Origin of the sequence: Mycobacterium sp. NPDC050441 (assembly GCF_040655355.1) — a bacterium.
In the GTDB taxonomy this organism is placed as follows: Bacteria; Actinomycetota; Actinomycetes; order Mycobacteriales; family Mycobacteriaceae; genus Mycobacterium.
On sequence record NZ_JBFAJS010000001.1, the window covers coordinates 1 to 112,764 of the forward strand.

Sequence of the window (112,764 nt, forward strand, 5' to 3'; positions counted from 1 at the left end):
AACAAGCCCGTCGCCGACCAGCAAGGCGCCCAGGACCGCATCCACTGGTTCTTCTCCATGGACTACGCCGGCCGCCGCCAATACTCCGAGAACACCGCCACCAACGCCTTCTTCGAGAACATGTCCTGGCGCTGGCCGAACTGGGCCAAGCTGTTCTTCAACAACAAGGGCGTCGCAGCCAACACCACCGACGTCTGCCAGAACTACCCACCCAACGACATGTCGGTCTGGGACTGGCACTGACGCAGGCGCCTCACCTCGCCGGTGAGACCGGCTATGCACGCATCTCGTAGGCGCCGTCGTAGCTCTTCACCTGTTCCCACACCCGACCGAAGCGATCCGCATCCACGACCGGTTTGCGCACCGCGGACATCGCCCATTCCTGCTGGGCAGGAGTAGAACTCGGCTTGCCGTGCAAAGCGATCGCATATCCGGAGAAATCACGGATCTGGAAATCGAAGATCTGGTCGACCAGGTCGTCGCTCAAGCCGATCAGGTCGGCCTGCTCGAGGATCAGCTGGCCGTATACGACGAGAGTGAACAGATGTCCGACGACGAGGACGAAGTCCAGGTCGCTCTGCTGATCGGCATCCGGGGCGGCCGTGGTCAGCAACTCTTTGAGCGCCAGTGCCTGCTCATAGAAGCGCGCGACGTTCGGGATCCCCGAATGTCGTTGATAAACGGGATTCCAATCGGCGAACTGCACCTTGGATGCGCCCCGGGCCGGCCCCTGCGCCCAGAAGAACACGTCGTCGGCCGGGTCGTCGCGGGTGCCGATCTCGGCATACTCGGCGGGGTTGAACAGGTAGTTCGGCATGAACTTCAGGATCTGCGCGACGTTGACGTGCACGGTGCCCTCCAGTCGCGGTAGGCAGCCGATCAGGCGCGCGACCTCGCTGAAGTAGGTGTTCTTCTCAAAGCTCTTGGCGGCCAGCACATCCTGCAGCAATGTGACGAGCGTTTCGCCCTCGGAGGTGACCTTGGACTTGGTTACCGGATTGAACAGGAGATAGCGTCGGTCGTCGCGGCTGGCACTGCGGAAGTAGTCGATCGCGCGGTCGCTGAACAGCTTCATCGCGATCAACCGGGCAAACGCGTCCACGAAGCTGGCACGCACGTGCGGGAAGTCGGTGACCGGGTTGCCGTACAGGATGCGATTGTTCGCATGGGTGATCGACTCGTAGAAGGCGTGCTCGCACATGCCGATCGAACCGCTGCACAGGTTGAACTTGCCGACGTTGACGGTGTTGAGGGCGGCCGAGAACGCATCCGGCCCGGTATCGAGGATGTCCTCCTCGCGCACCGGGTAATCGTTGAGCCGGAAATTGCTGACGTACATCTGACCGTGCACGACATTGCCGATCAGCTCATAGTTCTCATGCGTGCTGTCGGCGACGAACCACACGTATCCGTCGGCCCCGGCGACATCGGAACGACGGGAGAATACCGAAACCATGCCGGCCACATTGCCGTTGCCGATGTAGTACTTCTCCCCCGACGCATGAAAAACAATGCCGTCCTCGGCATCTGCGTTCTGGGCCGGCGTCAGGATCATGTCGGTGTTGTAGATGTCGGCGCCGTGATCACGCTCAGAGAGCGCGAAGGCCATCACTCCACCGGCTTCCAACTGGTCGGCGGCCCGCTGCATCGCTTCCTTGTTGTTGCTCTGCCAGATCGGCCCGAGTCCGAGGATCGTGACCTGTTCCGCGTACCAGTACGCCAGGCCGTAGAAACCGAGGATCTCGCTCAGTGCGGCATTGCGCGAGGTGTCCCACCGCTTGTTGGCGTCACCGCCGCTGTACTCCGACGGCGTCAGAAAGGTCGCGAAGATCCGCTCGGACTTGATGAATTCGAGGAAGTCCGACACCCATACCGCGGCCAGGTCCTCTTGCAGCAGCTTTGTCTTGCCGCGGGCCTCGAACCAGTCGATAAGCGCCCGGAGTTGACGCCGGGTCTCGGGGTCGAACTGCTGCGGGTCGTACGAGTTCGGATTGAACAGAAGTCCGCCGCCGGTCGTCATGGTGTGCCTTTCGTCGACGCTGGTATGCATTATGGCAACCAGCGGTGGCTGCCTGCCCAAAACCTGCGACGGTGCGCACGCACTAGTCCGGCAGCGAGTTGCTCAGCCGCTCGGTGGCGGCCACGTAATCCTCGATGAACTCGCGCACCACCTCGCGCGCCGGTTTCACCTTGTTCATCAGCCCGACGCCTTGCCCCACGAAGTACGTCGCCAATGCCTGCGCACCCGGATGACCCTGTGCGGCAAGCACATCGATGCGCCGGATCACGGGCTCGGCCAACATGTTCTGCAACGGCAACGGAAGTGTCTGGTGCCCGGCAGGATTCGGCGCCCACGCCGCGGTCCAGTCCGACACCAGCTGGCGGGCCGGTTTTCCGGTACGGCCGGTTGAGCGCACCGTGTCCCGCGACGTCGCCGCCAGCATCTTCTGCACGGTGTGCGGCGCGGTCTCGGCCTCCTCAGTAGTGAGCCACACCGAACCGGTCCAGGCGCCGGCCGCGCCCATCGCCACGGCCGCCGCCATCTGACGGCCGGTGACAATACCGCCGGCGGCCAGCACCGGAATGTCGCTGCCGGCCTGCTCCAGCGTCTCAAGGACCTCGGGGACCAGCACCAGCGTCGACACCTCACCGCAATGCCCGCCGGCCTCGGTGCCCTGCGCGACGATCAGATCCACCCCGGCCTGCACCTGCTTGAGGGCATGCTCGCGAGCACCCACCAGGGCCGCGACCGGGACTCCGCGCTCACGACCGGCCTCGATCATGTAGTCCGGCGGCACCCCGAGCGCGTTGGCGATGAGCTTGATCGGATGGCTCATCGCCACGTCCAGCAGCTCGCGGCCGGTGTCTCCCGACAACGAAGACCCGCCGAGGCGCTGCTCGGCCTCGGAATCGATGCCGTGATCGGCCAGCAATTGCGCGACGAATTCGCGATATTCGGCGGGGATGCGGTCGGTGAGCTGCCCGCGCGTCAGGTTCTCGCCCTTGCCCTCGAACTTCGCCGGGACGATGATGTCGGCGCCGTAAGGTTTGCCACCCACCTGCTGGTCGATCCACGTCAGCTCGCGGTCCAGCTGCTCAGGCGTGTAGGCCGTGGCGCCGAGAACACCGAAACCGCCGGCATTGGTCACCGCGGCCACCACGTCACGGCAGTGGCTGAAGGCGAAGAGCGGAAAGTCGATACCGAACTGCTCACAGATCGCGGGTTTCACCCCGTCAGTATTGACACCCCGACTTGACGGGTGTCAAGAGGCTGCCTTCTCAGCGCGCGATCACGGCAGTTCGAACGGCAACTTCACCCCGTCGTGAGCCAGACAATGCGTACACGTTCGCTCGGCGGCGACCGCCTCCAGAGCCTCGAGCACGAGTTTCTTGAACGGCACCAGGTTGCGCTCGAATTCGGCGAACACGTCCACCGTCGTCACCCCAGATCCGGTCTCGATCCCGGCGTCCAGGTCTGTGACCAAAGCGATTGCCGCATAACACATCTCGAGCTCGCGGGCCAGCACCGCCTCGGGGTAACCGGTCATGTTGACCAGCGTGAAACCCTGGTCGGCGAACCATCGACTCTCCGCCCTGGTGGAAAACCGTGGGCCCTGGATCACCACCATGGTGCCGCCGTCGACGACACCGGGAAGCCCGGCCGCGATAGACCGCAATGCCGGGCAGTACGGATCGGCGAAACCGACGTGGATACCGCCGGAATCGAAGTACGTGTCGGCACGGGCGCGGGTCCGGTCCACGAGCTGATCGGGCACCACGATCGAACCCGGACCCAGCTCCGCGGTCAGGCTGCCCACCGCGCACGGACCGAAGACGCGCCGCACCCCCAACGTGCGCAGCGCCCACATGTTGGCCCGGTACGGAACGGTGTGCGGCGAGTACTCGTGGTTGACCCCGTGCCGGGGCAGGAACGCCACCTCGTGCCCACCCACTGCGCCGACCGTGATCGGCGCGCTCGGCGCACCGTAGGGGGTGTCCACGGTGACGGTGCGGGCCTCGGGCCCGAAGAACGAATAGAACCCGCTACCGCCGATGACGCCGAGCATGCAGCGCTATTCGCCCTTGTCCGGGGTCACGACGTCAGCCGCGACGTCAACGTCCTCCGCCTTCGGGGCCTCGAAATCCTCGTCGAAGTCGTCGTCGAAATCCTCGTTGGCCTTGCGGGCGCCGTCGGCGATCTCGAAGACATCGGTGGCCAGGCCACCGATGGCCGTCGCGACCTCCTTGACGGCCGTGGTGATGATCGAGGTGACCTGCCCGACCGTCGAGGCCACGGCCTCGACGGATTCCTGCAGCACGTCCTTGCCGATCTCGGTCTTGCTGAGCTGCTCCTTCATGAGGCTCAGTGTAGGAGTCCGCGCGGCCCGGCACTCGGCGAGCTCATACGATGACCGTCGTGGCCAGTTTCGCGCAATGGATCGAGGGCGCCCGTCCCCGCACCCTGCCCAACGCCGTCGCCCCGGTGCTCGCCGGTACGGGCGCCGCCGCCTGGATGGGGTCGGCGGTGTGGTGGAAAGCGTTGCTGGCGCTGACCGTATCGCTCGCGCTGATCATCGGCGTGAACTACGCCAACGACTACTCCGACGGCATCCGCGGCACCGACGACGTGCGATCGGGCCCGTTGCGCCTGGTGGGTTCAAAGCTGGCCTCACCGCGGGCCGTGCTGACCGCGGCGGTGGTGAGCCTGGCGGTCGGCGCGGTGGCCGGACTGGTGCTCGCGGCGCTGAGCGCGCCGTGGCTGATCGCGGTCGGCGCGGTGTGCATCGCCGGGGCCTGGCTCTACACCGGCGGCAAGAAGCCCTACGGCTACCTCGGCCTGGGCGAGGTAGCGGTGTTCATCTTCTTCGGGCTGGTCGCGGTGCTGGGCACGCAGTACACCCAGGCCCTGCGCGTCGACTGGGTCGGGCTGGTCGCGGCAGTGGCGATGGGGTCGCTGTCGTCGGCCGTGCTGGTGGCCAACAATCTGCGCGACATCCCCACCGACAGCCAGTCCGGCAAGATCACCCTGGCCGTGCGTCTCGGTGACGCCCGCACCCGGCTGCTGTATCAACTGCTGGTCGCCGGGGCCCTGGTGCTGCCCCTGGTGCTGATGCTCGCCACACCGTGGTGCGCTGTGGGACTGCTCGCGGTGGTGCCTGCGGTGCGGGGACTGCGGCCGGTGCGCGACGGCAGCCATGGCGCCCAGCTGATCCCGGTGCTGCGCGATACCGGGCTGACCATGCTGGTGTGGTCGATCGCCGTGTCCCTGGCCCTGTTCCTGGGGTCCTGACCCGGCGCACTCGGGCTTCTCAATCCACGCGAGATACCACCGTGGTGCACTAACGTGGCCGTCGGCCTGCCACGCCGACCATCTGGGGGATGCGCATGACCACTTCGACCGAAGCGCATCAGCCCGCACCGTCGGGGCGCGCCGAAACCCGCCGCGCCATCTGGAACACCATCCGGGGGTCGTCGGGCAACCTCGTCGAGTGGTACGACGTCTACGTCTACACGGTGTTCGCCACCTATTTCGAAGCGCAGTTCTTCGACAAGGCCGACAAGAACGCCACGGTCTACGTCTACGCGATCTTCGCGGTCACGTTCCTCACCCGCCCGATCGGCTCGTGGTTCTTCGGCCGCTACGCCGACCGGCGCGGCCGCCGCGCCGCGCTGACCTTCAGCGTCTCGCTGATGGCACTGTGCTCACTGGTGATCGCGCTGGTGCCGTCACGCGAAACCATCGGTGTCGCAGCGCCGATCATCCTCATCCTGTGCCGGCTGGTGCAGGGTTTCGCCACCGGCGGTGAGTACGGCACCTCGGCGACCTACATGTCCGAAGCCGCCACCAGGGAACGACGCGGCTTCTTCTCCTCGTTCCAGTACGTGACGCTGGTGGGCGGTCACGTACTGGCCCAATTCACCCTGCTGATCATCCTGACCTCCTTCAGCACCGCGCAGGTCCACGAATTCGGTTGGCGCATCGGCTTTGCCATCGGCGGTGTGGCCGCGATCGTGGTGTTCTGGCTGCGGCGGACCATGGACGAATCACTGTCCGAGGAACAGCTCCAGGCGATCAAGGAAGGCAAGGACACGAGCGCAGGCTCGCTCTCCGAACTGCTCACCCGCTACTCGAAGCCACTGCTGCTGTGCTTCCTGATCACCATGGGTGGCACCCTGGCGTTCTACGCCTACAGCGTCAACGCCCCGGCCATCGTCAAGACCACCTACAAGGACCAGGCGATGACGGCCACCTGGGTCAACCTGATCGGGCTGATCTTCCTGATGGCGATCCAACCGGTCGGCGGAATGATCAGCGACAAGGTCGGCCGCAAACCGCTGCTCGTGTTCTTCGGCGTCGGCGGGGTGATCTACACCTACATCCTGTTCACGTATCTGCCCCAGACACATTCACCGCTCTTGTCCTTCCTGCTGGTGGCCGTCGGATATGTGATCCTGACCGGGTACACCTCGATCAACGCGCTCGTGAAATCCGAGCTGTTCCCCGCGCACGTGCGCGCCCTCGGCGTGGGAATCGGCTACGCACTGGCGAATTCGATGTTCGGCGGGACCGCACCGGTGATCTACCAGGCCCTCAAAGAGGGCGGCCACGTGCCGTGGTTCATCGCCTACGTCACGGTGTGTATCGCCATCTCGCTGGTGGTGTACGTGTTCTTCCTCAAGAACAAGACCGAGACCTACCTGGACCGGGAAAAGGGTTCGGCGTTCATCCGATAGCGCGACCCGCGACGGATCACGTTCTGGGAAAAAAGAACTGCTGCCCTAGGTGGATTTCGGCGGCTCGTCGCCGCGCAACCGTGCCTGCAGCTGCTCACGATCCTTGCGCCGCCGCTCGTCGACCAACGCGATCGACGCCGTCGCCCGTTCACGCAACGGCCGGAACAGCCAGATCCCCAACGGCAGCGCGATCACGATGGCGAACAGCAGGGCCACCACGACCGGGAAATTCGCTACGACCAGCTGCCCTATCCCGTAGATCGCCGCGGCCAGCACAGCGACCAGCACCAGCCTGGCAATGAGGTAAACCGCGACGTCGGTGACCATACGGGAGGTCGAACCACTTCCTGACACGCTCCGAGCCTACCGACGACGCGTATATTCGGATAAAGGAGGTTTCGAGTGGCGTATCTACTCCTGCTCATTGCCGCGGCAAGCCTGGTGTATCTCGGCTGGCGGCTGGCGCGGGTCTCTGGCAGTCAATCCAAAACCCGTGTGATCGGCCCCGATGACGACCCAGAATTCCTGCGTCGACTCGGGCACGGCGACAATCCCCGCAACTAGCGCACGTCAGGCGCGCGGTTCGCTGAGCGACGTGCCCCGGCGAAGTCTGACGCCACCACGGCAGCCAGCTCGATGAGCGCCTCACGGGTGCCGGGCCTGAGCCGTTCCAGGCTGATCTCGGCGCCCTCCTCCAGATGCGGGTCGAACGGCACCAGGCGCACCGCACGGCAACGCCGGGAGAAGTGGTCCACCACCTTGGACAGATCCACCTTGCCCGAGCGTGGGCGCACCGCGTTGATCACCGCGATGGAGTTGCGCACCAGTTCCTGATGCCCGTGGGCGTCGAGCCAGTCCAGCGTCGCCGACGCACTACGCGCCCCATCCACCGAGCCCGAGCTGATCACGACCAGCACGTCGGCCTTGGACAGCACCGCCGACATCGCCGAGTGCATCAAACCCGTCCCGCAGTCGGTGAGCACGAGGCTGTAGAACCGCTCCAACACCTCCAGCGCACGCAGATAGTCGTCCGAGCTGAACGCCTCCGACACCGCCGGGTCGCTTTCGGAAGCGAGCACCTCCAGCCGGCTCGGCCCCTGTGAGGTGTACGCCCGCACGTCGCTGTAGCGCTCGATGCCTTCGGCGTCGCGCAGCAGGTGCCGCACCGTCGCAGCCGTCTCCAGCGGCACCTTCTGGCTCAGAGTGCCGCGGTCGGGGTTGGCGTCCACCGCCACCACCCGGTCACCGCGGATCGAGGCGAACGTGGCACCCAGCGTCGCGGTGATCGTGGTCTTGCCCACGCCACCTTTCAGGGACATCAGCGCGATCCGGTAGCAGCCCTGCAAAGGCTGGCTGACCTCGCCGATCAGATTGTTGTGGTGGGTGGCCTTCGGGCCCTCGCCGACATTGACCTGTTTGAACGACGCGACGTAGAGGGCCTTGCGCCAGCCCGAGGTGGGCGGGTTCTTGCGCTGGCCGAGCAGCGCGGCAGTGGACAGGTCGCGGTAGGGCGTGGCGAAGTCAGCAGCGACGGAACGCTCAGGCGCGGCAGGGCGCACAGGTAGGTCGGGCTGTCCGGGTGCGCCGGGACGTCCGAGGGCGGGGCCCGCGAAAACCCCGGCGGGCGGTCCGTTGAAACTTCCGGGCACCGGCGGTGCGGCGATCACCGGGATACCGTGCGGCGGTGTCGGGGCGGTCCACTCGGCGGGCAGCGGTGTGGAGACACCGGGCTCGGCGGGATTGCTGAACCGCTGCTGACCGCGGAATCCGGGTATCGGGGCGAACACCGACGGGACGAGCGGCGGCTCGGACACCGGGGGTGGCGCGACAGCCGGGACCGGCGCGACAGCCGGGGGCGGGTCGGCGACCGGCGGTGTGGCCGGAGGGACCAGAGACTGCTCGTCGGCCGTTGCGTCTGTTGACGGTTCGCCGGTGTCCTGCGGCGCAGGTTCCTGCGCTTCGGACGGCTCAAGCACCGGCTCCGACACTGACTCAGACACTGGCTCGGACACGAATTCCCCTCTTTTCCACACGCTTCCGACCGGACCGCAGCCGCGCTTCAACCTCGGGGCGCACGGTCATCTCACCTATCCGACGGCGTCTAGCCGACCCCCGCGTACGAATGCAGACCCACGGTCACCAGGTTGATGAAGAACAGGTTGAACACCATCGCGACGAAACCGACCACGTTGATCCAGGCCGACTTACGGTCGCGCCAACCCGCGGTCGAGCGCGCATGCAGATACGCCGCGTACACCACCCATGCGATGAACGACACCGTCTCCTTGGGGTCCCAGCCCCAGTACCGGCCCCAGGCCTCTTCGGCCCAGATCGCGCCGAAGATCACGCCGAAACCGAAGATGGGGAACGCGAAGATCGTGGTGCGGTAGGCAATCCGGTCCAGGGTCTGGGCGTCGGGCAGCCGGGCGATGATCCGCGCGACGGCGCCTTCTCTGCCCGGCTCTCCGAGCGGCGACATCTTGAGCAGGAACAGGATGCTGGCCACACCGGCCACCAGGAACACCCCGGAACCGAGGCTCACCACGGACACGTGGATGGGAAGCCAATAGGACTGCAGCGCGGGCATCACGGGCGCGGCGTTGGAGTACAGCCAGCGTCCCGAGACCGTCAGCAGGATCAGCACCGGAACCAGGACGAACACCCACAGCGCGCGGAACTGCGGCTTGCGCAGCACCACCGCGGCCGCGATCAGGCCGCAGAAGCTGGTCAGGTTGATGAACTCGTACATGTTGCCCCACGGCACCCGCGAGGTGGCCAGGCCACGCAACACGATGCAGATGAACAGCATGCCGATGCCGACGTAGGTGAGCGCCAGGCCGGTTTGGCCGACGCGCTCGTCGAACGGGCGCCGGGGTTCCTCGGCGACGACGCCCGGGGTGACACTGTCGGCGCCGACGGTCGCGCCGACCAGTTCACGGGTTTCGACACGACGGCCGCGGCTGTAGGCGAGTTCGACGGCGAGCAGGATCAGCGCGCCGACCAGGACGACGACCGACGATGTGAACGCCCAGTCGGAGTACCGGGCCAGCCCGATGTCGATGTGCTCGGTGTTCACGCGCGATCCGCCTTCGCTTCTCGCTGAGTATTCACTGCTCCGCCTTCTCTCCTGCCGCCGGCTGCTCGTAGCCCTCCAACAACCGCTCGGTCAGCTTCTCGAACTCATCGCCCCAGCCGGAGTTGTCGGTACGGGCCAGCCCGCCCAGCTCGACGTTCACCGTACCTGCTGGAGCAGCTTGCACCCGAACCCAGATCCGGCGCCGGCGCACCACCAAAGACACCAGCAACCCGCCCATCATGGACATCGCGAACACCAGCACCCAGATCTGGGCGGGGTCGTGTGAGACCTGCAGGTTGACGAACGGGACCGCGCCGTCGAACCGGACTTTGGTGCCGTCATCGAGCCGGGTGTCCTGGCCTTTCACCAGGTTGACGCGGGCCGCCTTGGTCAGCTGTTTCCGATCGATCAACCGGGGATCCAGGGAGAACAACGACTGCGGCCGACCGGTGTCCAGGCCGGTGTCGCCGCGGTAGATGTCGATGGCCACCGCCGGGTCGTTGAGCGCGGGGAAACTCGACGACAGCAGGGTGCCTTCGAGTTGCTTGGTCGGCGCGAACAGGCCCTGGATGGCGATCTGGTGTTTGCGACGCTCGTCGGCATCGGGATAGGTGCCCGCCGGCGGGTCGATGCGCACCACCCCCGACGACAGCAGCGTCATCTGTTCCTCGGGCCGCCACTGGATGGTCTGGCTGCGCTGCTGGCCGTCGGGGAACGTCACGGTGAACGACGGCGCATACCCGTGTCCCTGCAGGTACACGCGGTCGCCGCCGATGCGCAGCGGATGGTTGACCTCGAGGCGGTAGGGCCGCCAGGTGTCGGCGGCCAGATCGTCGCCGGACTGGTAGTCGATGTCGGCGGCGAACGACAACGCCTGCCCGGTGGGCAGATAGTTCGCGTCGAAACTGTTGACCCGAAGGCAGACGGGGCTCAGCGACGTGCCGTCGACGGTGTTGCCGGCCCGGAACGAGTCGAAGGCGGCCGGCGAGGCGGTGCAGAAGCCGGGACCGCCGTCGGCGATGACGATGACGTTGCCCTCGTAGCCGAACAATTTGCCCGCGGCCACGGCCGCCAGCAGACCGAGCAGCGAGAAGTGGAAGACGATGTTGCCGAACTCCCGCAGATAGCCCTTCTCGGCTGATATCTCGGTCGCTTCGCCCTGGGTGCGGGTGACCGTGCGCCAGCCCCTCAGCCGCCGCGTGACGGTGGTGGCGACCTCACCCGCATCGCCCGTCACCTGCTCGGCATGGTGTTTGGGCAACCGGCCCAGGTTGCGCGGCGCAGGCACCGGCACCGCCCGCAGGTTGTGGAAATGCTCGATCATCCGCGGCGTCAGGCAACCCACCAGCGAGATGAACAGCAACGCGTAGATGGCGGTGAACCAGAAGCTGGAGAACACGTCGAAGGCCTGCACACGGTCCAGCCACGGACCCAGCGTGGGGTGGGCCGCCAGGTATTCGTCGACCTTGGATTCGTTGAGGCTGCGTTGCGGCAGCAGCGCACCCGGGATCGCGCCGAGGGCGAGCAGGAACAGCAACACCAGCGCGGTGCCCATCGACGTCAGGGTCCGCCAGGTGTTCCGAACCAGCGCGACCACACGCGACAGCACCCCGGGGCGCCGGGTTTCGGGCACCGGTACGTCGGTCCGGGTATCGGCGTCGGTCATATCGGCAGCCTCACATCACTGACGAAGGCGTCGCGCACCCACGACACGAACTCGTTCCACAGACCCGTCACCAGCGCCGTGCCCACCAGGATCAGCAGCACACCACCGAAGATCTGGATGGTCCGGGTGTGCCGGCGCAGCCACCCCAGGCCGGTCACCGCGCGCGCCGAACCGAGGGCCAGCAGCACGAACGGGATGCCCAACCCGAAGCAGTAGGCCAGCACCAGCACCACACCGCGCGCCACGGTGGCGCCGTCGGTGGCCGAGGCCACCGCGATCACCCCGGTCAGCGTCGGACCCAGGCACGGGGTCCAGCCCAGCGCGAACACCGCACCCAGCAGCGGCGCCCCGGCCATCGTGGACCACTGCCGGGGGGCGAACCGGGCCTGACGCTGCAACGCCGGGACGAAGCCGACGAACACCAGACCCATCACGATCGTGACGACACCGCCGATGCGTTGCAGCAGAACCTGATTGGCGATCAACGTGGTGGTCATCCCGAGGACGGCCACCGCGCCGAGCAGAAACACCACGGTGAAGCCGGCGACGAACAAGGCGGCCGCGCCGGCCACCCGCAACCGGGCGGTCTTGGTGGCTTGCCGGGTGGCCCCGGTTCCCGTCACCGCCGGACCTTCCTGCACCCCGACGACCGCGGCCAGATAGGACAGATAGCCGGGCACCAGCGGCACCACACACGGCGAGGCGAACGACACCAGCCCGGCCAGCAGGCTGATACCCAGCGCCAGTAGCACCGGCCCGGCCGCGGCGATCTCGGCGAATCCGGTCATGGCTGCTGCCCTTCGGCAGCCAACCGCTCGACGACCGGTTGCAGGTCGTCGGCCAGCAGTTCACGCAGGAATACCGCGGCCACCCGGTGCTGACGGTCCAGCACCACCGTCGACGGGATCACGGTGGTCGGGTACTTGCCGCCGAACGCGATCATGGTGCGCATCGCCGGGTCGTAGATGGACGGGAAGGTGACCTTGCGGTCGGTGACGAAATCGACTGCCGCGTCACGGTTGTTGTCACGCACGTCGATGCCCAGAAACGCGACACCCTTGCCGCGGGTGGCGTCGTACACCTTCTGCAACTCGCCGATCTCGGCCCGGCACGGCCCACACCACTGGCCCCACACGTTGATCACCACGACCTTGCCGGCGAAATCCTCCAGCGAGATGGTCTTGCTCGGGTCGGTCAGTTCGGGCCCGCTCAATTTGCCCGGGGTGCCGCGCTTTTCGGGAGGGTCGTAGAAGATGTCGGTCTTGCCGCCGGGTGCGACGAACTCGAAGGTGCCGCCTTGGGCCACCGCGTCGTCGCCGGTGGAGCATCCGGTGAGCAGCACCAGCCCTGCCAGCACCGCCGCACTCACCCGGGCGAGGGACGACCTCATTCAGATTCCCCAGGGCTCCGTGTAGCCCCATCGGATCAACTTGTCGTCATCGAAGGTGAACGACGTGATCGAGGACAGATTGCACAGCCGGCTGTGCGGCAACGGCAGATGGGCCAGCTTGCGCCCGGTCATCGCCCGGCGCAGCGTCTCGACCGGAAGCTGGTGGCTGACGCACACCGCCTCGTGCCCGGCCGCCTTCTCCCGGGCCCGGTGCATGGCCGCCATCATGCGGGGCGCGATCTCGTCATAGGGCTCGCCCCAGGACGGTTTCATCGGGTTGCGGAGCTTCGGCCAGTTCCTCGGGTCGCGCAGGGCGCCATCGCCGGGGGCCACCCGCTCCCCCTCGAACATGTTCCACGACTCGATGAGGTCGCCGTCGGTGTCGATCGGCAGCCCGTGGCTCTCGGCGATCGGCGTGGCCGTCTCCTGCGCCCGCTCCAACGGTGAGGCCACCACGTAGACGATGTCCTTGCCGGCCAGCCAGTCCGCGGCGGCCCGCGCCTGGGCCTGCCCACGCTCGGACAGGTGATAGCCGGGCAGTCGGCCGTAGAGCACCTTCTCCGGGTTGAACACCTCGCCGTGACGCATCACGTGCACTGTCGTTCGTACCGGCACAGCTCTGGTCGTCACGGGCGGGCCTCCGCGGCGGCGCGGGCCGCGCCGGGCAGCGCATCGGCGATGCGAGAGAACGCCTCGTCATCCAAAGCCGCTGAGACGAACCAGGTTTCGAACGCGCTGCAGGGCGGGTAGACGCCAGCCTCCAGCAAGGCATGGAAGAACGGGGGGAAACGCCAGGTTTCGGTGGCCTTGGCCGCGGCGAAGTCGTTGACCGGTTCGTCCGTGAAGAACACGCTGAGCATGTTCCCTGCGCGCTGCACGCGGTGCGCCACCCCGGCGTCGGTCAGGGCACCGGTGAGCAGGCCGGCCAACCGGTCGGCGTTGGCATCCAGGCGGGCATACGCGGCGTCGTCGGCATTACGCAGCGTGGCCAGGCCCGCCGCCATCGCCACCGGGTTACCGGACAGGGTCCCGGCCTGGTAGACCGGCCCCAGCGGGGCCAGGCGCCCCATCACCTCGGCGCTGCCGCCGAACGCCGCGGCGGGCAGGCCACCGCTCATCACCTTCCCGAAGGTGAACAGGTCGGCGTCGACGGGATCGAGCCCGTACCAACCGGCGCGGCTCACCCGGAAGCCCGTCATCACCTCGTCGAGGATCAGCAGCGCACCATGGGCCGCGGTGATCCGCCGCAGCGCCGCATTGAACCCGGGCAGCGGGGCGACCGTGCCCATGTTGCCCGGGCTGGCTTCGGTGATGACACAAGCGATCTCGTCGCCGAACCGGCCGAAGATCTCTTCCATCGCGGCGACGTTGTTGTACGGCAGCACGATGGTGTCGGCCGCCGCCGCGCCGGTGACGCCGGGCGAGGACGGCAGCCCCAGGGTCGCGACGCCGGAGCCGGCATCGGCCAGCAGCGCGTCACTGTGGCCGTGGTAGCAGCCGGAGAACTTGATGATCTTGGCGCGGCCGGTGTAGCCGCGGGCCAACCGGATCGCGCTCATGGTGGCCTCGGTACCGGAGTTGACCAGCCGTAGCCGCTCGACCGGGGCGACCCGGTCGATGATCTCGGCGGCCAGTTCGGTCTCCGACGGGGTCGGGGCGCCGAAGCTCAGCCCGTTGACCACCACCTCCTGCACGGCCGCCACGACCGCCGGGTGGGCGTGGCCGAGTAGCGCCGGTCCCCACGAACAGACCAGGTCAACGTACCGATTGTCATCGGCATCGGTCAGCCAGTAGCCCTTGGCCGACGTGATGAACCGCGGGGTTCCGCCGACCGAGCTGAAGGCACGCACCGGGGAGTTCACTCCACCGGGGATAACTGCACACGCATCGGCGAACAGCTGGGCCGATCGCTGGGTGTGCGGTTCGTCAACACGCATGGCCACCAGTGTCCCAGCCGGTGCAAATGCGTCAACTACAGGGTGTAGTGGCCGCGGTCACCCCGCCGGCGTCAGCGCGAACACCGGGTGATCGGCGTCATCGGGCAGATCGCGGAAGTAGCCCTCCACCACCTTGCCTGCCAGCGGACGGTAAGCCGCGATCACCGGTGCCCGCTGCGGCACCGGAACCTCCGCCGCGACGTAATCCACCGATCCGAGCCGGACCAACGGATCGGCCCGCACGTTGCGCACCCAGTCCGACTCACCACGCGTCGACACCAGGTATCTGACCCCGTCGACCACCGGGACTACGACAGGAATCTGCTGCGGCTGCTTGTTGGTCCGCCGGGTCACCGTGAGCGTCTCGCTATGCCCCACGCCGGTCGCCATCGCGATCCGGTTGAACACCTTCCGGACGAACCAGGGCGGTTTGAGATAGGCCATGGCTCCAGTCTCGGCTCATTCGACCCGGCCCGGCAAGATGAAGCGATGGTGCGATTCTCAGACCGCCGCGCTCGGTTCAATCGACGCGTCACCAACCGGATCTTCCGGCCGGTGTCGGGCTACCTGCCGATCTGGTCGATCGTCGAGCACACCGGACGACGCAGCGGCACCGTCTACCGCACACCGGTGACGGTGTTCAGCACAGATGACGGAGTGGCGGTGCTGCTGCCCTATGGGCGACAACGGGATTGGGTGAAAAACCTACAGCGCGCGGGCGGCGGCCGAGTGAAGTTCGAAGGACGCACCTTCGCCGTCGATCAGCCCCGAATCGTGCCCACCACCGAGGCGCTGCCACACCTGAGGGCGCCGTGGCGCCAGCTGATGGCGCGCGCGGGCGTGGAGCACACGCTGTTGCTCAGGCGTTCCAGCTGAGGAACCGACCGAAATCCGACCGTAGTAGGTTGTGACCGCCGTCATGGCGGCGATTGAATGAGGCCATGCAACTCCCGCAATGGCTGGCCCGGCTCAACAGGTATGTCGCCAACCCCATCCAGAAGCTCTGGGCCGGATGGGCTCCCCTCTACGGCATCCTCGAACACGTCGGCCGCAAATCCGGCGCCCGCTACCGCACCCCGCTGTCGGTGTTCAGCACCGACGAGGGCGTCGCGATCCTGCTCACCTACGGCCCAGACCGGGACTGGCTCAAGAACATCACCGCAGCCGGCGGCGCCCAGATGCGCCGGCACGGCAGGAACATCCGGCTCACCGATCCGCGGGTGGTGTCGAAAGCCGAAGGGGCTGAGCATGTGAAGGGCCGGGTGCGGCGGGTATTCGAACGCGTACCGGTCGAGCAGGCGGTGCTGCTGCGGCGGGTCTAGCCCGTTGATGTCGCGCTGCTGATCTCATCCAGCAGTCACCACCGCTGATTCGCAGTGGGAACCTCGTAATCCGGATACATTGACTGCCAAGCCATGTCAGCACCTGACGGCCGCTCGGCAGACAAGGAACCATCCGAATGTTCCGTACACGATGACAGCGGTCGACTGCATCGTCCGCACCCTCGAATCGACTCCCGAGATCGCGCTGTTCGTGTGCCTTGCGGCCGGGTTCGCAGTGGGCAAGGTGCGGGTCTGGAAGATCTCCCTCGGCGGGGTAGCCGGAACGCTGGTCGTGGCGATCCTGATCGGCATGCTCGGTGACATCAAGCTGAACGACGAAGTGAAGACGATCGCCTTCGCCTTGTTCATCTTCACGCTCGGCTACGTCTCGGGGCCGACCTTCGTCGCCAGCCTCAATCGCAAGAGCCTGAAGTACGCCGCGTTCATGTGGAAGCAGCTCGGAGGAGGATCCGACGAGGACACCGCCACCCCCGCCGCACCGCGCATCGTCGGGCGCGTCTACCTGGTCGACAACTCGACCGGTCAGAAGATCGCGCACGTCCTGGACGGCCTGGGTGACGAGATCACCATCGAGCAGGTCACCCGAGCCGGCAAGGTCCTCGACGTCGGGCGCCGCTCCGCGCAACACCATCACGGTGTACTCGTTCTCCAAGTACTTCGGTGCGACGGGCTGGCGCCTGGGAACCATCGGGATCGCACGCGACAACATCTTCGACGAGTTGCTTGCCGCACTCCCCGAGGAAGACAAGCAGGCACTCGACAAGCGGTACAGCCCGCTGACCCTGGAACCGAGGGTGATCAGGTTCATCGACCGCCTGGTGGCCGACAGCCGCAACGTCGCCCTCAACCACACCGCGGGGCTGTCGCTGCCACAGCAGTGCCAGATGCTGCTGTTCAGCGCATACTGCCTGCTCGACAGGGAGGACCACTACAAACAGCAGGCCGAGGCACTGATCGCCCGCAGGTTCAAGTCGTTGCAGGACGGCATGCAGATCGCGCTGGACAAGGACCCCAACCGGGTCGGCTACTACGCCGAGCTCGACTTTCTGATCTGGGCCGCCGAACGCGCCACCCCAGGGTTCATCGAGTTCGTGAAGGCGAACTACGAACCGACCGACATCCTGTTCCGCCTCGCTGAGCAGACCGGGGTTGTGCTGTTGAACGGCGGCGGTTTCGAGGGGCCCGAATGGTCGGTCCGGGTTTCGCTGGCCAACCTGCGGGACGGCCAATACGAGGAGATCGGCAGGGCCATGATCGCGGCCGCCGAACAGTACGCAGCCGAGTTCGACGCCTCAAAATCCTGATTCCCACATCCTGGTTCAGCCCCACGACACGGTGGCGAAAGGGCAGCCCGCTCGAGCAGGTCACCGGGCTACCGCCGGCGCCGACGCTCGATCCTGATCCGGGGCGATTTGCACCACCGCGTACGCTCAACACAATTGGCGGCACGTCGTGGCATGACCGCTCAGCGTCACGTCGCCGCCGATTCGGACAGATTTGACCGGGCCCCCACAGACATAAGTGCACCGACAGTGTTCAACGCGACACGGACTTCGGTGTCACCGCATCGGAGGAGAGCCGGCGGGGTGAAGTTCGACGTCACACACGTCGATGCCGACCGCGCGCCCGGCACGGGCGCACTCCTGTGTTGCTGGAATGGATCGAGTTCGAAGCTTGGGAGACCGCTTGTACGGGTTACACGGGCTACGGTCATAGACACACAACGGTCGGGTGACGACTTGATGGGACGCTGATGCAGAGACAATTGACCGACGCCGAGATCCTCACGGAGCTCGAGCCGGTTGCCGAAGAAGGCCTCAATCACCATTTGAAGGTCGCCAAGGAATGGCATCCGCACGACTACGTTCCGTGGGACCTCGGCCGCAACTTCGCGGCGCTGGGCGGCGAAGACTGGGCACCCGAGCAGTCGGGCCTGTCCGAAGTCGCCAAGGTCGCGATGATCACCAATCTGCTCACCGAGGACAACCTGCCGTCCTATCACCGCGGGGCGGCGAATCACTTCTCACTCGACCGTGCCTGGGGTCATTGGGTAAACCAGTGGACCGCCGAAGAGAACCGCCACGGCATCGTCATCCGCGACTACCTCGTCGTCACCCGCGGAGTGGACCCCGTCGCCCTGGAGCGCATGCGCATGGAGCACATGCGCAACGGCTACGACCCCGACGAGGAAGAACGCGAAATCCATGAGCCCGGCCCGCTGATGATCTCGGCATACGCCACGCTGCAGGAACTCGCGACCCGCGTCAGCCACCGCAACACCGGCAAGATCTGCGACGACCCTCTCGCCGAGTCGATGCTGCAGCGGGTCGCGACCGACGAGAACCTGCACATGGTGTTCTACCGCAACGTGTTCTCCGCCGGTTTCGACCTCGCCCCCGACCAGGCGATGGAGGCGGTATGCGCCATCATCGAAGGATTCCGGATGCCCGGTCGCGGCATGCCGAACTGGCGGCGCAACAGCGTGATCATGGCCAAGCACGGCATCTACGATCTGCGCCAGCACCTCGAAGAAGTCGTGATGCCCAACGTCAAGAAGTGGCGGATCTTCGAACGCAACGACGTGACCGCGGTCGGCGAGAAGCGCCGCGACCAGCTGGCCGACTACCTGGCGGACCTCGAGAAGCAGGTTCTCAGGTTCGAGGAGCAACGCGACCGCATGCTGGCACGCGAGGCCGCCAAGGCGGAGCGCTCCAAATAGGCAGACCGACGTCGAGTAGGCGCCGACACTGCCGGTAAACCCCTGTTCACCTGGGAATACAAGGTCTACCGTGAATAGGCCACTACTGCGGCCGGCAGCAGGGCGCGGCAACTGTCCCCTCGGTGGCAGGAGGTCACCATGAAGCGCCTACTCATCATCGGCTACGGCATCACGAGCTATCTCCTGTTCGTCGTGTCCTTCCTCTATGCGATCGGCTTCGTCGGCAACTTCGTGGTGCCACGCACCGTCGATTCCGGCATCGCCGCGCCCATCGCCGAGGCTGTGCTCGTCAACCTGCTGCTGCTGTCGGTATTCGCCGTCCAGCACAGCGTGATGGCCCGGCCGTGGTTCAAAGACCGATGGACGCGGATCGTCCCGCGAGCCATCGAACGCAGCACGTACGTGCTGCTGGCCAGCCTGGCCCTGCTCCTCTTGTACTGGCAGTGGCGCACCATGCCCGCGATCGTCTGGAACGTGGAATCCACTGCGGGCCGGGTGATTCTGTGGGCTCTGTTCGGGCTCGGCTGGGCCACGGTGTTCGCCTCCACGTTCATGATCAACCACTTCGACCTGTTCGGGTTGCGACAGGTGTGGCTGAACTGGCGCGGTCAGCCGTATCGCGACTTGGGGTTCCAGACGGTGATGTTCTACCGGGTGATCCGGCACCCGATCATGGCCGGGTTCATCGTCGCGTTCTGGGCCAGCCCGACCATGACCGCGGGCCATCTGCTGTTCGCCGCCGTCAGCACCGTCTACATCCTGGTGGCGATCCAGCTCGAAGAACGCGACCTGGTGGACAACCTGGGTGATCAGTACCGCGACTACCGGCGCCGGGTGGCGATGCTGGCTCCCGGTCTACACCTCGGCCATGACGACGCCACACCCAAGGTCAGGCACCGGCCGGCATAGCGGTGAGCTGTCGGTAGCCGGGTATGGCGGACGGAGACCGCCGCGCCATGCCCGGCGCACGGCTACTCCTGGCTGTCACCAGTCGTGGATTCATTCGGTTCGCGGTCTTCAGCGGATGCCTTGACCGGCTTGTGCAGCCCCGACTTCACCTTGTCCACCATGGATTTCAGTGAGACCGCGGCCGGTGCGCCCGCCTTCGCCGGCGCATCGTCGCCGCGGCTGACCGCCGCCGGACCCGGCCGCACCTTGTTGCCGTTGCCGAAGACCGATCGTAGGCTCGGCCGGGTACGGGTGGTTGGGGCCGAGTTGCCCACTGCTGCCGACACCCGGGCTTCAGGCTCGACATCCTGATCGATCGCAGTTCCCCGTGCGAGAGCCGAATTCGCTGCCGCCGGCTGGGTTTGGAGTGCGGCTTTGATTCCTTGCCGAGTGGTGTTGACGAATTCAGCGGTGAATGCGCCCAACTGGACGGTTTGCATGGCCACGTCCTTGACGCCGTGCTGGAACGCGTTGATCGTGGCGACCGGATCGCCGGTGGACGCGGCGTTCAGAACGTTACCGACGGCCGCGACCGCGGTGTCGACGGTCCACTTCACCGGGCCCAGGCCCAGTGAGATCGGCCCGGACAACGCACTTTCCAGGATCACCGGAACCAAAGCCTGCGCGACCGCCAGTGGGCGTTGCAGGACCCACTCCACGTCCGGAACCGACTGGATCAGGAACTGGATGACCGGCGTCCCCACCGCATTCAAGATCTCGATGGGGGCCTGGCCGGGGTTGCCCTGTGCGATTGCCGCGACCGCGGCGGCGATGCCGACCGGTAGCCCGGTTGCTACGGCGGCGACGGTCGAGATGCCGTTGAGCGCAATCCCTCCCGTCACGGTGGCAGTTTCGATCTGGTTGAGCACGAACTGGGTGAGCACGGGCGCCGGATCACTGAGTTCAGCAGCGATGAGACCGGCGATGACTTCCTGCGAGAGTTCGAAAAGCGGCGCGAACACGTCGGCCGGGTTCTCCACCACGGCCGCCAGTTCGACACTGACCGAATGGATTTGAGGTGGCGGGGTGACCGGGGCCGTGGCGATGACGCCGGCTCCGACAAGCGCGATTCCGGCACTGAGATAGGGCCGAACACCTGCGTGCATGTGATCCCTTTCGTCCGAGCTGGCATCCCGGACGGCACTCGATGCACCGTACGCAGCCAACGTCGAGGGAACGTACCCAGCACAGTTATAACGTGTTTCACTTTTCCCGGAAGTGAACTGACCCTCATTTGCACTGGGAACAATTAGCAATGGAAAGAACCTGGGTTGAGCATGCCCTTATCGGATATAGCTACTTACTGTAGCGTAAATAATCGCCGTGACTACTTGCTAGTAGCATTCGCAAATTCGGGTCTCGCGTCGCCGGAGGGACACGTTGCCCAACCCGACACCGGCCATGGCCCGCCAGGCACTCCGGACGCGAACCGGCACACCGTTCCGCAAGGCGCCAGCACGCACGGCGGCCATAAATACCGCCGACTGGCTTTTAATTTTTTCTGATGTATGGTCGGGCTCAGTGATTGTTTGCGAGTAAAAGGAGCAACGATGGCTGATAAATCCCAAGGTCGCGCGCCCAAAAAACCGGCAATGACCATCAAGGAACGGCGGGCAGCAAAACGCGACAAGGCCGCCGACGCCGGGGAGACCATTCCCAGAAGGAAGCGTCCCGACCGCGCCTAGTGGTCTGGAGTGCAGTTTTTCACGGCTTCGGGCCGTCGACGCACCGGGTGAACGCTTCACATTCGGGTTGCGCGGAAATTGTTTCGCGTTTAATTCGCGCCGTTGAATCGGAATATTTGACGCTCCACGCCAATCGAACAACCAATTTATTGACCACGGTGGATTGTTGTTGCAGAAAAGCGGGTCGGATAGCAGCGTGACAATTTACGACAAGGGCAGAGAACGGCGGGTGGAATTGCAGTGGCGGGGCGAGGAGCCGCCGGTCCGCAGGTCCTGATGCTCGGTTGGCTGACCGACCTATCCGGGTCGATCACCACGTCTCTGGGACGCGCCGACGTCCCCGTCAAGCATGCACATCCGCCGTGCGCCCGGGTGCCCATCCGGACACGTTGGCACACAACCGATTCGGCAACACCGCCATTGAGTGCGGACGAGATCGAATCGGTGATCACTGTTTTCGACGGGCACTCGGTGCGATCCCGGTTCGGGGGACGCCGAACCATCGCGTGGCGCAGGCGATTACGTTCCTGCGCCAACGAGGCGTGCGAGTTGGCGACCACAACCGCCCTCACCGTGGGTGCGCGCCGGGTCCTGCTGATCTGCGACGCACGTCGGCTACCTTCCAGCCGGAGGCCGGACGCAATCCGCTGGATCCGCGACCTGGCACACCGCATCAGCTACGAATGCCTGGTCAACGGACTGCCCGGGCACTCGGCCGCCTACGCGGTGATCGACACCGACGATGATGTCCGCGATGTCGCCGAGGCCGTCGTGCCGTGGCATGCCGGCCACCGGGCCGAGCGACAGCAGTGGCCGCTGCATCCGGTCGTGAGCGGTACCGGCGTCACGCCCGCCAGTTCAGCACCTCACCGGACCCCGCTGTCATGACCGTGCCCGGCATCACCCGCAGCCGGTAGGGAGTCAGGCGCAACGCGGCGAACTGGTCCGACGTCGGCCCGCCACTCCACTGCGGGATCACATACGGGTCGTAGCCCACCGGCGCCGGGCCGTTGGCAAAGCGGTCCCACACCTGCGTACAGGTCTCGTCGTCGGTGTACCACTCCACCAGGCAGTCCGCCGCGCAGGTGTCGTGGTTGGTGGTCCAGTAACTGACCGAGACGTGCGGATGCACCGCCAGGTGTGCCCGCTTGACCGGGCTGGGCACGGTTGCGATCCAGCCGAACAGATCGGTCCCGTCCCACTCCCAGATCGGGTGCAGGATCCGACTGCGGGGTTGGCCGTCGGCGTCGACGGTGGCCACCGACGCCCACACGATCTCGTGGGCCATCGTCACGAAAGCAGGGGCAATTCGTTCGAGCGGGGTCGCAGTCACACCAGCCACAGTAGGCAACCACGGGCCTGCGACGGCGCGGGTTCGCGGTTACTGCTCGCTATCGGGACGGCCGTAGATCGGCTTGCCGTCGTCGTCCAGCCAGTCGTTGACAGCGGTGCCCGAGACCGTGCCGTGGCTGCCGGGCAGGGTCACAGTCGGGCGGTCGTCGTCGTAGGAATTCAAGACGCGCTTGGCTTCCTCGCGGTTCTCTTCGCTGACAGGCGGGGGCTTCTCGGTGGTCATCCCTATCGGCTGCCCGAAAGTACGAGCCGCCAAACACTTTGCCGCCACCGACCCGCCCGGATCAGGCCGAGACGGTGCGCAGCGACGCAGGCAGGCTGGGCAGGAAATGGCGGGTGGCGAACGCCCGGATGTCCTCGGGGGTGTCGAGGGATTCGACGCTGGGCAGCAACAGGACCATCCCCGCGTAGCGCAGGATGGTGTCGGCCAGGTCGTTGACCGCCTGCTCGCCGATCCGGGCGGCGAACCCGGCCGGGAAGATCACCTTCAGCGCGGCAGCCATCCGCTCGATCGCCGCGCCGTAATGGGTGTGCAGCATCTCCATGACCAGGGCCGGTTCATCGGCGATCAGCTGGTTGAGCACATGATGGCGACGGAACCGCAGGATCGACAGCGTGAACGCCTCGACATAGTAATTCGATTGCGGTCCTGCGCTTTTCAACTCATTGGCGATGTCGGCAAACAGCGCGACATTCTCCCGCTCGATCACGGCGGCGACCAGTTCGTCGCGATTGGCGAATCGGCGGTAGATCGTGGTGCGGCTGACGCCGGCCCGGCGCGCGACATCGTCGAGCGCGACCCGGCGCAGGCCGTGCCGCTCGAATTCGACGAGGGCGGCATCCAGGATTGCGACCGTCGCGGGCGACGAATCAGACACCGTCGCGGGCGACGAATCAGACACCGTCGCGGGCGACGAATCAGACACCGTCGCGGGCGACGAATCCGACACCGTCGCGGGCGACGAATCAGCCCCGGGCATAGCCCTTTTGCGCAAATTTGTTGTAGCGCGCACTCATCGGTAGATGATCCCACACCCAGTTCACCGGGCGGGACCGCCAGAACGCCGCGAACCGCTGGTAATTGCGTTCCTGCCGCTCACTCCACGGCAGGTCGAGCAGGTCACGGGCGCGCGGCGGCAGGCCCCCCGCGGTCAGGAAAGCCGCGGCCGGGTCGAACACCGTGGCGACCACGCGCCACACCGCCGGGTGCACCCCCTTGGGGCACGGGAAACCCTTGGTGACATAGCCGACGCCGTAGCGGGCGGACTTGTGCGGGACAGCCACCTCGTTCATCATCCGGTCCCAGTACTGCTCGAACTCGGCGTAGGTGGCCGGCATCGGCCGGTCGCTGACCCCGTAGCGGCGGTACCAGGTCTTGGACTCCCGGTAGATCTGTTCCTTCTCGGCGTCGCTGAGCCGTGTGACGAAGGTGTCGGCGAAGTAGAGGACCTGCTCGACGAACGTGGCGTGCGCCCAGAAGTAGGTGTCGGGATCCAGCGCGTGATAGCGCGACCCATCGGGCATATCGCCCTTGACGTGGTGGTGGAAGTCGCGCACCTGGGTGCCGGCGTTGTCCGCTTCCGATCCGTACACGGTCCGGTAGATCGGCGGGATGGTGCGCTTGAGCCGCTCGGCGGTGTCGGAGAAGAACGTCGAATGGTCCAGCACACCTTGCCCGAGTTCGGCCAGCATGTTCTGCAGGACGGCGGGCCGCGGCCCGATCAGGTACATCCGGTTGTCGCCGAAGTACTTCCAGACCAGTGATTGCGGCCCCAGAGGCAGGGCATCGGTCTGCTGTGGCTGCTCGGCCAATTCGGTCATGGACACAGTGTTACAGATTTCGCACTTTGTACCAACAGCTCTGTGACCACGATCACCGACATGGTGGGTGGCGTTATCGCGCTGTTGCCGGACCGTGTCACGTGTTGAGACCCATGGTTGGAATGATGCGCAGGTGACCTCGCTGACCCGCCGCGACGCGCTGCGTCTAGGTGTCACCGGTGCGGGTGCCGCGGGACTGATGGCATTGGGCAGCCTGCTCGATCCTCCTATGCCCCGCGCGTCTCCGAGCCCCAACCAAACGGCCTCCGCGGGCGCCCCGTTGCCGACCCGCGATTCGGGGTCGTTCATCTCCGCGGCCCGCGGCGGTGTCGAAACCAACTGGATCATCGCGCGCCCGCCAGGCCAGCACGGCCCATTGCGTCCGGTGATCGCCCTGCACGGGATGGACAACGATGCCGCCGGCGTGATGAGCCTGGGCATCCCGGAAACGCTGGCCCAGCTGACGGCGGCCGGCCGGCCGCCGTTCGCGGTGGTCAGTGTGGACGGCGGCAACTCGTTCTGGCGCCGTCGAGCCTCCGGGGAGGACTCCGGGGCGATGGTGCTCAACGAGCTGATCCCGATGCTGGCCACCAAAGGCATCGACACCTCACGAGTGGCCTTCATGGGCTGGTCGATGGGCGGCTACGGCGCCATGCTGTTGGGTGCCAGACTGGGCGCCGCTCGCACCGCGGCGGTCTGCGCAATCAGCCCGGCGCTGTACCTGACGTACTGGGGCGCGCCGCCCGACGCCTTCGACAGCCTCGATGACTGGCGGCAGAACTCAGCGCTGAGACTGCTGCCTGCGCTGGGGTCGATCCCGCTACGCGTCGACTGCGGCACCGGGGACCGGTTCTACGCCGCGACCCGAATGTTCGTCGACCAACTGCCCAGGACCCCAGCCGTCGGCTTCTACCCCGGTGGGCACGACGAGGACTTCTGGCGCGCGCGCTTATCCGATGAGCTTGCCTGGCTCGATTCCTGAACCGTTGCTTGTGCTCTCACGGCCAGGTCAACGGATCCAGTGCGAGGTAGAACCGCAGCCGGTCCTGGTCTATCGCCGCCGGATAGCCGGCTGCCAGGCCCGCCGCGGCGTCCTCGGCGAATTCGGGAAAGGTGTCGGCCGTATTCGCCAGCAACAACGCCAGGTCGGCGTGGCGGTCCGCGAGACCCAGCCGGCCCAGGTCGACGAACCCCTCGACGGTGAACCGGTCGGGGTCGATCAGGATGTTCGGCAGGCACAGGTCGCCATGGCACACCACCCGATCGACGGCCTCCTGGCGGCGACGGAGACCGGCCTCACGTTCGACGCGGGCCAGCAGTTCGCCTGGCGGAACGTCCAGATCCTCGTCGCGGAGGAACTCCGGGTTGACCGCGCCCGCAGCGACGACCGAGCGTGCCCGGGCCAGCATGCCGTCCAGATCGCGCCGGTGGGGACACTCGTCGGCCGCGATGTCATGCAGCGTGCGGACCGCCGCCACAATCGCGGGCCAGGCCGCCCGCAGTGCCGGTTCGGTGAGCCCATCCGCAGCGACGCCGCCGACGGCACTGGTGATCAGGACGGCGCCGCCGTCCTCGGTGGTACCCCAGTCGATGACGGCCGGCACAGGAAGCCCGTGATCGTGCGCCCAGGACACCCGGTCCCGTTCCGCAGCCAGATCGACCACCGCCGCGGGGCCGACCACCTTGGCGTACCTGGAACCGTCAGCGTTCCGGAACACCCCGGCGCCGGATTCACCGCGCGTGACTGGCTGCCAGTCGGTCACTGGTCAGCGGCGCAGCCGGGCGACACCCAACACCGTCAGTACGCCCGCCAGACCCGCCAGCACCAATGCCAGCACCAACAACGGCGACGAGTAGCTGACCGCCGTGGTGACCGGCTCACCGTCCAACACGGGCGCCACCTCGATCGTCGTCGCCGCCGCGATCCAGCTCAGCACACAGCCCACTGCGGCGATCGCGGCCACCACGAGCTCCACAACGGCCCGGCGTCTCACGGGGTGCGCTCCTCGACCAGTGGCGTCAGCAGTTCGCGCAGCTTCCGATGCTTGCGCGCCCAGGCCTGGGCTCCGCGGTTGCCGGTGAGTTTCAGCCCGATGCCGGTGCGGCCCCGCGGCACCCCGCTGAGCTCACCGAGGGCACGGTCGGACTGCCATTTGGGGCTCTCGGAACCCGACGCCTCCGGATAGATCCGCACGATCTCGTCGATCCGCAAGATCTCGGCGCCCTGCCGCAGGGTCTCGGCGGTCAACTCAACCGAGGTGTGGATACGCGCGGCCTTGATCTGGATGGCCACGAACCCCGACACCAGCACCAGGAACAGGATCGGAATCCACAGATCCTGACCGTATCCGCCGGTCATCTGCAGAATTCCCATGCCGACACCGGCGAACGGCCCCAACAAGAGCCACGCCCAACTGGCGCCCTGCTCGTAGAACAGCACCTCGGAGGCAACTTTGTTCACCGGTTCACTCACCTTCGTCTCCCCTCCGCAACGACAGTGCACTCAAGCCGGTCCCCACGATCAGCATGAGCAGCGCCAGCAGCGTCAGGATGTGCACCGGAGCCAGACTGAACGCCGCGATCAACCCGACCACCACCACGATCGCCATCGACAGCGCTACCGCGGCCCGGCGGTGCCGCGCGTCGCCGGACCGGCTGCGGCCGGCCAGGTACGCCATTCCCGCGCCGGCCAGCGCCGTGAGCACACCCACGCCACGGAACAGGGTGCTCTCGGCACTGGGCCAGGACGCGAAGGCGGCGATCAGGCCGCCGACGATCAACAACACGGAGCCGACCAACCAGCAACTGAACCCGATGGTCGCGCGTCGCGACGGGGATGAGGGTGAGGACATTGAGGCGAAGCGTAGCGAATCAGCGGGTGAAGAAACCGTCGGCGTCCTTGCGGTGCAGCAGGTACAGCCCGCCCGCGATCAGCACGGACCCGACGATTGCGGTGACCGCGTAGCCCACCGCCGCCGCGTCCTGACGTTCACCGCTCAGCAGGCTGCTGATCGACTGGAGCACCGAGATGATTCCGCCGCTGGTCAACACGGTGCGAGCCCAGCGGTACCCCTGGCGCATCAGCATCAGGAACGCCACCACGATCGAGGACAGCACCACCACGAACATCACCGAGAAGACGACCGTCATGGACTGTTGCACACCCCTGCCGGACCCGGTGAGTGCGTCGATCAGATATCCGACCACCATGAGCACCAGTGCGGCCGCCCACAACCAGAACCCGGTGTCGACGTCCTCGGGGCGTCCGGTCGGGCTCGGTTGCTGTTCGGTCACCTGATCGGTCACGCGAGCCAGCCGGCCACGTCGGCCGCCCAATAGGTCAGCACGATGTCGGCACCGGCCCGCCGGATTCCGGTCAAGGATTCCAGGGCGGCGGCCTGCAGGTCGATCCAGCCATTGGCCGCGGCCGCACAGATCATCGAGTACTCGCCCGAAATCTGGTACGCCGCAACGGGCACCGGTGAAATATCGGCAGCGGCGCGCACCACATCCAGGTAGCTCATCGCGGGCTTGACCATCACGATGTCGGCACCCTCGTCGATGTCGAGTTCCACCTCGTGCACGGCTTCGCGGATATTGCCCGGATCCTGTTGATAGGTGCGCCGATCGCCCTCCAAGCTCGACGACACCGCTTCACGGAACGGGCCGTAGAACGCCGAGGCGAACTTGGCGGCATAGGCCAGGATGGCGACGTCGGCATGTCCGGCCGCATCGAGACCGTCGCGGATGGCGGCCACCTGACCGTCCATCATGCCGCTGGGACCCACCACGTGCGCACCCGACTCCGCTTGTGCCACAGCAAGTTCCACATAGCGCGCGTTGGTCGCGTCGTTATCGACCCGTCCCGCCGCATCCAGCACGCCACAGTGCCCGTGATCGGTGAACTCGTCGAGGCAGGTGTCGGCCATCAGCACCGTCGCGTCACCAAGATCCTTGGCCAGATCACGCAGGGCCACGTTGAGGATGCCGTCCGGATCGATGCCGACGGCACCGGTCGGGTCCTTGTCCTCGTCACGGGGCACACCGAAGAGCATCAGCCCGCCAACACCGGCCGCCACCGCATCGGCGGCCGCCCGGCGCAACGAATCCCTGGTGTGTTGCACCACTCCGGGCATCGAAGAGATCGGGCGCGGGGCGTCGATGCCGTCAGCGACGAACATCGGCAGCACCAGATGGCGCGGCTCCAAAGAGGTTTGGGCCACCAGACGACGCATCGCCGGCGTGGACCGCAGACGACGAGGACGGTGCCTGGGGTAAACCATGCAATGCCTCCGCTGTTCTTAGCGCCTACGGCTCTTCTTGCGCGGCGGGGGCAGTGCCCCTTCGGCCCGCAGTCGCGCGGCGTGCTCGGCGAGCGCATCGACCAGCGGTCCCACCGCGGCCGATTCGGGTTGCACGTCCACGCGCAGGCCGAATTCCGCTGCGGTTTCAGCAGTTTTCGGCCCGATGCAGGCCACGATGGTCCGGGCGTGCGGCTTGCCGGCGATACCGACCAGGTTGCGCACCGTCGAGCTCGAGGTGAAGCAGACCGCGTCGAAGCCGCCGGTCTTGATCATCTCGCGGGTCTGCGCCGGCGGCGGAGCCGCGCGCACGGTGCGGTAGGCGGTGACGTCCTCGATCTCCCAGCCGCGCTCACGCAGGCCCTCGGCCAGCGTCTCGGTGGCGATGTCGGCGCGGGGCAGCAGCACCCGGTTCACCGGATCGAAAACCTCGTCGAACGGCGGGAACTCGTCGAGCAGGCCCAGCGAGGACTGCTCCCCCGACGGCACCAGCTCGGGGTTGATGCCGAAGGCCCGCACCTTGTCGGCGGTGGCCTGCCCGACACAGGCGATCTTCACACCCGAGAATGCCCGCGCGTCCAGGCCGAACTCGTTGAACTTCTCCCAGACCGCACGCACGGCGTTGGTCGAGGTGAACACCACCCACTGGAAACGACCGTCGACCAGACCCTTGACCGCGCGCTCCATCTGCGCGGGGCTGCGCGGCGGCTCGACCGCGATGGTCGGCACCTCGATCGGCAGGGCGCCATGGCCCACGAGCCGGTCGCTCATCTCGCCGGCCTGATCCTTGGTGCGCGGCACCAGCACGGTCCAGCCGTACAGGGCGCGGCTCTCCCACCAGTTCAGCTTGGCGCGGTTGGCCACGGTCTTGCCGATGGTGACCACCAGCGGGCCGACCAGCGGCCCGGCCAGCTCACTTCCGGCCGGCTTCTCCAGCACCGCTTTGTCGGTGAGCCCACCGAGGGTGGCCTCCACCGAACGCTGCTGGCAGGTGGTACCGCTCGCGGTCACCACGGCAGGAGTGTTCTCGGACAGACCGAATTCGATCAGGGTGCGGGCGGCGTCCGGCAGGTGCGATGCGGTCGCGTGCAGGATCAGCGGCCCGGGTGCGGCGGCCAGCGCCGCCCAGTCCACGTCACCGCGGACATCGGCCACGGTGTGCGACGACCCCAGCGGCAGGCCCGCGTAGGTGGGCACCGCACTGGTGGCGGGCAGCCCGGGGACGATCTCGAAGTTCACATGGGACTTGGCCAGCGCACCGATCTCGGTGATGACGGCGTCCACCGACAGCGGGTCACCGGAGACCAGACGCACCACGTCGTAGCCGTGGCGGGCCTCGGCGACCAGCGTCTTGGCCACCTCGGCGGGATCGCCGAGAGCGGGGCGGATCTCGGGCCCGCCCGCGATGACGGCGGCTTGCCCGGCGTCAGGGGCTCCGGCCGCGTCATCACCGGCGGCGTCGGCCTTGGCCGGCTCAGCCGGGGCCGGGCCGGCTGCCGGTGGCAGCTCGGTGCCGATCAGGGCCAGTACGGCTTCAGGGACGTCGGGATCGGTGAACACCAACTCGGCGTGCGCCAACACAGTTTGTGCCCGTGCCGTCAGCAGCCCCGGATCTCCCGGGCCTGAGCCCACAAATGTGATGCGGCCGGGCTTTGCCTTGCGACCTCGCATGGTCATTCTTCACTCCCGCGCTCTACCAACAGCTCGCGTGCACCCAGCTCGAAAAGCTCCGCTGCCACCGAGACACCCAAGTCGGCGGCCCGATCGGGAGTTCCGATGCCGGACGCACGGATCACGTCGGATCCGTCCAGCGTCGCTACGCAGCCGCGCAACGACAGCTCCTCGAAGACATTGCCGTCCTCATCAATGGACTCGACCACTTCTGCGATCGCGCCCACCGGTGCGGAACAGCCCGCCTCCAGTTCGGCGAGCAGGATCCGTTCGGCGGTGACCGCGGCGCGCGTGTCGGCGTCATCCAACTCCGACAGCACCGAAATCAGCTCGGTGTCGCCGGAGCGGCATTCCACCGCGAGCGCACCTTGAGCCGGCGCTGGCAACATCTGCACCGGCTCGAGCGACTCGGTGACTACATCGAGACGTCCGATGCGGGCCAGACCCGCTCGGGCGACCACGATGGCGTCGAGATCGCCGCTCGTAACCCTGTTCAACCTGGTATCTAGGTTGCCTCGTAGGGGGCGGATTTCCAAACCGAGACCCAGTGCTCTAAGCTGCGCGGCCCGTCGCGCACTCGACGTGCCGATCACGGACCCGACCGGCAACTCGCCGAGGACCATTCCGTCGCGCGCCACCAGCGCGTCTCGGGGGTCCTCACGGCGCGGGACGGCGGCAATCACGAACCGGTCGTCACGTGCGGTGGGCAAATCTTTGTAGGAGTGAACGGCCATGTCCACCCGGCCGTCGTGGATCGCCTCCCGGAGCGCCGCGGTGAAGACCCCGACGCCGATCTCGGCGATGGGGCCCTGGTTGCGGTCGCCCTCAGTGGAGATGATCACCAACTCGCAGGGGTGGCCTGCGGCTCGCAAAGCGTCCCTGATGGTGCCGGCCTGCGTGGTCGCCAGCAGGCTACCCCGGGTGCCGATCCGGATTACCGTATCGCGCGTATCTACCAAGCTCTACTCAGACTTATCGAGATCTGTTGTCATAAAGGGCAATTCGCTGGCCGCCACAGCTTCGACGGCCTGCGGATCGAGTTCGAACAGCTCCCGCAAGGCTTCTGCGTAGCTGTCCCCGCCAGGCGCGCTGGCGAGTTGTTTCACCCGCACCGTGGGTGCGTGCAAAAGTTTGTCGACGACGCGGCGGACCGTCTTGGCCACCTCGTCGCGGTGCGCCGACTCCAGTTCGGGCAGCCGGTTGTCCAGGCGCAGCAACTCGGCCTCCACCACGTCGGCGGCGCGTTGCCGCAGCGCGGTGACGGTCGGGGTGACCTCGGCCATCCGCTGGCCCGCCAGGTAGTTGGCAACCTCGGTGGCGACGATCGTGCGGGCCGCATCGGCATCGGTGGCCGCGGCCCGCGCCGACGGCTCCCGCTGGATCCGGTCCATGTCGACGACCCAGACACCGGGCAACCCGGACACCGCGGGATCCACGTCGCGAGGCATACCGAGGTCACAGATGACCAGCTGCCGATCACCGGCCTCTGCGTTGCGCTGCGCCAGTGCATGGTGCACGTCGGCCAGTGAGACCACCGGCCGCACCGCCCCGGTGCTGCTGACCACGACATCGGAATCGGCCAGGGCTTCCGCGAGCTGGTCCAGGGAAAAGGCCTGCGCCTGCACGCCCTGCTCGGTGAGGTTCGCCGCGAGGCGCTCGGCCCGCGGCAGCGACCGATTCACCACGTGGACCTGCTCGATTCCGGCCCGCACCAGGTGTGCGCCGGCCAGGGCGCCCATCGAGCCCGCGCCGATCACGGCTGCGGTGCGCCCGGCGAGCCCGCCGATGAGTTTGGTTTCGGCCATCCCGAGGGCCACCGAGACCACCGACGCGCCAGCGGCGTCGATCCCGGTCTCGGAATGCACCCGCTTGCCCACGTTCAGGGCCCGCTGGGCCAGTTCATGCAACGTGCGCCCGACGGTCTGATGCTCCTCGGCCGACGCATATGCGCGACGCACCTGGCCCAGCACCTGGGCTTCACCGATGACGGCCGAATCCAGGCCGCTGGTCACCGCGAAAAGGTGCTCGACAGCGGCCTCGGCATAGCGCACGTAGGCGTATTTGGTGAGATCGTTCAGCGACATGCCGGAGTGGTCGGAAAGTACCTGCCCGATGATCGACAGGCCGCCGTGGAAGGCCTCGACCACGGCGTACACCTCGACGCGGTTGCACGTGGACAGGACCATGGCCTCGGTGACCAACGAGGACCGGAGTACCTCGTCGATGATCTTGGCCTGATCCGACTCGTCAGTGCTCAACTGCTCGAGAACAGACACCGGCGCGCTGCGGTGCGAAACCCCGAATAGCAGCACACTCACGGCTTCATCACCACGTCACCAAGGTAATCGTTTCCGGCCCGCCCACCAAATTTCATCTGTGGGCTTCACCTGGTAGGCACCTCGGCCCGAAGCGCCTGCTCGTCGACTTCCCAGTAGCTGTGTTGGGTCCCGTTCAGCAAAACCACCGGCAACAGATCGCCGAACTCGGCCCGCAGGGAGGCGTCACCGGCGGCAGCGGCCTCATCCACATCCGTGGTCACCAGCTCGAAGTCCAGTTCTTCACGCAACGCGGTCAACTGCTGCGCCGCCCGCTCACACATGCTGCAGCCCGTCCTGGTCAGCAACGTCACAGTGGTTCGACCGCCGGTACCCGTCTGCCCGCCCTCCACAACGCCAGTATCCCGGCCCGGTGACTTAGGGTGAAAACGTGCCCGAATCCGGTAGTGCCGATGCGCTCGAACAGGAGCTTGCCGCCGAGGCCAGCGCCGAACTCGCCGTGACCGAGCTCGAGCCCGACACCGACACCGCGGCGACGCCGGCACCGCCGCCCGACCTGACGGCCGCGGCGTTCTTCGACGTCGACAACACCCTGGTGCATGGGTCGTCATTGGTGCACTTCGCCCGCGGCCTGGCCGCCCGCAAGTACTTCACCTACCGCGACATCCTGGGCATCGCATATGCCCAGGCCAAGTTCCAGTTCACCGGCAAGGAGAACAGCGACGACGTCGCCGAGGGCAAGCAGAAGGCCCTGGCGTTCATCGAGGGCCGGTCCACCGCGGAGCTCGTCGCCCTGGGCGAGGAGATCTACGACCAGATCATCGCCGACAAGATCTGGCCCGGGACCCGGGCGCTGGCCCAGATGCACCTGGACGCCGGTCAGCAGGTGTGGCTCGTCACCGCGACCCCCTACGAGCTGGCCGCCACGATCGCCAAGCGGCTGGGGTTGACGGGTGCGCTGGGGACGGTCGCCGAGTCGGTCGACGGGGTGTTCACCGGCCGGCTGGTCGGAGACATCCTGCACGGCACCGGAAAGGCCCACGCGGTGCGGTCCCTGGCCATCCGCGAAGGTCTGAACCTCCGCCGGTGCACCGCCTATTCGGACAGCTTCAACGACGTACCGATGCTGTCGCTGGTCGGTACCGCGGTGGCGATCAACCCCGACGCCGCGCTGCGCGACGTGGCCAGAGAGCGCGGCTGGGAGATCCGCGACTTCCGCACTGCACGCAAGGCGGCGCGCATCGGTGTGCCGTCGGCATTGGCGCTCGGCGCGCTGGGCGGCGCGCTGGCCGCTGCCGCCTCCCGCCGCCACGACATTCGCTGAGCTAACAGGCCGCGTTATAAGCTTCCGCGGCGGGCCGCGCCAGCGGCTTGGCAGTCAGGCACGTTTGTGCGCACCGCGCACCGCATACGGAACAGCGCAGGGAATATGAGCATCGCCGCAAACATCATCGGGACTCACTACCGGTACCCCGACTACTTCGAGGTCGGCCGGGAGAAGGTCCGTGAGTTCGCCCGCGCGGTCAAGGACGACCATCCCGCGCTCTACGATGCCGAGTCCGCCAAAGAATTCGGCCACGACTCGGTGGTGGCGTCGGTGACGTTCCTCGCGGTGGCCGGCCGACGGGTCCAGCTCGAGCTGTTCGACAAGTTCGACATTCCGATCAACCTGGAGCGCGTGCTGCACCGCGACCAGAAGCTGATCTTCCACCGGCCGATCCTGGTCGGCGACAAACTGTGGTTCGACTCGTACCTGGACTCGGTCATCGAATCGCACGGCACCGTGATCGCCGAGGTCCGGGCCGAGGTCACCGACGACGACGGCAACCCGGTTGCCACGAGCATCGTCACCATGCTCGGCGAGGCGGCCCTCGACGAGGCCGACGAGATCAGTTCACAGATCGCCGCGGCGCGCGACGCCGCGATCGCCAAGATGGTTGCTGGGCAAAAGTCCGGCGCCTGATTTTTCTTTGCGCGAGCGATAAAAGGTGAGTGAAAAACTCAGCCGAAGAACATGTTTCGGCGCCCCGCCAACAGCTGGTACAGCGTGTGCTGGATGGTCTCGCGGACCTGATCGGTCAGCTCGAAGGTGATCATCGGATCGTCGGCGGCGCTCTCGTCGTAGTCGACCGTCTCGATCGGCTCACCGAACTGGATGTGCCACTTCGACGGCAACGGCAATAGGCCGAGCGGGCCGGCGAGCGGGAACAGCGGCGTCACCGGGAAGTACGGCAGACCGAGCAACCGGGCCAGCAGCTTCACGTCGGCCATCATCGGGTAGATCTCCTCCGAGCCCACGATCGAGCACGGCACGATCGGCGCGTGGGCCCGCAGAGCTGCGGAAACGAAGCCGCCGCGGCCGAACCGCTGCAGCTTGTAGCGATCTTTGAAGTTCTTGCCCAGCCCCTTGAAGCCCTCCGGGAACACCGCGGTGAGCTCACCGTTGGCCAGCAGCCGGTGCGCGTCGGTGGTGCAGGCGACGGTGTGCCCGGCCTTGCGCGCGGCCTGCCCGACCATCGGCAGATCGAACACGAGATCGGCGGCCAGCAGGCGCAGATCCCGGTTCGCGGGGTGGTGATCGTGAACGGCCACCTGGGTCATCAGCCCGTCGAAGGGCAGCACCCCGGCGTGGTTGGCCACCACCAGCGCGGCGCCGGTCTCGGGCAGATTCTCTATACCGGAAACCTCAACTCGGAACCAGGACCGGAAAAACGTTCTCAGCAAAGGCAAAAAGATTGCATTGGTGATGTGCGGGTCGAACCCGAACTCGTCCACCGAGTACTCACCGGCCATCCGGGTGCGGACGAATTCCGAGACCGCCGCTATACCCTTGACGAGTTCGCTGGGGCCTTCGTCGGCTGTCGACTGACCCGACGCGCTGTTGCGCCGCTGATCGATCTCACGCACCACCGCGGCGATCTGCTCGGCCGAGGCACGGCTTCCCGGATCGGCGAGAACCGAAGGATGTCGGCGGGCGCTGTCGGACCGGGCCGCGGCCCGGCGCGCGGCCGAGGAACGGTTCGAATTCCCGTGTAGCGGAATGACTTTCGCTTTTGATTCGGCCGCCACGTCGATACCTTCTCCCACCCCGGATAGAGCCAGTACTAATATCCCAAACGCTGCGCCATCCCCATGGCGCGACTCTCCATTGAGCGTACCCATCGCGGATCGAGTATCGGTGTCAATCCACGACCACGGACGTAATCGTCGAATGCTTCGGCGGTCGTCCACTTGGGACTGTAGCCCAGATCCCTGTGCATTCGCGTAGTGTCCATGACCCGGCCATAGCTCAGATAGTTCATCTGATCGCGGTCGAGTTCGGTGTAACGCGTTGCGCGACTGAGCGAATTGATCGCCGACAACGCCCCGCGCGGGACCGGGAGCCGGACGCGTCCCGAACGCCGGATCGCCTGGCTCATCATGATGATGCCCGCGGCACCGACGTTGAACGTGCCTGCTTTGCCGGCCATCGTCGCACGCTCAAGCGCGCCGAGGGCGTCCTGTTCGTGCAGCAGCTGCAGCCGCGCGTCATGCCCGACGACCGACGGAACCACGGGCCCGGCCAGATACCGCGAGAGTGCGGTGTCCATCGCGGGCCCGATCATGTTGGCCAGCCGCAGGATGGTCAGATCGATGTCCGGACGGCGCCGGGCCAGGCCGCGCGCATAGCCCTCCATGTCCATGGAGTCGCGGGCGAACCCGTCACCCGGCGGACGCCGAGCACTGCTCTCCTCGCTGAACATCACCGGATCGCGCGAGCTCGCGCCGTACACCTCAGAGGTGGACTTGAGCACGACCCGACGGACCGACGGTGCCTTCTGGCAGGCGGCGAACAACTGGATCGCGCCCATCACGTTGAGTTCCTTCAACGTGGCGCGGCCTCCGGACCTCGGCGCGTAGGACGCCGCCGCGGCATGCACGACGGTGTCCACGTTCCCGTTTCGAATCACCTTGGCGATAAACGGGTTGCGGATGTCGGCGCGGACAAACTCCGCGCGTCCCATCCGACGCATCATGTCCTTGCTCGGCACCACCGCATCGACGGCGATGACGTGCTCGATCGCCGGGTTCTGCGCCAGCCTGGCGGTCAGATAACCACCGAGGAACCGGCACGCACCCGTGACCAGGACTACTTTCGGAGCGGGCGACGCATCTGCGGACTGTCCCGCACCGGAAGTATCCGAACCAGATCCGGGGACTCCCGTCGGGCGTCCCCCCGAACGACCATCAGAATCCATCGGCTCAGCCTAGCGGCCGCAGCAGTTGACTACTTGCCGAGTTTTCTACGCTGCACCCGGGTACGGCGAAGCAGCTTGCGGTGCTTCTTCTTCGACATACGCTTACGCCGCTTCTTGATGACTGAGCCCATAAACCCTGGTGTCTCCGCTACTGACGCTGTTGATTGACCTGGTTACTTTACCCGGGCCAGTCACCGAAACGGAAAACGCCAGCCTGGTCTGGGCGCTCAGCCGGTACGGCGGCGCTGTCAACCCTGGCTGTCAGCCGGCGTCGAAGTACGAAGACTCCAGCAGATCGTGGACTGCCTTGGCGTGGACCCGGAACGATCGGCCCACTCGAACCGCAGGCAGTTCACCGTTGTGCACCAACCGGTACACCGTCATCTTCGAGACCCTCATCAAGCTCGCCACTTCGGCGACCGTCAGAAATTGAGCTCGAGGCTGACCGTCGCCAGCATCCCGCGCCGATGGCCCGTTCATAGACGTCATCGCAACCCAATCAATCAGGCACAGGCAGTTCCAGCGGCTTCCCCACCGCTGGCACCGACCCGCGCATACAAAGGGAGAATAGCGTGGCGGGTGGGGTTACTGCGACGGGTGTGGGCTAATCAGTTGGAATTAATCTAATTACTCAGATGTAATTCCGAGCTGCTCAGAGCGCGTTTTCGCGGCCAGAACGGCGTTCGACACCGCGCCCCGCAGTCCCCCACGCTCCAGTTCCCGCAGCCCAGCGGCGGTGGTGCCGGCCGGCGAGGTCACCATTGCCCGCAATCGGGCCGGTGTGGTGTCCAGCGCGGCGCCTCCGGCCGCGTTCACCTCATCGAGACGTTCCAGCAGCATTGCCGCCGAGCCGGCCATCGTCTGGACCGCCAGATCGGTGGCCACCGCACGCGACAGACCCGATTCCACGCCCGCGTCGACCAGAGCCTCGACCATCAGGAAGAAGTACGCCGGCCCCGACCCGGACACCGCGGTCACCGCGTCCAGCTGCGACTCACTCACGGTGAGTACGCCGCCGACCGCGTCGAAGATCGACGAGACCTCCTTGAGCTGCTCGGCAGTCGCAAACCGGCCCGCCGCCAAAGCGCTCACCCCGCCGCCGACCACGATCGGGGAGTTGGGCATGACGCGGATGACCGGAGACCCGGCCGGCAGCTTGTTCTCGTAGTACGACGTGCTGACACCGGCCGCGATGCTGACGAACACCTGCTCGGCGGTGTCGGAATCGGCGCGCGCTGCCGCGTCGGCGATCTCGTCGATCACATTCGCGACGTCAGTCGGCTTGACCGCGATCACCACGTAGGCGGCGTTGTCGGCAGCATCGGCGACCGAGGTCACCAGCACCGAGTACTTCTCCGACAGGTACTTGGCCCGGTCCGGGTACTTCTCCGCGACCACCATGTCCTTGACCTGCCTGCCAGCCCTCAACAGCCCCGACAGCAGCGCCTCGCCCATGCTTCCGCCGCCGATTATCGCGATTCTCGACATGGGCGACAGCATTCCATGTCCGAACGTCAGGGCGCTGCGGGCACCATCGCCAACTGCCGCGTCTGCACGATGATCCGGCCCTCGCAGTCGACGACGATGTGGTCCTCGTCGAACCAGTCCTGGCCGATCTGCACCGAGGTGCACATCACCCGGAGCCAGCCGTCGGCCGGTAATGCCCGCAGATAGGCCGTCAGCTGGACCGTGGGCGCCCAACCGGTGCGTTCCACGGCAAAGGTGACCGGAGCCGACACGTCGCCGCACAGAAGCGCGAACAGCACGTCGGGAGCGACACCCTTCGGACGCACCCAGTACTCGAACACCGGCGGACCGCCGTCACTACGCGGCCCCATGGTGTGCAGCGCCGGGCGGATGTCGCAGCCGTGCGCCAGGTGCACGACATGCTCCATCGGATGCCCAGGCCCGATCGACTCCAGCCCGGGCGGCGGTTCGGGCGTCATCAGCGGCACCACAGGGTTGAACGACAGCAGCGGGGGCACGTGATGCTCGGGCTCGCCGAGGGTGACCGACACCGTCACCGCGACCCGCTCCCCCTGTCGGAGCTCGACGTCCACCAGACCGATCCGGCGGCCCCGCTTACGCACCGTGGTGACCACCTGCATCGGACCGGGATCGGGCGCCCACAGGTAGTTTCCCGAGACCGCGAGGGGCTGCGCGGACGTGCCCAGCTCGGTCCGGGCGGCGTTGGCACACAGCGCGAGCATGGCGCCGCCGTGCACCTTGGGCCCGATCGTCCAATGCTCGTTGAGCTCGCCGTGATAGACGCCGTCGCCGGCCGGCGTCAGTGCCATGGCATCGGTGAACAGGGTGGAACCGGTCATGTGCGTCCTCTGCAGCCGGGGGCGGGTGGGCGGGATCAGGTTCAGCGCAACAGGTGCGTGCGGGCGAACTCCAGCGACTCGGTCAGCAGTGCCTCGCGTTCGAAAGCCGTCCTGGCCGCCGAGGTGGTGACCTCGAGGACTACGTGACCGGAGAAATTGCTCGCCGCCAGCATCTGGCACACCTCGGCAGTGGGCTGAGTGCCGCGGCCCGGGACCAGATGCTCGTCGGTGGAGGCGCCCTTGCCGTCGCACAGGTGCAGGTGCACCAGACCGTCGCCCATGCGCCGGGCCATGTCCATCGCATCGGTGCCCGCCGTCGCGGTGTGGCTCAGATCGAGCGTGTAGTGCGCATGATCACCGTCCAGCGGGTCATACGACGGCGCGAAAGCGGAGATGCCCGGGCCCGGCCTGCCGCCGCGCTTGCGCATCCGCTCGATCGACGTGCCACCCGCACCGAAAAACCGGTCGGCCCGGAACGGGAACATGTTCTCCACCGCCACCAGGACCTCGCTGTCGGCCTCCAGCTGGGCGACCTGCTCGCTGAACCCCTCGGCGTAGCGGCGCTGCCAGCGGAACGGCGGATGCACGACGACGGTCTGCGCGCCCAGCTGCTCGGCGGCACGCACGCTGCGTTCCAGCTTCGGGACCGGGTTGGCGCCCCACACCCGCTGCGAGATCAGCAGACAGGGCGCGTGCACCGACAACACCGGCACTCCGTAGTGCGCCGACATCTTGGCGATCGTGTCGATGTCCTGGCTGACCGACTCCGCCCACACCATCAGCTCGACGCCGTCGTAGCCGAGGCGGGCGGCGTACTCGAACGCAGCCTCCGTCCTCAGCGGATAGACCGAGGCGGTGGACAGACCGATCTTGATGGCTGGGCGCACGACCTAATTGTGTACTGGAGTACTAACTCGCCTGCAGCAGTGCCAACGGTCCGAAGGTGACCAGGGCACCGACCGCCACCGCGGTCAGCGTGCTGCCGATGTCCTCGGTCTTGCGGACCACCCGCACGCCACCGGCCAGGCCGAGGATGACCAGCACCCCGAGCACCAGCGCGACGATGGTGTTCCACTTCCACAGCTGATCGAAGGCGATGAACAGGCCGGCACCGAAGGCCACCGCGATCACGCACTGACCGACGATCCACAGCCCGCGAACCAGCGGGGAGGCGGGCGGCTGCTCCTCGTCGAATTCGTCGTGCTCGTCGAAGTCGCCAGCACCCTCGGACAGGTGCTCGTCGCGTTCGAGATCGACGCTGTCGCGGCCACGTGGACGGCGGGCTTGCTCGTCGGCCACGGACTCTCCGCCGAACAACGGCCCGAGCGACGAGTACGAGCGATCCCCGTAGTCATCGTCGTAGTCGTCGCCCGCGTAGTCGTCGTAAACGGTGTCGTCGACGGAGTCCACGCCATGACGGTCGTGGACGTCGGGCTCCACCAGCGCGTCGGCCGGTCCTGCCGCATCGTCCGCGTGTAGGTCGTAGAGGGGGTCCGGGCTCATCCGCTCGGCACCGGTGCCCGACGGCCGGTAGTCGCGCTTCGGCGGCTTGGGCTGCGCGCGGCGCGGACGTGGCCGGAATTCGACGGGCTCGGGGTCGGCGTCGCGCGCGGCCAGGTGCGCGTCGTAGTCGTCCTCGGCCTCGGCCCGCACCTCATCGGGTTCGGCCGGCCTCACGGGCGGCTTGACCCGAGGCGGCCGGGGGCCGCCGTTGCGGACCCGCGGCTCATCGCGCAGTTGTTCGCGCGGCTCACGAGATTCGCGGGGTTCGCGCGGTTCGTCCAGGATGGGCGCCACGACGGCGGTGTCGACCAGTGGGTCAGGCGCGGGAACCGGCTCATCGAGGGGTTCAGGCTCCATGTCATCGGTGATGACCGGGATCTCGCCGGTGAGCTCGGCCACGGTCACCGCGTCGCTGTTACCGCGCCGACGCCGACGGCGACCGCCGACCGGGGGTGCCCCGATCGTCCCGTTCTTTGCCAGCAACTCCGCGACCGAGATCGGTCGGGTGCCGGATGGGCTGTTCTCTGGTCCTGTCATACCTATGTTGCCTTTGGGGCTAGCTTTTCCTTAACGTCCGGCGTCGCGCGCCGACGTCTCTACCAAGGCTGTGCCGTCGGCCTCGCTGTCGAGTTTCCGCAGAATCAATCCCTCTCGCAACGCCCAGGGGCAAATGTCGACGGAATCGATCTCCAGTGCTCGCATACTAGCCTCAGCTACCAAAGCACCGGCCACGATCTGTGGTGCCCTCTCGGCACTCACCCCTTCCAGTTCGGCACGGTCAGCCGCTGTCATCCTAGAGATGAAAGCTATGAGCTGTCTTAATCCAGCGGCGGTGAGGGTCCGCTTGACCCGTGGGCCTGCGCCCGAGGGGGCCGCCCCGGTGAGTCGGGCCAGCGACCGGAAGGTCTTCGACGTCGCCACCGCGAGGTCCGGGTTTCCGGCCCGGCGCATGGTGGTACCGGCGTCGGCGAGCTCGTTGGCCAGCCAGTCCCGCAGCATCGCGACTCGGCGCCGTCCAGGTGGGTCTTCGGCCAACCACTCCCTGGTCAGCCGGCCCGCCCCCAGGGGCAGCGAGAGCGCCACCTCGGGCTCCTCATCGACCCCGCTGGACAGTTCCAGCGAGCCACCGCCGATGTCGATGTTGATGATGCGGCCCGCGCTCCAGCCGTACCAGCGGCGCACCGCCAGGAACGTCAGGCGGGATTCGTCGACCCCGCTGAGCACACCGAGGGACACCCCGGTCTCCGCCCGCACCCTGGCCAGGACTTCCTCGGAGTTGGTGGCGTCGCGCACCGCCGAGGTGGCAAACGCCATCAATTCGGCACAACCCGAGCTGGTGGCGATCTTGGCGAACTCGTCCACCGTGGCCACCAGGCTGTCGGCACCCTTGCGGGTCAGTTTGCCGGAGCCGTCGATGGCCTCGGCGAGTCGCAGCGCCGCCTTGGTGGAGCTCATCGGGGTCGGGTGTCCGCCACGGCGAGCATCCACCACAAGGAGATGAACCGTGTTACTCCCGACATCGAGCACGCCTAACCGCACTGGACCAACCTAACCGCAGCCGACCAGCGCTTCGTGGCCGGACCTCCTCCGAACCCGCGAGATGCGCCCGCCCGGGCTGTGGGACTCCCCACCGCGAGTCGTGCCGCGGTTGGGAAATGCGTTCCGCCGTATGGGGGTACCGTTTGCGCCGTGACAGATGTGCATCCCGGCGAAGTCGAACTCGACTTTGCCCGCGAATGGGTGGAGTTCTACGACCCGGAGGACGCGACCCATCTGATCGCGGCCGATATGACGTGGTTGCTGTCCCGCTGGACGTGTGTCTTCGGCACACCGGCCTGCAAGGGCACCGTCGAGGGCCGCCCGGACGACGGCTGCTGCTCGCATGGCGCGTTCCTTTCTGATGACGACGATCGTGCGCGGCTTGATGACGCGGTCAAGCAGCTGACCGACGAGGACTGGCAGTTCCGGGACAAGGGCCTGGGCCGCAAGGGCTATCTGGAAGACGACGAGTACGACGGCAAGCCCAACCAGCGGACCCGGAAGTACCGGGGGGCCTGCATCTTCCTGAACCGGCCGGATTTCCCGGGCGGAATCGGGTGTGCGCTGCACAGCAAGGCCCTCAAGCTCGGTGTCGAGCCGCTGACCATGAAGCCCGACGTGTGCTGGCAGTTGCCGATCCGGCGTAGTCAGGAATGGATCACCCGGCCCGACGACACGCAGATCCTGCGCACCGTCATCACCGAATACGACCGCCGCGGCTGGGGCGAGGGCGGTGCCGACCTGCACTGGTACTGCACCGGCGACCCCGCCGCCCATGTCGGCGCCCGCCCGGTGTTCGAGTCCTACGCCCCCGAGCTCACCGCGGTGCTCGGCGAGAAGGCCTACGCCGAACTGGCCGCGATGTGCCGGCGGCGCAGCGCCCTTGGGTTGGTCGCCGTGCATCCGGCGACCCGCGCCGCCGAGTAGCGCGGGGTTCAGCCCTCCAGCTTGTAACCGAGGCCACGCACGGTCACCAGGTGCACCGGGTTGGCCGGGTCCGACTCGATCTTGGAGCGCAGCCGTTTGACATGCACGTCAAGGGTTTTGGTGTCACCCACGTAGTCGGCGCCCCATACCCGGTCGATGAGCTGGCCGCGGGTGAGCACCCGGCCACTGTTGCGCATCAGGTACTCCAGGAGATCGAACTCCTTGAGCGGCAACGTGACCTGTTCCCCGTTGACGCTGACGACATGCCGTTCGACGTCCATCCGCACCGGGCCGGCTTCCAGCACGCCGTCACCGATCGCGCCGTCGTCGGTGTCGGAGCCGCGGCGCAGCACCGCCCGGATCCGCGCAATCAGCTCGCGGGCCGAATACGGCTTGGTGACATAGTCATCGGCACCCAACTCGAGGCCGACAACCTTGTCGATCTCACTGTCACGCGCGGTGACCATGATCACCGGCACGCTGGATCGGGCACGCAGTTGCTTACAGACATCGGTACCGCTCATCCCGGGCAGCATCAGGTCCAGCAGGACGATATCGGCGCCGGAGCGCTCGAACTCGGCCAGTGCAGAGGGACCATCGGCCACCACGGTGGCCTCGAAGCCTTCCTTGCGGAGCAGGAATGCCAGGGGATCGGCCAGCGACTCCTCGTCTTCAACGATCAACACGCTGGTCATAAGTCTCGCTAATCCTCTCGGTCGTCTGAGTCACCTGTCGACTCATCGGTTTCGGGATAGGCCGGAATCGACAGAGTGAATGTCGACCCGGTGCCCGGCTGACTCCACAGCCGGATGGTTCCGTTGTGGTTCGCGGCCACATGTTTGACGATCGCCAGGCCCAGCCCGGTGCCGCCGGTGGCGCGCGAACGGGCCTTGTCGACCCGGAAGAACCGCTCGAAGACCCGTTCCTGATCGGCCTTGGCGATTCCGATACCGCGGTCGGTGACCGCGATCTCGACACTGCCGCCCCGCCGGCGCCGGCTGACGGATATGCCGGATCCGTTGGGCGAGTACGCAATTGCATTTGATACCAGATTGGCGATGGCGGTCACGAGCAGGGTCTGGTCGCCCAGCACCCGGAAGCCGGTCGGGGCGTCGGTGGTGATCGAGATGTCGGCCTTGTCGGCGGCCACCTTGTGCCGCGACAGCGCCTCGGACACCACGGTGTCGACGTCGACGGCCCCCAGATCCGGCAACCGCTCGGCGCCCTGCAGCCGGGACAGTTCGATCAGCTCACCGACCATGTCGGCCAGCCGCAGCGATTCGGCCACCATCTTGTCGGAGAACCGGCGCACCATGTCCGGGTCGTCGGCCGAGGCCTGCAGCGCCTCGGCGAGCACCCGCATGGCGCCCACCGGGGTCTTGAGCTCATGGCTGACGTTGGCGACGAAGTCACGCCGCGTGGCTTCCATCCGGGCGTGCTCGGACTGGTCGTCGGCGTAGACGACGGCGAAGCGGCGATCTTCACCGCTCAGCGGCCGCACCCAGCCGCGCACCGAGATCCCCGACCGCCCGGGATGAGGGAGCTTGCGCGGCGACAGATCGACGTCGATGGGCTGGCCGGTGGCGAACACCTGCTCGGCTGCGCGCCAGGCCCGGTCGTCGAGCAGGCGGTCACGCACCACACCGAGCTCGGTGGCGCGGTCGTTGGCGTAGACGACGTCATTGAACGTGTCGACCACGACGATGCCGTTGGGCGCTGCGGACACGATGTGCGCCAGCATCTGCGACACCGTCAGACCGGCCTGATCGGCCTCGCGCTGCTGCCGCTTGGCGACGATTCGGGGCGCGACCACGGCGGCCACCCCCGCACCGACGATCAGCGCGAGCAACGACACGACCGCCGTCAGCAGTAACGCCGACACCAAGCTCACGCGAAAATCGTACGCACCCGGTGAACGTCATCCCAGCAGCGTGCGGCCAAAACGGGACAAGTCACACCGACAAATACAGGTGTTCGGCTGTCGTTAACCCCCGGTAACCTGCTGTTTGCCCGCAAGCCCGGGTGTCCAGCGAACTATTTCTTGGCGCCCTGCGCGGCGACCGCGGCAGCCCCGGCCGCGGCGGCCTCGGGGTCGAGGTATTCACCGCCGGTGACCAGGGGCTTGAGGTTTTCGTCGAGGTCGTAGCGCAGCGGGATGCCGGTCGGGATGTTCAGCCCGACGACGTCCTCGTCGGACATTCCGTCGAGGTACTTGACCAGCGCACGCAGCGAATTTCCGTGGGCGGCGATCAGGACGGTCTTGCCGGCCTTGAGGTCGGGCACGATCGTCGCCTCGTAGTACGGCACGAACCGGGTCACGACGTCCTTGAGGCATTCGGTCAGCGGGCCGCCGCCGATGTCGGCGTAGCGCGGGTCGGCGTCCTGGCTGAACTCGCTGCCCTTCTCGATCGGTGGGGGCGGGGTGTCGTAGCTACGCCGCCACGCCATGAACTGCTCTTCGCCGTACTTGTCCTTGGTGGCGGCCTTGTCCAGGCCCTGCAGCGCGCCGTAATGCCGCTCATTGAGCCGCCAGTCGCGGTGCACCGGGATCCAGTGCCGGTCGGCGGCATCCAGTGCCAGGTTGGCGGTGGTGATCGCGCGACGCAGCAGCGAGGTGTAGACCACATCGGGCAGTACACCCTGCTCGGCCATCAGGTGGCCGCCGCGGACCGCCTCGGTGCGGCCCTTGTCGGTGAGGTCGACGTCGACCCATCCGGTGAACAGGTTCTTCTGGTTCCAGTCGCTCTCACCGTGGCGGAGCAGGATCAGCGTCGGCATGCGTGTGATCTTCTCACGAACGCTTCAGTCGTCGATCAGACGCTCGTCGATCAAATGTTCAAAGGCCTTGAGGTTCTTGAGCGACTCACCGCGGGAGACCCGCCACTCCCACTCCTTCTGGATCGACGAGCGGAAACCCAGTTCCAGCAAGGTGTTGAAGTCCGAATCGACGGCTTCGAGGACCTGCCCGAGCACCCGGTCGATCTCGTCGGCGGTGACCGCCTCCAGCGACATCCGGCCGACGAGGTAGATGTCGCCGACGTTGTCGAGGGTGTAGGCGACGCCGTAGAGCCTGCGGTTGCGCTTGAGCAGGAACCGGTAGACACCTTCGAAGTTCTCGTCGGGCCTGCGGCACACGAATGCCTCGACCCGCACCGAGTGCTCGCCGATGCTCAGGATGGTGTTGGTCTTGAGCTTGCGCTCCCCCGGCAGCTCGACGACGAGGCCGGGCAGCCCGCCGTGGGCGCCCTCGTGCCGGTGGTAGACGAGGTCGTGCTCGTCGAGGGTGTCGATGATGGTCTGTTCGACGCTCATGCGGCTCCCTCGCAGGCTCGGTTACCGCATTCCGTGCCGATGATTCGCTCGCAAGCTTCGCTCATGTCCGCACCCCACGACGCAGCGCGAACCGCCGCCCCGGGCGGCGGTTCGACGGCCTGCGGTGCCGGGACCGGTAGTCGCTCATCGCATGGGCGTAGCTGTTCAGCAGGTCATCGACGGTGTGCGCCCAGGAGAACTGCGCGGCGTGGGCCGCGGCGGCCACCCGCAACGGACCCGGATCACGCTGCAGCACGTCGTCGATCGCGGCCGCCCAGTCGTCGACGTCGTGCCCGTCGACCAGGGCGCCGCTGACACCGTCTGCCACCGCGACCGGCAGACCGCCGACCGCGGCCGCCACCACCGGCGTCCCGCAGGCCTGGGCCTCGATCGCGACCAGGCCGAAGGATTCGGAGTAACTGGGCACCGCGACCAGATCGGCGGCGCGGTACACGTTGACCAACTGTTCGCGGGACTGCGGCGGCAGGAACGTCACGCGGTCGGTGATACCGAGTTCATCGGCCAGGCGGACCAGGGTGTCGGGCTCGGCCAGGCCACTGCCCGACGGCCCACCGGCGACCAGCACCCGGACGCCGGGCAGTTTGGCGGCGGCACGCAACAGCACGTCGGGCGCCTTGAGCGGCTGGATCCGGCCCACGAACGCGACCACCTGCTCGCGCGGCGCAATACCGAGCACTGCGCGTGCCGCGTCGCGATCACCGGGGGTGAAGGCATCCAGATCCACTCCGGGATGCACCACATCGATCCGCTCCGGATCGGCTTGGTGAAGCGAAACCAGTTGCTGTGCCTCATGTTCGGTGTTCACGATGAGACGATCGGCCTCGTCGACCACCTGCTGCTCCCCCACGGCACGCAGCGGCGGCTCGGGCGAATCACCGGCGGCCAGTGCGGCGTTCTTCACCGCGGCCAGGGTGTGCGCGGTGTGCACGAGTGGCACCGCCCAGCGGTCCCGGGCCAGCCAGCCGACCTGACCGGACAGCCAGTAGTGCGAGTGGACGACGTCGTAATAGCCGGGCTCGTGGGTCGCCTCGGCACGCAACACCCCCGCGGTGAACGCGCACAGCTGGGTGGGCAGGTCGTACTTGTCCAGGCCCTCGAACGGCCCGGCCACCACGTTGCGCACCAACACCCCGGGCGCCACCTGCACCACCGGGGCGTCCGACGACGAGGTGGCCCTGGTGAAAACCTCCACCTCGACGCCGCGGCGGGCCAGCTGCAACGCGGTCTGCAGCACGTAGACATTCATCCCGCCGGCGTCACCGGTACCCGGCTGCGCCAGCGGCGAGGTGTGTACGGATATCACCGCAACGCGGCGGGGAATCTCGAGGTCTGTGGCTAGACGCACACAGACATGTCTACACCGCCGCCGATCGACGAGTTTGGGCACGCCGCATGGCGCCGATCGGATCCGCATACAGGCCGCCCAGCGAAACGATGCCGGCACTGGCTTCCTGAACCCGGTTGCCGAACGCCGTCAGCCGGATATCTCGGGGCCCCAGCACCGAACGGCGCGTGACGGCGTCCTCCACGACGGGCAGGCCTTCGGGGTATTCGGTGAAGGCCTGGCCCCCGAGCACCAGATCGTCGGGGTTGAGCAGATCGCGCAGCAACGCGACGGCCTCGCCGAGCACCCGGGCCCGATCGGCCAGCAGCTCGACCGCCTTCTCGTTCCCCTGCCGGGCTGCGCGCAGCACCGTCGACAGCGTCGAGGACGGCCCTTCGGCCGGGATGATCCGCAGCTTGCGGGCCGCGTTGAGCACCGCTTCGTCACTCACGGTGGACTCCAATTGCCCAGAGCCTCCGAGCAATTCAGATTGCGCGGGCAGCCCTGCGATGGTGCCGGGCCCGCTGGCCGGGGAGTGCACGCGGCCGTCGATCGACAGCGCGTAGCCGACGGTCTCGCGGGCATAGACGTAGAGGCTGGTCCGCGCCGGAGCACCGACGGCCTCCGGGGAAGACCGGCGTCCCCCCAACAGCAGTTCGGCACCGGCCATCGCATCCACGTGCGAGGCGACCGACACCGGCAGCGCCAGCGCTTCGGCGAGCACCGGGCCCACCGGGGCATCGGCCCACCCCAGCCGCGGGTGATCGAGATACCCCGTGGCACCGTCGACGACGCCACCGGCGGCCACCCCGACCCACAGCGGGCGGCGACGGTGCCAGCGGCTCAGGTACCGGCGCGCGCTGGAGGCCAACGTGGCCAACGCCGCGGACTGGGATCCCGATGGGGTCGGCGTCTCGACCACGTCGAGGGTGCGACCGAACAGGTCGGTGGCCACGATGCTGGTGGTGCGCGCACCGATGTGGATACCGAGTGTGAGGTAGGGCTCGTGGTTGACCTCGACCGGCACGCGGGGCCGTCCGATGGCCCCGGAAACCGCGAGATCGGCACGCTCACGCAGGATTCCGGCGTCGAGTAGTGCGGTGACCTGACGGTTGACGGTCGCGATGCTCAACTGCGTGAGCTGTGCGATGGCATCCCGGGCGATCGGCCCACGGGTGCGGACGGCGCTGAAGACCGATGCCGCGGCAGCGTCGGGCACCTTCAGCGACGGGGCGACGATGTGCAACAGCCGCGACTGCGGGTAGCGCGAGGCGGCGGACAGCGGCCGGGCAGTCCGCGCGGAAGTGCCGGCCGAAGAGACGGACGAAGCCGGGGAGCTACTGGTGCGCTTCCGAAGGGGAGCGGCGATGGCGGTGGTCACGTGAATGGTCCTTACTGGAGGTCGGCTGGTGGGGTGGGACCACACCTGGCGACTCAGCAGGACGGGAAAACGGTGTCCGGGTTCAGTCAGGCGCGGCGGGGTGCGCAACAACAACACGCACGCCGCGCGAAGCGGGACTGGAGATTCCGGGACACACGAAGAACTTAGCACGCCATCTAAAGTTGGTCAGATGACGACACCACAGTCAGAAAAACGGGTGGCAGTGGTTACCGGCGCCAGCGCCGGAATCGGTGCCGCGACGGCCAGATCCCTTGCCGCCCTGGGCTTTCACGTAATCTGTGCGGCCCGCCGGGCCGATCGGGTCCAGGCGCTGGCCGAGGAGATCGGCGGGACCGCGATTGTGGCGGACGTCACCGACCAGGACGCGGTCGACGCCTTGGCGGCCCAGCTGGGCCGGGTGGATGTGCTGGTGAACAACGCCGGCGGGGCCCGGGGGCTGGAATCCGTCCTGGACGCTGACCTGGAACATTGGCAGTGGATGTGGGAAACCAACGTGCTCGGCACCCTGCGGGTCTCCCGGGCGCTGCTGCCCAAACTCATCGCCTCCGGCGACGGCCTGATCGTCACCGTCACCTCGATCGCGGCATTCGAAACCTATGACGGCGGCTCGGGCTACACCGCGGCCAAACACGCCCAGGGCGCCCTGCACCGCACGCTGCGCGGCGAACTTCTCGGAAAACCGGTGCGGCTCACCGAGATTGCCCCGGGCGCGGTGGAGACCGATTTCTCGTTGATGCGCTTCGAAGGTGATCGGGAACGCGCCGACAACGTGTACCGGGGCATCACCCCGTTGGTGGCCGAGGATGTCGCCGAGGTGATCGGGTTCGTCGCGTCACGGCCTTCACACGTCAACCTCGACCAGATCGTGATCCGTCCGCGCGATCAGGCCCCGCACGGGCGCTTCAACCGGAAGTAACGCTCACGAAAGTGACGCAACGGTCGTTGGCGCGAGGGCGCAACGACCATTGCGTTGTTTTCGGCGCAGAGGCTCAGCCGCCCGGGGTGGGCTTCGGCGGCGTGGTGGTCGTGGGCGTGCCGGACAGTGTCGGAGCGTCCGTCGGCGTCGCCGGGGCGGACGCAGGAAGATTCGTCGGCGAATCCTCCGAGGACAGCGCCGACATGGACTTCCACTCGTTCCAGTCCACCGCCCAGTCCCAGAGATCGCCGTCGGCATAGGACAGCTCGATCCGGGTGCCGGTCACCTCGACCGGGTCGCCGTACATCGCACTGTTGAAGTACTGCTGCGAGTTCTCCAGGTTCAGGTTGATGCAGCCGTTGGTCACGTTGGTGTTGCCCTGCGAACCGATGCTGTTGGGGTTGCAGTGGATGAACTCGCCGTTGTTGGAGATCCGCACCGCGAAGCGTTCGTGCACATTGCTGTACCCCGCGGCGGGGTTGGTCATCCAGAAGTCCTCGTACTTCTCGGTGACCACGTGGATGCCGCTGCGCGTGACGTTGCGGTCCAGATCGCCTTCGCCGTAGCTGCACGGGAAGTCCATGATCACCGCGCCGGATCCGTCGAGCACCTGGATGCGGTGGCTGGATGCCTCGGCCCTGACCACCTGGCGGCGCCCGATCTCGAAGTCGAGCGTCGAGTCGGCCCCACCATAGGCGCCGTCACCGAAGCTGACGCCGTACAGCGGCGCCTTGACGCTCACCTTGGTTCCGGTCGGGTAGTACTCCCGGGTCCGCCAGTGCACGCGCGAGCCCCCGGCCTCGTCGGGCAGCCACGCCCAGCTGCCCTCGACGGGCGGCGTGGTGGTGACCTGAAGAGCTTTTTCGACGGTCGCCCGGTACTTGTCGTCGATCGCGGCGTCGAACTGCAGGATGACCGGCGCGGCCACGCCGACAACCTGGCCGTCGGCGAGCTGGAACTGACCGTTGACCTGTTTCTGCGGGGCGACGGTGGAGAACTTGCCCTGCACGGATTCGGCCTTGCCGTCCTGCCCCACCACGGCGCCTGCCCACGTGTAGGTGGATTCGTAGCCGAGGGGTTCGGTGACAGTGAACGCGGTGCGGTCACTGTTGAATTTGCCGGCGACGACCTTGCCGTTGGTATTCGTCAGGCTGACGCGCTGGAACACGCCGTTCTCGACCTTCACTCCGACCGGCGCCGTCGGCAGCACGTCCTCGGAGTCGGCGGCAGGCTCGTAGGTCACCGTCGGCGTCGCGGTCCGCTCGGCCTCAGGCGCGGATACCGACGATTCCCTCGAGCAGGCAGCCAGCAGTCCGGCTCCCATTCCAATGGTCAACACCGTCAGGGCACGCCGCCGATTGAACAACGGCGCATCGGCCTCTATATCACCGGCAGGGCTCACGTGGATCTAGGGTACTGATAGATCGCACCCAATCAGAATCGGTTCGGGGTGCAGCATGATCCCGAAGCGGTCCAAAACACCCGCCTGCACCGCCCTGGCCAGGGCAATCACATCGGCAGTGTTCGCCTCGCCACGATTGGTCAGAGCCAGCGCATGCTTGGTGGAAAGCCGCGCGGGAGCACCGTCACCCGGGTACCCCTTGCCGAACCCGGCATGCTCGACGAGCCAGCCTGCCGCGAGCTTGACCCCGTCGGGCGCGGGGTAATGAGGCACCTGTCCGGCCGCCGATTCCCGGGCAGCCTGGAACGTCGCCTGGACCCGCTCGAACTCGGCCTGCGACACCACGGGGTTGGTGAAGAACGACCCGACGCTCCAGGTGTCGTGGTCTTGCGCGTCGAGCACCATCCCTTTGCCGGCGCGCAACCGCAGCACGGTCTGGCGAACACGCATCGGGTCGGCACGCTCCCCCGGTTCGACACCCAGCGCGGTGGCCAGTTCGCGGTACCGCAGCGGTGCGCTGCGGCCCGCCCGATCAAGGGCGAACTCGACTTCGAGCACGATGACGGCATCGGAGTGTTTGAGGATGCTCGTGCGGTAGCCGAACTTGAGCTCTTCCGGTGCGGCCCAACCAACTTCACCCGTGCGCCGGTCGAGCAGGCGCACCCGGCTGATGGTGTCGGCGACCTCGGCCCCGTACGCACCCACGTTCTGCACCGGGGTGGCCCCGGCCGAACCCGGTATCCCGGAGAGGCATTCGAGCCCGCCCAGCCCGTGCTGCAGCGAGGCGACGACGACGTCGTCGAACACGGCGCCGGCCTCGGCGCGCACCAGGTCACCCTCAACCGTGATCGCGGTGTTGGCCACGCGCACCACGGTGAGGTCCGGCATGGTGTCGGACAGGTCGTCGGCCAGCACCACGTTGGATCCGCCGGCGAGCACCAGGATCGGATCGGACACCGCGCGCAGCACATCGATGAGCTGATCGGTACTGGCGCAGGTGAGCACCCTGCGCGCCACCGGACCGACCCGCAGAGTGGTCAGTGGGGCCAGCGCAACCGACTCGGCGACCGCGACACCGGCAACATACGAACTGACCACGGGCCGTAACGGTAGCCTGACCAGCTATGCCTCGATCATTCGACATGGCCACCGACTACGAAGGCAGCGTCGAACAGGTCCACCGGGCATTCGCTGACGAACGGTACTGGCGGGCCCGGCTGGCCGATTCCGGGGCCGACGCAACCACGCTCGACGCGCTGACCGTGACCGACGGCGGCGATATCAAGGCGGTCACCACGCAGATCCTGCGGGCAAGCCAACTGCCCGGCCTGGTGTCGCAGTTTCACCGCGGCGATCTGAAAATCCGGCGCGAGGAGCATTGGCAGCCGATCCGTGACGGCGCTTCCCACGGCACGGTGCAGGGCTCCGTCGCCGGGGCGCCGGTGTCCCTGTCCGGAACCACGACCCTTGCCACGACCGGCGGCGGGTCCCGGCTGTCGGTACACATCACGGTCGAGGTGAGGGTGCCGCTGGTCGGCGGCAAGATCGAGAGTTTCATCGGCGCGCAGTTGGTCGACCTGTTGACCGCCGAACAACGGTTCACGTCGGTGTGGATCACCGATCACGCCTGAACCCGGCGGTACCTTCGGTAGCCATGAGCCGATCCCGGCAGTCGACGATGTCGTTCGACGCACCCGCCGAAACGATCTACGCCGTGTACGCGAATGCCGAGTACTGGCAGGCCCTGATGGACCGGTACGACGACCTCACACCCGGAAAATCCGACATCACGGCCTTCAGCGCCGACGAGCGCGGAATCGCGGTCGAGTTCCGGCAGGTGCTGCCGCGCGCGGAGCTGCCCGCGATCCTGCGGTCGGTGATACCGCTCGACCTGGCCATCACCCGCAAGCAGTATTTCGGCCCCTTCGACCCGCACGGCGCGAACGGCCACTACGCCGCGTCGGTTTCGCATGCCCCGGGCCGGCTCGATGGCCGCTATGCGCTCACCGGGGTCGCCTCGGGCAGCCGGCTGCGGGCCGACAGCACGTGCAAGGTGCCGATGCCCCTGGTCGGGGGCAAGCTCGAAGATCTGGTCCTGCAGTCCGTAAACGACGTGTTCACCATCGAGGGGGCGTTCACCGCTGACTGGATCGCCGAGCACGTCTAGACCCGTCGGGGCGGTCACCCGCGGCACCACCGGGTACAACCGGCTGCGCCGCAGCGACCGTTGGCTGGTGCACTCGCCGCGGGTGCGCAGCGTGTTGCGGGCCGCCGCCGACCCGCTGGTGGTCGACCTCGGGTATGGCGCACTGCCGGTGACCACGCTCGAATTGGCCGCGCGGCTGCAATCGGTGCGCCCCGATGTGCGCGTCGTCGGCCTGGAGATCCACCCCGAACGCGTGGCCACCGCACGGGCGATGGCCGACGGCAGCGACGTGCAATTCGCCCTCGGCGGGTTCGAGTTGGCCGGGCTGCGTCCGGTGCTGGTGCGGGCGTTCAACGTGTTGCGTCAGTATCCGGCCGAGGCGGTGCCCGAGGCCTGGGCGACGATGACGCGCCAACTGGCCCCGGGCGGACTGATCGTCGACGGGACGTGCGACGAGCTGGGCCGCAGATGCTGCTGGGTGCTGCTGGACGCCGACGGGCCGGTGAGCCTCACCTTGGCGTGTGACCCGTTCAGCATCGAGCGCCCGTCGGATCTGGCCGAGCGGCTGCCCAAGGTGCTGATCCACCACAACGTCGAAGGACAGCCGATCCACGCGCTGCTCGGCGCGGCCGACCGGGCCTGGGCCAGCGCGGCCGGGCACGGAGTGTTCGGGCCGCGGGTGCGCTGGCGGGCCATGGTGGAGTTGTTGCGGGCCGAGGGCTACCCCGTCGCCGCACCGCGCCGCCGGTTGCGCGACGGGGTGCTCACAGTCCCGTGGACGACCATCGCGCCACTAAGCTGAACCGCATGCGAATTGCCCTGGCGCAGATCGCCACCGGCGCGGACCCGTCGTCGAATTTGGCGCTGGTCGACGAGTACACCCGGCGCGCCGCCGCTGACGGCGCCCGGTTGGTGTTGTTCCCCGAGGCCACGATGTGCCGGTTCGGGGTGCCGCTGGGCCCCGTCGCCGAAGACCTCGACGGACCGTGGGCGACGGCGGTGCGCGAGATCGCCGCGCAGGCCGGGGTCGTCGTGGTGGCCGGGATGTTCGCCCCCAGCCAGGACGGGCGGGTCACCAACACCCTGATCGCGACCGGTCCCGGGGTGGACGCGCACTACCACAAGATCCATCTCTACGACGCCTTCGGATTCGCCGAATCACGCACTGTGGCACCGGGTTTCGAGCCGGTGACCATCGATGTCGACGGGGTCACCGTCGGCCTGAGCACCTGCTACGACATCCGGTTCCCGGAGCTCTATGTGGAGCTGGCCCGTCGCGGCGCCCAGCTGATCACCGTGCACGCCTCCTGGGGATCCGGGCCCGGCAAGCTCGAGCAGTGGACCCTGCTGGCCAGGGCCCGGGCGCTGGACACCACCGGATTCATCGCCGCGGTGGACCAGGCCTATCCGGGCGATGAGATCGCCAAGGTCGGGCCGACGGGTGTCGGCGGCAGTCTGGTGACCTCCCCGACCGGTGAGGTTCTCGCCGCGGCCGACGCCGACCCGCAGTTGCTGGTCTTCGACGTCGACCTCGATGCCGCCAACCAGGTCCGGGACACCATCGCTGTGCTGCAGAACCGCTCACAGTTCGCTCAGTTCGGTAAGGCACAATCGCTGGGGTGACCGATCCCTGGGCTCGCCCAACCGACCAGTCCCCGCCAGCTCCTTCGGCGGAGCTGCCGCCGCAGCCGCCCTCACCCGATCAGCCTGAGCAGCCGGCATCCGACGCTCAGCAGCCGCCGCAGGACACGTCGGCACTGGCGAAGGTCAAGAAGCTGCTGTCGGATCCGTTGTCGGTGGTGCTGGTCTTCGTGATCGTGGTGGCCCTGGTCGCCGCCGGTGTGCTCGGCGGTGAGCTGTTTGCCCGCAGTCGTGCCGACAAGATCGTCGCCTCGATCGTGGAATGCATCGTGGAAGACGGCGCCACAGCATCGTTCGACCCGCTGCCGCCGTTCTTGATGCAGCACGTGACCGGGCACTACACCAACATCAACATCGAGACCGCGGGCAACCAGATCCGCAACGCCAAGGGCATGAAGGTCAAGCTGGGCATCGAGGACGTGCGGATCAAAGAGACCGCTGATGCCAGCGGCACCGTGGGCTCGTTGGTCGCCGACATCACGTGGAACACCGACGGCATCCGCCAGAGCGTGGCCGACATGGTCCAGCTGCCGTTCATCGGCTCGGCCATCTCGGATGTGCGGACCAACCCGTCCAACGGAACTATCGAACTCAAGGGCCTGCTCGGCACCATCACGGCCAAGCCCACGGTGGTCAACAAGGGCATCTCGCTGCAGATCGTCGACCTGAGCGCGATCGGCCTGTCCTGGCCGCGGGAGACCCTGCAGCCGATCCTGGACAAGTTCACCGCCCAGCTGACCGAGAACTACCCGATGGGGATCCACGCCGACAGCGTGCAGGTCACCGACAGCGGCGTGGTGGCGAAGTTCTCCACCACGAATGCGTCGATGCCCAAGGCCACCGAGGACCCCTGCTTCGACAAGCTCTAGGTTTTCCGCGCCGAGACTACGGTTTTTGCGGCTATCCAGCTCGATCGCATCAGAACCCGTAGTTTCGGCGGCCGCGTCGGTTAGCCGGTGAGGCCGTCGAGCACCGCTCTGGTGCCCGACAGGCCGAGCCGGGTGGCCCCGGCGTCGAGCATCGCCACGGCCGCCTCGGCGGTGCGGATGCCGCCGCTGGCCTTGACCCCGATGCCGTCACCCACCGCGCGCGCCATCAGCTCGACGGCGCGGGTGGAGGCGCCCCCGCTGGGGTGGAAGCCGGTGGAGGTCTTGACGAAGTCGGCCCCGGAGCCGACAGCGGCCCGGCAGACGTCCTGCAACAACGCCTCGCCGGCGAACTCCAGCAGCGCCGCGGACTCGACGATCACCTTGAGCGTGGCGCTGGGCGCGGCGGCGCGCACCGCGGCGATCTCTGCCGCGGTCGTATTGAGGTCGCCGGTCAGCGCGGTTCCGACATCGATCACCATGTCGATCTCCGAGGCGCCAGCCGTGACGGCCAGTTGCGACTCCCGGGCCTTGATCTCGGCCAGGTGCTTGCCCGACGGGAAGCCGGACACCGCGGCCACTGCCAGGCCGGACGGGGCGACCGCGGCCGCGGCGGCCACCAGCGTCGGCGACACGCATACCGAGAACACCCCGAGGTCGGCGCCCTCGGCCACCAGTTTCTCGACGTCGGCCACGGTGGCCTCCGGCTTGAGCAGGGTGTGGTCCACGAGGGCGGCTACCTGAGCACGGGTATAGCTGCCCATCAGAACGGTTCCTCGCTGCCGCCGGGATTGCACCCGCTGGCCAGCATCACCTCGGGGGCGACCTCGGGCCGCCACGGCTCCAGATTCCAGCTGGTCTTACCGGGTTCGGCGAGTTCGGCGAACGTCCAGTGGCACAGGAACTGCTCACGCATCCCGGGAAGGTCGGCATCCGGGGACAGGGCCAGCACCTCGGCCCAGGCCTGGTCGGCCTGCGCGGCGCTGCCCGGCTGGCGGGTCAGTGCCCGGGCGGTGTCGGTGGGATAGACGCGCAGGCTGGACAGGTCACCCCATTTGGCCCATTCGACGTGGTCGACGTAGACGTGGTCACCGGGGTCGGCGACCGAATTGGGGGCCCAGGTCAGTGCCGCGCCCAGCGCGAGGCATGCCGCGCCGAGCGCGGCCATTGGCGAACGCATCGGGTCAGTGCGACTTTCCCTGGATTTCGAGCAGTTTGGGCCGCACATCGACGAGGTAGACGCCGGTGGCGCAGGCCGCGATGACAGGGATGAACACACCACCCACCAGCAGTGTCAGCACCGCGCTCACGCCCAGGATGGCCAGCCATACCGGCTTGGTGAGCTTGCCGGTGGCGGTATAGGCATCCGGACGCTGCCGGGCCGCGTGCACGAAGGCGTACACGGCCACGAGAACGACCAGGTAGCCGAGTACGGAAATAATGACGCCCGCAAGGTTGGCAAGTTGCACCTCACCAGCCTATGCGGGCGTCATCGTCAGCGTCGACCGACGGGGCTCAGGCCCCGCCGATCAACACCGGTTCTACTTCTGGGTGACCTTCTTGGCCGGAGCGGCCGCGGTCTTCTTGGCGGCCGGGGTGGCAGCCTTCTTGGCCGGAGCAGCCGGGGCCTTCTTGGCCGGGGCGGCCTTCTTCGCGGGGGCGGCAGCAGGCGCTTCAGCCTTCTCGGCCTTCTTCGGCAGCTCGACGCCGACCAGCTTGGCGGCACGCTCGCCGACCGCGCGGGTCTGGGTCGCCACGGTGCCCAGGGCCTCCTGGGTCAGCTCGACGGCCTGGTCGGTGTAGCCCTCGACCCGGCTGGCGGCTTCTTCGATGGCCGGCTGGTTGCGCAGGCGCTCCAGTGCGGCCTCGCCGCGCTCGACCAGCTTGTTGTAGGTCGCGGTGGCCTGATCGGCGTAGCCCTCGGCGGCCTTGCGCAGCTCGTCGGAGTTCAGCTTCTCGCGCAGCTCACCGAACTGGGTCGGCAGCTCTTCCTGCAGCTTGTTCAGGCGGGCACGGCTCTCCTCGACGCGGGCCTCGGCATCGGTGCGCGCGCCTTCGGCACGCTCACGCAGGCTGGCGACGATCTCGTTGACCGTGGCCAGGGCCAGGTCGGCAGCGCCGACGGCGGCCAGCAGCGGGGCCTTGAGGTCTTCGATGGTGGGCTGAGTCTTCTCGGTCATGCGAATTCCTTTCTCAGGATGGCTTTTCGTGCGAATGGTTATCGGGCAGCTGGTGAGGTGTCAGTCAGTCGGATCAGATGTCTGCTCCTCACCTGCTTCGGCTTCGTTCTGCTGCCGGAACGATGTGTAGATATCGAGCAGCACCTGCTTCTGCCGCTCGGTGATCCCCACGTCGTTGACGATGGCGTCGCGGACCTCGCTGGGCTCGCTGGGCTCCAAGATCCCGGCGCGCACATAGAGGACTTCCGCGGACACCCGAAGTGCCTTCGCGATCTGGTTGAGCACGTCGGCGGAGGGTTTCCGCAATCCCCGTTCAATCTGGCTCAGGTAGGGATTGCTGACGCCGGCCTTCTCGGCCAGCTGCCGAACCGATACCTGCGCCGCCTCACGCTGGGCCCGGATGAAGCTTCCGATGTCCTGCGCAGCGCTGGAGACGACAGCCGCGAGATTTTCGTCTTGCGCCATGTCATTCCCCTCGTAGGCCGTGTATCCGTTAACGACAAAATTCACGCTACGACGGGGTGCTAACTTTTGCAAGCACTAGTTAGCGCAGGTCAGAAGAGTAGTTGGGCTATCGAGTAGATGATCAGGCCCGCCAACGAGCCCACCACAGTGCCGTTGATCCGAATAAATTGCAGGTCACGGCCCACATGGAGCTCGATCCGGCGGCTCGCCTCGTCGGCATCCCAGCGTTCGATGGTCTCGGTGATGATTGCTGTGATCTCGGTCCCATACTCGGCGACCAGGTGTTTTGCCCCCCGAACGATCCAGCTGTCGACCTTGTCGCGTAGCTCGGCATCGTCGCGCAGCGACTCCCCGATGCGCATCACCGAGTCGGCGATCCGGGTGCGCAGCGCCGACGACGGATCGTCCACCGACTCCAGGATGATCCGCTTGGCCGCCGCCCACGCGGTCTCGGCCGCCCGCGCCACCTCGTCGCGGCCCATGATCTGTTCCTTGACGTTCTCGGCGCGCTGAATCGTCGCCTCGTCGTTCTGCAGGTCGTCGGCGAACTCGAACAGGAACCGGGTGGCCGAGCGGCGCAGCTCGTGGTCGGGGTTGCGGCGCACCTTGTCGGTGAAGTCCATCAGCTCCCGGTGGATCCGGTCACCGACCAGGTGGTCCATCCAGCGCGGCGACCAGGTCGGCGAATCCCGCTCGATCACGCGCTCGATCACCTCACCGGAGTTCAGCGACCACTGGAACGCCCGGTCGCACAACAGCTGGATCAGCGCTTCCTGACGGCCCTCCTGGAGCAGTGTGGAGAGCACCCGGCCGATCGGCGGGCCCCATTTGGGCTCGGCGATTCGCTTGACGATCATCCGGTCCAGTACGTGCTGGACGTCCTCGTCGCGCAGCATCTCGACCCCGACCCGCAGCACCGTCGACGCCTCGGCGGCCACCCGCTCGGCATGCGGACGGTCACACAGCCACTTGCCCAACCGGCCCGCCACCTGGGCATCGTGCAGTTTGGTCGCGATCACCTCGGGAGACATGAAGTTCTCCCGGACGAACGTGCCCAACCCCTCGCCCAGCTGGTCCTTCTTGCGCTTGATGATGGCCGTGTGCGGAATCGGCAGACCCAGCGGATGCTTGAACAACGCGGTCACCGCGAACCAGTCGGCAAGCGCGCCGACCATGCCCGCCTCGGCCGCCGCGCGCACATACCCAACCCAGCCGGCCGCTCCCCGCGACTGCGCCCACGTGCACAAAAGGAAGATCACGGTGGCGCCGACCAGGAAGCTCAGCGCTACCAGCTTCATTGTCCGCAAACCCCGTATGCGTTCGGCATCGGCAGCGCTGTCCGCACCGGCCAGCGTCTCGGCAAAACTTTGCCGCGGGCCCGGATTCGCGCGGACTCCCGCGTCGGTTCGATGTGCCACGTTTCCATCTTGCGCTATCGCCGCGACTGAAGGCCTGACCCTCAAGCCGGTATCCGCAGATTCGCCGTAGTATCAAGTGGAACTAGGGAATGGGACTACTGCGACAGTGGCACAGCAGACTCCGCCGGTGACGGTGAAGACCGATGGACGCAAGCGGCGCTGGCACCAGCACAAGGTGGAGCGCCGCAATGAATTGGTAGACGGCACCCTGGAAGCGATCCGGCGCCTGGGCAGCAACGTCAGTATGGACGAGATCGCTGCCGAGATCGGCGTGTCCAAGACCGTGCTGTACCGCTATTTCGTCGACAAGAACGACCTCACCACCGCAGTGATGATGCGGTTCGCCCAGACCACCCTGATCCCGAACATGGCTGCCGCCCTGTCCTCGAACCTCGACGGATTCGACCTGACCCGCGAGATCATCAAGGTCTACGTGGAAACCGTTGCGGCCGAACCGGAACCGTATCGCTTCGTGATGGCCAACAACTCGGCCAGCAAGAGCAAGGCCGTCGCCGATTCCGAGCAGATCATCGCGCGCATGCTCGCCGTGATGCTGCGCCGCCGGATGGCCCAGGCCGGCATGGACACCCGCGGCGCCGAGGCGTGGGCGTTCCACACCGTCGGTGGGGTCCAGCTGGCCACCCACTCGTGGATGTCGAACCCGCGAATGACCGCCGATGACCTGATCGACTACCTGACCATGCTGTCCTGGAACGCGCTGTGCGGCATCGTCGAAGTCGGCGGCTCGCTGGATAAGTTCAACTCACTGCCACACCCATCACCGGTTTTGCCGCCACAACTGCTTGACTGATCGGGTGACCGACAAGGACCTGCCTGCGCTGTGGACCCACGAACCACACGATCAACTGGTTTTTCGTCCAGGCGACCAGGTTGCGCGCATCGACGCCAACAGCACTCCGGGATTCCGCGGCAACAAGAGCGATGCGCCTACCCTGCAGACCGAGCGCAATCTGAGGTTGGCCTCGCTGCAGGAAATGCTCTACGCCCGCTCCAAGAGCGGTGACGACAACCGCTCGATTCTGCTGATCCTTCAGGGCATGGACACCGCCGGCAAGGGCGGAATCGTCAAACATGTTGTGGGAGCGGCAAATCCGCAAGGCATCCGGTACACCAGCTTCGGCAAGCCGACCGAGGAGGAGCGGGCCCACCACTATCTGTGGCGGATTCGCAACGCCCTTCCGCCGGCCGGGCACATCGGGGTGTTCGACCGTTCGCACTACGAGGACGTGCTGATCGTCCGCGTGCACAACCTAGTACCGCCGGATGTCTGGGGCGCCCGCTACGACGAGATCAACGCCTTCGAACGCGAGTTGGTCGATTCCGGCACCACCCTGGTGAAGGTGGCCATGTTCGTCTCACTCGCCGAGCAGAAGGCGCGGCTGGCCGAGCGGCTCGAACGGCCCGACAAGTACTGGAAATACAACCCGGCCGACATCGACGAGCGGCTGCTGTGGCCCAAGTACCAGGAGGCCTACCAGGCCATGCTGGAGAAGACGTCGACCGACTACGCGCCGTGGCACATCGTGCCGTGCGACAAGAAGTGGTACAGCCGGCTCGCCATCACCGAACTGCTCATCGAGGCACTCAAAGGCCTCAACATGTCGTGGCCGCCGGCAGACTTCGACGTCGAGGCGGAGAAGAAGCGGTTGGCTGACGCCTGATCTTGCGGCGATCGCGCCGACACTACGGTTAGTGACGGATTTCGCCGCTATTCCGCCATAACCCGTGGTCTCGGCGCGCGCGGGAACCGCTTGCCTGTGCCCCGCGTCCAATATCGGTGGGGCAGATCATCGTGGGCAGCGAGGCGATGGCGGCCGGATCCGTCACCCGTCAGATGTTGCGGTCCAAATATGTCATGGTGCACCAGAATGTTTATGCGCCAACAGGTTTGCTGCTGACTGCGCACGACCGGGCGATGGCCGCGTGGCTGTGGTCCGGGCGCAACGCCACGCTTGCCGGGTATTCGGCGGCGGCGGTCCTGGGCAGCAAATGGCTGCCAGAGTATGCGCCGGCCGAACTGTCCCGCATCCGCCAGCCCTCGCCGCCCGGGATCGTGATCCACACGGGCGTCATCGCCGACGACGAGCTTCTCATCGTCGGCGACATGACCTGCACCAGCGTCGCCCGTACCTGCTACGACATCGGGCGACGACAACGGCTCGACACCGCGATCATCCGGATCGACGCGCTGCTGAACGTCACCCACGTGGGCGTTGACCGGGTCGCGCGGATCGCCGAGCGCTATCCAGGCGCCCGAGGGATCCGTCGGCTACGTAGGGCACTCGACCTCGCCGACGCGGGAGCCGAATCCCCGCAGGAGACCCGGCTGCGCCTGGTGCTCATCCGGGATGGGCTGCCCCGGCCCGTCACGCAGATTCCGGTGGCCGACGAGTGGGGCCGGGTACGGCGGCGGATCGATATGGGTTGGCCGGAGTGGATGGTCGGCATTGAGTACGACGGAGATCAGCACTGGAGCAGTCCGGAAATCCACGAAAGCGATATCGAGCGCCTGGAGTTTCTGGCCGTACGGGGCTGGACGATAGTTCGGGTCAGTGCCCGTCAACTGCGTTATCGGCAGCCTGAGATCGTCGCCCGCGTCGGCAGCGCTCTCCGCAGAGCGGGCTACCCCGCAAAACACTCACGCCGAAACTACGGGTTGTGACGGATTCCGAGCGAAATCCATCAGAAACCGTAGTTTCGGCGTGATGTGAAAGAGCGAAACTACTTGACCAGCGTGAACTGGCCGATGTTGGTGATGCCGCGACGGAAGAAGTCGGCGCAGCCGGTCAGGTACTTCATGAACCGGTCGTACACTTCCTGACCCTGCAGGGCGATGGCCTCGTCCTTGGCCGCCTCCAGGTTGGCCGCCCACATGTCCAGCGTGCGCGCGTAATGCGGACGCAGCAGGTGGATGCGCTCCAGCTTGAAGCCCGAGCCGTCGGCGAGCTTCTCGATATCCTCGACCGCCGGCAGCTGCCCACCGGGGAAGATCTCCTCACCGATGAACTTCATGAACTTCAGGTCGCTGATCGTCAGCTTGATGTTGTTCTCACGGAAGAACTGCTGGGTGTGCGCCAGGATCGTGTGCAGCAGCATGCGGCCGCCGTTCTCCGGCAGGATGCTGTAGGCCCGCTCGAAGAAGATCGGGTAGCGCTCCTGCTTGAACGCCTCGAATGCGCCGATCGAGACGATGCGGTCGACGGGCTCGTTGAACTCTTCCCAGCCCTGCAACCGGATCTCGACGTTGCGGTTGGTGTCGACCTTGGCCAGCCGCTTGCGGGCATAGTCCGACTGTTCCTTGCTCAGCGTGATCCCGATGACGTTGACGTCGTGGTTGATCAGCGCACGCTCCAGGCAACCGCCCCAGCCGCAGCCGATGTCGAGCAGCGTCATACCCGGCTTGAGGTCGAGCTTGCCCAGCGCGAGGTCGAACTTGGCGTTCTGCGATTCCTCGAGGTTCATGTCCTCGCGCTCGTAGTAACCGCAGGTGTAGCCCATGGTCGGCCCGAGGAAGAGAGCGTAGAACTCATTCGAGATGTCGTAGATCGACTGCGACTCCTCGTAGTACGGAGCAAGATCGGACTCGACGTTAGACATACGAAAAATTACCTCTTTGCGTTTCTGCTGCTGACGACCATTGGTTTGGGGCCGACATATGTTCTTACATGCAGACTCTGTAGAGAGAGCCAGCAGGCCCTACTGTGGGTAGACTAGCTAAGCCTCGGCCATAGTGCCAGCGCGGCCCTTCTCAGTACTTGTAGAAGCCCTGGCCCGATTTCTTACCCAACTGTCCAGCCTCCACCATGCGCAACAGTAGCGGTGGCGCGGCGTACAAAGGCTCTTTGAACTCGTCAAACATCTTGTCGGCGATGAGCTTGAGGGTGTCCAATCCAACCAGATCGGACAGCCGCAGCGGCCCCATCGGGTGGGACAACCCGGCCACCACCGCTTTGTCGACATCTTCAATTGTGGCAAAGCCACCTTCGACCATCCGGACCGCCGCCAAGAGGTACGGAACCAGCAACGCGTTGACCACGAAACCGGACCGGTCAGAACAACGGACAACCTGTTTCCCGAGAACCGTGCCGGCGAATTCCTCGACGCGCGCGGCGGCGGCTTCTGCGGTCACGAGGGTGCTGACCAATTCGACCAACGGCAACACCGGAACCGGGTTGAAAAAGTGCAGGCCCAGCACCCTGGCAGGATTCTGAGTAGCTGCTGCGAGTTTCATGATCGGGATGCTCGAGGTGTTGGAGGCGAGCACCGCATCGGGGTCGGTGATGACTCGATCCAGGTCGGCGAAGATCTTCGCCTTGACGTTCTCGTCCTCGATCACAGCCTCGATGACCAACTGGCGGTCGGCCAGATCGTCGATCGTGGTGGTGAACTTCAGCTTGTCCAGCGCGGCGTCCTTCTCGCGCTCTGTGACCTTGCCTGCGCTGACCGCGCGCTCGAGCGATTTGGTGATGCGGTTGCGGCCCGCGGTGACCAGGGCGTCGGTGGTCTCGAACACCAGCACGTCGACGCCGGCACGCGCGGACACCTCGGCGATACCCGCGCCCATCTGGCCGGCACCGATCACACCTACACGTTCAATTTGATTGCTCACTGCTTCACTTTCTCAATACTCGAACACGCGACAGGCCCCGCCCAGGATTCTGAGCGGGGCCTGCGCTGTCAACCTTTGGCGGTCGAAGGCCTTAGCGGCTCCGGCTTATCGGTGCCACTTCCTCCTCGCGGCCCTGGGGGCAGCGCATCGTCAGTGACTCCGGCCTTTCGGTTCCACTTCCTCCTCGCGGCCCTGGGGGCAGCGCATCGTCAGTGGAACTGACCCTCTTCGGTGGAACCGGCCAGCGCGGTGGTCGAGCTGTTCGGGTCAACCGTGGTGGCGATGCGGTCGAAGTAGCCGGCGCCAACCTCACGCTGGTGCTTGGTGGCGGTGTAACCGCGCTCCTCGGCGGCGAACTCGCGCTCCTGCAGCTCGACGTAGGCCTTCATCTGCTCGCGGGCGTAGCCGTGAGCCAGGTCGAACATCGAGTAGTTGAGGGCGTGGAAACCGGCCAGGGTGATGAACTGGAACTTGAAGCCCATCGCGCCCAGCTCGCGCTGGAACTTGGCGATGGTGTCGTCGTCCAGGTGCTGGCGCCAGTTGAACGACGGCGAGCAGTTGTAGGACAGCATCTGGTCCGGGAACTCGGCCTTGACGCCTTCGGCGAACTTCTTGGCCAGCTCGAGGTCCGGGGTGCCGGTCTCCATCCAGATCAAGTCGGCGTACGGCGCGTAGGCCTTGGCGCGGGCGATGCACGGCTCCAGGCCGTTCTGCACCCGGTAGAAGCCCTCGTTGGTGCGCTCACCGGTGATGAACGGGCGGTCGCGCTCGTCTACATCGGAGGTGATCAGGGTGGCGGCCTCGGCGTCGGTGCGGGCGATGACCAGGGTGGGCACGTCGGCGACGTCAGCGGCCAGACGGGCCGAGGTCAGGGTGCGGATGTGCTGCTGGGTCGGGATCAGCACCTTGCCACCGAGGTGGCCGCACTTCTTCTCCGAGGCCAGCTGGTCCTCCCAGTGGGAACCGGCGACACCGGCGGCGATCATGGCCTTCTGGAGCTCGTAGACGTTGAGCGCACCACCGAAGCCGGCCTCACCGTCGGCGACGATCGGGGCGAGCCAGTTCTCGACCGAGGTGTCGCCCTCGACCTTGGCGATCTGGTCGGCACGCATCAGCGCGTTGTTGATGCGGCGGACAACCTGCGGCACCGAGTTGGCCGGGTAGAGGCTCTGGTCGGGGTAGGTGTGGCCGGACAGGTTGGCGTCACCGGCGACCTGCCAACCGGACAGGTAGATGGCCTTCAGGCCGGCGCGCACCTGCTGCACAGCCTGGTTGCCGGTCAACGCGCCCAGCGCGTTGACGAAGTCCATGTCGTGCAGCTGCTCCCACAGCACCTCGGCGCCGCGGCGGGCGAGGGTGTTCTCCTCGACGACGGAGCCCTGCAGGGCAACCACGTCGGCCGGGGTGTAGGTACGGGTGATGCCCTTCCAGCGGGGATTGTGATCCCAGTCGTGCTGGATCTGCTCCGGTGACTTGGGGGTGCCCACGGTCGACATAGGACTGCTCCTTCGGTTTGTTTCGACCGCTGCGCCGAGCCTCGTTACTTGCTAACGCCGCAGCAGCTTCACTGGTGTGCTAATCCGAAGATGGCACAACCTATATCCGCAGGTCCACCCGTTTCAGTTGCCAAGTTTCGCCAAAGCGCTTAGTTAACTTGCAAAGGTTGCGAAGAAATATGATGGCTGTACCGGTTCAGAAGCTACCGACGGGTAGCCCAAAGGCGCAGGTCAGTACGCTCGTACTGTTAAACCGGGCGGGGTCAGAGCGAGAACAGTGATGCGATCGCTTTTGTCTCGTCGCCGACGGCATATGTGAGCGTTCTAACAGTGCGGTCGGTGAGCTCTTCGCCGAATTTGTCGGTCGATCCGGCCGGGTGAACGTGCGACAGGATCTCGAGCTTCTCGCCCAGGGCCACCGCCGCATCGTGCTCGATGGTCACCCTCAGCGGCTTCTCCAGCAGCTCGGGATGCGAGTACAGGTAGTCCTCGACCACCGACCAGTACACGGAGTTGTTCATGTGGTCGAACAGGTCGATGTCGGACACCCGCACCGGGTACTCACGGATCTCGGCGGCGTCCTCACGACTGCCGGCCTTCAGATACGACTTCCAGCGCAACCGCGCCTCGTCGGTGGTGCGGCGCAGGCCCGACAGGAAGTCGTCGGAGATACGGGAGGGCCCCTGCGTCTCCCGGTTGATGTGGATCCAGAACGCCTCGGACTCCATCAGCCCGCCCTTGCGGCCGTCGATACGCACCCGCATCTCGCACCACCGGTTGGACGTTCCCGAACACCACCGCCGCATCCGCAGGATGTCGCCGCCCTCGATGGGCCGGATCAGGTCGATCATCGTGCGCCGCACGATCCACGCCGGATGGACGTCTTCGTAGCCCATCTCCCGCAGTTGGTCCTGACCGACGTCCTGGATGTGTCGGCAAGCGCCGTCGAATCGCAGTCGCCCGCCGCGGTCGACATCGGCCATCCGCAGGGGCCATTCGCGGTCGAAGACATCGGGATGGGGATCGGGCACCGGCATCATCACCTTGTTCAGCCCGGTGGTCGGATTCTGCGCGGTTCCCGTCATGGTCACATCTCCCAGTCGCTATCGCCTGAGCCGATCATGCCAGGCGGCCCGATACTGCCAGTAGTGGCTGAACTGCCAAGAATGCAAAGGTCGTCTTCACACCCTTGTTAGGCTGTTTGACGTGGCAAAAACGTTCGTCGGATCGCGGGTGCGGCAACTGCGGAGCGAGCGTGGATTCAGCCAGGCGGCACTGGCCCAGATGCTGGAGATCTCCCCCAGTTACCTCAATCAGATCGAGCACGACGTGCGGCCGCTCACCGTGGCGGTGCTGCTACGCATCACCGAGGTGTTCGGGGTGGACGCGACGTTCTTCGCCTCGCACGACGACACCCGGCTGGTCGCCGAGATGCGCGAGGTGGCGATGGACCGCGACCTCGGCGCCGACATGGATGTCGCCGAAGTCGCCGACATGGTGGCGGCCTACCCGAATTTCGCCCGGGCGATGGTCAATCTGCACCGTCGGTACCGGTTGACCACCACGCAATTGGCGGCCGCCACCGAAGACCGCTACTCCGACGGCAGCGGCAGCGGTTCGATCACCATGCCCCACGAGGAAGTGCGCGATTACTTCTACCAACGGCAGAACTATCTGCATGAGCTCGATACCGCCGCCGAGGATCTGACCGCCAAGATCCGGATGCACCGCGGTGATCTGGCCGGCGAGATGGCCAACAGGCTGACCGCCGAGCACGGGGTACGGATCGTGCGACGCATCGATCTGGGCGACACCGTGCTGCACCGCTACGACCCGGCCACCAAGACCCTGGAGATGGGCAATCATCTCTCCCGGGGCCAGCAGGTGTTCAAGATGGCCGCCGAACTGGCATTCCTGGAGTTCGGCGAACTCATCGACAAGATGGTCGACGAGGGCATGTTCACCAGCGACGAGTCCCGCACCCTGGCTCGGCTCGGGCTTGCCAACTACTTCGCCGCGGCGACGGTGCTCCCCTACCGCCAATTCCACGATGTCGCCGAGAACTTCCGCTATGACGTGGAGAGGCTGTCGGCGTTCTACTCGGTGAGCTACGAGACCATCGCACACCGGCTTTCCACCCTGCAGCGTCCGTCGATGCGTGGTGTGCCGTTCTCCTTCGTCCGGGTCGACCGCGCGGGAAACATGTCAAAACGGCAGTCCGCCACCGGATTTCACTTTTCGTCCTCTGGCGGCACCTGTCCGCTGTGGAACGTCTACGAGACATTCGGCAATCCCGGCAAGATCGGCGTGCAGATCGCCCAGATGCCCGACGGGCGCAACTACATGTGGGTGGCGCGCACCGTGGAGCGCCGCGCCTCGCGCTATGGGCAGCCCGGCAAGACCTTTGCCATCGGGCTGGGATGCGAACTGCGCCACGCGCATCGGCTGGTGTATTCCGAAGGGCTCGACCTCTCCGGCGAGGTGGCCACCCCCATCGGGTCGGGTTGCCGGGTGTGCGAACGGGACAACTGCCCGCAACGCGCGTTCCCGGCACTCGGTAAAGCCTTGGACCTCAACGAACACCGCTCCACGGTGTCGCCTTACCTGGTGCGCCAGCCGTAGTTCGCCGCGAACTACTCACCGTGTTTTCTACCCTGGGTCGTGGCGACAACCGATCGACAGCCCGGCCGTAGAAACCGGTGCGCTCACCCGGCCACCCCACCTGTGCCAGACTCGGCTGGGTGAGTGCACTCGAGCCGGCCCGCATCGCGCCGGGCGGATTCCGCGAGCTGGGCCCGGTCAACTGGGCCATCGCCAAGCTGGGCGCCAGGGCCATCCGGGCACCCCGGTTCACCCTGATGAACGTGCTGGGCCAGCACAAGCTGCTGTTCCTGGTCTGGCTGCCGTATTCCGGGCTGCTGCTCGGCCCGCTGGGCAAGCTGCCGCGTCAGGATGCCGAGCTGGTCATCCTTCGGGTGGGCCATCTGCGTGATTGTGAGTATGAGCTTCAGCAGCACCGCCGGCTGGCCCGTAGCCGCGGCGTCGACGCCGAAACCCAGGCCAGGATCTTCGAGGGTCCCGACGCGGAAGGACTCACCGACCGGCAGCGGGTGTTGGTCACCGCGACCGACGAGTTCGTCGTCACCCGGTCCGTCTCGGCGGAAACCTGGGCGGCGTTGTCGTCGCTGCTCACCAAGCAGCAGATCATCGAATTCTGCATGCTGGCAAGCCAATACGATGGCCTGGCCGCCACGATGACGACGCTGCGGATCCCGCTGGACTTCCCGGACTAGCCGTCACCGCATCAGTGGGTGCCGACCGATTCCCGCCGTGAGTTGGTCTTGACATTCGCCGCCTCGCTCAACGACCGTCCGGCCGTCTCCACACCCCAGGCCACCGTGACGGCCAACCCGACGAACGAGATCGCGGCACCGGCCAGCAGCACCCAGTTGACACCCTTGTCCAGGGCGAAGGGCATGAGGTAGACGGCCACGGCCGCACCGATCCGGCTGGCCGCCGTACCGATGCCGACAGCGGTGGCCCGGACCTCGGTCGGGAACAACTCGTTGGGATAGACGATCTCGAGGAAGTTCGACGCCCCGGACAGCAGAGCGAAGGCGCACACGGCGGTGAAGACGATCATCACCGGCAGCCCGGGTATCAGCCCCGCAATGCCCCAGATGATGCCGATGCCGGCGAAGGTGTAGATCAGCAGAGCCTTCCGGCCGATCCGGTCGACCAGGAACAGTCCCGGGATACCGCCGACCACGAACAGCGCGGCGAGGAATACCTCACCGCCGTTCCCGGTGATGCCGACCTCGCCCAGGATGTCGAACGAGAACGAGTAGATGGACAGCAGCGGGATCACCTGACACATCCAGAACAGGCTGACGAACAGCGTCCGCTTCAGGTACGGCGGCTTGAACACCGACCGCAAGGTCGCGCGTTCCGCCGGCTCCGGCTCACCGAGATCCTCTACCCCGTAGCCGGGTCCGAAGACCTGTTTGATGGATCGGTCGGCTTCCTCGACGCGGCCCTTGCTGATCAGCCAGCGCGGGGATTCCGGTGTCCCCAACCGGAGGACCAGCGTGACGAGGGCGAAAACGGCCGGGCTGGCCAGCATCCAGCGCCAGGCATCGTCGCCGGCGAAGCGGGTGCACACCATCGCCACGGCCGGGGCGACGGTGGCGCCGACGGCCCATACGACGAATGTCGCGCCGAGCATGCGGCCGCGGTATTTGGCGGGCAGGTATTCCGCGAGCAGCGAGGTCGCGATCGGATAGTCGGCGCCGATCGCCATGCCGATGAGGAATCTCAGCAGGATCAACTGCCAGACTTCGGTGGCGAACATGCAGCCCACTGAGAAGACCGCCAGGGCAAGCAGATCCAGGATGTACATCATGTGGCGGCCGACCTTGTCGGTCCCCCAGCCGAACAGGCCGCCGCCGACGAAGATGCCGACGAGGACCGCGGCGGCGATCAGCCCTTTGTCGGCGGTGGTGACGTTGAACGACGTGCTCATGGTGGCCCAGGTGAAGCCGATGATCGCAATGGCGTAGCCGTCGATGAACGGTCCGCCTGACGAGTACAGCGTCAGTTTCTTGTGGAATGCCGTCAGGGGCGCGTCATCGATCAGTCCACTGCTAGATGCCATTGGGTTCCCTGCGCCGAAGTGGACGGGCCGCAGCCCGATCTGTTCACTTCGACATTCGCCCAGGGCGTTCCGGTCCAGAAGCGGAAAATCGCTCGAAACGCACGCCGTGTTGTTGTGCGATCACACAAACCTAGAGGTAGGTGACCCCGAGCAGCACCAGCGAGAACAGCACCGGGGACACCGGCAGTGTCCACAGGAACGCCGCCAACGTATGGGACTTCTGCTGGTACTTACGCCAGCCGAAGTAGCCGGCCGCGGCCCCGCCGATGAAGGACAGGGCCGCGACCAACAGCACCCAGATGTTGACCCGGGAACCCTCGGTCGCCAATGTGATGGCGGCCAGCCACGCCATGTGGCCGGCCACCAATCCGGCTATGCCGGCGACGATTTCGTTTCTCAAAAGTTGATCATGTGGCCGGCCAGACCGTGGAAGCACTCCTGCAGCGCCTCCGACAGGGTCGGGTGGGTGTGCACGTTACGGGCCAACTCGTTGGCGGTCAGATCCCACTTCTGCGCCAGGGTCAGCTCCGGCAGCAGTTCGGAGACATCCGGCCCGATCAGGTGTCCGCCGATCAGTTCGAGGTGCTTCTTGTCGGCGATCAGCTTCACGAAACCGGTCGGGTCCGCCAGTCCGTGCGCCTTGCCGTTGGCGGTGAACGGGAACTTGGCGACGACGACGTCGTACCCCTCGGCCTTGGCCTGCTCTTCGGTGAGCCCGAAGCTGGCCACCTGCGGCTGGCAGAACGTGGCGCGCGGCATCATCCGGTAGTCGCCCAGCGCCAGAGTCTCTGCGCCGGCGATGGTTTCAGCGGCCACCACGGCCTGGGCCTCGGCGACGTGGGCCAGCTGCAGCTTGCCGGTGACATCGCCGATCGAGTAGATGCCGGGCACGTTGGTGCGCATGTAGTCGTCGATGCCGATGGCCCCGCGGTCGGTCAACGCGACGCCTGCGGCCTCCAGGCCGAAGCCCTCGACGTTGGGCCCGAAACCGATGGCCTGCAACACCTTGTCGGCCTTGAGCTCCTCGGTCTTGCCGTCCTTGCTGACGGTCACCTTGACGGAGCCATCGGCTCCTTCATCCACGATGCCCTCGACCTTGGTGCCGGTCAGGATCTTCACGCCCAGCTTCTTGTACTGCTTCTCGATCTCCTTGGAGACCTCGGCGTCCTCGTTGGGCAGCGCGCGGGGCAGGAACTCGACGATGGTGACGTCGACGCCGTAGTTCTTCAGCACGTAGGCGAATTCCATACCGATCGCACCGGCGCCGGCGATGATGATCGAGCCCGGCAGGTCGCGCGAGAGGATCTGGGTTTCGTAGGTGACGACGTTGTCGGACAACGAGGTACCCGGCACCAGCCGGGTCGACGACCCGGTCGCGATGATGGCGTTGTCGAACGTGAGCTCCTCGGTGCCGCCGTCGTTCAACTTCACCGACATCGCCTTGGGTCCGGTGAACGTTCCGTAGCCGTGGACCTCGGTGATCTTGTTCTTCTTCATCAGGAAGTGCACGCCGGCGACGCGACCGTCGGCGACCTTGCGGCTGCGGTCGAAGGCGGCACCGTAATCGAAGGTGGCCTCACCGCTGATGCCGAAAGTCTTGGCTTCCTTGTTGAAGATGTGCGCCAGTTCCGCGTTGCGCAGCAACGCCTTGGACGGGATACAGCCGACATTGAGGCACACGCCGCCCCAGTACTTGGGCTCGACAATTGCGGTATTCAGCCCCAGTTGGGCGGCACGAATGGCCGCGACGTATCCACCGGGACCAGCTCCGAGAACGACAACGTCAAAGTGGGTCACGACCCCACCCTAGTGGGCCGCGCAATGGTCCTACCGGGCGATCCAGCCGAACACGTAGGCGCCGTAGAAAACCGCCGCTGCGGCCATCGCCGCCAGAGGCGCTGACATCAGCGCGATGGCCAGGGCCGATACCACCGGTTTGCGCTGCGCCGTCGATGCCAGCAGAGCACCGACCGTGGTGGCGACGACGTAGGCGAGCGCGATGAACACCGGCCAGGTCTTGTCGGCCGACTGATACCAGTAGTAGTACAGGCCCGCGCCTGCCGCGGCGGAGACGAACCACACCGCGGCCAGCACGCCCACCAACGTCCACCACTTCACCGACAGATAGGACCCCTCGACCACAACGGACGGGGCCGGCACGGGCACCGGCGCCGACGGGGCATCGTCGGATTCCACCTGGTCCGGGGTCATGTCCTCGGCGGGTGTCACGGCGGCCGGCGATTCGTCGGCGACGATCTCGTTTTCCCCGGTGTCGAACAGCGGGGTGAAGTTGGCGGTGGAGGTGTCGACGTCCTCAGCCATGGGATGCCACCTGGATGATCGCCAGCGCGCCGAACCAGCCGGGCGCGATGGCCAGGGCGAAGGCTCCGAGTGCGGTGACCCAGCGCCGACCCGAGACGAGGACCAGGAGCGTCCCGAGGACACCGGGTACCCCCAGGACGAGGGCGATCACCGCATCGGGCCGGACGGAGACCGTCACCAGCAATGTCGTGGCGATCCCTACCAGCAGCCCGACCGCTACGCCGACCGACATTGCGCCGGTCAGCAGCCACGCCCGTGGCAGCGGAATCACTCTTCGACGATAACGCCGCGACCCGTGGCGACCCGCTACATCCGTGCGGCGCGTCCCCCGGGTACCGGGCAGGCGTCGGCGGCTTCGTCGACGAGGTGGCTGCCGTTATCGGGCGGACGGGCGCCGGCGCTGTACTGCGCGCCCGTCACCGGGGATTGCTCGGCCAGCAGCGCGTTCTCCTCGTCGGTGAAGGCCCGGCCACGGGACAGGAACCGCATGCCCTCGGGCGCTTCCAGGCTGAACCCGCCGCCTCGGCCCGGGACGACGTCGATCACCAGCTGGGTGTGCTTCCACGCCTCGAACTGCGGGCCGGAGATCCATATCGGCACGCCGCCGCCCACATCGAGCACCGCCAGCACAATGTCGCGGTCCCCGACGATGAACTCGCCGTCGGGGTAACACATCGGCGACGATCCGTCGCAGCAGCCGCCGGACTGGTGGAACATCAACGCCCCGTGGCGCTCCTGCAGCCGCGTCAGCAGATCGGCGGCGGCCACGGTGATCAGGGCCCGTGCCGGTGCTCGACTCATCACGTCCTCGCTTCCGCCCCGGGCAGTGGTGTTGTTCAGCTCACAGTACGCGCGCAGTCACAATGGACGGGTGGTTGAGGATCCCTATCTGTGGCTTGAGGACATCACCGGCGACGACGCGTTGGCGTGGGTGCGAGCGCACAACGAGCCGACGATCGCCCAGTTGAGCGGTGAGCGTTTCGAGACGATGCGCTCCGACGTGCTGGAGATCCTCGACACCGACGCGCGCATCCCCTACCCGGGGCGCCGTGGTGAGTACCTGTACAACTTCTGGCGCGACGAGGCGAACCCGCGCGGCCTGTGGCGGCGCACCACGCTGGAGAGCTACCGCACCGAGGAACCCGACTGGGACGTCATCCTCGATCTCGACGAGCTGGCCCGGGCCGAGGACGAGAACTGGGTGTGGGCCGGCCCCGAGGTGATCGAGCCGGATCACACCTTGGCCATGATCAGCCTGTCCCGCGGCGGCGCCGATGCCACCGTGGTGCGCGAGTTCGACATGCGGACAAGGGAATTCGTTTCCGGTGGGTTCGAGTTGGCCGAGGCCAAGTCCTCGGTGTCCTGGGAGGACGAAGACACGCTGCTGGTGTGCACCGACTTCGGCGAGGGCTCGATGACCGAATCCGGGTATCCGCGGATCGCCAAGCGCTGGCGCCGTGGCCAACCGTTGACCGAGGCCGAGACCGTGTACGAGGCCGAGCCAACCGATGTCCGGGTGATCGCCTCGATCGACCGGACCCCGGGCTTCGAGCACACCCGGCTGGGCCGCTACACCGACTTCTACCACCGCATCCGCTACGAGGTGCGCGACGGCGAGCTGATCGAACTCAAGGTCCCGACCGACTCGTCGCTGTCGTTGCACCGCGAGTGGTTGCTGATCTCGCTGCGTACCGACTGGCAGGTGGGTGAGATCACCTACCCGGCCGGCGCGCTCCTGGGCGCCAACTTCGACGATTTCATCTCCGGCACAGCTGATCTCGCAATGATCTACGAGCCCGACGAGCACAGCAGCCTGTCCAGCGTGCAATGGACCAGAGACAAGCTGATCCTCATCACGCTGCGCGATGTCGCCAGCCACGTCGAGGTCGTCACGCCCGGGACATGGGAACACCGAGACGCACCGGACATTCCGCCGGCGACCGACACCATCGTCGTCGACATCGACCATCTCGGCGACGAGGTGTTCTACAACTCAAGCGGATTCACCACCCCGTCGCGGCTGCTGCACGGCACCGCCGGCGGCCCGCTGGTCGAAGTCAAGTCCGCACCGGCGTTCTATGACGCCACCGGCATCGACGTCGAACAGTATTTCGCGACCTCCAAGGACGGCACGAAGGTTCCGTATTTCGTGGTCGGACGCCGCGACGAACCGAGCCCGACCCATCTCTACGGCTATGGCGGATTCCAGAATTCGTTGACACCGGGCTACATCGGTGGCGCGGGGCGTGCCTGGCTGGAACGCGGCGGCACATACGTGCAGGCCAACATCCGCGGCGGCGGCGAGTACGGCCCGGGCTGGCACAAACAGGCGATGCGGGAGAACCGCCATGTGGTGTACGAGGATTTCGCCGCGGTGGCAGCGGATCTCGTGCGCCGCGGTATCACCACTGTCGAGCAGCTCGGTGCGTCCGGCGGCAGCAACGGCGGGCTGTTGATGGGCGTCATGCTGACCCATTACCCGGAGTTGTTCGGGGCACTGGTTTGCAGTGTCCCACTGCTGGACATGAAGCGTTTCCACCTGTTGCTGGCGGGTGCGTCGTGGGTGGCCGAGTACGGCAATCCCGACGACCCGGCGGACTGGGAGTTCATGTCGAAATATTCGCCGTACCAGAATATTTCGGAGTCGGCGACGTATCCGCCGATCCTGATCACCACCTCGACCCGCGATGACCGGGTGCATCCCGGCCACGCCCGGAAGATGACGGCGGCGCTGGAGGCCGCCGGGCACCGGGTGCTGTACTACGAGAACATCGAAGGTGGACACGGCGGCGCGGCCGACAACAAGCAGGCCGCGTTCAAGGCCGCGCTGACCTACGAGTTCCTCTGGCAGATGCTGGGCGACCGGGCCTAGCGGAAAGTTTGCGGGAATTCGTGCGCAGCCGCGCCTGGTCGGGGCAGTAACGTACTCGAAATGCAGTCGTGGGGTCCGTTCGGTCCGCCGCCCAAGTCCTGGGACAACAACAATCCCTTCGACGCAGGCGCCGACCCGTTCACACCAGCCAAAACTGGCAATGCCCAGCCTGCGGACCCCTGGGCTTCAGCCGTCGATCCGTGGGGCGCAGCGCCGTCGGGTCCGCCGGCACCGCCGCAGCATCAGCCGGGCTATGCGGACCCCTGGGGAGGGCCCTGCCCTGCATATCCGGCGCCTTTGCCGACGCCGGTACCGAAAAGAGGTCCGCGCCCCGCCATCCTGATCGGCTCGGCCGCAGCCGTTGTCGTGGTGATCGCACTGGTCACAGCCGGGGTTTTCGTGCTCAATAAGCAGGGCACCGCCAGCGCCAGCGAGCCGGTCAGCCCCGCAGTCGCGGTCCCCACCCGCGAGCTCACGTCCGCGCCGTCGTACACAGCCACCACGACGCCGCACCCAACCACCACCAGTTCGCAGCCCGTGCCCACCGGTGAGGCGGCGTTGGGGCAAAATCGCATGTTCGCCAGCTTCGACGCGGGGCTGGCCAAACAACCATGCAATCCCGTCGGTTGGCCGAGCGACGCAGCGGCGGCCCAGATCTTCTACCAGACAGCGGTGTCGTGCATGGACACGGCGTGGAAGCCCCTGATCACTGCGGCGGGAATCGAATTCCGTAGTCCCAAGGTGTCCCTGGCCGAAGGATGCGATAGCGACGGGATGCGCGGCTTCGCAGGCCTGTACTGCAGTAAGACCGAAACTCTGTACGTGCCGCTTTCCAGCCTGTCCCCGAAAAAAGACAGCGCTGAGGTGATCTTCAACCTGGCAGTGCTCGCCCATGAATATGGCCATCACGTCCAGAACCTCATCGGGGCCTCAGACGAAATGTACAAACAGGCGCGAGCCGTGGGCGAGCAATCCGAACCAGGACTGGAACTGTCGCGCCGCCTGGAGCTTCAGGCGCAGTGCTTCTCCGGCATGTTCGTCGGCTCCATCGTCGACACCGGAGGCCGGTTCACCGTGGCCGATTACCAGGTGATTGCAAATGGCAATTGGAATTCCGTTACGCCACGCGACCACGGATCGGCTGAGCACTATGGATCCTGGTGGGATCAGGGCTACCGCCTGAACAAGATCGGCGAATGCAACACCTGGCTATCCCCTGCAAGCGATGTGTCGTAGCGGCGAGAGCTAGCTCGGTACTCCACGCCGGTAATCATCGGCAGGTCCCGGCAGCCCGCTCGGATCGCGCCGTAATTAACGGATGGGTCACGAAACGCTGACGATGGATCTCGATCGGCATCTTCGCCCGTGTGCCGTGGGTAACCTCCAGGCCGGGTGATCGGTTCATGCCCCGCGACAATGATTTTCGGCTTCTCCGCAGTGTGTGCTGCGCTCACCGAGAGGGAGCTTCCGGGCATGAGGCCGCGTGGTCTGCGATCAGGAAAATGTTCAGGGATCGCAACCAGGAGAAGGCCTTTGAGGCTTCTGTCGGTGATCATGGCCGTCGTGTTGACCGCCGTGGCAGCCGGGCCCGCAATGGGTTCAGCCGCCGCCGATCCCACGCAGACCCGCTACTCGCTGGTGAACGGCTGCTACCTGATCGACACTCCGACCGGACCAGTGGCCCCGGCGGCCGGGCCGTATCGGATGCAGGCGACCGGGCTCGGTGAATACCTGCTCTACGGCCGGAACCAGGAGGTGCTCAACGCCACGCTACGGTCGGTCAATACCGTCAGCACGCCGTCGTTGACCTCGATGTGGCGGGTAGATGGTTCTGGCACAACCGGTTTCACTCTCACCAATGCCGCAACCAAGCTCAGCGGAGCCGTCACGTTCGTCCCCGCGAGCGGGTGCGCCGAGTATCCCGAGGCGAACGACGGAACCACGGGAATTCCGGGGTCGGGTGTCGGCCCGGACGGGTCGATCGTCGGGACAGTCGACCCGCATGTGCATGTCACCGCCTACGAGTTCATGGGCGGCAACTTCCACTGCGGACGCCCATGGCATCGCTTCGGTGTCACGTACGCATTGCCCGACTGTGCGCCGTACCGCACCGGGACCAACGGACTGGTCGCCAGTTTCCTCGATTACGGCGAGCCCTTTCACGCCTCCGACACCCGCGGTTGGCCGACCTTCCGCGACTGGCCCAAACCGTCGGTGCTCACCACGGAAAACACCTACTGGACCAGCATTCAGCGGACCTGGAAGGCCGGTCTGCGCATGATGACCGTCGACCTGGTCGACAACGAGTCGCTGTGCATGCTGATGACCAACCGCCGAAACACCTGCAACGACATGACTTCCGTGCGCACCCAGGCCGCCAGCTTGCGCGCACTGCAGGACTACATCGATGCCCAGTCCGGCGGGCCCGGACAGGGCTTCTTCCGCATCGTGACGGATCCCGCCACGGCGCGCCAGGTGGCCGCGTCCGGCAAGCTCGCGGTGGTCATGGGCATGGAGCTGTCCGACCCGATGAACTGCGGCGTGATTCTGGGCCAGCCGAAATGCGGGCGGGCCGACATCGACCGCTGGCTCACCGAACTCCGAAACATCGGCGTCAGCAGCTTCTTCCCCATCCACAAATTCGACAACGCCTTCGGCGGAACCAAGATGGACCCTGCGGCCACCGGCCTGTTGGTCAACGCAGGCAACTTCATGCAGACCGGCACATTCTGGAATGTCCAGTCCTGCACCGGCGCCGAGTCCGACAGCACGCAGCTCTCGGTGCCGCTCGCCGGCAATGTCAATCAGTTCCTGGCCAAACTCGTCGGCCCCCTCATCGGTGGGGCGTCGCTGCCGCTGTACGCCGACGGACCACACTGCAATATCCGCGGCCTGACCGATCTGGGCCGATACCTGATCAACGCGATGATCGACCGGGGCTTCCTGATTGAGATCGACCACATGGATGAGGTCACCGCGGACCAGGTCATGACGATCATCGAACAACGTCAGTACCCCGGCGTTGTGTCCTCGCATAGCTGGGGCTCCACACGCACCATCCAACGTGTCTACGCCGTAGGCGGTTTCGCCACCCCGTACGCCGGCGGGCCCGGGAGCACGATCGGAGCCTGGCGTCAGGCCCGCGCCATGTACCGCCCGAGCCCGGACTTCGGGTTCGGCTTCGGTTCCGACATGAACGGCCTGGCACCCCAGGGCGGGCCGCTCGGCGCCGGCGTCGTCAACTATCCCTTCACCTCGCACGACGGCAAGGTGACTTTCGACCGGGAACGTTGGGGCGAGCGCACTTTCGATATCAACACCGACGGCACCGCCACCTACGGCAGCTATGCCGACTGGCTCGAGGCGATCCGCGTCCAGGCCGGCCCGGAGATGATGACCGACATGTTCCACGGCGCGGAGATCTATCTGCGCCTATGGGAACGTGTTCGGGGAGGCTAGGCCAGCCGGAGGCGAGTCCGTACCCCCGGGACAGGATCGTCTGATGTCGCGTCTCCTACCCCACGGTCGTCATGAGCGCCCGGGAACGACCGTACGGTAGAAATCCGCGCAGCCTGAGCCTCAATCCCGACGCCGCAGCCCACCCAGCACCGCGACGAAGATCCCGAACACCACCAGCCCACCGCCGGCAGCCAGGGCGAGGTTGAGCCATTGGTGCAGGCTGCCGATCGCGTGGCCGACCATGGCGTCGGCGATCTGACGAATGTCCCCGCTGGTGTGGTTGAGGGCCTCGTTGAGATAGCGCCGGCCCGCCTCCAACCCGGCCCAGCCAGCAGCACCGACCAGTAAAGCGGAAATGCCCAGTGCTGCAAGGGCTTTACCGCGAGCGCGGGCGGCGGCCAGAGTCAGTAGGGCGAAAACGCCGGCCAATACGGTCACCCCGACGCTGACCCACGGGCCCCACACTGCCAGTGGACGCAAGATCCCTGGCCGCAAACTGTCCGGCGCCGATGACGCGATGGGGACCGTAAGTGTCTGCGGCACTTCGATTCCGAAACCGGACAGGGTTTCGTGGAACGAGGCATCCGAGAGCATCGGGGCCACATCGATCACCCAGCTGCCGTTCTCATTCCGGGACAACCGGTCGGTGAACATCCAGGTGTGCGCAAGCTGGTTGGCCAGCGCGAACTGCCCGGGGAAGTCCGGGCCTGCGGTGTAGGCACCTGCCACAGCACGGATCCGCCGCGAGTCGACCTGGGCGCCGTTCTGCGCCGCCAGGGATTGCACCTGGGTGGTGAGTTCACCGGCGACCGCCTGCTGTAACTGAGGGTCGGCGGCCGCGCCTGCAGCGAAGGACGAGTAGCCCTGCTGGTCGATGATGTTCTTCTGCACCCACGCCGACGGCACCGCAGCCGCGAGCAGAATCGTCGTCAGCACCCACAGGAACAGCGTCATGACGAAGCGCACGCCGTCCTCCTAGTTCTCGGGCGGCGGCCAGACTGTTCAGTCCGACAGGGCACGCCCAACGATCAGCGGATCGGCGTGGCCGACCACCTCATAATCCTTGTTGTCGTAATCGAACTTACCGAGCACGTAGCGCATGGCGTTGATGCGGGCGCGTTTCTTGTCATTGCTCTTGACCACGGTCCAGGGCGCCATTTCGGTGTCGGTCCAGGAGAACATGTCTTCCTTGGCCGCGGTGTAGTCGTCCCACTTGTCCAGCGACGCGAGGTCAGTGGGTGAGAGTTTCCACTGCCGCACCGGGTCGACCTGGCGGATGGTGAACCGGGTGCGCTGCTCGGATTGCGTGACGGAGAACCACAGCTTGGTGAGGCTGATGCCGTCGTTGACCAGCATCTGCTCGAACAACGGGGCCTGACGGATGAACTCGGCATGCTGTTTGGGCGAGCAGTAGCCCATCACCCGCTCCACCCCGGCGCGGTTGTACCAGGAGCGGTCGAACAAGACGATCTCCCCGGCGGCGGGCAGGTGTTGCACGTAGCGCTGGAAGTACCACTGCGTGCGCTCTTTTTCGGTGGGCTTCTCCAGCGCGACGACGCGGGCCCCGCGGGGGTTGAGGTGCTCCATGAACCGTTTGATGGTGCCGCCCTTGCCTGCGGCGTCGCGTCCCTCGAAGACGATGACGTGCCGCAGCCCGTTGCCCTGGCTCCACTTCTGCAGCTTCAGCAGTTCGATCTGCAGCAGCCGCTTCTGCTCCTCGTACTCTTGGCGCGACATGCGGTCCTCGTACGGGTAGTTCTCCCGCCAGGTGTCGACGACCTCGCCGCCGGGTTCCAGCAGCAGCACTGGGTCGTCATCGTCGTCGTCACGGACCGCGTAGCCGGTGATGTCCAGAGTCACCGGCCGACGGTATCCACTCCGGCGAACACGAAGGTGTCGCCGGAGTGAACGGCCGGTACGTCGTTACTTGGACTTCCGGCGCGGACGCGCCAGCGCCAGCTTGGTCAGCAGCTTGTTCATCCGAACAATCGCCTTCTCGGAGTTGTTGTAGTAGCTGCCGCCGGCGCCCACACTGGTGCGCGGCACCACCACGGTCTCCTGCTTGCAGAACTTGCGCACCCCGTCGACACCGCCGAAGCGCGCACCGATGCCCGAGGTCTTCCAGCCGCCCATCGGCGCGGTGGTGCACATCAGGTTGGAGATGACGTCGTTGACGTTGACCGCACCGCAATCAAGCTGCAGCGCAATGGCCTTGGCCCGGTCGACATCCTTGGAGAACACCGAGGCGCTCAGCCCGTACGGGCTGTCGTTGGCCAGCCGCACCGCTTCCTCGACCGAGGACACCTTCATGATCGGCAGTGTCGGACCGAAGGTCTCCTCGGTCATGCAGGACATCGAGTGGTCGACGTCGACCAGCACGGTCGGCTCGAAGAAGCTGCCCCCGCCCTCGGGGCGCTTGCCTCCGGTCAGCGCCTTGGCGCCGGCGGCGACGGCCTCGTTGACGTGCCGTTCGGTGATCGCCACCTGGCTGTCATCGATCTGGGAGCCGAAGTGGTAGCCCTCCCCCGTACCCATCTTGAGGTTCTCGACGGCTTTCACGGTGGCGGCGACGAACTGGTCGTAGACCGGATCGAGCACATAGACCCGCTCGACGGACACGCAGGTCTGGCCGGCGTTGAACATCCCGCCCCACACCGCGGCGTTGGCAGCCAGCTCGACGTCGGCGTCCTCGAGCACGATCATCGGGTCCTTGCCGCCGAGCTCCAGGCTCACCGGGGTCAGACGACGTGCCGCACGCTCCATCACCTTGGCTCCGGTCGCGCAGGAACCGGTGAACTGGACGTAGTCGGAGTTGTCGATGACGGCCTCGGACACCGCACGCGCACCCTGCGCCAGGGCAAATACCTCGGGCGCACCGGAATCCAGCCAGCCGCGCAACAGCACCTCGGCAGTCAACGGGGTGCGCTCAGACGGCTTGAGCAGCACCGCGCACCCGGCGGCCAGGGCGCCGATGGCGTCCATCATGGCGTTGGCCACGGGGTAGTTCCACGGCGCGATGATCCCGATGACGGGGCGCGGCCGGTAATGCACCGCGATCTTCTTGATCGACATGATGGGCAGCGCGGCCGGACGCGTGTCCGGCGCCATCGCCTCCTCGACGACCTTGATGTAGTACGAGAGGATCATGATCAGCAGCGGGACCTCTTGTGCGGCGTCCATGGCCGACTTGCCGGTCTCGGCGATCAGGAGTTTCTCGATCTCGTCGCGGTGGTCCCCCAGCCACACCGCGTAGCGGGCAAGGACCTTGGCGCGGCCTTTGGCGCCGCGGGCCTCCCACTCCTTCTGCGCTTCCCGCAGACCGGCCGCGATACGCGGCACGTCGGCGGCGTCGGTCCAGGTCACCTGGCCGGCGACGGCACCGGTCGCGGGGTTGTAAATAGTGCCGGAACCCGTGAACTCTCCGGTCAGAGCTACATCTGGCGTCGCTGTCATGCGGCCTATGTTAATCGCCGTTTGTGACGCACGTCGCACCGGGGTTGACACCTGTCAAGTTGATGGTCGCGCCTGGGTACCCAGATCGACGAAATGGCCGCCCCGCGGGTGTGCGTGAGCGGCCATCTCGTCGAATTCGAGGGGCGTCACCCAGAGCGCGGCGACCCCTCATCACCGCCCTCTGCGCCGCCGGAGCCTCAGTCTTCAGACGCCTTCTTCGGGCTGAGCTTCTTGGCCGTCTTGTCGGCCGCTTCCTTCACCTTCTTCACGACCTTGTCCACATTCGCTTTTGCCTTGCCCGCCCGCTGCTCAGCCTTGTCCTTGGCACCGTTCAGCTGGGTGTTGAGGCTGGTGACGCGGGGCTTGAGCTTGTTCACCTTCGGCGCATCGGCGCCTGGCTCATCGCCACCGGCCGACAGCTGGGCACGGTTGAGATTGTTGGTGGGCAAGCTGCCGTCGTCGTTCACGTCGACCCCGAGGGCGTTCGCGGCCGCGACCCGCACGGCGTTCCTCGCACCGAGCATCTGGTTGTTGCGGAACTGCATCAGCGAGCCGTCACCCGTCGGATCCTCGGGAATGTGGTTGGTACCCCCGCCGAGCTGCTCGGGGAGCGCTTCGGCAAGCCCCTCGATGGCGGGATCGATCGCCCATTGCGGCGCATCGATGTACTCGCGGACCGCCTTGTAGACCGCGACGTTGTCGCCGGACGCGATCGCCTGGGCAACCGAGACGATGCCGGCCGCTCCCAGCACGACGCCGTTGACGGTCCGTACTGCCGACTCCTGCACCCCTTGAGCGAGCGCCGCGGCGTAGTTCTCGTTGGGTCACGGGGTATCGACTCCGAGTGCCGCAGCGAACTGAGCGTTGATGTCATCCCGGAGGCCCAGGAGTTCGTTGTTACGGAACTGCATGAAGGTGCCGTCGCCGGCCGAGGTGTTGGTCACGTGGTCCGAGCCGCCACCGAACTCATCCGGCAACGTGATGGCAATCGCCTCGATGAGCGGATCCGCGACATAGACAGGTGAATCGACGATCTGCCGAATCTGGGAGAACAGCCGCTCGTTGTCGCCGGCCGCAATCTGGGCCGCGAGGACCAGCGGAATGAACGGCGCCTGGACGAACTGGTCGGCAAGCCGTTGGCCGGCCAGGAACGCCAACCCGGCTTGATTCATGCCGGTGAAGTCCGCCAGGAGCGCGGCCTGGGCATCGACGATGCGCGGCGGCGTGGGTGTCGATGCTGCGACCGGAGTGATCGCGACGACGCCGGCGGCGGCGACGGCGACGCATGCGGTGAGTCCGCTCGAGACACGACTGTTGACACGACTGTTCATTGGTGAAATCCCCTCGATGACTTGCTATTTGGGCTGACCGATTGCTCGGCACGCGCCGAAATTTACCCTTCGCTAATCAAGATCTCAGGTTTTTCTCAGGTGACAATTTCCAGTTTTTGCGCATGCAAATACCCAGTCTTTCGACACCGTTGCCGCAAAAGTCGAAAAGTAGCCTTTTGCGCAGCTCGCGTCGGCGCCAGAGGTTTGCTGAGGCGCACCTCAGATCCGAAAGTCTTGCGGAATGCAACACCAGACAGCGACCGACAGAACTGAACTGTCAACTGGTACTTGATGGTTAATCGATCTTGAAAATGCACTGCGGAGATCGCGTGCCGTTCCGCGCCTGACGGCTCCGCGGCTTGCGTTGCCACTGCGTGAAACGTCGGCGGCAGACAGATGATCGCTCAGCGAAGATCAGGTGGGGCGCTACCCACCTGGTCGTATTGCCCATCACGGGCGAAAAGCGCAGCGATACACACGACCGAGGTGCCCAGCAGCACCCCGCCGATCGTGTCGGTGAAGTAGTGAAAGGTCATCGACAGGCCGAACATGCCGAGCAGGACGATGCTGACCGCCACCACCAGCGCCCACAGGCGCATGCCTGCCAGCAACACGAGCAGGCTCGTCACCGCCACGAGGAAGGTGGTGTGGCCGCTGGGATAGGCCAGCGCGCCACCCTTCTCCCTGCCGAAGATCGGCTTGATGAGGCGCACGATGGTGATCGCCACCAGCGGGCTCACCACCATGGCCAGCGCCAACCGTCTGCGGTGTTGCCGCAGGGCCACGATGATGCCGACGAGCAACGCGGCCGCCACCAGCAACGGCTCGCTGAACACCAGGAACACGCCCCGGTACGAACCGAGCTCGATCCCGACGTGCTGAAACCAGTCGTCGATCGGCACCGGTCCCGCGTGTACCGCCCAGCCGAGCAGCACCATGGCGGTGAGGCCGACCACCGGCCACCACCGGGTGGTCAAGGGATGACGCCGCGCAGATACGCGGCCTGACCCAGGTGCTGGGCGCAATCGTCGATGATGCTGACCAGCCGCGCGCTCGCCGTCACCGGCGGATTCCACCGGGTGTCGACGATGCGGCCGAGTTCCTGGGCGGTCACCCCGGCGATGTAGGCCAGCGTCACCTTGTGCACTCCGAGGTAGTACCCCGCCAGCAGTTCGGCCGAGGCGTGCACCTTCGCAACGTCCTCGGGGCTGTGGCCGTACCCGATGTCGTCGGCAGGCAGGTCCAGCCCGAACCGGTCCTTCCAGCCGTCACGGGTCCACACCTGTTCGATGCCGGCGATATCGCACAACTGCAGGTCCTGGCAGCGCGCGCTGTGCCAGATCAGCCAGGCGATGCTGTTGGCCTGGGGGGTGGGCCGGTAACTCGACACCTCCTCGGTCAGCCCGTCGGTGAGATCATCGACATGCTCGATGAGCCGGGTGAATGCGTCGCGCAGCAATTCGCGGACGGCATCGGAATCAGCGTCGGAATCAGCGGCAGCCATGGCCTCGACGCTACTCGCGAATCGGCCCGCCACCGGTCCGACTACCATCACGGAATGCCGTTGAATACCGGTGACGTGTTCGCCGGGTACACGATTCAACGTCTACTCGGTTCAGGCGGCATGGGCGAGGTGTATCTGGCCCAGCATCCGCGGCTCCCCCGTCAGGACGCACTGAAGATCATGCCGTCCTCTCTGACCGGTGACGCCCAGTACCGCGACCGGTTCAACCGCGAGGCCGACATCGCCGCCTCGCTCTGGCATCCCCACATCGTCGGCCTGCATGATCGCGGCGAATACGAGGGCCAGCTGTGGATCGCGATGGACTACGTCGACGGCACCGACGCCTCCAGACATGTGCGTGAGCGTCACCCCGGCGGGATGCCGCTGGGCGAAGCGGTCGAGATCGTCGCCGCCATCGCCGAGGCGCTCGACTACGCCCATGAGCGCAACCTGCTGCATCGCGACGTGAAGCCGGCCAACATCCTGCTGACCGGACCGGAAGTGGCTCGCCGACGAATCCTGTTGGCGGACTTCGGTGTTGCCCGTCGCATCGACGACATCAGCGGAATCACCGCCACCAACATGGCCGTCGGCTCCATGGCCTATTCCGCTCCCGAGCAGCTCCTGGGGCAGGCGATGGATGGGCGCGCCGACCAATATGCGCTGGCGGCCAGTGCATTTCAGCTCCTGGCCGGGCACTCGCCGTTCCATCACTCCAACCCGGCCGTGGTGATCAGCAAGCAACTCAACGAGCCCCCGCCGAGCCTGCGGACCGAACGCCCCGAACTGGCATACCTGGACGAGGTGATGCTCAAGGGGATGGCCAAGGACCGGGCCGGCCGCTACCCGCTGTGCGGCGATTTCGCCAAGGCGCTCGCCAGTGCCCAACCGACCGCCACTCCGGCAGCCCCCCTCATGCAGCGGCCCCCCACACCGCAACCGCCGCCACCGGTGTCGCCGCAACAGGTCTCGCCCGAGCCCCCGAGGGTCATCACGGCCCCGACTTTCACGGCACCCACTCACCCGGTGGTCGGCGTCACGCACTCCTCCCCCCACTGGTCGGGTCCGAGCCCGATCCCACAGCCTCGCCACCCCCAGAAGAGCAGTGCGGCAAGGGTTGTGGTGCCCACCGTGCTGGCGGCGCTCCTGGTGTGTGCCATCGGTTTCGCGATCAGTCAGTTCGTTCGCGATGCCCCGGTCGCGCGAACCACGCCGTCATGGCAGCCGTACGTGGACGCCGCCCAGACCTTCGCGCTGCACACCGTCACCGTCAGCGCAGACACCGTCGATACCGATCTCGCGATGATCATGGACGGCGCTACCGACGAGTTCCGCGCCGACCTGCAGAACCAGGCCTCTCAGATCAAACAGAAGGCCAAAGACCTGGGCGTCAAGACCGACGGAACCGTCACCGGAGCGGGCGTCGAATCGTTGTTTTCCGAAGAGGCCGTCGTACTCGTCACCGTCGACACCAAGGTCACCGTCACGTCCAACCGGGTCGGTGTGGTTTCGCTGCAACGGGTCAGGGTCACCGTTGAGCACGTCGACGGCAGCTACAAGGCCTCAAAGCTGGAGTTCGTGAACTGATGAGTACACGCACACGAGGCTGGACGCTGTCGGTCGTCGCCCTCTTCGTGGGGATCGTCATCGCCGCCGGCCTGGGGTTCTGGCAATTGTCGGTCAAGAGCACCCCGGCGCCCACGCCGATCGCCGACAGTGACCATGCACGCGAGCAGGTCACCGATTTCGTGAAGACCAATGTGGTCAAGGTGCTGAGCTTTACCCCGACGATCAGCCGGGGTGAGATCGACGCGGTCACCACCGTGCTGACCGGCTCCGCCGTCGACGACTACCGGAAGACGATCCGCGCGAAGGCCGACAACGTCACCCAGACCGCGACGGTGCGCAACACCGGTGTGGAATCGCTGACGGCAGACGACGCGAAGGTGGTGGCGTTCGTCGACCAGAACTCCGAGACCGCCGGCGGTCCGTCGACCAAGGACGCAGTGGCCTACCGGGTCAGTCTGACCCGTGTCGACGGGGACTGGCGGATCTCGGAACTCGAACAGCTCTAGGTGTACTCGGCAGTCAGGTTGGTGACAGTCGGCTGATCGGTGGAACTCCTCCGATGGCTGAGTGGCGTCGTTGATTGTTGTACTGGTCGAGCCATGGGGCAAGAGCGGCGGTGCGGTCGTTGTTGGTGACGAAGATCTGTCGGTATGCCCACTCGGTTTGCAGGGTGCGGTTGTAGCGCTCCACTTTCCCGTTCTGCCATGGGCAGTGGGGCCGGATGAACTTGTGCGTGGCGCCCAGGCCGGCGATGACCGCTGCAACGGCGGTGGAGCGTCGGTAGCTGAAGTGATTGTCGGTGATCACCCGTTCGATGGTCGGGATGCCGTGGGCGGCAAAGTAGTCGGCGGCGCGTTGCAAGAAGGCCGCGCAGGTCTGTCCCTTCTCGTCGCCGAGAATCTCTGAATAGGCCAACCGGGAATGGTCATCGACGACGGAGTGGACGTAGTCGAATCCGGTTCGGGCCGCCTTGTGGGCGTAGGTGTCGCCCGCATCCCTGCCGTGTGCCTTCCAGCCGCCACCTTCAGGGATGCGGCCAATCTTCTTGACATCCATGTGGATTAGCTCGCCGGGACGGTCCCGTTCATAACGGATGGTGGTCGTCTTCGACGCGCGGATCGGTGCACCGGTCAACGGATCGCAGTCACGCAGGTACGGCATCTGATGGCGACGCAGGATCGCCGAGACCGTACGGGCCGATACGTCGAGCTCGGGGCCGATCCAATCCTGTCCCCGCCGTGATGAACGGCGCAGGTCGATCACCTTCGTTTCCACTGCCGCGCTACTGCGTCGCGGGCAATGACGCGGTCGCGAGGACCGGTCAACCAGCCCTTCCAATCCTTCCTCGCGGAACCTGGACACCCATCGATGAGCGCATTGACGGGAGACACCGAGTTCGGCAGCGACATGAGCCACCGGTCTACCGGCACCCACAATCCGATCGATCAACAACTGACGCGCGAACACCGTCAACCGAGCATTAGCGTGTGACACGAGGACCTCCGTGGTGAGTAGAGACGTCAGACATCTCCACTAAGCCCGGAGGTCCTCCCTTTCACAGCCAAACCGACAACAACGTCCCTGCCGAGTACATCTAGGGGCTACTGGGCCGCAGCCCCGTGGAACACCGCCTCGACGTTGTTTCCGTCGGGATCGCGGACGAACGCACCGAAGTAGCCCGGGTGGTATTCGGGCCACAGCCGCGGCGCGTGCAGCGACTCGGCACCCAAACCCAGAGCCGCGTCGTAGAACGCCTGCACGGCATCCGCGTCGGCCGCATGGAACGCCACGTGGATTTCCCGGTTGGGCCCACCGGCATCGCCGGCACTGGCGTCGGCGATCCAGAAGTCCGGCTTGCCCTCACTGCCGTAGCCGATCGCAACCTGGTAGTCCATTTGTCGGCTGTACCCGAGTACGCCCAGCACAGAGTCGTAGAACTCCTGCGATTTGGCCCAGTCTGTGCAGTTGATTCCAAAGTGATCGATCACCGTTCGATCCTTGCACCCGACACCGACACGTCGGCACCTGTTCCCCGAACGGCCGCGGCGTCGTACGTTAGTTAGGTGACCTACGACTTGTGTATCCGCGGCGGCACCATCGTCGACGGCCTGGGCGGTGAACCGTACGTTGGCGACGTCGCCGTCCGCGACGGCGTCATCGTCGAGATCGGCACCGGAGCGGGTTCCATCGATGGGACCGCCGAGCGCGAGATCGATGCCACCGGGCTGTTGGTCACCCCTGGTTTCGTCGACCTGCACACGCACTACGACGGTCAGGCGATCTGGTCGGAACGGCTCAATCCCTCTTCGGCGCACGGGGTCACCACGGCCGTGATGGGCAACTGCGGCGTCGGGTTCGCGCCGTGCCGCCCCGACGATCACGACGTGCTCGTCGACGTGATGGCGGGCGTGGAGGACATCCCCGGCGTGGTCATGGTCGACGGTCTGCCGTGGACGTGGGAGACGTTCCCCGAGTTCCTCGACGCGTTGTCGTCGCGGCACCTGGACATCGACGTGGCGGCGTTCCTGCCGCACTCTCCGCTGCGGGTGTATGTGATGGGGCAGCGCGGCATAGATCGAGAGCCCGCGAACACGGAGGATCTGGCGCTGATGCGCAAGCTCGCCGCCGAGGCCGTGCACTGCGGCGCACTGGGTTTCGCCTCGTCGCGGCTGACCATCCACAAGACCGAGAGCGGACGGCCAATCCCCAGCTATGACGCCGGCTACGCCGAGATCGAGGCGATTGCCCGGGGCGTCGACGACGCCGGGGGCGGCCTGATCCAGTTCGTGCCGGACCTGGTCGCCGGAGACTACGAACCGGCGCTGCAGACGGTGTTCGACGTGGCCGCCGACGTCGGATTGCCGGTGACGTTCACGCTGGCGATCGGCAACGCCGGCCCGGCGTTCTACGAGGACGCACTGCGCATGGTCGAGAAGGCCAACTCGAACGCGGCGGCAGCTGATCCCGTCGTGACCGCGCAGATCTTCCCCCGCCCGATCGGGCTCGTGCTCGGCCTCGAACTGTCCGGCAACCCGTTCGTCCTCTACCCGAGCTACCGCGAGATCGCCCACCTACCGCTCGCCGAGCGGGTCGCCGAGATGCGCAAACCCGAAGTCCGCCAACGGATTCTGGCCGATTCGCCGGCCAGTGACGGGCATCCGCTCATGTTCGCCGTACAGGCCTGGGACTACATGTACCCGCTGGGCGATCCGCCCGACTACGAGCCCGACCCGTCGAACGCCATCGGTTCGCGCGCCCGCGCCCGGGACATCGACCCGCTCGAGGAGGCCTATGACCGGCTGCTCGACGACGACGGGCACGCCATGCTGCTGGTCACGCTGGCCAATTTCCGCGACAACTCCCTCGACACCGTTGCCGAACTGATCCGCCGCGACGACGTGGTGTTGGGGCTCGGTGACGGCGGGGCGCATTACGGGATGATCTGCGACGCCAGCTTCCCCACCTACCTCCTGACGCACTGGGTCCGCGACCGGGGCGAGGGCACGCTGAGCGTCCAGGATGCCGTCCGGGAACTGACCTCGGTGCCGGCCAGGGTCTCCGGATTGGCCGACCGCGGTCGAATTGCGTTGGGCTACAAGGCCGATCTGAACGTCATCGACCATTCGGCGCTGCGCTTGCACCGGCCCGTCGTCGCCTACGATCTCCCCGGTGGCGGACGGCGGCTCGACCAGACCGCAGACGGCTATGTCGCGACCGTCGTCTCCGGTGAGGTCATCGCCGAGAACGGCGTGCCGACCGACGCGCGGCCCGGCCGGTTCGTGCGCGGGCGCCAATCTGCTCCGGTCTGACAGGTCGGGCACCCCGCGCCGTCAACCGGCCTATTCTCACGTCATGAGCGTGAAAGTGGACCTCAACCAGCTGGCCGACAAGCTGGCGGACTACACGTTCGCCTACCTCGTCACGGTCGACGACAACTACCGCGCGCACACCGTCGCGGTAGAGCCACACCTGGTCAACGGCGTCATCCACGTCGGCCCGGTCGGCGGGCACACCCGCAGAAACCTCGCCTCGCATGAGAACGCCACCCTGGTCTGTCCGCCGAACAAGCCCGGCGGGTATTCACTGATCGTCGACGGACGAGGCCAGGCCGGCGCAAGCGAGGACGAGGCGCACCAGATCGTGCCCAACCGCGCGGTACTGCATCGCAAGGCAGCCACGCCCGGCCCGCCCGGTCAGTGCGACAGCGATTGCATTGTCTTGTCGGAGAACTGACGCCGCGGGGCATACCGCCTTTCCGTGACGAGTGGCCACGACGCGACGCGTCTGGCGTCCAAGCGTGCGACAAGTGGCCACCGAGCGGCGAATCCACCCCTCACGTCGCGACACCCGCGATGCAAGAATGACCGGGTGCATGCAACGCGAGTGGTCGTGGCCGACGACGACGTGTTGCTCAGGGAGGGGCTTGCCAGCCTCCTCGAACGCGGCGGCTTGCAGGTCGAAGGGCAAGCGGGCGACGCCGAGCACCTCATCAATCTGGTTCGTGACCTGAAACCGGACTTGGTGATCGTCGACATCAGGATGCCGCCGACCCACACCAGCGAAGGGCTGGATGCGGCGAAACTGATTCGCCAGGAGTACCCCGATACCGCAATCTTGGTGCTATCCGCACACGTCGACGTCGAACATGCGGTGGAACTGCTGGCAGGCGGCCACGGTGTCGGCTACCTACTGAAGAGTCGCATCACCGATGTCGATGACTTCATCGACACGGTCCAGCGAATAGCCAATGGTGCGTCCGTCGTCGACCCGGCATTGGTCCAGGAACTCATCACAGCGCAACGCCGCAACGATCCGCTCGCTGCGCTCAGCGCGCGCGAGCACGAGGTGTTGGCGCTGATGGCCGAAGGGCGGTCCAACGCCGGCATCGGACGGCGATTGTGGGTCACCGAGGGCACGGTGGAAAAGCATGTCCGCAGCATCTTGACGAAGCTGAACCTGCCGGAGACCGGCGACGATCACCGCCGCGTCCGCGCCGTCATCACGTATCTGGAAGCTCGCTGATGAACCCTCGGATGGCGGCGGCAGACAGCCTCATCTTCGGCAGCAACCCCAGCGCCGGGCTGGCAGCGGTGAGGTCGGCGAAGTCCTCTTGGTCGTGCGTGGAAATCATGATGACCGCCGGGCGCGGTGATATCTGGCGATGGATGTCCTCGGCGACGTCGAAACCGTTCTCAGTCCCGAGATCCACATCGACGAGCACTATGTCCGGCCGCAGGGTACGGGTGAGCTCAAGCGCTTCGGCGGCGGTTGCCGCCGTCCCGATGACATCGACGCCCGAGCCCGCCAACGTGCTGCGTGCGGCGTCACCGAACGTAACGCTGTCGTCGACAATCAGACAGCGCATGACGGCTCCATGACGCTCGGCACTGTTCGAGAATGACAGATCCAGCAGCCAACCGGCATTGCTGCTACCCGGAAGAACTCGCGGATATGACGACCGAACCGTTCACAATGGCGGCTGAGTCCCGTCCCGGCCGCACCAGACACGAACGTCTGCTGGCCGTTCTGCTCCGTCCTACCACCCCGCCGGTGAAGTGGGGAATCGTGACCGCCGTGGTACTCATCGCACTGGAGGTGGCCACCGTCAGTCAGCTGAAGCGTATTGCGCCGGACAACGCGTTCGGCGCGGTGTTCTTGTTCGGGGTGCTGGTGGTCTCGGCCGGGTGGGGTTTCCGCCTTGCCATCGCAATGTCAGTCGCCAGCACGCTGGCCTACTCGTACTTTCACGCCGGCGAAGGGCCGGACAACCTGGCGCCGGCCATCGTCGTATTCCTGACCTTGGCGTTGTTGACGAATATCCTTGTCGGGCAGGCCCGTTTGCGCGCAGTCGAGTCCGAACAACGCCGCCGGGAAGCTGATCGCGCCGCGGACCTGGCGCGCACGATGCTGCAAGGGTCGGCGGCGTTGCGCCGGATCGCCACCCTGGTAGCCCGCCGTGTCGAACCCGCCGACCTGTATCAGGTTGTCGTCGATGAGCTCGGACGAGGCCTCGACATCCACCACGCGACCTTGCTTCGGTATGAACCTGATTCTCACGCAGTCGTTCTGGCGTCGCGGCAGCAACAGTCCCCCGACCGTCTCCTGCCTGCCGGAGATCGGTTGCCGCTGGACGAGGACACTGTTGTCGGCCGCATCGCCCGATCCGGGGCACCGGCACGGGTGACGACGTACCAAGACCGCGGCAGCGCCGGTGCGACGGGCCTTGACGACCTCGGCATGCGTTCAGCGGCCGGGGCACCCATCCTGGTCGGAGACCGTGTCTGGGGCGCGCTCATCGCGGGCCGCGTGACCTCCGAACCGCTGCCCGAGGACACCGAAGTCCGAATCAACGACTTCGCCGACCTGGTCGCCACCGCGATCTACAACGCCGAGACCCGCGCAGAGCTGACCGCATCACGAGCTCGTATCGTCACGGCTGCAGACCAGGCCAGGCGCGGTTTTGAACGCGATCTCCATGACGGAGCACAGCAGCGCATCGTGTCGCTGGGACTCGAACTCCGGGCCATCGAAGCCATGCTGCCGCACGATGACACCGCGCTTCGGCCCAAGATGGGCACCATCGTCGACTCCCTCTCCAACTTGCACACCGACCTGCAGGAACTGTCTCGCGGTCTGCACCCTGCGGTGCTGTCCCGAGGAGGTCTCGGCCCCGCACTCAAAACACTCGCACGCCGATCACCGGTGCCGGTGCACCTGACCGTCGAGCTGACTGACCGGATGGCCGAATCGATTGAAGTGGCCGGCTATTACCTGGTTGCCGAATCCCTGACGAATGCCGCCAAGTACGCCCGCGCCAACGAGGTGGTCGTGCACGCGGCGGCCGACGAGGCCGCCTTGCACATCGAGGTCAGCGACGACGGTGTCGGCGGTGCGAACCCGGCCGCCGGTTCGGGACTGATCGGTTTGAAGGACCGCGTGGAAGCGCTGTCGGGACACTTCGAGGTGACCAGCCCGTCCGGCGACGGCACTATCATCACCGCCCGCATTCCGTTGTCTGGCAACGAAAGCCCACGCAGCACGTGAGATATACGAGTGCAGCACCTGTTGTTCCGCCGGCGTCTGATGGCGTCAGACGCCGGCCGGCGGGTCGACGGGGTTGATGCGATCTACCACCAGCGGATCGACGGGTGTGAAGGGGAATGCGGGCAGATCGTCGATGTGGGTGTTGAATGCGGCGGCCAGGACCTCTCGCGAGTACGCGCTGGCCGAGGCCTTGTAGCCGATATCGGCGGGGAACGGCTGATCAAAAAAGATCAGGAAGTGCCAGTCATCGGCCCCGATGTTCTCGATGTGATGCGGGTACGCAGCCGGGATGAAGTACATGTCACCGGTGGCCATCGTCCAAGTATCAAGGGTGCCATCGGGATTCATCACTGTCATCCGGGCGTTGCCCTGGTGGACATAGCCCATCTCACCGGTGATCGGATGCCAGTGAGGTTCGCGCATACCGTCTTCGGCGACGCGCAGCGAGTACATCGAGATGTCCTTGAGAGCCGGCCAGAACTGATCGCGGGCAAAGCGCGCATTGCCGCTGGCGTAGTTGAGCCCGGGCGCCTGGGCCTCGATGTCGAACTTGTGCGGGTCGTCGAAGTACGCCGCGGCCGGGATTTCCGGGGCACCGACACGGGCCGCCAGTTTGTGGTCGGTTGTGGTGCGGCGGATCTTGGCCATATCAGCCGACGGCAGGTCGTAGGTGTTGCCCAGAACAGCATCGGTGAACGCACCGAAAGTCGCGCCGAGCCCGAAGTCCTCAGGGCGTTCGTTGCGGAACGCGATGATGAACTCCGCGACTTCGGTGCCGATGTTCTCGATGTGGTGCAAGGCGCCGGAATCGATGTGGAACATCTGCCCAGCGGTCACGATGAAGCTGGCGAAGCGACTGTGATTGTCGAGCACTGACACCAAAGCAGTGCCCGAGACACAGTAGGTGAGCTCATTGGCGTTGGCGTGCCAATGCGGGGTGCGCATTGCGCCCGGGTTCAACAGCACCCGCTTGATCGACAGGTTCTTCAGGATGGGCAGATTGTCGGCCGTCACCCGCCGCATCGATCCGAACGCGTTTTCCTCGACGATCTCACCGCCGAGCAAAGAGCCGGTATGGCTGGTCCGCTCCGAAAGTGTGGGCATGTTGAACCTCCTGCGATTGCGTGTACCGCTAACACTGGTCCCTACCCACGCTGCTGTCATGCACGCTAGCGGCCGTCGCAAGAACGGCCAGCGGTAACGCGCCCTTCCGGCTAGCCGGTAGATCCCGATCGGGAGAACGTGCTGGGCCCAGTGCCGGATTGAGCACTGGCCATTCCGGGATATCGCCGCGGACCAGATCGTGCACGTCAGCTACAGCCTGGGTGGGGATCTGGTGGCGCGCCAGGCGTCTCATGTACCAGCTGCACCAGACCGTATTCGGCTACCTGGGCGGCATCGCACCGGGGAAACGAAAAGCCCGGCCTGCCGAAGCAGACCGGGCTTTCCCGTAAAGAGCAGGACTTAGAAGTCCATACCGCCCATGCCACCGGTCGGGTCGCCCGCGGGCGCTCCGGCCTTCTCCGGCTTGTCGGCGACGACAGCCTCGGTGGTGAGGAACAGCGCCGCGATGGACGCCGCGTTCTGCAGCGCCGAGCGGGTGACCTTGACCGGGTCGGCAACGCCGGCAGCCAGCAGGTCCTCGTACACGTTGGTCGCGGCGTTCAGGCCGTGACCCGAGGGCAGGTTCGACACCTTCTCGGCGACGACGCCCGGCTCCAGACCACCGTTGAAGGCGATCTGCTTCAGCGGGGCCGACAGCGAGACGCGCACGATGTTGGCACCGGTCGCCTCGTCACCCTCGAGCTTGAGCTCGTCCAGCGACGGAGCTGCCTGCAGCAGAGCCACGCCACCACCGGCGACGATGCCCTCTTCGACGGCAGCCTTCGCGTTGCGAACGGCGTCCTCGATGCGGTGCTTGCGCTCCTTGAGCTCCACCTCGGTGGCAGCTCCGGCCTTGATCACCGCAACACCGCCGGCCAGCTTGGCCAGGCGCTCCTGCAGCTTCTCGCGGTCGTAGTCGGAGTCGCTGTTCTCGATCTCGGCGCGGATCTGGGCGACACGGCCCTGGATCGCGTCGGCATCGCCGGCACCCTCGATGACGGTGGTCTCGTCCTTGGTGACCACGATCTTGCGGGCGGTGCCCAGCAGCGCGACATCGGCGGTCTCCAGCGAGAGGCCGACCTCTTCGCTGATGACCTGGCCACCGGTGAGGATGGCGATGTCCTGCAGCATGGCCTTGCGGCGGTCACCGAAGCCCGGGGCCTTGACGGCCACAGACTTGAAGGTGCCACGGATCTTGTTGACCACCAGGGTCGACAGGGCTTCGCCCTCGACGTCCTCGGCGATGATCAGCAGCGGCTTGCCGGACTGGATGACCTTCTCCAGCAGGGGCAGCAGGTCCTTGACGGTCGAGATCTTGGAGCTGACCAGGAGGATGTAGGGATCCTCGAGGACGGCTTCCTGACGCTCGGCGTCGGTGACGAAGTATCCCGAGATGTAGCCCTTGTCGAAGCGCATGCCCTCGGTGAGCTCCAGCTGCAGCCCGAAGGTGTTGCTCTCCTCGACGGTGATGACACCCTCGTTGCCGACCTTGTCCATGGCCTCGGCGATCAGGTCGCCGATGGACTGGTCTCCGGCGGAGATACCGGCGGTGGCAGCGATCTGCTCCTTGGTCTCCACCTCCTTGGCGCTCTTCAGCAGCGTCTCGGTGACCTTCTCGACGGCCTTCTCGATGCCGCGCTTCAGGCCGAGCGGGTTGGCGCCGGCAGCGACGTTGCGCAGACCTTCGCGAACCAGGGCCTGAGCCAGAACGGTGGCGGTGGTGGTGCCGTCGCCCGCGACGTCGTCGGTCTTCTTGGCGACCTCTTTGACCAGCTCAGCGCCGATCTTCTCGTACGGGTCCTCCAGCTCGATCTCCTTGGCGATGGAAACACCATCGTTGGTGATCGTGGGGGCGCCCCACTTCTTCTCCAGGACGACGTTGCGACCCTTGGGGCCCAGCGTCACCTTTACCGCGTCGGCGAGGGCGTTCAGACCCCGCTCGAGGCCACGACGGGCCTCTTCGTCATACGCAATTGTCTTAGCCATTGCGAAGTGATTCCTCCGGATAGGGGATCGCACGTTGTGTGGTCAGGTTCAGTGCCCGCGACGGACGGCGTGGGTGTGCTCCCGCAGGTGCGGTCCCTGCCTCACCGGCCTGACCTAGCACTCACTGATCGAGAGTGCCAACTGCATTCTTAGCACTCGACCAGGGTGAGTGCAAGGTTGATGGACGTCCGCTCCGGCATCCGGCCTTCGCCCGTGGCGAAACCCATCTGGCGATGCCCGCCTATGTGGGCCACACCCGTCACGCCCGCCTATCGCGCCGCCCCCGTCACCGGTTTCTACGTCAGGGCTGTTCCCGGCAGGGCAGAGTCTGGCGACCCCTGGGTAGAAAACGGTGGCGGTCCACCGAGAGTGGGCGGACAGCAGTGCTTTCTCGGCCTGATGCGGCCCGGCGCTGCCATCTATGCCTATGCCGTGCGGGTTCCGCCCGGGCCCTCAGCTCGACCGAGCTGGCCCGGCAATTACCCCGCAGCTCGCCCCGTCGGTGACACGAACTGCCAGCCCGCCGCCTGCATCGCGGGGATCGCTTCGGCAAAGCCGGCGTGCGTGCCGGACTGGGGATGGTTCATGTGGGCGATCACGATCGACCCAGGCGCGGCGTTCATGACGTTGGAACGCACGGCCGCAGCAGACGCCGTCGCGCCGTTGTCGGCGTTGACGGTGAACCCCAACGGTTGCTCGCCGAGTTCGTGCACGATCTCGACGGCCACGTCGTCATAGTGCGCGGTACCGGGTCGGAACCACGTCGGGGGCCGGCCGGTCAGCGCAGTCAGCCTTTGGTGATTACCCCACACCTCGCTGACCACCTCATCGGCCGACCGGGTCCCGGCGATCCCGTAGGCAGAGCGACCCGTCACCGACAGCGGCACATGACGGGTGCCGTGGTTGCCGATCTCGAACAACGGATTGGCGGCCAATTGCCTTGCCCGGTCCGGATTCCGGTCGATCCACCTCGAGTTCAGCATGAGCACCGCCGGAACACCGTTGCGCTGCAAGGTATCGAGCAGGCCGTCGTCGCAGGCACCGTCGCACGCGTCGAACGTCAGGGCGATCTGGCGGCCGGCGGCGGCGAATGACGTGGTGATTCCGGGCAGCGCCATTCCCCACTGCGTGGGTGCACGCCTCTTGTTGAGCACCGCGACCGAAGGCGGGTCGACGGCGTTGGGGTCGGCGTGCGCGCTCGGCACCCCGGCACGCAGCGCGTACCCGGCAGCGATCGAACCGACGGCGGTCGCCGCCAGGAATGAACGCCTGGTGATCACATGCCGGACGGTAGGCGCGGATCTTGAAGGCCGGCCCGTCAATCAGCTGTGGGTTGACTGCGGAAGCCTCAGGGCCCCGCGACACCACCCTCCGTCGCCGGTTTCTACCGCAGGGCTGCCCTCAGCGCCGGCCGGCGACCCTCACGTAGAAAACGGCGTCTAGAGAGCGGCGCGCCGGCCACCGGCCGAACAGGGCTCAGCTCCCCGACTGATATTTCTGCACCGTCGCGGCGAATTCGTCGAGGAGGCGTAGTGACTCGTCTTTGCCCACGGACGGCAGGAACAGGCCCAGCTGACCGAAGCCGAGATCCTCAACGGCACGCCAATAGTCGGCTTTGATGGGCGCGCCGAACATCATCAACGGCACATCGTGCGCACCGCCGTCACGCATCTGCCCGATGCGTTTGGTCAGCACATCCCTCGGCAGCGGATTCGATATCCAGCCTGCCCCATGGCGGATCACGCGTTTGACCGTGGCATCGGAGTTGCCGCCGATGTAGATGGGCGGGTGTGGCTTTTGAACGGGCTTGGGGCGGCAGTAGGACGACTCGAAGTTGACGTACCTACCGTGATATTCAGCAGGCTCTTCGGTCCACAGCGCCTTGACCGCCTCGATGCTCTCATCCAACCGTGCCCCACGGGTTTTCGGATCGGTGCCGTGGTCGCGCATCTCTTCGAGGTTCCAGCCGGCGCCGACGCCGAAGGCGAAACGGCCATCGGAGATGAGGTCGATGCTGGCGGCTTCCTTGGCGGTGTGGATCGGGTCGCGCTGGATCAGCAGCGCGACGCCGGTGACGAGCTCGATCGTGGAGGTCACCGCGGCCGCGGCGGCGAGGGTGACGAACGGGTCGAGCGTGTTGTAGTACCACGGCGGCAGGTCGCCACCGTTCGGGTACGCCGATTCCCGGCTGACCGGGATGTGGCTGTGTTCGGCGATGATGAGCGAGGCAAACCCGCGCTCCTCGATCGCCTGGGCCAGCGGTACGGGGTCGATGCTGTCGTCGTCGACAAAAGTGGCGATGCCGAACTTCATCTGGACGACGCTACCCCCGGCGGACCACTCGCGATCGCCCGTAATCCGTCGAATACCACCGAAGTCACCCGCTCTGCCACGTCGGCGTTGTAAGTCTGCATGGCCTGGCAGCCGACCAGAAGTGCCTTCACGTCCGCGACGGTCATGTCGTCTCGCACCGTTCCCGCGCGCTGCGCTGCGGCCAGCAGCTCGCCGAGAACTGACAGGTACTCGCTCTCAGCCTCGGGAACCACAGTGTTGACGTCGATGCCCGATCCGGCCAGTGCGTCGACCAATCCGCGGTCCGCCGCGCCCCACTGCAGCACCATCGAGCGTAGGAACGTGAATATCGCCTCGGCCGGATCGGCCTCGGCGAGCAAGGTCCGCCCCTCCTCGACGACGCCGCGGATGCGCTCGGCGATGACCGCCTGGAACAACGCTTCCTTGGTCGGGAAATGACGGTAGACGGTGCCTGCGCCGACGCCGGCCCGGCGGGCGATCTCGTCGATGGGCACGGACAGTCCGTCGGCCGCGAATGTTTCGTAGGCGACCTCGAGCACCCTGGCACGGTTGCGCGCCGCATCCGCACGCATTCGCCATCACCTCACACAGCCGTCGACAAGCACAGACAAACCATTGACAAAACGGGGCGCGCGTTCCGTATAGTCGAACGCAACCGGAGTATTCACTCCGCTTAGCCTCACTAGGAGTCTCCCATGACCAAGTGGACCACCGCCAAGATTCCGGACCAATCGGGCCGCACGGCCGTCATCACCGGTGCCAATACCGGCCTCGGGCTCGAGACCGCCAAGGCCCTGGCCGCCAAGGGTGCACGCGTCGTCCTCGCCGTCCGCAACCTGGACAAAGGCGAGGCCGCCGTCGAGTGGATCTCGCGATCCGTACCGGATGCCGACCTCGAGTTGCAGCGCCTCGACCTGGGCTCACTGGCATCGGTGCGCGAGGCCGCAGATGAGGTCAGGGACAAGCACGATCGCATCGACCTGTTGATCAACAACGCCGGCGTGATGACCCCGCCCAAGGAAACCACGACCGACGGGTTCGAGCTGCAGTTCGGCACCAACCACCTCGGCCACTTCGCCCTGACGGGCCTGTTGCTCGACCGCTTGCTTCCTGTGACCGGTTCGCGAATCGTGACCGTCAGCAGCATCGGTCACCGCTTCTCGCGCGGCATCCGGTTCGACGACTTGCAGTGGGAGCGCAGTTACAACCGGCTTCAGGCCTACGGCCAGTCGAAGCTCGCCAACTTGCTGTTCACCTATGAACTGCAGCGTCGCCTGATCGGGCAGCACACGACCGCCCTGGCCGCCCACCCCGGCGGATCCGATACCGAACTGGCACGCCACCTGCCCGGCGCCGTACAGCGCGCCGTCCCGCTGCTGCGTCCGCTCTTCCAGGAGGCCGCGATGGGCGCGCTGCCGACTCTGCGCGCCGCGACGGACCCGAGCGCACTGGGTGGTCAGTACTACGGTCCCGACGGGCTGGGCCAGCAGAAGGGCCACCCGAAGCTGGTGACGTCCAACGAGTACTCCTACGACATCGAGTTGCAGCGCCGCCTGTGGACGGTGTCCGAGGAGCTGACGGGCGTCACCTTCCCGGCGTTGCAGGACGCGCGCGCCTGAATTCTCATCGCCGCTTTCGACACCAGGGCTGCTTCGCCGCACCACGAACAGCCCCGGTGTCGATCTCGGCGTCAATGGCAGCGCCGCGTCTAGGCTGGCGATCGTGTCGCTCTGGGATCCCAGGAATGTGCCGCCCTATCCCCCCGTCCGCTACCCCAAAGACGAGCCGGAGGTCAGCGCGCGGGTCAGGCGCGGGGACGAGCCGCCCGACTATGACTCCGGCCGGATCGAGTACCACTATCTGGCCAACCAGCAGCAGACCGACGGCGATTACGGTCTCTACCGCGTCGACATCAGCCCGCAGGGCGGCGGACCCGGCCCGCATTTTCACCGGACCATGTCGGAGGCCTTCTTCGTCTTGTCGGGCACCGTCAAGCTGTATGACGGGAACGACTGGGGCGACGGCCACCAAGGCGACTTCCTGTATGTTCCACCGGGCGGAATCCACGGTTTCCGCAACGAGACCGACGCGCCGACGTCGTTGCTGATGTTGTTTGCTCCCGGCGCGCCGCGGGAGGCCTATTTCGAAGGGTTCGCCCAGCTTGCCGACCTCAGCGACGACGAACGCGCCGAGTGGTTCGTTCAGAACGACAACTACTTCATCTGAGCGACACGCCCGGCGAGCTCCTGCGGATATGCGCCGACGTAACGTGCTGGCCTAGACTACTTTCCGACTGAGAGGAGTCCTAGGGTGCGGGCTGATGCAGCGCCCAGCACCCAGGCACTTCGGGGCTGGCAGCGCAAGGCGCTGGTGAAGTATTTGACGGCGAAACCGCGGGACTACCTGGCGGTCGCCACCCCTGGCGCGGGGAAGACAACGTTTGCGCTGCGGATCGCGGCCGAACTGCTCAACGACCGCACGGTCGACGCGATCACCGTGGTGGTGCCCACCGAGCACCTCAAGATCCAGTGGGCTGAGTCCGCGGCGCGTAACGGCATCGCCCTGGATCCGAGGTTCAGCAACTCCGACTCCCAGACCTCGTCCGAGTATCACGGCGTGGTCGTCACCTATGCCCAGGTGGCCAGCCACCCCACCCGGCACCGGGTGCGCACCGAGAACCGCCGGACGCTCGTCATCTTCGATGAGATCCACCACGGCGGCGATGCGAAGAGCTGGGGCGACGCGATGCGCGAAGCCTTCGACGACGCGACACGGCGCCTCTCCCTGACCGGTACCCCGTTCCGCAGCGACGACAGCCCGATCCCGTTCGTCAACTACGAGCCCGACGAGGCCGGGTTCCAGCGCTCGCAGGCCGACCACGTGTACGGCTATTCCGACGCGCTGGCCGACGGCGTGGTCCGGCCCGTGGTGTTCCTGGCGTACTCGGGCGAGGCACGCTGGCGGGACAGTGCCGGCGAAGAACACGCGGCGCGCCTGGGCGAGCCGCTGACCGCCGAGCACACCGCGCGGGCGTGGCGCACCGCGCTGAACCCGACGGGTGAGTGGATGCCCGCGGTCATCGCGGCCGCCGACAAACGGTTGCAGCAGAAGCGTCAGCACGTGCCCGATGCCGGCGGCATGATCATCGCCACCAACCAGACCACCGCCCGCGCCTACGCCGATCTCCTCACGAAGATCACCGGCGAGGTGCCCACCGTGGTGCTCTCCGACGATCCCGGCGCCTCCGACCGGATCAGCCAATTCTCGGCGAGCAGCAGCCGCTGGCTGGTCGCGGTGCGCATGGTGTCCGAGGGTGTCGACGTGCCACGGCTGTCGGTCGGCGTGTACGCCACGAGCGCATCGACTCCGTTGTTCTTCGCGCAGGCCATCGGCCGGTTCGTGCGGTCGCGTCGCGCCGGTGAGACCGCCAGCATCTTCCTGCCGTCGGTGCCCAACCTGTTGCTGCTGGCCAGTGAGATGGAAGCTCAGCGCAACCACGTGCTGGGCAAGCCGCACCGGGAATCCGACGGGCTGGACGACGAGGCGCTCGAAGCTGCCGAGAAGCGGAAGGACGAGAAGGGCGAGCTGGAGAACGGCTTCGAGTCCCTCGGTGCCGACGCCGAGCTGGATCAGGTCATCTTCGACGGCTCCTCCTTCGGCACCGCCACTCCGGCCGGCAGCGACGAGGAGGCCGACTATCTCGGCATCCCCGGCCTGCTCGATGCCGAGCAGATGCGAGACCTGTTGCGGCGCAGGCAGGATGAGCAACTCACCAAACGCACGGCCGAGGCCGCGGTATCGGGTGGTCCGCCGCCGTCGCGCACCACACACGGCCAGTTGCGGGAGTTGCGTCGTGAACTCAACGCGTTGGTGACCATCGCGCATCACCGCACCGGCAAGCCCCACGGTTGGATCCACAACGAGCTACGCCGGATATGCGGCGGGCCTCCGGTGGCCGCCGCGACCACTGATCATTTGAAGGCGCGCATCGAAGCCGTGCGGGATCTGAAGGCCTGATACAGGTCGGGCGCGGTATTCGACCGCAATAAAATCTGAGTCCCTCAAACTCCCCCGAGATTCAACTGGAACTTGTTACAGTCCCCCAATTGCGTTCTGTAGCAGGCAGAACAGTTCGGGGAGGCAAGATGACGACGACGTCAGCTACTGCTGGAGGCGCCCGATTCATCGGGCGGGTGGGCGCGCTCGCCGTCGCGCTGGGAATCGGTGTGGCAGTGGCCAACGGCACCGCGATCGCTTCCGCCGAGACCGGTGGCTCGGACTCGTCGGGAACGCATTCAAAGGCGACCGACAGTACGAAAACAGACAGCTCGACGTCGAAGAAGGGCCCGCGGAAACCGTCGGTCTCAGATCCGCAGAAGCTGGCCAAGCGGGTCAGCGACGCGGCCGCCAAGGTGGAGTCCGCACTCGGCAGTTCGAAGTTCGGCGAACGTCGATCGTCGGCCGGATCGACCGACCGGAAAACGGACGGCAAGGACGGCAAGACCAGCAAGGCCGTCACTGCGGCCGATGCCGTCGAATCCGCCGTCGACAATGTGCGGCAGTCGGTGTCGCGGGCAATCACCAAAGCAACTGACGCACCCCGCAATCGGCAGGCCGCACTGGACAACAGGCCGCAGGCCGCCGCCGAGGCGGACGCGACCGCACCGCTGGAAACACTGACGGTCGTCACCAAGACGGTGACGAAAGATGTTGTAGAGCACCTGATTCCGGCGTCGGCACCCCGCACCCAGGCTCCGACGGCGCAGGCCATACCGGAGATGGTGGCGGCGGTGACGGAGCGGCTCAAGCCACGTCTCCCGGAAACGCCGGTGAGCCCGGTCCAGGATCTCAGCCTGGCCGCGCTGCTGGGCTGGTCACGCCGTGATGGCGGGCAGGGGCTCGTACCCATCGGACGCCTCACCACACCGGCAGCGACGTCGCAGGTGACCTCCGAAGTGACAACGGAGGCAACGAGCACGCTGGCCACCGAGGACCAGCTTGCGGCCGAACAGCAGGTCAGCCAGATCGTCAACACGCCGATCGTCCAGCTGGCCAAGGTGGTCCTGATGGCGGCCTGGTACGTCGAGGCGGCCAAGAACTTCGCGACCGTCGGTGGCCCTGACTTCACGAACCTCTCGCAGCTCAACCAGGCGGCCACCGAGTTCGCCAACCAGTCGGCTACCGAGTTCCTGCTGCTGAATTCGAACGATCCGAAGCTGCTGCTGCAGGTCAACCCGCCGCACAGTTGGAACGGGCAGGACGCCGGAGGCACCCGGATCTGGTACGACAACCCCGATACCGTCTACCGCTTCACCGGCATCAACGGCGCCTCGACCTACAAGATCGAGGGCAAGGTCGCGGGGTATGACCCGGCCGACCCGAGTACCCACCCCACTTCTGCCAACGCCAATTTCAGTGTGCTCACCGGAATCAACGGGGTCACCGCCGCCAATCTCAACGGCGAGGACCTCAGTATCAGGGACGACGGGACGTTCACCATTGTGGTGAGTCCCGACGCGGCGCCCGCCAACCCTGAGCAGGGCATGAACTACATCCAGGCCCCAGCCAACTCGACCATTCTCGCCACCCGAAACACCTTGGGGGACTGGAATACCGAGACTCCGATGACGCTGACCATCGAGAAGACCGCCGGGCCACCCAGCAGCTTGTTCAGCCAGATCGGCGGGTTCGCCATCCCGGTCATCGGCGAGACGGTGGTGAAGAACCCGCTCCTGATGAGCCTGGTATCGATCGTCCCGGCGTTCGACAGGGCACCGCTGCTGTTGTCGTCCGCCGAGACGGCCATCCTGATGCTGGTCACCGGAATCAACGGCGAGAACACCTACATGTCCGTGGCGACCGCCACCGGCCGGCCCAACGTGCTGTCCCAGCCACAGCACAACGCGCAGTTCCTCTCCACCCAGTTGCAGAGCGCCGGCTACTTCCAGCTCAAGGACGACGAGGCGATGGTCATCACCGTCGATCCCGGTGATGCGGAGTACTTCGTGGTGCCGGTGACCAACGACTGGACCATCACCGGCGACACCCGCAATCAGCAGACCAGCCTGAACAACAGCCAGGCGATCAAGAATGCGGACGGTACCTACACCATCGTGGTGTCGAAGAACGATCCCGGCGTGGCGAACTGGGTGTCCACCGGTGGACTGAACCAGGGCACGATCTCGATGCGTTTCCAGGGTGTGGATCCAGATGCCACGAACATGCCGACGGTGACCACGCGAGTGGTGAAGGCATCGGAGGTCCCGGGCATCGTGAACGACCCCAACGATCCCAACTACAACCCCGAGCAGCTCAACTACGACCGTGCGCAGCAGATCGCCGACCGTCAGACCGGATACGACCGCCGCTACACGGTTTAGCGGGTCTGCGCCCGTCGATTTCTACGTGAGGGTTGTGCTCGCTGAACAAGCACAATCCAGGTGGTGAAATCGGCGCGGCCCGGGCGCCTCGGATGTCTACAGTCCCAACAGCTCGGGCAAATCCGCCACCGAGTCGATGACATGGTTGGGTTGCATCGCGAATTCGTCTGCGGCCCAACGGTCCAGCGTGTCCTGACGGAACTTTCCGGTGCGCACCAGCACCCCCGTCATCCCCACCACCTGGGCGGCCAGCACGTCGTTGTTGAGGTCGTCGCCGATCATGTACATCTCCTCGGGGTCGACGCCGAGGCGGTTGGCGGCGGCCAGAAACCCTTCCGGGGCAGGCTTGCCCACAGCCGTCGCCTTGCGGCCCGAGGTCTCTTCCATGCCGGCCAGATACATGCCGGTGTCGACCCGCAGTCCGTCAGTGGTGGTCCAGGCGGTGCTGCGGTGCATCGCCACGACAGGCACACCTTGGGCCATCCAGTCGTACACCCAGCTGAGCGTGAGGTGGTTGTACTCCGGCCCGGCCCCGCCGAGCAGCACCACGTCGGGGGTTTCCGGTGCGGCAGGCCCGGTGAATTCACTCGAGTACACAACGTCGACGCCGGGCATGTCCTCACCGATCTGCCCGCTGTTGACCAGGAAACATCGGGCGCCCGGATAGCGGTCGCGGACGTATTCGGCGGTCAGGGCCGCCGCGGTGATCACCTCGTCGGCCGCGACGTCCATACCGGCCGCGGTCAGCAGGTCCGCGATCTGGGCGCGGGTGCGGGTGGTGGTGTTCGTCAGATAGGACCGGGCGATCTGATTCTCGGCAAGTAACCGCAACGTCTGCGCAGCGCCGTCAATGGGCTGCCAGGAGGTCACCAGCACACCATCGATGTCGAACAGCACTCCACCGATAGCCATGCAGCGACAGTAAACGTCCGCGAATTCAGCGCAACTCGGGGCTGGCACCTTTCGCCGCAACGCCGCGTACAACGCATGCGGGCGATTCGAGCACGGTGATGTCCGTGTGTGGATCGACCGTATAGGCGGCCAAGTCTGCGAAGCTCCCGGCGGTGAGTCGCCCGCTTACACCCGGCAGCCGTGCCGCTTCCGCGGCGGTCCGGGTCCCGGCGCGCAGCGCTTCGGCCGCGCACATACCGGCTTGGGTGAGGAGGCGTAGTTCGGTGGGCAATGCGTCGAACGGTGTCCATCGCCAGCCAGCGTCCGTACCGGCCACGATAGTGACACCCGAGTCAATAAGGTCACGTGTATCGAGGAGGTCGTTGCGTTGCCGACGGGACCACACCTCGCGGATAGCGGCCGCGGCAGGAGCTCTTTCCAGCACGTAGTGACCGACACTAAGGGTCGATACGACTACGGCGTCGTGGTTGACGAGTTCGCGTGCGACCTCAGCACGTATTCCGGCATCAATCCGCCGATCCCCAGGAGAGCGAAACTTCGCGTGCTCGATCACGCGAATGCCGGCGGACAAGGCCTGCCGAATTGAGTTGGCAGACAGGCAATGAGCAGTCACAGGAAGGTTGACTGCGCGACCGGCCGCAACAATTCTCCCAAGCTCGGCAGTCGTGAACGCAGCATCCCAGGGGTTCGATCCCGTGGTGCCGCCGCCAGACGCCATGACCTTGATCTGGGTCGCCCCGGCAGCCGCGAATTTCTCCACGAGTTTTTCCAGCGCGAACCCGCCCGACGCTTCGCCGCCCATACGCGCGGCGTGCCCTCCCGGTGGCGTCAACGGTGCACCCGACGAATACAGCCGAGCTTGGCCTGACTCCGAACGCGCATCCCTGGAGATCTGGAAGATAAGCGGTGCGGGCCCACCACAATCGCGGGCTGCAGTAACACCGGCGCTCAGCAGCAATTCCAGTGCGTGACTTGCGTTCGCGTGAAGATTGACGTTGTCGTCGTGACCGTCCATCACGTCTGAATCGCCCTGGGCGGTTTCAGTGACGTGCACATGCATGTCTATGAAGGACGGACCGGCGACAAGTTCGCCGAGGTTGATCGTAGGTACAGTCGGCCAACTCGACGGAACGCTGTCCATCCCTGGACTGACCTCTTCGACGAGGCCGTCCCGCACCAGGATCGCCGCGGGAGCTGGATCCGCTTGATCGTGCCCAAGGCGGACGCGACGACCGACGACGATGGCTTCCTCGACTGAGCGAACGACTGATTCTGTTGAGCATCCGAATTGCGGCCTAGCGGCCATGGGCAATCTCATCACCATGCCGGATCTTCTCCTTGCCGCCGATGGTGGCGGCGTACGCGTCCGGATCGGCTGCGCCCTCGGTGTTCAAAATCAAGACATGGTCGTACTCCACACCGACGTCGGCGCCGCCGGCCCGTTGATGGCGTAAGTACGCCGTCGCCCCCGCCAGGGACGCCGCCCCGCTCTCGCCTGATTCGATGCCGACTTCGGCCAACTCCCGCATGGCAGTTCGGGCGTCGTCGTCGTCGATTGCTATCGCCGCATCGATCGATCCGTGTAGCTCCTGCCATGCCAGCCACGACGGGACACCACAGTTGAGTCCCGCCATGATCGAGTTATGGGGGCCCGGGACCTCAATCAGCTTGTCCTCTCGCAGAGATTTGGCGATGCAGTCGGCCCCTGCCGGTTCGACGGTGGCCAAAGTCGTCCGGGGCCGAGTCCGGAAATGACGCGTGACTGCCGCGGCGAAGGCGCCCACGCCTGCGGGTACGAAGATCGCCAATGACTCGTCGTGTTGAACGCCTTGCGCATCGAACTCCTGCTGAATTTCGGCCAGGATCGTCGCGTAGCCGGCGATCACCGACGCAGGGACGTCCTCGTAGCCAGGCCACGACGTATCGGAGATCAGCACGTACCGAGAGCTTCTCTCCGCTTGGTCGGCTACGAACTGCACAGTGTCGTCGTACGAGGCGTAGGCCACGACGACTTCGGCGCCTTCGGAGCGAATCGCCTCGATTCGCGGTGTGGAGATACTGCTGGGCACATAGACGATGGCGTCGAGCCCGAGTTCGCGTGCAATTCGCGCGACAGCGCGGCCGTGGTTGCCATCGGTAGCGCACTTCAGCGTGAGATCGCGTCCGTTCACCAACCTCCGGAGTTGAGCGAAGCTACCGGCTGGGGGCTCCCCGCACAGCGCACTGAGCGTCACGTTTATCGCCCATGAGGCCCCGAGGATCTTGAACGACGGAAGATCGAAGCGTGCCTGTTCGTTCTTGACCCAGACGTTTTTGACTCCCATCGATGCCGCGAGGGTGGGGACCGCAACCAGTTCGGTGGGCATATAGCCGGGGATCGTCTTGTGCCATCGACGGCATTCGGGCCAGAAGTCGCCGGGCGAAGCGGCCGGCGTCGGTTCAGGCGCGATGGGTGCCGTCCGCGCAAACAGGGTTACTTCGACCACAGATTCCTCCACTGCGTACTGTATTCAGTCTACTGTTGAGGTACAGTACACACCCGAGGAGGGATTGCAATGGTGGTACAGAGGCACCTACTCCGCGACGACGTGCAGTCCGCGGTGCTGGGCAAGTTGCTTCGCGGCGATTACCCGGTCGGGACGCGGATCAATGAAGTTCACCTGGCAGCGGAGCTCGGCGTAAGCCGTACACCGCTGCGCGAGGCATTGTCGGCTCTCGCCAACGATGGCCTGATCGAAGCTCGTCCGAGTCGCGGATTCTGGTTATCGCCACTGACCGACACCGAGGTGCGCGAGACCTACCCCATCATCTCCGCGTTGGAGCAGTTCGCCCTGCGGACGTCCGATGCCGCGATGCTGGCGACGATCGCGCCGCGCCTGCGGGACCACGCTCGCGACATTCAGCGATCATCAGACGCCGTCGTGGCACAAGCGGCCGACGACGAGTGGCACGACCTGTTGATGAGCGCTTGCCCGAACAAGCGGCTCAAACGGCTGATCTGCGACCAGAAGTTGGTAGTGCATCGCTACGAGCATGCGTACCTGAGCGACCCCTCTGCTCTCGGGGAGTCGGCCGCGCAGCACGCTCGGATTGCGGACGCGATAGCGGCAGGTGATGTCGAGAAGGCGTGCCGTGAGCTCGACCGAAATTGGCTGACCGGGATGGAACGACTCATCGAGCGCATCACCGGCGGCACTGAGTGACAACCATCGGGACATCACACCGGCAAATTTCCGTACGAGATGACTTGAAAGGTCTGACGCCCTACACCGCAGCAGCAGTCATCAACGGAGTTGTGCACCGTCTCAACAACAACGAAAGCCCTTACCCGCCACCCGCCGACGTGATAGCGAGCATGCTCGCCCAACTGAAGCAAGCTCTCGAGCACGCACATCGATACCCCGACACGACGGTTGCCGATCTGCGGGAGTCGCTGGCCGACTACGTTGGCCACGACATACGCGCAGCCCAGGTCTGGGCCGGCAACGGCTCCAACGAGGTGCTGCTGCAACTGCTCCTCGCCTACGGCGGCCCCGGGCGCCGTGTCTTGGGCTTCACCCCCGACTTCAGCATGCACCGGCAGCTGGCAGCTATCACGGGCAGCGAGTGGCTCGACGGAAGCCGCTCGGACGACTTCACTTTGACAGCCGAACACGCCCGGTCCGTGATCGCGCAAGTGCGTCCCGACATCATCATGGTCTCGAATCCCAACAATCCCACCGGAATACCGCTGCCGGACGACACCCTGGAGGTGCTCGTCGACGCGGCGCGAGATTCGATTGTCGTGATCGATGAGGCGTATCACGAGTTCGCCAGCGCGCGGTCAGTCGTCCCGCATATCCACGACCATCAAAATTTGGTCGTAGCCCGAACACTCTCCAAAGCCTTCGCAATGGCCGGCGTGCGAATCGGGTACATCGTCGCAGCGGAGGATCGCATTCGTGACGTACGGATGATGGCGTTGCCGTACCCGATCAGCAGCCTCGCGCTGACGACAGCGAAGGTAGCTCTTGCTCACGCCCCACGACTGCTCGAGCGGATTCCGGACGTCCTCGAGGAACGTGACGGGCTACGTGCCGAGCTGGAAAGCAGAGGGCTTCATACAGCCAACAGCGACGCCAACTTCCTGCTGTTCACCGGCATGACCTGTGCTGAAAGCGTCCTTGCAGATCTGACGGCTGCCAAGATCGCAGTCCGCGATGTCGGCCCGCCAGGATGGCTTCGCGTCTCGATCGGCACGCCCGAGGACAACCGAGCCTTCCTGGCAGTTCTGGACCGCGCCAACCCCACCTCCGCGACCTTCGACGACTCTAAGGAGCGCAACGATGCTCACCGTTAGCCGCACAGTCAGTGCCGTATCCCCCTCGGCCACAATGGTAGTCGCCGCCAAGTCCGAACAATTGCGGGCAACGGGAAGACACGTGTTGTCGCTCGCCGCCGGCGAACCGGACTACCCGCCGCCCGACCACGTGCTGGCGGCCGCTGCCGAAGCGTGTTCGGCGCGATCAACCCACCGCTACTCCGGATCGTCAGGATTTCCGGAGTTGAGAGCTGCCATGGCGAGCGCCATGGCAGGCCAGGCCAGTCCGGACGAAGTCGTGGTGACCAACGGCGCCAAGCAGGCGGTATACCTCGCCATGGCAGTGCTTCTCAATGCCGGGGACGAAGTTCTGATACCAACCCCGTACTGGACGACGTACCCGGAGGCCGCGCGGTTGGTCGGGGCACTACCGGTCTTCGTTCGGACCAGCCTGGAAGGAAAGGTGACCGCCGAGGCTTTGGAAGAAGCCTGGACTGACCGCAGCCGCATGGTGGTGATCGGCTCACCGTCCAATCCAACCGGCGCGGTCTACTCCATCACCGAACTCGAGGCGATCGCCGAATGGGCCCTTCGGCGCCGTGTCACCGTGATCAGTGATGAGGTCTACGAACACCTGATCTTCGATGGCCGTCCGTTTGCGACCATCCGCGAGGTGAGTCCCGAGATCGCCGCGGCGACCGTAACCGTACACGCGGTCTCGAAGACGTATGGAATGACCGGCTGGCGAGTGGGTTGGCTGCACGGACCTGGACCAATTGCTGCCGCAGCCGCAAAAATGCAGTCCCACTTGACATCCAACGTCAGCAACATCGCCCAAGCGGCGGCCCTGGCCGCGCTGCGCGGCGGGCTTGAGCATATTCCGGCCG

121 protein-coding genes and 1 pseudogene (1 of these 122 only partly in view) are annotated in these 112,764 nt (G+C 66.2%); 43 read left to right on the forward strand and 79 right to left on the reverse strand.

The window, feature by feature from the left end; genetic code table 11:
• A partial coding sequence (locus AB0I14_RS00005; RefSeq protein ID WP_358014051.1) for a DUF5078 domain-containing protein occupies window positions 1-243 on the forward strand: 243 nt, incomplete at its 5' end.
• 31 nt (window positions 244-274) lie between these two features.
• On the opposite strand, the gene AB0I14_RS00010 is transcribed toward AB0I14_RS00005, so the two are convergent.
• From AB0I14_RS00010 to AB0I14_RS00025, 4 genes are all read right to left on the reverse strand, one after another.
• Window positions 275-2,020 (reverse strand): acyl-CoA dehydrogenase family protein, encoded by a 1,746-nt coding sequence (locus AB0I14_RS00010; protein ID WP_358016631.1) that lies wholly within the window; start codon window positions 2,018-2,020, stop codon window positions 275-277.
• Between the two features lie 82 nt (window positions 2,021-2,102).
• The gene (locus AB0I14_RS00015) at window positions 2,103-3,230 is read right to left on the reverse strand and encodes a nitronate monooxygenase (protein ID WP_358014054.1); all 1,128 of its coding nucleotides are present in this window, start codon (window positions 3,228-3,230) and stop codon (window positions 2,103-2,105) included.
• Window positions 3,231-3,290: 60 nt separating this feature from the next.
• On the reverse strand, window positions 3,291-4,067 hold the full coding sequence (locus AB0I14_RS00020) for an S-methyl-5'-thioadenosine phosphorylase (RefSeq protein WP_358014057.1): 777 nt from the start codon (window positions 4,065-4,067) through the stop codon (window positions 3,291-3,293).
• Between the two features lie 6 nt (window positions 4,068-4,073).
• Entirely contained in the window at window positions 4,074-4,358 is a 285-nt protein-coding gene (locus AB0I14_RS00025) for a hypothetical protein (RefSeq protein ID WP_358014060.1), read from the reverse strand.
• Window positions 4,359-4,417: 59 nt separating this feature from the next.
• On the opposite strand from AB0I14_RS00025, the gene AB0I14_RS00030 reads away from it, so the two are divergent.
• Together AB0I14_RS00030 and AB0I14_RS00035 are read left to right on the forward strand one after the other, a co-directional pair.
• Entirely contained in the window at window positions 4,418-5,290 is an 873-nt protein-coding gene (locus AB0I14_RS00030; protein ID WP_358014063.1) for a 1,4-dihydroxy-2-naphthoate polyprenyltransferase, read from the forward strand.
• 95 nt (window positions 5,291-5,385) lie between these two features.
• A complete protein-coding gene (locus AB0I14_RS00035) occupies window positions 5,386-6,735 on the forward strand; it encodes an MFS transporter (RefSeq protein WP_358014066.1) in 1,350 nt (449 codons plus the stop codon).
• 45 nt (window positions 6,736-6,780) lie between these two features.
• On the opposite strand, the gene AB0I14_RS00040 is transcribed toward AB0I14_RS00035, so the two are convergent.
• Complete coding sequence (locus AB0I14_RS00040) at window positions 6,781-7,062, reverse strand: DUF4229 domain-containing protein (protein WP_358016634.1); 282 nt, start codon at window positions 7,060-7,062, stop codon at window positions 6,781-6,783.
• Window positions 7,063-7,137: 75 nt separating this feature from the next.
• On the opposite strand from AB0I14_RS00040, the gene AB0I14_RS00045 reads away from it, so the two are divergent.
• Entirely contained in the window at window positions 7,138-7,299 is a 162-nt protein-coding gene (locus AB0I14_RS00045; RefSeq protein ID WP_166909056.1) for a hypothetical protein, read from the forward strand.
• Here the strand turns inward: AB0I14_RS00045 and AB0I14_RS00050 are convergent.
• From AB0I14_RS00050 to AB0I14_RS00085, 8 genes are all read right to left on the reverse strand, one after another.
• On the reverse strand, window positions 7,296-8,549 hold the full coding sequence (locus AB0I14_RS00050; RefSeq protein WP_358016637.1) for an AAA family ATPase: 1,254 nt from the start codon (window positions 8,547-8,549) through the stop codon (window positions 7,296-7,298). The genes AB0I14_RS00045 and AB0I14_RS00050 overlap by 4 nt on opposite strands.
• A gap of 287 nt (window positions 8,550-8,836) precedes the next feature.
• Window positions 8,837-9,811, reverse strand: coding sequence for a c-type cytochrome biogenesis protein CcsB (gene ccsB, locus AB0I14_RS00055; RefSeq protein ID WP_358014069.1), 975 nt, complete (start codon window positions 9,809-9,811; stop codon window positions 8,837-8,839).
• Window positions 9,812-9,842: 31 nt separating this feature from the next.
• Window positions 9,843-11,366 carry a cytochrome c biogenesis protein ResB gene (locus AB0I14_RS00060; RefSeq protein WP_358016640.1) on the reverse strand — a complete coding sequence of 508 codons (1,524 nt, stop codon included), beginning with the start codon at window positions 11,364-11,366 and terminating at the stop codon, window positions 9,843-9,845.
• A gap of 107 nt (window positions 11,367-11,473) precedes the next feature.
• Entirely contained in the window at window positions 11,474-12,265 is a 792-nt protein-coding gene (locus AB0I14_RS00065) for a cytochrome c biogenesis CcdA family protein (RefSeq protein WP_358014071.1), read from the reverse strand.
• Window positions 12,262-12,867 (reverse strand): TlpA disulfide reductase family protein, encoded by a 606-nt coding sequence (locus tag AB0I14_RS00070; RefSeq protein ID WP_358014074.1) that lies wholly within the window; start codon window positions 12,865-12,867, stop codon window positions 12,262-12,264. The genes AB0I14_RS00065 and AB0I14_RS00070 overlap by 4 nt, the downstream gene beginning before the upstream one ends.
• On the reverse strand, window positions 12,868-13,455 hold the full coding sequence (locus AB0I14_RS00075) for a histidine phosphatase family protein (protein WP_358016643.1): 588 nt from the start codon (window positions 13,453-13,455) through the stop codon (window positions 12,868-12,870). It lies immediately after the preceding gene.
• Window positions 13,456-13,493: 38 nt separating this feature from the next.
• Window positions 13,494-14,804, reverse strand: coding sequence for a glutamate-1-semialdehyde 2,1-aminomutase (gene hemL / locus AB0I14_RS00080; protein WP_358014077.1), 1,311 nt, complete (start codon window positions 14,802-14,804; stop codon window positions 13,494-13,496).
• 57 nt (window positions 14,805-14,861) lie between these two features.
• Window positions 14,862-15,248, reverse strand: coding sequence for a nitroreductase/quinone reductase family protein (locus AB0I14_RS00085; protein ID WP_358014080.1), 387 nt, complete (start codon window positions 15,246-15,248; stop codon window positions 14,862-14,864).
• Window positions 15,249-15,293: 45 nt separating this feature from the next.
• Here AB0I14_RS00085 and AB0I14_RS00090 point away from each other — a divergent pair, with 45 nt between their 5' ends.
• The 6 genes and pseudogenes from AB0I14_RS00090 to mddA all read left to right on the forward strand — a co-directional run bounded on the left by AB0I14_RS00090 (window position 15,294) and on the right by mddA (window position 19,775).
• Window positions 15,294-15,680, forward strand: coding sequence for a nitroreductase family deazaflavin-dependent oxidoreductase (locus AB0I14_RS00090; protein ID WP_358014083.1), 387 nt, complete (start codon window positions 15,294-15,296; stop codon window positions 15,678-15,680).
• 65 nt (window positions 15,681-15,745) lie between these two features.
• A complete protein-coding gene (locus AB0I14_RS00095; RefSeq protein ID WP_358014086.1) occupies window positions 15,746-16,126 on the forward strand; it encodes a nitroreductase family deazaflavin-dependent oxidoreductase in 381 nt (126 codons plus the stop codon).
• Between the two features lie 151 nt (window positions 16,127-16,277).
• Window positions 16,278-16,562, forward strand: a pseudogene (locus AB0I14_RS00100) (hypothetical protein); the annotation flags it as partial.
• A gap of 139 nt (window positions 16,563-16,701) precedes the next feature.
• A complete protein-coding gene (locus AB0I14_RS00105) occupies window positions 16,702-17,451 on the forward strand; it encodes a bifunctional aspartate transaminase/aspartate 4-decarboxylase (protein ID WP_358014089.1) in 750 nt (249 codons plus the stop codon).
• A 449-nt stretch (window positions 17,452-17,900) separates the two neighbouring features.
• A complete protein-coding gene (locus AB0I14_RS00110) occupies window positions 17,901-18,866 on the forward strand; it encodes an acyl-ACP desaturase (RefSeq protein WP_358014092.1) in 966 nt (321 codons plus the stop codon).
• Window positions 18,867-19,004: 138 nt separating this feature from the next.
• Entirely contained in the window at window positions 19,005-19,775 is a 771-nt protein-coding gene (gene mddA / locus AB0I14_RS00115) for a methanethiol S-methyltransferase (protein WP_358014095.1), read from the forward strand.
• 62 nt (window positions 19,776-19,837) lie between these two features.
• Here mddA and AB0I14_RS00120 read toward each other — a convergent pair whose 3' ends face one another.
• A complete protein-coding gene (locus AB0I14_RS00120; protein WP_358014098.1) occupies window positions 19,838-20,920 on the reverse strand; it encodes a hypothetical protein in 1,083 nt (360 codons plus the stop codon).
• 444 nt (window positions 20,921-21,364) lie between these two features.
• Here AB0I14_RS00120 and AB0I14_RS00125 point away from each other — a divergent pair, with 444 nt between their 5' ends.
• A complete protein-coding gene (locus AB0I14_RS00125) occupies window positions 21,365-21,499 on the forward strand; it encodes a hypothetical protein (protein ID WP_358014101.1) in 135 nt (44 codons plus the stop codon).
• Between the two features lie 240 nt (window positions 21,500-21,739).
• On the forward strand, window positions 21,740-22,387 hold the full coding sequence (locus AB0I14_RS00130; protein ID WP_358014104.1) for a hypothetical protein: 648 nt from the start codon (window positions 21,740-21,742) through the stop codon (window positions 22,385-22,387).
• Here AB0I14_RS00130 and AB0I14_RS00135 read toward each other — a convergent pair.
• The 4 genes from AB0I14_RS00135 to AB0I14_RS00150 form a co-directional block, all read right to left on the reverse strand.
• The gene (locus AB0I14_RS00135; RefSeq protein WP_358016645.1) at window positions 22,344-22,787 is read right to left on the reverse strand and encodes a pyridoxamine 5'-phosphate oxidase family protein; all 444 of its coding nucleotides are present in this window, start codon (window positions 22,785-22,787) and stop codon (window positions 22,344-22,346) included. The two genes, AB0I14_RS00130 and AB0I14_RS00135, sit on opposite strands and share 44 nt — an antisense overlap.
• A 93-nt stretch (window positions 22,788-22,880) precedes the next feature.
• The gene (locus tag AB0I14_RS00140) at window positions 22,881-23,075 is read right to left on the reverse strand and encodes a hypothetical protein (protein ID WP_358014107.1); all 195 of its coding nucleotides are present in this window, start codon (window positions 23,073-23,075) and stop codon (window positions 22,881-22,883) included.
• Between the two features lie 61 nt (window positions 23,076-23,136).
• Window positions 23,137-23,832, reverse strand: coding sequence for a helix-turn-helix domain-containing protein (locus AB0I14_RS00145; RefSeq protein ID WP_358014110.1), 696 nt, complete (start codon window positions 23,830-23,832; stop codon window positions 23,137-23,139).
• The gene (locus AB0I14_RS00150; RefSeq protein WP_358014113.1) at window positions 23,819-24,673 is read right to left on the reverse strand and encodes an oxygenase MpaB family protein; all 855 of its coding nucleotides are present in this window, start codon (window positions 24,671-24,673) and stop codon (window positions 23,819-23,821) included. Before AB0I14_RS00150 ends, AB0I14_RS00145 begins: the two co-directional genes overlap by 14 nt.
• Before the next feature lie 133 nt (window positions 24,674-24,806).
• Between AB0I14_RS00150 and AB0I14_RS00155 the strand changes: the two genes are divergently transcribed.
• Window positions 24,807-25,655 (forward strand): alpha/beta hydrolase-fold protein, encoded by an 849-nt coding sequence (locus tag AB0I14_RS00155; protein WP_358014116.1) that lies wholly within the window; start codon window positions 24,807-24,809, stop codon window positions 25,653-25,655.
• 16 nt (window positions 25,656-25,671) lie between these two features.
• Here the strand turns inward: AB0I14_RS00155 and AB0I14_RS00160 are convergent, their stop codons facing one another.
• The 10 genes from AB0I14_RS00160 to AB0I14_RS00205 all read right to left on the reverse strand — a co-directional run bounded on the left by AB0I14_RS00160 (window position 25,672) and on the right by AB0I14_RS00205 (window position 33,274).
• Entirely contained in the window at window positions 25,672-26,436 is a 765-nt protein-coding gene (locus tag AB0I14_RS00160; protein WP_358014119.1) for an APH(3'') family aminoglycoside O-phosphotransferase, read from the reverse strand.
• 3 nt (window positions 26,437-26,439) lie between these two features.
• On the reverse strand, window positions 26,440-26,667 hold the full coding sequence (locus AB0I14_RS00165; protein ID WP_358014122.1) for a hypothetical protein: 228 nt from the start codon (window positions 26,665-26,667) through the stop codon (window positions 26,440-26,442).
• Entirely contained in the window at window positions 26,664-27,146 is a 483-nt protein-coding gene (locus AB0I14_RS00170; RefSeq protein WP_358014125.1) for a DUF3093 domain-containing protein, read from the reverse strand. The genes AB0I14_RS00165 and AB0I14_RS00170 overlap by 4 nt, the downstream gene beginning before the upstream one ends.
• Window positions 27,139-27,525 carry a hypothetical protein gene (locus AB0I14_RS00175; RefSeq protein WP_358014128.1) on the reverse strand — a complete coding sequence of 129 codons (387 nt, stop codon included), beginning with the start codon at window positions 27,523-27,525 and terminating at the stop codon, window positions 27,139-27,141. Before AB0I14_RS00175 ends, AB0I14_RS00170 begins: the two co-directional genes overlap by 8 nt.
• 19 nt (window positions 27,526-27,544) lie before the next feature.
• Window positions 27,545-27,979 carry a hypothetical protein gene (locus AB0I14_RS00180; protein WP_358014131.1) on the reverse strand — a complete coding sequence of 145 codons (435 nt, stop codon included), beginning with the start codon at window positions 27,977-27,979 and terminating at the stop codon, window positions 27,545-27,547.
• Window positions 27,976-28,956 (reverse strand): porphobilinogen synthase, encoded by a 981-nt coding sequence (hemB, locus tag AB0I14_RS00185; RefSeq protein ID WP_358014134.1) that lies wholly within the window; start codon window positions 28,954-28,956, stop codon window positions 27,976-27,978. The genes AB0I14_RS00180 and hemB overlap by 4 nt, the downstream gene beginning before the upstream one ends.
• 18 nt (window positions 28,957-28,974) lie before the next feature.
• Window positions 28,975-30,651, reverse strand: coding sequence for a bifunctional uroporphyrinogen-III C-methyltransferase/uroporphyrinogen-III synthase (locus tag AB0I14_RS00190; RefSeq protein WP_358014137.1), 1,677 nt, complete (start codon window positions 30,649-30,651; stop codon window positions 28,975-28,977).
• Entirely contained in the window at window positions 30,648-31,604 is a 957-nt protein-coding gene (gene hemC / locus AB0I14_RS00195) for a hydroxymethylbilane synthase (RefSeq protein ID WP_358014140.1), read from the reverse strand. Before hemC ends, AB0I14_RS00190 begins: the two co-directional genes overlap by 4 nt.
• A 3-nt stretch (window positions 31,605-31,607) precedes the next feature.
• Complete coding sequence (locus tag AB0I14_RS00200; protein ID WP_358014143.1) at window positions 31,608-32,963, reverse strand: glutamyl-tRNA reductase; 1,356 nt, start codon at window positions 32,961-32,963, stop codon at window positions 31,608-31,610.
• A 65-nt stretch (window positions 32,964-33,028) separates the two neighbouring features.
• On the reverse strand, window positions 33,029-33,274 hold the full coding sequence (locus AB0I14_RS00205; protein ID WP_358014146.1) for a glutaredoxin family protein: 246 nt from the start codon (window positions 33,272-33,274) through the stop codon (window positions 33,029-33,031).
• 77 nt (window positions 33,275-33,351) lie between these two features.
• On the opposite strand from AB0I14_RS00205, the gene AB0I14_RS00210 reads away from it, so the two are divergent.
• Both AB0I14_RS00210 and AB0I14_RS00215 read left to right on the forward strand, forming a co-directional pair.
• A complete protein-coding gene (locus AB0I14_RS00210) occupies window positions 33,352-34,245 on the forward strand; it encodes an HAD-IB family hydrolase (RefSeq protein ID WP_358014148.1) in 894 nt (297 codons plus the stop codon).
• A 105-nt stretch (window positions 34,246-34,350) separates the two neighbouring features.
• Window positions 34,351-34,884, forward strand: a complete 534-nt coding sequence (locus tag AB0I14_RS00215) for a MaoC family dehydratase N-terminal domain-containing protein (protein ID WP_358014151.1) — start codon at window positions 34,351-34,353, stop codon at window positions 34,882-34,884.
• Between the two features lie 38 nt (window positions 34,885-34,922).
• Here the strand turns inward: AB0I14_RS00215 and AB0I14_RS00220 are convergent, their stop codons facing one another.
• The 9 genes from AB0I14_RS00220 to AB0I14_RS00260 form a co-directional block, all read right to left on the reverse strand.
• The gene (locus tag AB0I14_RS00220; protein ID WP_358014154.1) at window positions 34,923-35,990 is read right to left on the reverse strand and encodes a lysophospholipid acyltransferase family protein; all 1,068 of its coding nucleotides are present in this window, start codon (window positions 35,988-35,990) and stop codon (window positions 34,923-34,925) included.
• 35 nt (window positions 35,991-36,025) lie between these two features.
• The gene (locus tag AB0I14_RS00225; protein ID WP_358014157.1) at window positions 36,026-37,159 is read right to left on the reverse strand and encodes an SDR family oxidoreductase; all 1,134 of its coding nucleotides are present in this window, start codon (window positions 37,157-37,159) and stop codon (window positions 36,026-36,028) included.
• 29 nt (window positions 37,160-37,188) lie between these two features.
• Window positions 37,189-37,290 (reverse strand): AURKAIP1/COX24 domain-containing protein, encoded by a 102-nt coding sequence (locus AB0I14_RS00230; RefSeq protein ID WP_003402602.1) that lies wholly within the window; start codon window positions 37,288-37,290, stop codon window positions 37,189-37,191.
• Window positions 37,291-37,420: 130 nt separating this feature from the next.
• Complete coding sequence (locus tag AB0I14_RS00235; RefSeq protein ID WP_003882954.1) at window positions 37,421-37,648, reverse strand: cell division/environmental response transcriptional regulator; 228 nt, start codon at window positions 37,646-37,648, stop codon at window positions 37,421-37,423.
• A 138-nt stretch (window positions 37,649-37,786) separates the two neighbouring features.
• A complete protein-coding gene (proC, locus tag AB0I14_RS00240) occupies window positions 37,787-38,647 on the reverse strand; it encodes a pyrroline-5-carboxylate reductase (RefSeq protein ID WP_358014162.1) in 861 nt (286 codons plus the stop codon).
• Between the two features lie 26 nt (window positions 38,648-38,673).
• Complete coding sequence (locus tag AB0I14_RS00245; protein ID WP_358014165.1) at window positions 38,674-39,486, reverse strand: thioesterase family protein; 813 nt, start codon at window positions 39,484-39,486, stop codon at window positions 38,674-38,676.
• A 41-nt stretch (window positions 39,487-39,527) separates the two neighbouring features.
• Window positions 39,528-40,373 (reverse strand): sugar phosphate isomerase/epimerase, encoded by an 846-nt coding sequence (locus AB0I14_RS00250; RefSeq protein ID WP_358014168.1) that lies wholly within the window; start codon window positions 40,371-40,373, stop codon window positions 39,528-39,530.
• A gap of 22 nt (window positions 40,374-40,395) precedes the next feature.
• Window positions 40,396-41,526, reverse strand: a complete 1,131-nt coding sequence (locus AB0I14_RS00255) for an FUSC family protein (RefSeq protein ID WP_358014171.1) — start codon at window positions 41,524-41,526, stop codon at window positions 40,396-40,398.
• A gap of 30 nt (window positions 41,527-41,556) precedes the next feature.
• The gene (locus AB0I14_RS00260; protein ID WP_358014174.1) at window positions 41,557-42,528 is read right to left on the reverse strand and encodes a Ppx/GppA phosphatase family protein; all 972 of its coding nucleotides are present in this window, start codon (window positions 42,526-42,528) and stop codon (window positions 41,557-41,559) included.
• Between the two features lie 150 nt (window positions 42,529-42,678).
• On the opposite strand from AB0I14_RS00260, the gene AB0I14_RS00265 reads away from it, so the two are divergent.
• Window positions 42,679-43,455 carry a hypothetical protein gene (locus AB0I14_RS00265; RefSeq protein ID WP_358014177.1) on the forward strand — a complete coding sequence of 259 codons (777 nt, stop codon included), beginning with the start codon at window positions 42,679-42,681 and terminating at the stop codon, window positions 43,453-43,455.
• 8 nt (window positions 43,456-43,463) lie between these two features.
• On the opposite strand, the gene regX is transcribed toward AB0I14_RS00265, so the two are convergent.
• The 6 genes from regX to AB0I14_RS00295 form a co-directional block, all read right to left on the reverse strand.
• Window positions 43,464-44,150, reverse strand: coding sequence for a two-component sensory transduction protein RegX (gene regX, locus AB0I14_RS00270; RefSeq protein ID WP_358014179.1), 687 nt, complete (start codon window positions 44,148-44,150; stop codon window positions 43,464-43,466).
• An 8-nt stretch (window positions 44,151-44,158) separates the two neighbouring features.
• The gene (locus AB0I14_RS00275; RefSeq protein ID WP_358014182.1) at window positions 44,159-45,346 is read right to left on the reverse strand and encodes an ATP-binding protein; all 1,188 of its coding nucleotides are present in this window, start codon (window positions 45,344-45,346) and stop codon (window positions 44,159-44,161) included.
• 143 nt (window positions 45,347-45,489) lie between these two features.
• Window positions 45,490-46,233, reverse strand: coding sequence for a phosphoglyceromutase (locus tag AB0I14_RS00280; RefSeq protein ID WP_358014185.1), 744 nt, complete (start codon window positions 46,231-46,233; stop codon window positions 45,490-45,492).
• Window positions 46,234-46,257: 24 nt separating this feature from the next.
• The gene (locus AB0I14_RS00285; RefSeq protein ID WP_358014188.1) at window positions 46,258-46,767 is read right to left on the reverse strand and encodes a YbjN domain-containing protein; all 510 of its coding nucleotides are present in this window, start codon (window positions 46,765-46,767) and stop codon (window positions 46,258-46,260) included.
• Window positions 46,768-46,828: 61 nt separating this feature from the next.
• Window positions 46,829-48,133: a D-inositol-3-phosphate glycosyltransferase gene (gene mshA, locus AB0I14_RS00290; RefSeq protein WP_358014191.1), complete on the reverse strand. Its 1,305-nt coding sequence runs from the start codon at window positions 48,131-48,133 to the stop codon at window positions 46,829-46,831.
• 10 nt (window positions 48,134-48,143) lie between these two features.
• Window positions 48,144-49,493 (reverse strand): ROK family protein, encoded by a 1,350-nt coding sequence (locus AB0I14_RS00295; RefSeq protein WP_358014194.1) that lies wholly within the window; start codon window positions 49,491-49,493, stop codon window positions 48,144-48,146.
• Window positions 49,494-49,683: 190 nt separating this feature from the next.
• Between AB0I14_RS00295 and AB0I14_RS00300 the strand changes: the two genes are divergently transcribed.
• A complete protein-coding gene (locus AB0I14_RS00300) occupies window positions 49,684-50,430 on the forward strand; it encodes an SDR family oxidoreductase (RefSeq protein WP_358014197.1) in 747 nt (248 codons plus the stop codon).
• 73 nt (window positions 50,431-50,503) lie between these two features.
• Here AB0I14_RS00300 and AB0I14_RS00305 read toward each other — a convergent pair whose 3' ends face one another.
• Together AB0I14_RS00305 and AB0I14_RS00310 are read right to left on the reverse strand one after the other, a co-directional pair.
• Window positions 50,504-51,832, reverse strand: a complete 1,329-nt coding sequence (locus AB0I14_RS00305; RefSeq protein WP_358014200.1) for an Ig-like domain-containing protein — start codon at window positions 51,830-51,832, stop codon at window positions 50,504-50,506.
• Window positions 51,833-51,838: 6 nt separating this feature from the next.
• Entirely contained in the window at window positions 51,839-52,930 is a 1,092-nt protein-coding gene (locus AB0I14_RS00310) for a UDP-N-acetylmuramate dehydrogenase (protein ID WP_358014202.1), read from the reverse strand.
• 26 nt (window positions 52,931-52,956) lie between these two features.
• On the opposite strand from AB0I14_RS00310, the gene AB0I14_RS00315 reads away from it, so the two are divergent.
• Genes AB0I14_RS00315 through AB0I14_RS00335 form a run of 5 tightly spaced genes read left to right on the forward strand, consistent with a single transcriptional unit; the run spans window position 52,957 to window position 56,488 of the window.
• Window positions 52,957-53,463, forward strand: a complete 507-nt coding sequence (locus tag AB0I14_RS00315; protein WP_358014205.1) for a DUF2505 domain-containing protein — start codon at window positions 52,957-52,959, stop codon at window positions 53,461-53,463.
• Between the two features lie 23 nt (window positions 53,464-53,486).
• Window positions 53,487-53,999 (forward strand): DUF2505 domain-containing protein, encoded by a 513-nt coding sequence (locus AB0I14_RS00320; protein ID WP_358014208.1) that lies wholly within the window; start codon window positions 53,487-53,489, stop codon window positions 53,997-53,999.
• Window positions 53,974-54,780 (forward strand): class I SAM-dependent methyltransferase, encoded by an 807-nt coding sequence (locus AB0I14_RS00325; protein ID WP_358016647.1) that lies wholly within the window; start codon window positions 53,974-53,976, stop codon window positions 54,778-54,780. The genes AB0I14_RS00320 and AB0I14_RS00325 overlap by 26 nt, the downstream gene beginning before the upstream one ends.
• A 5-nt stretch (window positions 54,781-54,785) precedes the next feature.
• Window positions 54,786-55,601 carry a carbon-nitrogen hydrolase family protein gene (locus AB0I14_RS00330; protein ID WP_358014211.1) on the forward strand — a complete coding sequence of 272 codons (816 nt, stop codon included), beginning with the start codon at window positions 54,786-54,788 and terminating at the stop codon, window positions 55,599-55,601.
• Complete coding sequence (locus AB0I14_RS00335) at window positions 55,598-56,488, forward strand: DUF2993 domain-containing protein (protein WP_358014214.1); 891 nt, start codon at window positions 55,598-55,600, stop codon at window positions 56,486-56,488. Before AB0I14_RS00330 ends, AB0I14_RS00335 begins: the two co-directional genes overlap by 4 nt.
• An 80-nt stretch (window positions 56,489-56,568) precedes the next feature.
• On the opposite strand, the gene deoC is transcribed toward AB0I14_RS00335, so the two are convergent.
• From deoC to AB0I14_RS00365, 6 genes are all read right to left on the reverse strand, one after another.
• Window positions 56,569-57,249, reverse strand: coding sequence for a deoxyribose-phosphate aldolase (gene deoC, locus AB0I14_RS00340; protein ID WP_358014217.1), 681 nt, complete (start codon window positions 57,247-57,249; stop codon window positions 56,569-56,571).
• Window positions 57,249-57,665, reverse strand: a complete 417-nt coding sequence (locus AB0I14_RS00345) for a DUF2599 domain-containing protein (protein WP_358014220.1) — start codon at window positions 57,663-57,665, stop codon at window positions 57,249-57,251. Before AB0I14_RS00345 ends, deoC begins: the two co-directional genes overlap by 1 nt.
• Before the next feature lie 4 nt (window positions 57,666-57,669).
• The gene (locus AB0I14_RS00350; RefSeq protein ID WP_358014222.1) at window positions 57,670-57,954 is read right to left on the reverse strand and encodes a DUF2516 family protein; all 285 of its coding nucleotides are present in this window, start codon (window positions 57,952-57,954) and stop codon (window positions 57,670-57,672) included.
• A 72-nt stretch (window positions 57,955-58,026) separates the two neighbouring features.
• Window positions 58,027-58,665 (reverse strand): heparin-binding hemagglutinin, encoded by a 639-nt coding sequence (locus AB0I14_RS00355; RefSeq protein ID WP_358014225.1) that lies wholly within the window; start codon window positions 58,663-58,665, stop codon window positions 58,027-58,029.
• Between the two features lie 60 nt (window positions 58,666-58,725).
• Window positions 58,726-59,130 (reverse strand): helix-turn-helix transcriptional regulator, encoded by a 405-nt coding sequence (locus AB0I14_RS00360; protein ID WP_358014228.1) that lies wholly within the window; start codon window positions 59,128-59,130, stop codon window positions 58,726-58,728.
• Window positions 59,131-59,219: 89 nt separating this feature from the next.
• A complete protein-coding gene (locus tag AB0I14_RS00365; protein ID WP_358014231.1) occupies window positions 59,220-60,548 on the reverse strand; it encodes a DUF445 domain-containing protein in 1,329 nt (442 codons plus the stop codon).
• Window positions 60,549-60,654: 106 nt separating this feature from the next.
• Between AB0I14_RS00365 and AB0I14_RS00370 the strand changes: the two genes are divergently transcribed.
• The 3 genes from AB0I14_RS00370 to AB0I14_RS00380 all read left to right on the forward strand — a co-directional run bounded on the left by AB0I14_RS00370 (window position 60,655) and on the right by AB0I14_RS00380 (window position 63,231).
• Window positions 60,655-61,359 carry a TetR/AcrR family transcriptional regulator gene (locus tag AB0I14_RS00370; protein WP_358014234.1) on the forward strand — a complete coding sequence of 235 codons (705 nt, stop codon included), beginning with the start codon at window positions 60,655-60,657 and terminating at the stop codon, window positions 61,357-61,359.
• Between the two features lie 4 nt (window positions 61,360-61,363).
• A complete protein-coding gene (locus AB0I14_RS00375) occupies window positions 61,364-62,230 on the forward strand; it encodes a polyphosphate kinase 2 family protein (RefSeq protein WP_358014237.1) in 867 nt (288 codons plus the stop codon).
• Window positions 62,231-62,346: 116 nt separating this feature from the next.
• A complete protein-coding gene (locus tag AB0I14_RS00380) occupies window positions 62,347-63,231 on the forward strand; it encodes a hypothetical protein (RefSeq protein ID WP_358014240.1) in 885 nt (294 codons plus the stop codon).
• Between the two features lie 59 nt (window positions 63,232-63,290).
• Here AB0I14_RS00380 and AB0I14_RS00385 read toward each other — a convergent pair whose 3' ends face one another.
• From AB0I14_RS00385 to AB0I14_RS00400, 4 genes are all read right to left on the reverse strand, one after another.
• Entirely contained in the window at window positions 63,291-64,166 is an 876-nt protein-coding gene (locus AB0I14_RS00385; protein WP_358014243.1) for a cyclopropane mycolic acid synthase family methyltransferase, read from the reverse strand.
• Between the two features lie 151 nt (window positions 64,167-64,317).
• Entirely contained in the window at window positions 64,318-65,178 is an 861-nt protein-coding gene (locus AB0I14_RS00390; RefSeq protein WP_358014246.1) for a 3-hydroxybutyryl-CoA dehydrogenase, read from the reverse strand.
• Window positions 65,179-65,387: 209 nt separating this feature from the next.
• Window positions 65,388-66,674 (reverse strand): isocitrate lyase, encoded by a 1,287-nt coding sequence (gene aceA / locus AB0I14_RS00395; RefSeq protein WP_358014249.1) that lies wholly within the window; start codon window positions 66,672-66,674, stop codon window positions 65,388-65,390.
• Between the two features lie 263 nt (window positions 66,675-66,937).
• On the reverse strand, window positions 66,938-67,759 hold the full coding sequence (locus AB0I14_RS00400; RefSeq protein ID WP_358014252.1) for an acyl-[acyl-carrier-protein] thioesterase: 822 nt from the start codon (window positions 67,757-67,759) through the stop codon (window positions 66,938-66,940).
• A gap of 121 nt (window positions 67,760-67,880) precedes the next feature.
• On the opposite strand from AB0I14_RS00400, the gene ramB reads away from it, so the two are divergent.
• Window positions 67,881-69,296, forward strand: coding sequence for an acetate metabolism transcriptional regulator RamB (gene ramB / locus AB0I14_RS00405; RefSeq protein WP_358014255.1), 1,416 nt, complete (start codon window positions 67,881-67,883; stop codon window positions 69,294-69,296).
• A gap of 119 nt (window positions 69,297-69,415) precedes the next feature.
• Complete coding sequence (locus tag AB0I14_RS00410; RefSeq protein WP_358014257.1) at window positions 69,416-69,967, forward strand: carboxymuconolactone decarboxylase family protein; 552 nt, start codon at window positions 69,416-69,418, stop codon at window positions 69,965-69,967.
• An 11-nt stretch (window positions 69,968-69,978) separates the two neighbouring features.
• On the opposite strand, the gene AB0I14_RS00415 is transcribed toward AB0I14_RS00410, so the two are convergent.
• The 6 genes from AB0I14_RS00415 to AB0I14_RS00440 all read right to left on the reverse strand — a co-directional run bounded on the left by AB0I14_RS00415 (window position 69,979) and on the right by AB0I14_RS00440 (window position 74,451).
• A complete protein-coding gene (locus AB0I14_RS00415; protein ID WP_358014260.1) occupies window positions 69,979-71,328 on the reverse strand; it encodes an MFS transporter in 1,350 nt (449 codons plus the stop codon).
• 130 nt (window positions 71,329-71,458) lie between these two features.
• A complete protein-coding gene (locus AB0I14_RS00420; protein ID WP_358014263.1) occupies window positions 71,459-71,728 on the reverse strand; it encodes a hypothetical protein in 270 nt (89 codons plus the stop codon).
• Complete coding sequence (gene lpdA, locus AB0I14_RS00425) at window positions 71,725-73,125, reverse strand: dihydrolipoyl dehydrogenase (RefSeq protein ID WP_358014266.1); 1,401 nt, start codon at window positions 73,123-73,125, stop codon at window positions 71,725-71,727. Before lpdA ends, AB0I14_RS00420 begins: the two co-directional genes overlap by 4 nt.
• 30 nt (window positions 73,126-73,155) lie before the next feature.
• Window positions 73,156-73,650, reverse strand: coding sequence for a hypothetical protein (locus AB0I14_RS00430; RefSeq protein ID WP_358014269.1), 495 nt, complete (start codon window positions 73,648-73,650; stop codon window positions 73,156-73,158).
• Window positions 73,643-73,921 (reverse strand): putative holin, encoded by a 279-nt coding sequence (locus AB0I14_RS00435; protein WP_358014272.1) that lies wholly within the window; start codon window positions 73,919-73,921, stop codon window positions 73,643-73,645. The genes AB0I14_RS00430 and AB0I14_RS00435 overlap by 8 nt, the downstream gene beginning before the upstream one ends.
• A 35-nt stretch (window positions 73,922-73,956) precedes the next feature.
• Entirely contained in the window at window positions 73,957-74,451 is a 495-nt protein-coding gene (locus AB0I14_RS00440) for a DUF779 domain-containing protein (RefSeq protein ID WP_358014275.1), read from the reverse strand.
• A gap of 28 nt (window positions 74,452-74,479) precedes the next feature.
• Between AB0I14_RS00440 and AB0I14_RS00445 the strand changes: the two genes are divergently transcribed.
• The 3 genes from AB0I14_RS00445 to AB0I14_RS00455 all read left to right on the forward strand — a co-directional run bounded on the left by AB0I14_RS00445 (window position 74,480) and on the right by AB0I14_RS00455 (window position 79,981).
• A complete protein-coding gene (locus AB0I14_RS00445; protein WP_358016649.1) occupies window positions 74,480-76,522 on the forward strand; it encodes a prolyl oligopeptidase family serine peptidase in 2,043 nt (680 codons plus the stop codon).
• A 60-nt stretch (window positions 76,523-76,582) separates the two neighbouring features.
• Window positions 76,583-77,758, forward strand: a complete 1,176-nt coding sequence (locus AB0I14_RS00450) for a neutral zinc metallopeptidase (RefSeq protein WP_358014277.1) — start codon at window positions 76,583-76,585, stop codon at window positions 77,756-77,758.
• A gap of 297 nt (window positions 77,759-78,055) precedes the next feature.
• Window positions 78,056-79,981, forward strand: a complete 1,926-nt coding sequence (locus AB0I14_RS00455) for a peptidase (RefSeq protein WP_358014280.1) — start codon at window positions 78,056-78,058, stop codon at window positions 79,979-79,981.
• Between the two features lie 120 nt (window positions 79,982-80,101).
• Here the strand turns inward: AB0I14_RS00455 and AB0I14_RS00460 are convergent, their stop codons facing one another.
• The 7 genes from AB0I14_RS00460 to AB0I14_RS00490 all read right to left on the reverse strand — a co-directional run bounded on the left by AB0I14_RS00460 (window position 80,102) and on the right by AB0I14_RS00490 (window position 86,269).
• A complete protein-coding gene (locus AB0I14_RS00460) occupies window positions 80,102-80,947 on the reverse strand; it encodes a hypothetical protein (protein WP_358014283.1) in 846 nt (281 codons plus the stop codon).
• A gap of 36 nt (window positions 80,948-80,983) precedes the next feature.
• Window positions 80,984-81,841 (reverse strand): polyphosphate kinase 2, encoded by an 858-nt coding sequence (gene ppk2, locus AB0I14_RS00465; protein WP_358014285.1) that lies wholly within the window; start codon window positions 81,839-81,841, stop codon window positions 80,984-80,986.
• Window positions 81,842-81,904: 63 nt separating this feature from the next.
• A complete protein-coding gene (locus AB0I14_RS00470; protein WP_358014288.1) occupies window positions 81,905-83,434 on the reverse strand; it encodes an aldehyde dehydrogenase family protein in 1,530 nt (509 codons plus the stop codon).
• Between the two features lie 197 nt (window positions 83,435-83,631).
• Complete coding sequence (locus tag AB0I14_RS00475) at window positions 83,632-84,222, reverse strand: hypothetical protein (RefSeq protein ID WP_358014291.1); 591 nt, start codon at window positions 84,220-84,222, stop codon at window positions 83,632-83,634.
• A 36-nt stretch (window positions 84,223-84,258) separates the two neighbouring features.
• Complete coding sequence (locus AB0I14_RS00480; RefSeq protein ID WP_358014294.1) at window positions 84,259-84,765, reverse strand: hypothetical protein; 507 nt, start codon at window positions 84,763-84,765, stop codon at window positions 84,259-84,261.
• A gap of 404 nt (window positions 84,766-85,169) precedes the next feature.
• A complete protein-coding gene (locus AB0I14_RS00485; protein ID WP_358014297.1) occupies window positions 85,170-85,742 on the reverse strand; it encodes a PA-phosphatase in 573 nt (190 codons plus the stop codon).
• A complete protein-coding gene (locus AB0I14_RS00490; RefSeq protein WP_358014300.1) occupies window positions 85,739-86,269 on the reverse strand; it encodes a mycothiol transferase in 531 nt (176 codons plus the stop codon). The genes AB0I14_RS00485 and AB0I14_RS00490 overlap by 4 nt, the downstream gene beginning before the upstream one ends.
• A 54-nt stretch (window positions 86,270-86,323) precedes the next feature.
• On the opposite strand from AB0I14_RS00490, the gene AB0I14_RS00495 reads away from it, so the two are divergent.
• A complete protein-coding gene (locus AB0I14_RS00495) occupies window positions 86,324-87,856 on the forward strand; it encodes a serine/threonine-protein kinase (protein WP_358014303.1) in 1,533 nt (510 codons plus the stop codon).
• Window positions 87,856-88,344: a hypothetical protein gene (locus tag AB0I14_RS00500; RefSeq protein ID WP_358014306.1), complete on the forward strand. Its 489-nt coding sequence runs from the start codon at window positions 87,856-87,858 to the stop codon at window positions 88,342-88,344. Before AB0I14_RS00495 ends, AB0I14_RS00500 begins: the two co-directional genes overlap by 1 nt.
• Before the next feature lie 13 nt (window positions 88,345-88,357).
• Here AB0I14_RS00500 and AB0I14_RS00505 read toward each other — a convergent pair whose 3' ends face one another.
• Both AB0I14_RS00505 and AB0I14_RS00510 read right to left on the reverse strand, forming a co-directional pair.
• Window positions 88,358-89,332 (reverse strand): IS481 family transposase, encoded by a 975-nt coding sequence (locus AB0I14_RS00505; RefSeq protein WP_358014309.1) that lies wholly within the window; start codon window positions 89,330-89,332, stop codon window positions 88,358-88,360.
• Between the two features lie 107 nt (window positions 89,333-89,439).
• Window positions 89,440-89,826, reverse strand: a complete 387-nt coding sequence (locus AB0I14_RS00510) for a VOC family protein (protein WP_358014312.1) — start codon at window positions 89,824-89,826, stop codon at window positions 89,440-89,442.
• A 75-nt stretch (window positions 89,827-89,901) separates the two neighbouring features.
• Between AB0I14_RS00510 and AB0I14_RS00515 the strand changes: the two genes are divergently transcribed.
• From AB0I14_RS00515 to AB0I14_RS00525, 3 genes are all read left to right on the forward strand, one after another.
• Window positions 89,902-91,647: an amidohydrolase family protein gene (locus AB0I14_RS00515; RefSeq protein ID WP_358014315.1), complete on the forward strand. Its 1,746-nt coding sequence runs from the start codon at window positions 89,902-89,904 to the stop codon at window positions 91,645-91,647.
• Between the two features lie 43 nt (window positions 91,648-91,690).
• Complete coding sequence (locus AB0I14_RS00520) at window positions 91,691-92,071, forward strand: pyridoxamine 5'-phosphate oxidase family protein (RefSeq protein ID WP_358014318.1); 381 nt, start codon at window positions 91,691-91,693, stop codon at window positions 92,069-92,071.
• 135 nt (window positions 92,072-92,206) lie between these two features.
• On the forward strand, window positions 92,207-92,860 hold the full coding sequence (locus AB0I14_RS00525) for a response regulator transcription factor (RefSeq protein WP_358014321.1): 654 nt from the start codon (window positions 92,207-92,209) through the stop codon (window positions 92,858-92,860).
• Here AB0I14_RS00525 and AB0I14_RS00530 read toward each other — a convergent pair.
• Window positions 92,838-93,203: a response regulator gene (locus AB0I14_RS00530; RefSeq protein WP_358014324.1), complete on the reverse strand. Its 366-nt coding sequence runs from the start codon at window positions 93,201-93,203 to the stop codon at window positions 92,838-92,840. The two genes, AB0I14_RS00525 and AB0I14_RS00530, sit on opposite strands and share 23 nt — an antisense overlap.
• A gap of 86 nt (window positions 93,204-93,289) precedes the next feature.
• On the opposite strand from AB0I14_RS00530, the gene AB0I14_RS00535 reads away from it, so the two are divergent.
• Window positions 93,290-94,882, forward strand: a complete 1,593-nt coding sequence (locus AB0I14_RS00535) for a GAF domain-containing protein (protein WP_358016651.1) — start codon at window positions 93,290-93,292, stop codon at window positions 94,880-94,882.
• 45 nt (window positions 94,883-94,927) lie between these two features.
• Here AB0I14_RS00535 and AB0I14_RS00540 read toward each other — a convergent pair whose 3' ends face one another.
• The 5 genes from AB0I14_RS00540 to AB0I14_RS00560 all read right to left on the reverse strand — a co-directional run bounded on the left by AB0I14_RS00540 (window position 94,928) and on the right by AB0I14_RS00560 (window position 100,857).
• On the reverse strand, window positions 94,928-95,986 hold the full coding sequence (locus AB0I14_RS00540; protein WP_358014327.1) for a cupin domain-containing protein: 1,059 nt from the start codon (window positions 95,984-95,986) through the stop codon (window positions 94,928-94,930).
• A 360-nt stretch (window positions 95,987-96,346) separates the two neighbouring features.
• The gene (gene groL / locus AB0I14_RS00545; RefSeq protein ID WP_358014330.1) at window positions 96,347-97,972 is read right to left on the reverse strand and encodes a chaperonin GroEL; all 1,626 of its coding nucleotides are present in this window, start codon (window positions 97,970-97,972) and stop codon (window positions 96,347-96,349) included.
• 479 nt (window positions 97,973-98,451) lie between these two features.
• Complete coding sequence (locus AB0I14_RS00550; RefSeq protein ID WP_358014333.1) at window positions 98,452-99,252, reverse strand: polysaccharide deacetylase family protein; 801 nt, start codon at window positions 99,250-99,252, stop codon at window positions 98,452-98,454.
• Between the two features lie 196 nt (window positions 99,253-99,448).
• Window positions 99,449-100,285 carry an LLM class F420-dependent oxidoreductase gene (locus tag AB0I14_RS00555; protein WP_358014336.1) on the reverse strand — a complete coding sequence of 279 codons (837 nt, stop codon included), beginning with the start codon at window positions 100,283-100,285 and terminating at the stop codon, window positions 99,449-99,451.
• Window positions 100,282-100,857 (reverse strand): TetR/AcrR family transcriptional regulator, encoded by a 576-nt coding sequence (locus AB0I14_RS00560; protein WP_358014339.1) that lies wholly within the window; start codon window positions 100,855-100,857, stop codon window positions 100,282-100,284. Before AB0I14_RS00560 ends, AB0I14_RS00555 begins: the two co-directional genes overlap by 4 nt.
• 123 nt (window positions 100,858-100,980) lie before the next feature.
• Between AB0I14_RS00560 and AB0I14_RS00565 the strand changes: the two genes are divergently transcribed.
• From AB0I14_RS00565 to AB0I14_RS00580, 4 genes are all read left to right on the forward strand, one after another.
• Window positions 100,981-101,904, forward strand: a complete 924-nt coding sequence (locus AB0I14_RS00565) for an SDR family NAD(P)-dependent oxidoreductase (protein WP_358014342.1) — start codon at window positions 100,981-100,983, stop codon at window positions 101,902-101,904.
• A gap of 103 nt (window positions 101,905-102,007) precedes the next feature.
• Complete coding sequence (locus AB0I14_RS00570) at window positions 102,008-102,511, forward strand: cupin domain-containing protein (RefSeq protein ID WP_358014345.1); 504 nt, start codon at window positions 102,008-102,010, stop codon at window positions 102,509-102,511.
• An 84-nt stretch (window positions 102,512-102,595) separates the two neighbouring features.
• The gene (locus AB0I14_RS00575) at window positions 102,596-104,302 is read left to right on the forward strand and encodes a DEAD/DEAH box helicase (protein ID WP_358014348.1); all 1,707 of its coding nucleotides are present in this window, start codon (window positions 102,596-102,598) and stop codon (window positions 104,300-104,302) included.
• A gap of 128 nt (window positions 104,303-104,430) precedes the next feature.
• On the forward strand, window positions 104,431-106,665 hold the full coding sequence (locus AB0I14_RS00580; protein WP_358014351.1) for a DUF1214 domain-containing protein: 2,235 nt from the start codon (window positions 104,431-104,433) through the stop codon (window positions 106,663-106,665).
• Between the two features lie 96 nt (window positions 106,666-106,761).
• Here AB0I14_RS00580 and AB0I14_RS00585 read toward each other — a convergent pair whose 3' ends face one another.
• From AB0I14_RS00585 to AB0I14_RS00595, 3 genes are read right to left on the reverse strand one after another with little or no spacing between them, the layout of a single operon-like run.
• The gene (locus AB0I14_RS00585) at window positions 106,762-107,577 is read right to left on the reverse strand and encodes an HAD-IIA family hydrolase (protein WP_358014354.1); all 816 of its coding nucleotides are present in this window, start codon (window positions 107,575-107,577) and stop codon (window positions 106,762-106,764) included.
• 25 nt (window positions 107,578-107,602) lie between these two features.
• Window positions 107,603-108,901 carry an amidohydrolase family protein gene (locus AB0I14_RS00590; RefSeq protein ID WP_358014357.1) on the reverse strand — a complete coding sequence of 433 codons (1,299 nt, stop codon included), beginning with the start codon at window positions 108,899-108,901 and terminating at the stop codon, window positions 107,603-107,605.
• Entirely contained in the window at window positions 108,873-110,063 is a 1,191-nt protein-coding gene (locus AB0I14_RS00595) for a diaminopropionate ammonia-lyase (RefSeq protein ID WP_358014360.1), read from the reverse strand. The genes AB0I14_RS00590 and AB0I14_RS00595 overlap by 29 nt, the downstream gene beginning before the upstream one ends.
• Before the next feature lie 69 nt (window positions 110,064-110,132).
• On the opposite strand from AB0I14_RS00595, the gene AB0I14_RS00600 reads away from it, so the two are divergent.
• The 3 genes in view from AB0I14_RS00600 to AB0I14_RS00610 are tightly spaced (each overlapping or abutting the next) and all read left to right on the forward strand, a layout consistent with a single transcriptional unit that may run on beyond the window.
• Window positions 110,133-110,780 (forward strand): GntR family transcriptional regulator, encoded by a 648-nt coding sequence (locus AB0I14_RS00600; RefSeq protein WP_358014363.1) that lies wholly within the window; start codon window positions 110,133-110,135, stop codon window positions 110,778-110,780.
• Window positions 110,777-111,916, forward strand: a complete 1,140-nt coding sequence (gene hisC / locus AB0I14_RS00605; RefSeq protein ID WP_358014365.1) for a histidinol-phosphate transaminase — start codon at window positions 110,777-110,779, stop codon at window positions 111,914-111,916. The genes AB0I14_RS00600 and hisC overlap by 4 nt, the downstream gene beginning before the upstream one ends.
• Window positions 111,903-112,764, forward strand: partial view of a pyridoxal phosphate-dependent aminotransferase gene (locus tag AB0I14_RS00610; protein ID WP_358014368.1) — the 5' portion only. 341 nt of this gene lie beyond the right edge of the window; the window shows 862 of its 1,203 coding nt (coding positions 1-862); it begins with the start codon at window positions 111,903-111,905; its stop codon lies beyond the right edge, outside the window. Before hisC ends, AB0I14_RS00610 begins: the two co-directional genes overlap by 14 nt.

What these genes read in the sequence shown, in the direction of transcription:
- AB0I14_RS00125 (WP_358014101.1), top strand. Translation starts at nt 21,365, where the DNA reads ATGGCTGATAAATCCCAAGGTCGCGCGCCCAAAAAACCGGCAATGACC.
- AB0I14_RS00010 (WP_358016631.1), bottom strand. Translation starts at nt 2,020, where the DNA reads ATGACGACCGGCGGCGGACTTCTGTTCAATCCGAACTCGTACGACCCG.
- AB0I14_RS00520 (WP_358014318.1), top strand. Translation starts at nt 91,691, where the DNA reads ATGAGCGTGAAAGTGGACCTCAACCAGCTGGCCGACAAGCTGGCGGAC.
- AB0I14_RS00440 (WP_358014275.1), bottom strand. Translation starts at nt 74,451, where the DNA reads ATGAGTCGAGCACCGGCACGGGCCCTGATCACCGTGGCCGCCGCCGAT.
- hemL (WP_358014077.1), bottom strand. Translation starts at nt 14,804, where the DNA reads ATGCGTGTTGACGAACCGCACACCCAGCGATCGGCCCAGCTGTTCGCC.
- AB0I14_RS00585 (WP_358014354.1), bottom strand. Translation starts at nt 107,577, where the DNA reads ATGGCTATCGGTGGAGTGCTGTTCGACATCGATGGTGTGCTGGTGACC.
- AB0I14_RS00600 (WP_358014363.1), top strand. Translation starts at nt 110,133, where the DNA reads ATGGTGGTACAGAGGCACCTACTCCGCGACGACGTGCAGTCCGCGGTG.
- AB0I14_RS00060 (WP_358016640.1), bottom strand. Translation starts at nt 11,366, where the DNA reads ATGGGCACCGCGCTGGTGTTGCTGTTCCTGCTCGCCCTCGGCGCGATC.
- AB0I14_RS00215 (WP_358014151.1), top strand. Translation starts at nt 34,351, where the DNA reads ATGAGCATCGCCGCAAACATCATCGGGACTCACTACCGGTACCCCGAC.
- AB0I14_RS00225 (WP_358014157.1), bottom strand. Translation starts at nt 37,159, where the DNA reads ATGGATTCTGATGGTCGTTCGGGGGGACGCCCGACGGGAGTCCCCGGA.
- AB0I14_RS00075 (WP_358016643.1), bottom strand. Translation starts at nt 13,455, where the DNA reads ATGCGTCACGGCGAGGTGTTCAACCCGGAGAAGGTGCTCTACGGCCGA.
- AB0I14_RS00500 (WP_358014306.1), top strand. Translation starts at nt 87,856, where the DNA reads ATGAGTACACGCACACGAGGCTGGACGCTGTCGGTCGTCGCCCTCTTC.
- AB0I14_RS00330 (WP_358014211.1), top strand. Translation starts at nt 54,786, where the DNA reads ATGCGAATTGCCCTGGCGCAGATCGCCACCGGCGCGGACCCGTCGTCG.
- AB0I14_RS00300 (WP_358014197.1), top strand. Translation starts at nt 49,684, where the DNA reads ATGACGACACCACAGTCAGAAAAACGGGTGGCAGTGGTTACCGGCGCC.
- AB0I14_RS00315 (WP_358014205.1), top strand. Translation starts at nt 52,957, where the DNA reads ATGCCTCGATCATTCGACATGGCCACCGACTACGAAGGCAGCGTCGAA.
- mddA (WP_358014095.1), top strand. Translation starts at nt 19,005, where the DNA reads ATGAAGCGCCTACTCATCATCGGCTACGGCATCACGAGCTATCTCCTG.
- AB0I14_RS00070 (WP_358014074.1), bottom strand. Translation starts at nt 12,867, where the DNA reads ATGAGGTCGTCCCTCGCCCGGGTGAGTGCGGCGGTGCTGGCAGGGCTG.
- AB0I14_RS00535 (WP_358016651.1), top strand. Translation starts at nt 93,290, where the DNA reads ATGACGACCGAACCGTTCACAATGGCGGCTGAGTCCCGTCCCGGCCGC.
- AB0I14_RS00470 (WP_358014288.1), bottom strand. Translation starts at nt 83,434, where the DNA reads ATGACAGCGACGCCAGATGTAGCTCTGACCGGAGAGTTCACGGGTTCC.
- AB0I14_RS00360 (WP_358014228.1), bottom strand. Translation starts at nt 59,130, where the DNA reads ATGGCGCAAGACGAAAATCTCGCGGCTGTCGTCTCCAGCGCTGCGCAG.
- AB0I14_RS00415 (WP_358014260.1), bottom strand. Translation starts at nt 71,328, where the DNA reads ATGGCATCTAGCAGTGGACTGATCGATGACGCGCCCCTGACGGCATTC.
- AB0I14_RS00560 (WP_358014339.1), bottom strand. Translation starts at nt 100,857, where the DNA reads ATGCGTGCGGATGCGGCGCGCAACCGTGCCAGGGTGCTCGAGGTCGCC.
- AB0I14_RS00035 (WP_358014066.1), top strand. Translation starts at nt 5,386, where the DNA reads ATGACCACTTCGACCGAAGCGCATCAGCCCGCACCGTCGGGGCGCGCC.
- AB0I14_RS00450 (WP_358014277.1), top strand. Translation starts at nt 76,583, where the DNA reads ATGCAGTCGTGGGGTCCGTTCGGTCCGCCGCCCAAGTCCTGGGACAAC.
- proC (WP_358014162.1), bottom strand. Translation starts at nt 38,647, where the DNA reads ATGTCGAGAATCGCGATAATCGGCGGCGGAAGCATGGGCGAGGCGCTG.
- AB0I14_RS00110 (WP_358014092.1), top strand. Translation starts at nt 17,901, where the DNA reads ATGCAGAGACAATTGACCGACGCCGAGATCCTCACGGAGCTCGAGCCG.
- AB0I14_RS00090 (WP_358014083.1), top strand. Translation starts at nt 15,294, where the DNA reads ATGGTGCGATTCTCAGACCGCCGCGCTCGGTTCAATCGACGCGTCACC.
- AB0I14_RS00580 (WP_358014351.1), top strand. Translation starts at nt 104,431, where the DNA reads ATGACGACGACGTCAGCTACTGCTGGAGGCGCCCGATTCATCGGGCGG.
- AB0I14_RS00345 (WP_358014220.1), bottom strand. Translation starts at nt 57,665, where the DNA reads ATGCGTTCGCCAATGGCCGCGCTCGGCGCGGCATGCCTCGCGCTGGGC.
- AB0I14_RS00430 (WP_358014269.1), bottom strand. Translation starts at nt 73,650, where the DNA reads ATGGCTGAGGACGTCGACACCTCCACCGCCAACTTCACCCCGCTGTTC.
- AB0I14_RS00590 (WP_358014357.1), bottom strand. Translation starts at nt 108,901, where the DNA reads ATGGTGATGAGATTGCCCATGGCCGCTAGGCCGCAATTCGGATGCTCA.
- AB0I14_RS00480 (WP_358014294.1), bottom strand. Translation starts at nt 84,765, where the DNA reads ATGAACAGTCGTGTCAACAGTCGTGTCTCGAGCGGACTCACCGCATGC.
- AB0I14_RS00565 (WP_358014342.1), top strand. Translation starts at nt 100,981, where the DNA reads ATGACCAAGTGGACCACCGCCAAGATTCCGGACCAATCGGGCCGCACG.
- AB0I14_RS00280 (WP_358014185.1), bottom strand. Translation starts at nt 46,233, where the DNA reads ATGCCGACGCTGATCCTGCTCCGCCACGGTGAGAGCGACTGGAACCAG.
- AB0I14_RS00400 (WP_358014252.1), bottom strand. Translation starts at nt 67,759, where the DNA reads ATGACGGGAACCGCGCAGAATCCGACCACCGGGCTGAACAAGGTGATG.
- AB0I14_RS00255 (WP_358014171.1), bottom strand. Translation starts at nt 41,526, where the DNA reads ATGACAGGACCAGAGAACAGCCCATCCGGCACCCGACCGATCTCGGTC.
- AB0I14_RS00085 (WP_358014080.1), bottom strand. Translation starts at nt 15,248, where the DNA reads ATGGCCTATCTCAAACCGCCCTGGTTCGTCCGGAAGGTGTTCAACCGG.
- AB0I14_RS00235 (WP_003882954.1), bottom strand. Translation starts at nt 37,648, where the DNA reads ATGACGTCTATGAACGGGCCATCGGCGCGGGATGCTGGCGACGGTCAG.
- AB0I14_RS00490 (WP_358014300.1), bottom strand. Translation starts at nt 86,269, where the DNA reads ATGGCTGCCGCTGATTCCGACGCTGATTCCGATGCCGTCCGCGAATTG.
- AB0I14_RS00385 (WP_358014243.1), bottom strand. Translation starts at nt 64,166, where the DNA reads ATGTCTAACGTCGAGTCCGATCTTGCTCCGTACTACGAGGAGTCGCAG.
- AB0I14_RS00175 (WP_358014128.1), bottom strand. Translation starts at nt 27,525, where the DNA reads ATGTCCTCACCCTCATCCCCGTCGCGACGCGCGACCATCGGGTTCAGT.
- AB0I14_RS00120 (WP_358014098.1), bottom strand. Translation starts at nt 20,920, where the DNA reads ATGCACGCAGGTGTTCGGCCCTATCTCAGTGCCGGAATCGCGCTTGTC.
- AB0I14_RS00230 (WP_003402602.1), bottom strand. Translation starts at nt 37,290, where the DNA reads ATGGGCTCAGTCATCAAGAAGCGGCGTAAGCGTATGTCGAAGAAGAAG.
- AB0I14_RS00285 (WP_358014188.1), bottom strand. Translation starts at nt 46,767, where the DNA reads ATGAGCGTCGAACAGACCATCATCGACACCCTCGACGAGCACGACCTC.
- AB0I14_RS00555 (WP_358014336.1), bottom strand. Translation starts at nt 100,285, where the DNA reads ATGAAGTTCGGCATCGCCACTTTTGTCGACGACGACAGCATCGACCCC.
- AB0I14_RS00540 (WP_358014327.1), bottom strand. Translation starts at nt 95,986, where the DNA reads ATGCCCACACTTTCGGAGCGGACCAGCCATACCGGCTCTTTGCTCGGC.
- AB0I14_RS00040 (WP_358016634.1), bottom strand. Translation starts at nt 7,062, where the DNA reads ATGGTCACCGACGTCGCGGTTTACCTCATTGCCAGGCTGGTGCTGGTC.
- AB0I14_RS00065 (WP_358014071.1), bottom strand. Translation starts at nt 12,265, where the DNA reads ATGACCGGATTCGCCGAGATCGCCGCGGCCGGGCCGGTGCTACTGGCG.
- AB0I14_RS00355 (WP_358014225.1), bottom strand. Translation starts at nt 58,665, where the DNA reads ATGACCGAGAAGACTCAGCCCACCATCGAAGACCTCAAGGCCCCGCTG.
- AB0I14_RS00140 (WP_358014107.1), bottom strand. Translation starts at nt 23,075, where the DNA reads ATGACCACCGAGAAGCCCCCGCCTGTCAGCGAAGAGAACCGCGAGGAA.
- hemB (WP_358014134.1), bottom strand. Translation starts at nt 28,956, where the DNA reads ATGGTTTACCCCAGGCACCGTCCTCGTCGTCTGCGGTCCACGCCGGCG.
- AB0I14_RS00495 (WP_358014303.1), top strand. Translation starts at nt 86,324, where the DNA reads ATGCCGTTGAATACCGGTGACGTGTTCGCCGGGTACACGATTCAACGT.
- AB0I14_RS00190 (WP_358014137.1), bottom strand. Translation starts at nt 30,651, where the DNA reads ATGACCATGCGAGGTCGCAAGGCAAAGCCCGGCCGCATCACATTTGTG.
- AB0I14_RS00145 (WP_358014110.1), bottom strand. Translation starts at nt 23,832, where the DNA reads ATGCCCGGGGCTGATTCGTCGCCCGCGACGGTGTCGGATTCGTCGCCC.
- AB0I14_RS00530 (WP_358014324.1), bottom strand. Translation starts at nt 93,203, where the DNA reads ATGCGCTGTCTGATTGTCGACGACAGCGTTACGTTCGGTGACGCCGCA.
- AB0I14_RS00320 (WP_358014208.1), top strand. Translation starts at nt 53,487, where the DNA reads ATGAGCCGATCCCGGCAGTCGACGATGTCGTTCGACGCACCCGCCGAA.
- groL (WP_358014330.1), bottom strand. Translation starts at nt 97,972, where the DNA reads ATGGCTAAGACAATTGCGTATGACGAAGAGGCCCGTCGTGGCCTCGAG.
- AB0I14_RS00025 (WP_358014060.1), bottom strand. Translation starts at nt 4,358, where the DNA reads ATGAAGGAGCAGCTCAGCAAGACCGAGATCGGCAAGGACGTGCTGCAG.
- regX (WP_358014179.1), bottom strand. Translation starts at nt 44,150, where the DNA reads ATGACCAGCGTGTTGATCGTTGAAGACGAGGAGTCGCTGGCCGATCCC.
- AB0I14_RS00150 (WP_358014113.1), bottom strand. Translation starts at nt 24,673, where the DNA reads ATGACCGAATTGGCCGAGCAGCCACAGCAGACCGATGCCCTGCCTCTG.
- deoC (WP_358014217.1), bottom strand. Translation starts at nt 57,249, where the DNA reads ATGGGCAGCTATACCCGTGCTCAGGTAGCCGCCCTCGTGGACCACACC.
- AB0I14_RS00245 (WP_358014165.1), bottom strand. Translation starts at nt 39,486, where the DNA reads ATGACCGGTTCCACCCTGTTCACCGATGCCATGGCACTGACGCCGGCC.
- AB0I14_RS00095 (WP_358014086.1), top strand. Translation starts at nt 15,746, where the DNA reads ATGCAACTCCCGCAATGGCTGGCCCGGCTCAACAGGTATGTCGCCAAC.
- AB0I14_RS00020 (WP_358014057.1), bottom strand. Translation starts at nt 4,067, where the DNA reads ATGCTCGGCGTCATCGGCGGTAGCGGGTTCTATTCGTTCTTCGGGCCC.
- AB0I14_RS00135 (WP_358016645.1), bottom strand. Translation starts at nt 22,787, where the DNA reads ATGGCCCACGAGATCGTGTGGGCGTCGGTGGCCACCGTCGACGCCGAC.
- aceA (WP_358014249.1), bottom strand. Translation starts at nt 66,674, where the DNA reads ATGTCGACCGTGGGCACCCCCAAGTCACCGGAGCAGATCCAGCACGAC.